The 111,510-nt window shown below is 67.9% G+C and carries 116 protein-coding genes, 2 pseudogenes and 1 riboswitch (2 of these 119 running past the window's edge); of the genes and pseudogenes, 38 read left to right on the top strand and 80 right to left on the bottom strand.

The window, feature by feature from the left end; translation table 11 throughout:
- From ACYVN4_RS17620 to ACYVN4_RS17610, 3 genes are all read right to left on the bottom strand, one after another.
- Positions 1 to 157, bottom strand: partial view of an NADP-dependent oxidoreductase gene (locus ACYVN4_RS17620; RefSeq protein ID WP_460722294.1) — the 5' portion only. Its footprint begins 719 nt before the window's first position; only the first 157 of its 876 coding nucleotides appear in the window; the start codon lies at positions 155 to 157; the stop codon falls past the left edge of the window.
- Between the two features lie 225 nt (positions 158 to 382).
- Positions 383 to 796, bottom strand: a complete 414-nt coding sequence (locus ACYVN4_RS17615) for a PIN domain-containing protein (RefSeq protein WP_460722292.1) — start codon at positions 794 to 796, stop codon at positions 383 to 385.
- Positions 793 to 1,008, bottom strand: coding sequence for a type II toxin-antitoxin system VapB family antitoxin (locus tag ACYVN4_RS17610; protein WP_040854392.1), 216 nt, complete (start codon positions 1,006 to 1,008; stop codon positions 793 to 795). Before ACYVN4_RS17610 ends, ACYVN4_RS17615 begins: the two co-directional genes overlap by 4 nt.
- A 145-nt stretch (positions 1,009 to 1,153) precedes the next feature.
- Between ACYVN4_RS17610 and ACYVN4_RS17605 the strand changes: the two genes are divergently transcribed.
- Entirely contained in the window at positions 1,154 to 1,465 is a 312-nt protein-coding gene (locus ACYVN4_RS17605) for a hypothetical protein (RefSeq protein ID WP_460722290.1), read from the top strand.
- A gap of 63 nt (positions 1,466 to 1,528) precedes the next feature.
- On the opposite strand, the gene dmpG is transcribed toward ACYVN4_RS17605, so the two are convergent.
- Genes dmpG through ACYVN4_RS17590 form a run of 3 tightly spaced genes read right to left on the bottom strand, consistent with a single transcriptional unit; the run spans position 1,529 to position 4,342 of the window.
- Entirely contained in the window at positions 1,529 to 2,593 is a 1,065-nt protein-coding gene (gene dmpG, locus ACYVN4_RS17600; protein WP_460722288.1) for a 4-hydroxy-2-oxovalerate aldolase, read from the bottom strand.
- A 12-nt stretch (positions 2,594 to 2,605) separates the two neighbouring features.
- The gene (locus tag ACYVN4_RS17595) at positions 2,606 to 3,514 is read right to left on the bottom strand and encodes an acetaldehyde dehydrogenase (acetylating) (RefSeq protein WP_379354526.1); all 909 of its coding nucleotides are present in this window, start codon (positions 3,512 to 3,514) and stop codon (positions 2,606 to 2,608) included.
- A gap of 42 nt (positions 3,515 to 3,556) precedes the next feature.
- Entirely contained in the window at positions 3,557 to 4,342 is a 786-nt protein-coding gene (locus ACYVN4_RS17590) for a 2-keto-4-pentenoate hydratase (protein ID WP_460722285.1), read from the bottom strand.
- A 152-nt stretch (positions 4,343 to 4,494) separates the two neighbouring features.
- Between ACYVN4_RS17590 and kstD the strand changes: the two genes are divergently transcribed.
- Together kstD and ACYVN4_RS17580 are read left to right on the top strand one after the other, a co-directional pair.
- The gene (gene kstD / locus ACYVN4_RS17585; protein WP_460722283.1) at positions 4,495 to 6,201 is read left to right on the top strand and encodes a 3-oxosteroid 1-dehydrogenase; all 1,707 of its coding nucleotides are present in this window, start codon (positions 4,495 to 4,497) and stop codon (positions 6,199 to 6,201) included.
- A 298-nt stretch (positions 6,202 to 6,499) separates the two neighbouring features.
- Positions 6,500 to 7,360 carry a MaoC family dehydratase gene (locus tag ACYVN4_RS17580; protein WP_460722281.1) on the top strand — a complete coding sequence of 287 codons (861 nt, stop codon included), beginning with the start codon at positions 6,500 to 6,502 and terminating at the stop codon, positions 7,358 to 7,360.
- A 27-nt stretch (positions 7,361 to 7,387) separates the two neighbouring features.
- Here ACYVN4_RS17580 and ACYVN4_RS17575 read toward each other — a convergent pair whose 3' ends face one another.
- Positions 7,388 to 7,624: a DUF433 domain-containing protein gene (locus ACYVN4_RS17575; RefSeq protein ID WP_460722279.1), complete on the bottom strand. Its 237-nt coding sequence runs from the start codon at positions 7,622 to 7,624 to the stop codon at positions 7,388 to 7,390.
- Positions 7,625 to 7,739: 115 nt separating this feature from the next.
- Between ACYVN4_RS17575 and ACYVN4_RS17570 the strand changes: the two genes are divergently transcribed.
- Positions 7,740 to 7,979, top strand: a complete 240-nt coding sequence (locus ACYVN4_RS17570) for a glutaredoxin family protein (protein ID WP_460722277.1) — start codon at positions 7,740 to 7,742, stop codon at positions 7,977 to 7,979.
- 15 nt (positions 7,980 to 7,994) lie between these two features.
- Here ACYVN4_RS17570 and ACYVN4_RS17565 read toward each other — a convergent pair whose 3' ends face one another.
- Positions 7,995 to 9,029, bottom strand: a complete 1,035-nt coding sequence (locus ACYVN4_RS17565) for an AraC family transcriptional regulator (protein ID WP_460722275.1) — start codon at positions 9,027 to 9,029, stop codon at positions 7,995 to 7,997.
- Positions 9,030 to 9,223: 194 nt separating this feature from the next.
- Between ACYVN4_RS17565 and ACYVN4_RS17560 the strand changes: the two genes are divergently transcribed.
- Positions 9,224 to 9,571: a hypothetical protein gene (locus ACYVN4_RS17560; protein WP_460722273.1), complete on the top strand. Its 348-nt coding sequence runs from the start codon at positions 9,224 to 9,226 to the stop codon at positions 9,569 to 9,571.
- Positions 9,572 to 9,598: 27 nt separating this feature from the next.
- On the opposite strand, the gene ACYVN4_RS17555 is transcribed toward ACYVN4_RS17560, so the two are convergent.
- The 9 genes from ACYVN4_RS17555 to zapE form a co-directional block, all read right to left on the bottom strand.
- A complete protein-coding gene (locus ACYVN4_RS17555) occupies positions 9,599 to 10,144 on the bottom strand; it encodes an RNA 2'-phosphotransferase (protein ID WP_460722271.1) in 546 nt (181 codons plus the stop codon).
- A gap of 48 nt (positions 10,145 to 10,192) precedes the next feature.
- Positions 10,193 to 10,624, bottom strand: coding sequence for a hypothetical protein (locus ACYVN4_RS17550; protein WP_460722269.1), 432 nt, complete (start codon positions 10,622 to 10,624; stop codon positions 10,193 to 10,195).
- Positions 10,621 to 11,895: a DUF58 domain-containing protein gene (locus ACYVN4_RS17545; protein ID WP_460722267.1), complete on the bottom strand. Its 1,275-nt coding sequence runs from the start codon at positions 11,893 to 11,895 to the stop codon at positions 10,621 to 10,623. The genes ACYVN4_RS17550 and ACYVN4_RS17545 overlap by 4 nt, the downstream gene beginning before the upstream one ends.
- Before the next feature lie 7 nt (positions 11,896 to 11,902).
- Complete coding sequence (locus ACYVN4_RS17540; protein WP_460722265.1) at positions 11,903 to 12,865, bottom strand: AAA family ATPase; 963 nt, start codon at positions 12,863 to 12,865, stop codon at positions 11,903 to 11,905.
- Between the two features lie 20 nt (positions 12,866 to 12,885).
- A complete protein-coding gene (locus ACYVN4_RS17535) occupies positions 12,886 to 13,389 on the bottom strand; it encodes a hypothetical protein (RefSeq protein ID WP_460722263.1) in 504 nt (167 codons plus the stop codon).
- On the bottom strand, positions 13,386 to 14,324 hold the full coding sequence (locus ACYVN4_RS17530) for a DUF4129 domain-containing protein (protein ID WP_460722261.1): 939 nt from the start codon (positions 14,322 to 14,324) through the stop codon (positions 13,386 to 13,388). The genes ACYVN4_RS17535 and ACYVN4_RS17530 overlap by 4 nt, the downstream gene beginning before the upstream one ends.
- A 286-nt stretch (positions 14,325 to 14,610) precedes the next feature.
- On the bottom strand, positions 14,611 to 16,086 hold the full coding sequence (locus ACYVN4_RS17525) for a UDP-glucose dehydrogenase family protein (protein ID WP_460722259.1): 1,476 nt from the start codon (positions 16,084 to 16,086) through the stop codon (positions 14,611 to 14,613).
- Entirely contained in the window at positions 16,086 to 17,228 is a 1,143-nt protein-coding gene (locus ACYVN4_RS17520; protein WP_460722257.1) for a glycosyltransferase family 4 protein, read from the bottom strand. The genes ACYVN4_RS17525 and ACYVN4_RS17520 overlap by 1 nt, the downstream gene beginning before the upstream one ends.
- Positions 17,229 to 17,455: 227 nt before the next feature.
- Positions 17,456 to 18,406 carry a cell division protein ZapE gene (zapE, locus tag ACYVN4_RS17515; RefSeq protein ID WP_460722255.1) on the bottom strand — a complete coding sequence of 317 codons (951 nt, stop codon included), beginning with the start codon at positions 18,404 to 18,406 and terminating at the stop codon, positions 17,456 to 17,458.
- 78 nt (positions 18,407 to 18,484) lie between these two features.
- Between zapE and ACYVN4_RS17510 the strand changes: the two genes are divergently transcribed.
- Positions 18,485 to 19,069, top strand: a complete 585-nt coding sequence (locus ACYVN4_RS17510) for a TetR/AcrR family transcriptional regulator (protein WP_460722253.1) — start codon at positions 18,485 to 18,487, stop codon at positions 19,067 to 19,069.
- On the opposite strand, the gene ACYVN4_RS17505 is transcribed toward ACYVN4_RS17510, so the two are convergent.
- Positions 19,066 to 19,386 (bottom strand): hypothetical protein, encoded by a 321-nt coding sequence (locus tag ACYVN4_RS17505; RefSeq protein ID WP_460722251.1) that lies wholly within the window; start codon positions 19,384 to 19,386, stop codon positions 19,066 to 19,068. The genes ACYVN4_RS17510 and ACYVN4_RS17505 overlap by 4 nt on opposite strands.
- A gap of 106 nt (positions 19,387 to 19,492) precedes the next feature.
- Here ACYVN4_RS17505 and ACYVN4_RS17500 point away from each other — a divergent pair.
- Positions 19,493 to 20,374 (top strand): annotated as a pseudogene (locus ACYVN4_RS17500) (LLM class flavin-dependent oxidoreductase); the annotation flags it as partial.
- A gap of 53 nt (positions 20,375 to 20,427) precedes the next feature.
- Here the strand turns inward: ACYVN4_RS17500 and ACYVN4_RS17495 are convergent.
- The 7 genes from ACYVN4_RS17495 to ACYVN4_RS17465 form a co-directional block, all read right to left on the bottom strand.
- Entirely contained in the window at positions 20,428 to 21,279 is an 852-nt protein-coding gene (locus ACYVN4_RS17495; protein WP_460722249.1) for a helix-turn-helix transcriptional regulator, read from the bottom strand.
- A 123-nt stretch (positions 21,280 to 21,402) separates the two neighbouring features.
- Positions 21,403 to 22,578, bottom strand: coding sequence for a lipid-transfer protein (locus ACYVN4_RS17490; protein WP_460722247.1), 1,176 nt, complete (start codon positions 22,576 to 22,578; stop codon positions 21,403 to 21,405).
- Positions 22,575 to 22,988: a MaoC family dehydratase gene (locus tag ACYVN4_RS17485; protein ID WP_460722245.1), complete on the bottom strand. Its 414-nt coding sequence runs from the start codon at positions 22,986 to 22,988 to the stop codon at positions 22,575 to 22,577. Before ACYVN4_RS17485 ends, ACYVN4_RS17490 begins: the two co-directional genes overlap by 4 nt.
- Positions 22,985 to 23,950, bottom strand: a complete 966-nt coding sequence (locus tag ACYVN4_RS17480) for a bifunctional MaoC family dehydratase N-terminal/OB-fold nucleic acid binding domain-containing protein (RefSeq protein WP_460722243.1) — start codon at positions 23,948 to 23,950, stop codon at positions 22,985 to 22,987. The genes ACYVN4_RS17485 and ACYVN4_RS17480 overlap by 4 nt, the downstream gene beginning before the upstream one ends.
- A 12-nt stretch (positions 23,951 to 23,962) precedes the next feature.
- Entirely contained in the window at positions 23,963 to 25,132 is a 1,170-nt protein-coding gene (locus ACYVN4_RS17475) for an acyl-CoA dehydrogenase family protein (RefSeq protein ID WP_379354571.1), read from the bottom strand.
- Entirely contained in the window at positions 25,117 to 26,175 is a 1,059-nt protein-coding gene (locus tag ACYVN4_RS17470; RefSeq protein ID WP_460722241.1) for an acyl-CoA dehydrogenase family protein, read from the bottom strand. Before ACYVN4_RS17470 ends, ACYVN4_RS17475 begins: the two co-directional genes overlap by 16 nt.
- Before the next feature lie 26 nt (positions 26,176 to 26,201).
- Positions 26,202 to 28,379, bottom strand: coding sequence for an acyl-CoA dehydrogenase (locus tag ACYVN4_RS17465; RefSeq protein ID WP_460722239.1), 2,178 nt, complete (start codon positions 28,377 to 28,379; stop codon positions 26,202 to 26,204).
- A 124-nt stretch (positions 28,380 to 28,503) separates the two neighbouring features.
- On the opposite strand from ACYVN4_RS17465, the gene kstR reads away from it, so the two are divergent.
- From kstR to ACYVN4_RS17440, 5 genes are all read left to right on the top strand, one after another.
- Positions 28,504 to 29,166 carry a cholesterol catabolism transcriptional regulator KstR gene (gene kstR / locus ACYVN4_RS17460; protein ID WP_460722237.1) on the top strand — a complete coding sequence of 221 codons (663 nt, stop codon included), beginning with the start codon at positions 28,504 to 28,506 and terminating at the stop codon, positions 29,164 to 29,166.
- Between the two features lie 259 nt (positions 29,167 to 29,425).
- Positions 29,426 to 31,996, top strand: a complete 2,571-nt coding sequence (gene otsB / locus ACYVN4_RS17455) for a trehalose-phosphatase (protein ID WP_460722235.1) — start codon at positions 29,426 to 29,428, stop codon at positions 31,994 to 31,996.
- 192 nt (positions 31,997 to 32,188) lie between these two features.
- Positions 32,189 to 33,118, top strand: a complete 930-nt coding sequence (locus tag ACYVN4_RS17450) for a metal ABC transporter solute-binding protein, Zn/Mn family (RefSeq protein WP_460722233.1) — start codon at positions 32,189 to 32,191, stop codon at positions 33,116 to 33,118.
- Between the two features lie 291 nt (positions 33,119 to 33,409).
- Positions 33,410 to 34,282 (top strand): metal ABC transporter ATP-binding protein, encoded by an 873-nt coding sequence (locus ACYVN4_RS17445; protein WP_460722734.1) that lies wholly within the window; start codon positions 33,410 to 33,412, stop codon positions 34,280 to 34,282.
- Complete coding sequence (locus tag ACYVN4_RS17440) at positions 34,282 to 35,157, top strand: metal ABC transporter permease (RefSeq protein ID WP_460722231.1); 876 nt, start codon at positions 34,282 to 34,284, stop codon at positions 35,155 to 35,157. The genes ACYVN4_RS17445 and ACYVN4_RS17440 overlap by 1 nt, the downstream gene beginning before the upstream one ends.
- A 16-nt stretch (positions 35,158 to 35,173) precedes the next feature.
- On the opposite strand, the gene ACYVN4_RS17435 is transcribed toward ACYVN4_RS17440, so the two are convergent.
- On the bottom strand, positions 35,174 to 36,094 hold the full coding sequence (locus tag ACYVN4_RS17435) for an HhH-GPD family protein (RefSeq protein WP_460722229.1): 921 nt from the start codon (positions 36,092 to 36,094) through the stop codon (positions 35,174 to 35,176).
- Positions 36,095 to 36,215: 121 nt separating this feature from the next.
- On the opposite strand from ACYVN4_RS17435, the gene ACYVN4_RS17430 reads away from it, so the two are divergent.
- Positions 36,216 to 36,839: a carbonic anhydrase gene (locus tag ACYVN4_RS17430; RefSeq protein ID WP_379354585.1), complete on the top strand. Its 624-nt coding sequence runs from the start codon at positions 36,216 to 36,218 to the stop codon at positions 36,837 to 36,839.
- 120 nt (positions 36,840 to 36,959) lie between these two features.
- Positions 36,960 to 37,619 (top strand): hypothetical protein, encoded by a 660-nt coding sequence (locus ACYVN4_RS17425; protein WP_460722227.1) that lies wholly within the window; start codon positions 36,960 to 36,962, stop codon positions 37,617 to 37,619.
- A 139-nt stretch (positions 37,620 to 37,758) separates the two neighbouring features.
- On the opposite strand, the gene radA is transcribed toward ACYVN4_RS17425, so the two are convergent.
- Both radA and ACYVN4_RS17415 read right to left on the bottom strand, forming a co-directional pair.
- Entirely contained in the window at positions 37,759 to 39,159 is a 1,401-nt protein-coding gene (radA, locus tag ACYVN4_RS17420) for a DNA repair protein RadA (RefSeq protein ID WP_460722225.1), read from the bottom strand.
- Positions 39,160 to 39,306: 147 nt separating this feature from the next.
- Positions 39,307 to 39,954, bottom strand: coding sequence for a hypothetical protein (locus tag ACYVN4_RS17415; protein ID WP_460722223.1), 648 nt, complete (start codon positions 39,952 to 39,954; stop codon positions 39,307 to 39,309).
- A 430-nt stretch (positions 39,955 to 40,384) separates the two neighbouring features.
- On the opposite strand from ACYVN4_RS17415, the gene carD reads away from it, so the two are divergent.
- The 6 genes from carD to ACYVN4_RS17385 all read left to right on the top strand — a co-directional run bounded on the left by carD (position 40,385) and on the right by ACYVN4_RS17385 (position 45,332).
- Positions 40,385 to 40,873: an RNA polymerase-binding transcription factor CarD gene (carD, locus tag ACYVN4_RS17410; RefSeq protein WP_025346809.1), complete on the top strand. Its 489-nt coding sequence runs from the start codon at positions 40,385 to 40,387 to the stop codon at positions 40,871 to 40,873.
- Positions 40,874 to 40,875: 2 nt separating this feature from the next.
- Positions 40,876 to 41,637: a 2-C-methyl-D-erythritol 4-phosphate cytidylyltransferase gene (gene ispD, locus ACYVN4_RS17405; protein ID WP_460722221.1), complete on the top strand. Its 762-nt coding sequence runs from the start codon at positions 40,876 to 40,878 to the stop codon at positions 41,635 to 41,637.
- 14 nt (positions 41,638 to 41,651) lie between these two features.
- Positions 41,652 to 42,119 carry a 2-C-methyl-D-erythritol 2,4-cyclodiphosphate synthase gene (gene ispF, locus ACYVN4_RS17400; protein WP_379355033.1) on the top strand — a complete coding sequence of 156 codons (468 nt, stop codon included), beginning with the start codon at positions 41,652 to 41,654 and terminating at the stop codon, positions 42,117 to 42,119.
- Positions 42,120 to 42,188: 69 nt separating this feature from the next.
- Positions 42,189 to 43,589 carry a cysteine--tRNA ligase gene (gene cysS / locus ACYVN4_RS17395; RefSeq protein WP_460722219.1) on the top strand — a complete coding sequence of 467 codons (1,401 nt, stop codon included), beginning with the start codon at positions 42,189 to 42,191 and terminating at the stop codon, positions 43,587 to 43,589.
- Positions 43,590 to 43,893: 304 nt separating this feature from the next.
- Positions 43,894 to 44,877, top strand: coding sequence for a 23S rRNA (guanosine(2251)-2'-O)-methyltransferase RlmB (gene rlmB / locus ACYVN4_RS17390; protein WP_460722217.1), 984 nt, complete (start codon positions 43,894 to 43,896; stop codon positions 44,875 to 44,877).
- A gap of 176 nt (positions 44,878 to 45,053) precedes the next feature.
- Positions 45,054 to 45,332: a DUF4190 domain-containing protein gene (locus ACYVN4_RS17385; RefSeq protein ID WP_460722215.1), complete on the top strand. Its 279-nt coding sequence runs from the start codon at positions 45,054 to 45,056 to the stop codon at positions 45,330 to 45,332.
- A 3-nt stretch (positions 45,333 to 45,335) separates the two neighbouring features.
- Here ACYVN4_RS17385 and ACYVN4_RS17380 read toward each other — a convergent pair whose 3' ends face one another.
- From ACYVN4_RS17380 to ACYVN4_RS17370, 3 genes are all read right to left on the bottom strand, one after another.
- Positions 45,336 to 46,148, bottom strand: coding sequence for an enoyl-CoA hydratase/isomerase family protein (locus ACYVN4_RS17380; protein WP_460722213.1), 813 nt, complete (start codon positions 46,146 to 46,148; stop codon positions 45,336 to 45,338).
- A gap of 71 nt (positions 46,149 to 46,219) precedes the next feature.
- A complete protein-coding gene (locus ACYVN4_RS17375) occupies positions 46,220 to 47,392 on the bottom strand; it encodes an acyl-CoA dehydrogenase family protein (protein WP_460722211.1) in 1,173 nt (390 codons plus the stop codon).
- A 79-nt stretch (positions 47,393 to 47,471) separates the two neighbouring features.
- On the bottom strand, positions 47,472 to 48,215 hold the full coding sequence (locus tag ACYVN4_RS17370) for an alpha/beta fold hydrolase (protein ID WP_460722209.1): 744 nt from the start codon (positions 48,213 to 48,215) through the stop codon (positions 47,472 to 47,474).
- A gap of 56 nt (positions 48,216 to 48,271) precedes the next feature.
- Here ACYVN4_RS17370 and ACYVN4_RS17365 point away from each other — a divergent pair, with 56 nt between their 5' ends.
- Complete coding sequence (locus ACYVN4_RS17365; protein ID WP_460722207.1) at positions 48,272 to 48,583, top strand: antibiotic biosynthesis monooxygenase family protein; 312 nt, start codon at positions 48,272 to 48,274, stop codon at positions 48,581 to 48,583.
- Here the strand turns inward: ACYVN4_RS17365 and ACYVN4_RS17360 are convergent, their stop codons facing one another.
- The 5 genes from ACYVN4_RS17360 to ACYVN4_RS17340 form a co-directional block, all read right to left on the bottom strand.
- Positions 48,584 to 49,849 carry a DUF418 domain-containing protein gene (locus ACYVN4_RS17360; RefSeq protein WP_460722205.1) on the bottom strand — a complete coding sequence of 422 codons (1,266 nt, stop codon included), beginning with the start codon at positions 49,847 to 49,849 and terminating at the stop codon, positions 48,584 to 48,586.
- A gap of 118 nt (positions 49,850 to 49,967) precedes the next feature.
- Positions 49,968 to 50,411, bottom strand: coding sequence for an OsmC family peroxiredoxin (locus ACYVN4_RS17355; protein ID WP_379354609.1), 444 nt, complete (start codon positions 50,409 to 50,411; stop codon positions 49,968 to 49,970).
- Between the two features lie 90 nt (positions 50,412 to 50,501).
- Entirely contained in the window at positions 50,502 to 50,951 is a 450-nt protein-coding gene (locus ACYVN4_RS17350) for an SRPBCC family protein (protein WP_460722203.1), read from the bottom strand.
- Between the two features lie 30 nt (positions 50,952 to 50,981).
- Entirely contained in the window at positions 50,982 to 51,302 is a 321-nt protein-coding gene (locus tag ACYVN4_RS17345) for a DMT family transporter (RefSeq protein WP_460722201.1), read from the bottom strand.
- A 1-nt stretch (position 51,303) separates the two neighbouring features.
- Positions 51,304 to 51,951 carry an FMN-dependent NADH-azoreductase gene (locus ACYVN4_RS17340; RefSeq protein ID WP_460722199.1) on the bottom strand — a complete coding sequence of 216 codons (648 nt, stop codon included), beginning with the start codon at positions 51,949 to 51,951 and terminating at the stop codon, positions 51,304 to 51,306.
- Between the two features lie 105 nt (positions 51,952 to 52,056).
- Here ACYVN4_RS17340 and ACYVN4_RS17335 point away from each other — a divergent pair, with 105 nt between their 5' ends.
- Complete coding sequence (locus tag ACYVN4_RS17335; protein WP_460722197.1) at positions 52,057 to 52,662, top strand: TetR/AcrR family transcriptional regulator; 606 nt, start codon at positions 52,057 to 52,059, stop codon at positions 52,660 to 52,662.
- 1 nt (position 52,663) lies between these two features.
- Here ACYVN4_RS17335 and ACYVN4_RS17330 read toward each other — a convergent pair whose 3' ends face one another.
- Together ACYVN4_RS17330 and ACYVN4_RS17325 are read right to left on the bottom strand one after the other, a co-directional pair.
- Positions 52,664 to 53,533, bottom strand: a complete 870-nt coding sequence (locus ACYVN4_RS17330; protein WP_460722195.1) for an ABC transporter permease — start codon at positions 53,531 to 53,533, stop codon at positions 52,664 to 52,666.
- Positions 53,530 to 54,426, bottom strand: coding sequence for an ABC transporter ATP-binding protein (locus tag ACYVN4_RS17325; protein WP_460722192.1), 897 nt, complete (start codon positions 54,424 to 54,426; stop codon positions 53,530 to 53,532). Before ACYVN4_RS17325 ends, ACYVN4_RS17330 begins: the two co-directional genes overlap by 4 nt.
- Before the next feature lie 125 nt (positions 54,427 to 54,551).
- On the opposite strand from ACYVN4_RS17325, the gene ACYVN4_RS17320 reads away from it, so the two are divergent.
- Positions 54,552 to 55,778: a sensor histidine kinase gene (locus ACYVN4_RS17320; protein WP_460722190.1), complete on the top strand. Its 1,227-nt coding sequence runs from the start codon at positions 54,552 to 54,554 to the stop codon at positions 55,776 to 55,778.
- A gap of 14 nt (positions 55,779 to 55,792) precedes the next feature.
- Complete coding sequence (locus tag ACYVN4_RS17315) at positions 55,793 to 56,455, top strand: response regulator (protein ID WP_460722188.1); 663 nt, start codon at positions 55,793 to 55,795, stop codon at positions 56,453 to 56,455.
- A gap of 4 nt (positions 56,456 to 56,459) precedes the next feature.
- Here the strand turns inward: ACYVN4_RS17315 and ACYVN4_RS17310 are convergent, their stop codons facing one another.
- The 21 genes from ACYVN4_RS17310 to ftsH form a co-directional block, all read right to left on the bottom strand.
- Positions 56,460 to 57,107 (bottom strand): vWA domain-containing protein, encoded by a 648-nt coding sequence (locus tag ACYVN4_RS17310; RefSeq protein WP_460722186.1) that lies wholly within the window; start codon positions 57,105 to 57,107, stop codon positions 56,460 to 56,462.
- A 125-nt stretch (positions 57,108 to 57,232) separates the two neighbouring features.
- Positions 57,233 to 57,748: a hypothetical protein gene (locus tag ACYVN4_RS17305; RefSeq protein ID WP_460722184.1), complete on the bottom strand. Its 516-nt coding sequence runs from the start codon at positions 57,746 to 57,748 to the stop codon at positions 57,233 to 57,235.
- A 122-nt stretch (positions 57,749 to 57,870) separates the two neighbouring features.
- Complete coding sequence (locus tag ACYVN4_RS17300; RefSeq protein WP_460722182.1) at positions 57,871 to 60,432, bottom strand: ATP-dependent Clp protease ATP-binding subunit; 2,562 nt, start codon at positions 60,430 to 60,432, stop codon at positions 57,871 to 57,873.
- A 272-nt stretch (positions 60,433 to 60,704) separates the two neighbouring features.
- The gene (locus ACYVN4_RS17295; protein ID WP_460722180.1) at positions 60,705 to 61,655 is read right to left on the bottom strand and encodes an esterase/lipase family protein; all 951 of its coding nucleotides are present in this window, start codon (positions 61,653 to 61,655) and stop codon (positions 60,705 to 60,707) included.
- Between the two features lie 189 nt (positions 61,656 to 61,844).
- A complete protein-coding gene (locus tag ACYVN4_RS17290; protein ID WP_460722178.1) occupies positions 61,845 to 62,483 on the bottom strand; it encodes an anthrone oxygenase family protein in 639 nt (212 codons plus the stop codon).
- A 143-nt stretch (positions 62,484 to 62,626) separates the two neighbouring features.
- Positions 62,627 to 63,250: an FHA domain-containing protein gene (locus ACYVN4_RS17285; protein ID WP_379354636.1), complete on the bottom strand. Its 624-nt coding sequence runs from the start codon at positions 63,248 to 63,250 to the stop codon at positions 62,627 to 62,629.
- 261 nt (positions 63,251 to 63,511) lie between these two features.
- Positions 63,512 to 63,874: a histone-like nucleoid-structuring protein Lsr2 gene (locus tag ACYVN4_RS17280; RefSeq protein ID WP_379354638.1), complete on the bottom strand. Its 363-nt coding sequence runs from the start codon at positions 63,872 to 63,874 to the stop codon at positions 63,512 to 63,514.
- A 116-nt stretch (positions 63,875 to 63,990) separates the two neighbouring features.
- Positions 63,991 to 65,457, bottom strand: coding sequence for a lysine--tRNA ligase (gene lysS / locus ACYVN4_RS17275; protein ID WP_460722732.1), 1,467 nt, complete (start codon positions 65,455 to 65,457; stop codon positions 63,991 to 63,993).
- A gap of 292 nt (positions 65,458 to 65,749) precedes the next feature.
- Positions 65,750 to 66,181, bottom strand: a complete 432-nt coding sequence (locus tag ACYVN4_RS17270; RefSeq protein WP_460722175.1) for a rhodanese-like domain-containing protein — start codon at positions 66,179 to 66,181, stop codon at positions 65,750 to 65,752.
- A complete protein-coding gene (locus tag ACYVN4_RS17265) occupies positions 66,178 to 66,786 on the bottom strand; it encodes a cysteine dioxygenase (RefSeq protein WP_460722173.1) in 609 nt (202 codons plus the stop codon). The genes ACYVN4_RS17270 and ACYVN4_RS17265 overlap by 4 nt, the downstream gene beginning before the upstream one ends.
- Positions 66,787 to 66,961: 175 nt before the next feature.
- On the bottom strand, positions 66,962 to 67,795 hold the full coding sequence (locus ACYVN4_RS17260) for a type III pantothenate kinase (protein ID WP_460722171.1): 834 nt from the start codon (positions 67,793 to 67,795) through the stop codon (positions 66,962 to 66,964).
- A 10-nt stretch (positions 67,796 to 67,805) separates the two neighbouring features.
- On the bottom strand, positions 67,806 to 68,225 hold the full coding sequence (gene panD / locus ACYVN4_RS17255; RefSeq protein WP_460722169.1) for an aspartate 1-decarboxylase: 420 nt from the start codon (positions 68,223 to 68,225) through the stop codon (positions 67,806 to 67,808).
- Between the two features lie 12 nt (positions 68,226 to 68,237).
- Positions 68,238 to 69,164, bottom strand: a complete 927-nt coding sequence (panC, locus tag ACYVN4_RS17250) for a pantoate--beta-alanine ligase (RefSeq protein WP_460722167.1) — start codon at positions 69,162 to 69,164, stop codon at positions 68,238 to 68,240.
- Entirely contained in the window at positions 69,164 to 70,090 is a 927-nt protein-coding gene (locus tag ACYVN4_RS17245) for a Rossmann-like and DUF2520 domain-containing protein (protein ID WP_460722165.1), read from the bottom strand. The genes panC and ACYVN4_RS17245 overlap by 1 nt, the downstream gene beginning before the upstream one ends.
- 119 nt (positions 70,091 to 70,209) lie before the next feature.
- Positions 70,210 to 71,223 carry a DUF6779 domain-containing protein gene (locus ACYVN4_RS17240; protein WP_460722163.1) on the bottom strand — a complete coding sequence of 338 codons (1,014 nt, stop codon included), beginning with the start codon at positions 71,221 to 71,223 and terminating at the stop codon, positions 70,210 to 70,212.
- Between the two features lie 69 nt (positions 71,224 to 71,292).
- Positions 71,293 to 71,766, bottom strand: coding sequence for a DUF3180 domain-containing protein (locus tag ACYVN4_RS17235; protein ID WP_460722161.1), 474 nt, complete (start codon positions 71,764 to 71,766; stop codon positions 71,293 to 71,295).
- Between the two features lie 31 nt (positions 71,767 to 71,797).
- Complete coding sequence (gene folK / locus ACYVN4_RS17230) at positions 71,798 to 72,331, bottom strand: 2-amino-4-hydroxy-6-hydroxymethyldihydropteridine diphosphokinase (RefSeq protein ID WP_460722159.1); 534 nt, start codon at positions 72,329 to 72,331, stop codon at positions 71,798 to 71,800.
- A gap of 4 nt (positions 72,332 to 72,335) precedes the next feature.
- Positions 72,336 to 72,710 carry a dihydroneopterin aldolase gene (gene folB / locus ACYVN4_RS17225; protein WP_460722730.1) on the bottom strand — a complete coding sequence of 125 codons (375 nt, stop codon included), beginning with the start codon at positions 72,708 to 72,710 and terminating at the stop codon, positions 72,336 to 72,338.
- 22 nt (positions 72,711 to 72,732) lie between these two features.
- A complete protein-coding gene (gene folP, locus ACYVN4_RS17220) occupies positions 72,733 to 73,653 on the bottom strand; it encodes a dihydropteroate synthase (RefSeq protein WP_460722728.1) in 921 nt (306 codons plus the stop codon).
- Between the two features lie 11 nt (positions 73,654 to 73,664).
- A complete protein-coding gene (folE, locus tag ACYVN4_RS17215; protein WP_452395035.1) occupies positions 73,665 to 74,288 on the bottom strand; it encodes a GTP cyclohydrolase I FolE in 624 nt (207 codons plus the stop codon).
- 154 nt (positions 74,289 to 74,442) lie between these two features.
- Positions 74,443 to 76,812, bottom strand: a complete 2,370-nt coding sequence (gene ftsH, locus ACYVN4_RS17210) for an ATP-dependent zinc metalloprotease FtsH (RefSeq protein WP_460722157.1) — start codon at positions 76,810 to 76,812, stop codon at positions 74,443 to 74,445.
- 305 nt (positions 76,813 to 77,117) lie between these two features.
- Here ftsH and ACYVN4_RS17205 point away from each other — a divergent pair, with 305 nt between their 5' ends.
- Positions 77,118 to 78,041 carry a hypothetical protein gene (locus ACYVN4_RS17205; protein ID WP_460722155.1) on the top strand — a complete coding sequence of 308 codons (924 nt, stop codon included), beginning with the start codon at positions 77,118 to 77,120 and terminating at the stop codon, positions 78,039 to 78,041.
- A gap of 74 nt (positions 78,042 to 78,115) precedes the next feature.
- Here ACYVN4_RS17205 and ACYVN4_RS17200 read toward each other — a convergent pair whose 3' ends face one another.
- Entirely contained in the window at positions 78,116 to 78,940 is an 825-nt protein-coding gene (locus ACYVN4_RS17200; RefSeq protein ID WP_460722153.1) for a DUF1266 domain-containing protein, read from the bottom strand.
- An 80-nt stretch (positions 78,941 to 79,020) separates the two neighbouring features.
- Positions 79,021 to 79,164 (bottom strand): hypothetical protein, encoded by a 144-nt coding sequence (locus ACYVN4_RS17195; RefSeq protein WP_460722151.1) that lies wholly within the window; start codon positions 79,162 to 79,164, stop codon positions 79,021 to 79,023.
- Between the two features lie 160 nt (positions 79,165 to 79,324).
- Here ACYVN4_RS17195 and ACYVN4_RS17190 point away from each other — a divergent pair, with 160 nt between their 5' ends.
- On the top strand, positions 79,325 to 79,594 hold the full coding sequence (locus tag ACYVN4_RS17190) for a DUF2277 family protein (protein WP_460722149.1): 270 nt from the start codon (positions 79,325 to 79,327) through the stop codon (positions 79,592 to 79,594).
- An 11-nt stretch (positions 79,595 to 79,605) separates the two neighbouring features.
- On the opposite strand, the gene ACYVN4_RS17185 is transcribed toward ACYVN4_RS17190, so the two are convergent.
- Positions 79,606 to 80,829: a PucR family transcriptional regulator gene (locus ACYVN4_RS17185; RefSeq protein ID WP_460722147.1), complete on the bottom strand. Its 1,224-nt coding sequence runs from the start codon at positions 80,827 to 80,829 to the stop codon at positions 79,606 to 79,608.
- A gap of 156 nt (positions 80,830 to 80,985) precedes the next feature.
- On the opposite strand from ACYVN4_RS17185, the gene ACYVN4_RS17180 reads away from it, so the two are divergent.
- Genes ACYVN4_RS17180 through ACYVN4_RS17170 form a run of 3 tightly spaced genes read left to right on the top strand, consistent with a single transcriptional unit; the run spans position 80,986 to position 84,394 of the window.
- Positions 80,986 to 82,617, top strand: coding sequence for an aldehyde dehydrogenase family protein (locus tag ACYVN4_RS17180; RefSeq protein ID WP_460722145.1), 1,632 nt, complete (start codon positions 80,986 to 80,988; stop codon positions 82,615 to 82,617).
- Complete coding sequence (locus ACYVN4_RS17175) at positions 82,617 to 83,447, top strand: SDR family oxidoreductase (protein ID WP_460722143.1); 831 nt, start codon at positions 82,617 to 82,619, stop codon at positions 83,445 to 83,447. The genes ACYVN4_RS17180 and ACYVN4_RS17175 overlap by 1 nt, the downstream gene beginning before the upstream one ends.
- A gap of 41 nt (positions 83,448 to 83,488) precedes the next feature.
- Positions 83,489 to 84,394, top strand: a complete 906-nt coding sequence (locus tag ACYVN4_RS17170; protein ID WP_460722141.1) for a PfkB family carbohydrate kinase — start codon at positions 83,489 to 83,491, stop codon at positions 84,392 to 84,394.
- Here the strand turns inward: ACYVN4_RS17170 and ACYVN4_RS17165 are convergent.
- Genes ACYVN4_RS17165 through ACYVN4_RS17155 form a run of 3 tightly spaced genes read right to left on the bottom strand, consistent with a single transcriptional unit; the run spans position 84,379 to position 89,784 of the window.
- Positions 84,379 to 85,065: a nucleoside/nucleotide kinase family protein gene (locus ACYVN4_RS17165; RefSeq protein ID WP_460722139.1), complete on the bottom strand. Its 687-nt coding sequence runs from the start codon at positions 85,063 to 85,065 to the stop codon at positions 84,379 to 84,381. The two genes, ACYVN4_RS17170 and ACYVN4_RS17165, sit on opposite strands and share 16 nt — an antisense overlap.
- Positions 85,066 to 85,084: 19 nt before the next feature.
- Positions 85,085 to 87,277, bottom strand: coding sequence for a protein kinase domain-containing protein (locus ACYVN4_RS17160; protein ID WP_460722137.1), 2,193 nt, complete (start codon positions 87,275 to 87,277; stop codon positions 85,085 to 85,087).
- The gene (locus ACYVN4_RS17155) at positions 87,274 to 89,784 is read right to left on the bottom strand and encodes a protein kinase domain-containing protein (RefSeq protein WP_460722135.1); all 2,511 of its coding nucleotides are present in this window, start codon (positions 89,782 to 89,784) and stop codon (positions 87,274 to 87,276) included. Before ACYVN4_RS17155 ends, ACYVN4_RS17160 begins: the two co-directional genes overlap by 4 nt.
- 194 nt (positions 89,785 to 89,978) lie before the next feature.
- On the opposite strand from ACYVN4_RS17155, the gene ACYVN4_RS17150 reads away from it, so the two are divergent.
- Positions 89,979 to 91,430: an amidase gene (locus tag ACYVN4_RS17150; protein WP_460722133.1), complete on the top strand. Its 1,452-nt coding sequence runs from the start codon at positions 89,979 to 89,981 to the stop codon at positions 91,428 to 91,430.
- A 106-nt stretch (positions 91,431 to 91,536) separates the two neighbouring features.
- Here the strand turns inward: ACYVN4_RS17150 and ACYVN4_RS17145 are convergent, their stop codons facing one another.
- From ACYVN4_RS17145 to dacB, 5 genes are all read right to left on the bottom strand, one after another.
- Positions 91,537 to 92,427, bottom strand: coding sequence for a LysR family transcriptional regulator (locus ACYVN4_RS17145; RefSeq protein WP_460722131.1), 891 nt, complete (start codon positions 92,425 to 92,427; stop codon positions 91,537 to 91,539).
- Between the two features lie 379 nt (positions 92,428 to 92,806).
- The gene (gene hpt / locus ACYVN4_RS17140; protein WP_379354686.1) at positions 92,807 to 93,361 is read right to left on the bottom strand and encodes a hypoxanthine phosphoribosyltransferase; all 555 of its coding nucleotides are present in this window, start codon (positions 93,359 to 93,361) and stop codon (positions 92,807 to 92,809) included.
- A 58-nt stretch (positions 93,362 to 93,419) separates the two neighbouring features.
- Positions 93,420 to 94,400 carry a tRNA lysidine(34) synthetase TilS gene (gene tilS, locus ACYVN4_RS17135; RefSeq protein WP_460722129.1) on the bottom strand — a complete coding sequence of 327 codons (981 nt, stop codon included), beginning with the start codon at positions 94,398 to 94,400 and terminating at the stop codon, positions 93,420 to 93,422.
- Between the two features lie 27 nt (positions 94,401 to 94,427).
- A complete protein-coding gene (locus ACYVN4_RS17130) occupies positions 94,428 to 95,426 on the bottom strand; it encodes a zinc-dependent metalloprotease (protein ID WP_460722726.1) in 999 nt (332 codons plus the stop codon).
- 112 nt (positions 95,427 to 95,538) lie between these two features.
- Positions 95,539 to 97,035 (bottom strand): D-alanyl-D-alanine carboxypeptidase/D-alanyl-D-alanine endopeptidase, encoded by a 1,497-nt coding sequence (gene dacB, locus ACYVN4_RS17125; RefSeq protein WP_460722127.1) that lies wholly within the window; start codon positions 97,033 to 97,035, stop codon positions 95,539 to 95,541.
- 132 nt (positions 97,036 to 97,167) lie between these two features.
- Here dacB and ppa point away from each other — a divergent pair, with 132 nt between their 5' ends.
- Positions 97,168 to 97,659 (top strand): inorganic diphosphatase, encoded by a 492-nt coding sequence (gene ppa / locus ACYVN4_RS17120; RefSeq protein ID WP_379354692.1) that lies wholly within the window; start codon positions 97,168 to 97,170, stop codon positions 97,657 to 97,659.
- Positions 97,660 to 97,873: 214 nt separating this feature from the next.
- On the opposite strand, the pseudogene ACYVN4_RS17115 reads toward ppa, so the two are convergent.
- Positions 97,874 to 98,938: pseudogene (locus tag ACYVN4_RS17115) on the bottom strand (MFS transporter); the annotation flags it as partial.
- Between the two features lie 79 nt (positions 98,939 to 99,017).
- A complete protein-coding gene (locus ACYVN4_RS17110) occupies positions 99,018 to 99,839 on the bottom strand; it encodes a crotonase/enoyl-CoA hydratase family protein (protein ID WP_460722125.1) in 822 nt (273 codons plus the stop codon).
- 151 nt (positions 99,840 to 99,990) lie between these two features.
- On the opposite strand from ACYVN4_RS17110, the gene ACYVN4_RS17105 reads away from it, so the two are divergent.
- The 3 genes from ACYVN4_RS17105 to ACYVN4_RS17095 all read left to right on the top strand — a co-directional run bounded on the left by ACYVN4_RS17105 (position 99,991) and on the right by ACYVN4_RS17095 (position 101,435).
- A complete protein-coding gene (locus ACYVN4_RS17105; protein ID WP_460722123.1) occupies positions 99,991 to 100,305 on the top strand; it encodes a 2-oxo-4-hydroxy-4-carboxy-5-ureidoimidazoline decarboxylase in 315 nt (104 codons plus the stop codon).
- A gap of 40 nt (positions 100,306 to 100,345) precedes the next feature.
- Positions 100,346 to 100,819, top strand: coding sequence for a YbaK/EbsC family protein (locus ACYVN4_RS17100; RefSeq protein ID WP_460722121.1), 474 nt, complete (start codon positions 100,346 to 100,348; stop codon positions 100,817 to 100,819).
- Positions 100,820 to 100,886: 67 nt separating this feature from the next.
- Positions 100,887 to 101,435, top strand: a complete 549-nt coding sequence (locus ACYVN4_RS17095) for a flavin reductase family protein (RefSeq protein WP_460722119.1) — start codon at positions 100,887 to 100,889, stop codon at positions 101,433 to 101,435.
- Between the two features lie 4 nt (positions 101,436 to 101,439).
- Here ACYVN4_RS17095 and ACYVN4_RS17090 read toward each other — a convergent pair whose 3' ends face one another.
- From ACYVN4_RS17090 to ACYVN4_RS17080, 3 genes are all read right to left on the bottom strand, one after another.
- Positions 101,440 to 102,072, bottom strand: a complete 633-nt coding sequence (locus ACYVN4_RS17090) for a LysE family translocator (protein WP_460722117.1) — start codon at positions 102,070 to 102,072, stop codon at positions 101,440 to 101,442.
- 134 nt (positions 102,073 to 102,206) lie between these two features.
- Complete coding sequence (locus tag ACYVN4_RS17085; RefSeq protein ID WP_460722115.1) at positions 102,207 to 102,866, bottom strand: biliverdin-producing heme oxygenase; 660 nt, start codon at positions 102,864 to 102,866, stop codon at positions 102,207 to 102,209.
- 162 nt (positions 102,867 to 103,028) lie between these two features.
- The gene (locus ACYVN4_RS17080) at positions 103,029 to 103,472 is read right to left on the bottom strand and encodes a MarR family winged helix-turn-helix transcriptional regulator (RefSeq protein ID WP_460722113.1); all 444 of its coding nucleotides are present in this window, start codon (positions 103,470 to 103,472) and stop codon (positions 103,029 to 103,031) included.
- A 97-nt stretch (positions 103,473 to 103,569) separates the two neighbouring features.
- Between ACYVN4_RS17080 and ACYVN4_RS17075 the strand changes: the two genes are divergently transcribed.
- Both ACYVN4_RS17075 and ACYVN4_RS17070 read left to right on the top strand, forming a co-directional pair.
- Positions 103,570 to 104,418: an SAM-dependent methyltransferase gene (locus ACYVN4_RS17075; RefSeq protein ID WP_460722111.1), complete on the top strand. Its 849-nt coding sequence runs from the start codon at positions 103,570 to 103,572 to the stop codon at positions 104,416 to 104,418.
- Positions 104,419 to 104,482: 64 nt separating this feature from the next.
- Positions 104,483 to 104,596: riboswitch (SAM riboswitch) on the top strand.
- 54 nt (positions 104,597 to 104,650) lie between these two features.
- Positions 104,651 to 105,964 carry an aminotransferase class V-fold PLP-dependent enzyme gene (locus tag ACYVN4_RS17070; protein ID WP_460722109.1) on the top strand — a complete coding sequence of 438 codons (1,314 nt, stop codon included), beginning with the start codon at positions 104,651 to 104,653 and terminating at the stop codon, positions 105,962 to 105,964.
- 1 nt (position 105,965) lies between these two features.
- Here ACYVN4_RS17070 and ACYVN4_RS17065 read toward each other — a convergent pair whose 3' ends face one another.
- The 3 genes from ACYVN4_RS17065 to ACYVN4_RS17055 are packed head-to-tail and all read right to left on the bottom strand — an operon-like array spanning position 105,966 to position 107,275.
- Positions 105,966 to 106,154, bottom strand: a complete 189-nt coding sequence (locus tag ACYVN4_RS17065) for a hypothetical protein (protein ID WP_460722107.1) — start codon at positions 106,152 to 106,154, stop codon at positions 105,966 to 105,968.
- An 18-nt stretch (positions 106,155 to 106,172) separates the two neighbouring features.
- Positions 106,173 to 106,622, bottom strand: a complete 450-nt coding sequence (locus tag ACYVN4_RS17060) for a DUF2752 domain-containing protein (RefSeq protein ID WP_460722105.1) — start codon at positions 106,620 to 106,622, stop codon at positions 106,173 to 106,175.
- Positions 106,623 to 106,648: 26 nt separating this feature from the next.
- On the bottom strand, positions 106,649 to 107,275 hold the full coding sequence (locus ACYVN4_RS17055; RefSeq protein WP_460722103.1) for a TetR family transcriptional regulator: 627 nt from the start codon (positions 107,273 to 107,275) through the stop codon (positions 106,649 to 106,651).
- Positions 107,276 to 107,407: 132 nt separating this feature from the next.
- Between ACYVN4_RS17055 and ACYVN4_RS17050 the strand changes: the two genes are divergently transcribed.
- Complete coding sequence (locus tag ACYVN4_RS17050; RefSeq protein WP_460722101.1) at positions 107,408 to 108,199, top strand: SDR family oxidoreductase; 792 nt, start codon at positions 107,408 to 107,410, stop codon at positions 108,197 to 108,199.
- A gap of 25 nt (positions 108,200 to 108,224) precedes the next feature.
- The gene (locus ACYVN4_RS17045) at positions 108,225 to 109,289 is read left to right on the top strand and encodes an NAD(P)H-dependent amine dehydrogenase family protein (RefSeq protein ID WP_460722099.1); all 1,065 of its coding nucleotides are present in this window, start codon (positions 108,225 to 108,227) and stop codon (positions 109,287 to 109,289) included.
- 3 nt (positions 109,290 to 109,292) lie between these two features.
- Here ACYVN4_RS17045 and ACYVN4_RS17040 read toward each other — a convergent pair whose 3' ends face one another.
- Both ACYVN4_RS17040 and ACYVN4_RS17035 read right to left on the bottom strand, forming a co-directional pair.
- Positions 109,293 to 110,990 (bottom strand): copper resistance CopC/CopD family protein, encoded by a 1,698-nt coding sequence (locus tag ACYVN4_RS17040; protein WP_460722097.1) that lies wholly within the window; start codon positions 110,988 to 110,990, stop codon positions 109,293 to 109,295.
- Positions 110,987 to 111,510: the 3' portion of a YcnI family protein gene (locus ACYVN4_RS17035; protein WP_460722095.1), read on the bottom strand. 172 nt of this gene lie beyond the right edge of the window; only the last 524 of its 696 coding nucleotides appear in the window; its start codon lies off the right edge, out of view; its stop codon occupies positions 110,987 to 110,989. Before ACYVN4_RS17035 ends, ACYVN4_RS17040 begins: the two co-directional genes overlap by 4 nt.

The raw sequence follows: 111,510 nt of genomic DNA, 5'->3' as shown, positions 1-111,510 counted from the left end.
CGACCACACCCGAGATATCCCACCCAACCCCGAACGGCGGCTGCCCCAGCAACGGGAACGCCCCCGAACGAACCGCAATATCAACAGGATTCACCGCACTGGCCTTAACCCGAACCAGCACCTCCCCCGACAACAACTCCGGCTTCTCAACCTCCACAACCTCGAGAACCTCAGGCCCACCAAAGCTCTTCTGAATCACCGCACGCATCGTCTTCATCTCCCAGAAGCAGTCCCTCGGCCCGTCCCTCGAACCGAACAATGACTACGTTAGGCACCTCCAACAAGACTCTGAATGGCCCGAAGTCTCGTCTTTTTATCCGCACGTATACACATCAAGACACTTCGTGCGTCCGCTCCCCCGCCCGCCCGGACACTGACGAAGTCAGGGCGTTCCGAGGCGACGATGTGGTTGGCCGGTTATCGCTGCGATGCAATCGAAGTCGCGGTCGCGGTGCAGCAAGGTCAGGCCCCGCAATTCGGCGGTGGCCGCGACTACGAGGTCCACCGGCCCTGCGCTGCGGTGCTGCCCTCGACTCGTCAACTCTGCCTGCACTTCCCATGCCCGCTGGTATGCGCGATCGTCGACCGGCTCCCAGCCGAACAGAATTCGGATCTGCTCGATCAGCGCCTCACGATCGGCAGTCGAACGCGCGCTGTAGAAGAACTCGAGTTCGGTGATCGGGCAGATTGCGATCAGCCCGGCGGCGGCGACACGCTGCCACACCACACCCTCCGGTTCCTGACGCAACAGCGGGACCAAGGCGCTGGTGTCGATGAGGAACTGCGCGCCGTTCATCGGCGATAGTTCCGCTTGTCCTCGAATATCTCCACGTCGATCGCCCCGTCGGCGACCAACTCTTGTAGCCGCGTCAGCGCGACCGCGCGGCGGCGTATCTCGAGAATTTCCCGAAGGGCCGCATTCACGGTGTCCTTCTTCGTCGTTGTCCCGAGTGCCTTGGACGCATCGGCGACCAACTGATCGTCCAGGTCGATCACAGTCCGAGCCATGAGCCACCTCCAGATATACAAACGTGAATCAATGATATCAGGCTAGATGCATCAAGGTCGCGATCCACGACTCGAAACCGACCCGCACGGCTGCATGGTGCCCCGAACCGTTGAATTGTATTTCAATCGTGATACATTCGGCCATATGGGAGATCCCAGTGAGCACTACGACACCCATGGCGCTGATCCCGAGATTGCCGCGGCCGAGGCGGCCGGGACGATCGAATATGTCTCCGAGCCGGAGCCTGCTGCGTTGGCCGGTTACAGCGTCCGACTCCCGGTGCCGGTCCTCGAAGCGGCGCGAGCTGAGGCTCGCTCGCGAGGCATCAGCACCGGGGCGTGGCTGAGGGAGGCAATCGAGGCAGCTGTGGCAAGCCTCGGGAGCGGGACCGATACGGTTCCGATCTCGGTATTGCTCGCGGCCGTCGAAGAGTACCGACACCGCAAGGCTTCCTGACCGAGCATTGAACGACGCTGGGCCGCAACCGGAGTTGGTTGCGGCCCAGTGAGGGGATACGGGTCAGGCGTTGGCGGCTGACTTTTCCTTTTCGCGCTGGAGTTCCAGGGCGATGTCGATGAGTTGGTCTTCCTGGCCGCCGACCAGCTTGCGCTGGCCGGCGCGGACGAGCATTTCGGCTGCCGAGACGCCGTAGCGTTCCGCCTGGCGCTCGGCGTGGCGGAGGAACGACGAGTAGACGCCCGCGTAACCCATCATGAGGGCCTGGCGGTCGAGGAGGCATTCGCTCGGCATGGCCGGGCGGACAACGTCTTCGGCGGCATCCGTCACCGCGAAGAAGTCGACGCCGGTCTTGATGCCGAGCTTGTCGCAGACGCCGATGAAGGCTTCGACGGGGAGGTTGCCTGCGCCCGCGCCGAAACGGCGTGCGCTGCCGTCGATTTGGGTCGCGCCCGCGCGGACCGCGTACACGGAGTTGGCGACGGCGAGGCCGAGGTTCTCGTGGCCGTGGAAGCCGACCTGGGCGTCGTTGCCGAGTTCGGCGACGAGGGCGGAGACGCGGTCGGTGACCTGGTCGAGGACCAGGGCGCCGGCGGAGTCGACGACGTAGACGCACTGGCAGCCCGCGTCGGCCATGATGCGGGCCTGCTTGGCCAGCTTCTCCGGGGTGGTGGAGTGGGCCATCATCAGGAAGCCGACGGTCTCGAGGCCGAGGTCGCGGGCCATGTTGAAGTGCTGGATGGAGACGTCGGCCTCGGTGCAGTGGGTGGCGATGCGGCAGATGGACGCACCGTTGTCCTGCGAGATCTTGATGTCTTCCTTGACGCCGACGCCCGGCAGCATGAGGAAGGCGATCTTGGCCTGCTTGGCGGTCTCCGCGGCGGCCTTGATCAGTTCCTGCTCAGGGGTTTTCGAGAAACCGTAGTTGAACGAGGAACCGCCGAGGCCGTCACCGTGGGTGACTTCCAGGACCGGCACACCGGAGGCGTCGAGCGCGCCGACGATGTCGCGCACCTCCTGCACGGTGAACTGGTGGCGCTTGTGGTGCGAGCCGTCACGCAGGCTGGTGTCGGTGACGCGGATGTCGAGGTCGGCCGAGAACGGCTTGGGGACATTGGGATTGGTCATTATCGGTTCTCCTTACACCCGAGCCGAGAGGATCTGATCGGCCAGCACATTGCCCACCTGGGTGGCGGCCGCGGTCATGATGTCGAGGTTGCCGGAGTACGGCGGCAGGAAGTCGCCCGCGCCCTCGACCTCGACGAAGATCGAAACCTTCGCCATGCCACCGGAAACCAGCGACGGCTCGTCGAACTGCGGCTCGTTGAGCAACCGGTAGCCGGGCACGTACTGCTGGATCGCCTTCTCCATGCGGTGCACGGATTCGGTGATGGCGTCGCGGTCGGCGTCTTCCGGGATCGCGCAGAAGATGGTGTCGCGCATGATCATCGGCGGCTCGGCCGGGTTCAGGATGATGATCGCCTTGCCGCGCTTCGCCCCACCGATGGTCTCGACACCGGCGGAGGTGGTCTTGGTGAACTCGTCGATGTTGGCGCGCGTACCGGGACCGGCCGACACGGACGACACCGACGCCACGATCTCGGCGTACTCGACGGGCACGACGCGAGAAACCGCGTGCACCATCGGAATCGTCGCCTGGCCACCGCAGGTGATCATGTTGACGTTCATCTCGTCACGCAGCGAGTCGAGGTTGACCGGCGGAATCACGGCCGGGCCGACGGCGGCGGGAGTGAGGTCGATGGCACGAATGCCCGCCTCGGCGTACTTGGGCGCGTAGGCCCGGTGCACGTACGCGGACGTCGCCTCGAACAGCAGGTCCGGCTTCTCCGGCAGTGCCAGCAGCCAGTCCGCGCCCTCGGCGGAGGTCTCCAGGCCCAGGCCGCGAGCCCGCTTGAGCCCCTCGGAATCCGGGTCGATGCCGATCATCCAGCGCGGCTCGATCTTGTCCGAACGCAGCAGCTTGTAGAGCAGATCGGTGCTGATATTGCCGGACCCGACGATCGCGGCGGTGACTTTGCTTCCAGTCACGGCTTTCTCCTACTCGGTGAAGATGTGTATCGCTCGGGTCGCTTACGCGAAACCCAAATGGACGGAACCGAGTCCAGCGAACTCGGCGATGAACTCGTCGCCCGGGCGGGCGTCGATGGCGCGGGTGCAGGAGCCGGGCAGCACGATGTCGCCCGCCTTCAACCGCACACCGAACTGGGCGACCTTGCGCGCCAGCCACGCCACCGCGATGGTCGGATCACCGAGCACGGCATCCGAGCGGCCCTCGGCGATGACCTCGCCATTGCGGGTCAGCACGGCATCAATGTTCTTGATGTCCAACTGATCCGGGGAAACCCGCTGCTTGCCGAGTACGTATCCGGCGGAGGACGCATTGTCGGCGATGGTGTCGCACAGGGCGATCTTCCAGTCCTTGATGCGGGTGTCGATGAGCTCGATCGAGGGCGCGTAGGCGACGGTGGCCTTGCGCACGTCCTCCTCGGTGCAGTCCTCGCCCGGCAGGTCCGCGCCCAGGATGAAGCCGACCTCGACCTCGACGCGCGGGAACAGGTACTTGGACGTGTCGACCGGAACGTCTTCGAACACTTCCATTTCCGCGAGCAGATGCCCGTAGTCGGGTTCGTCCACGCCCATCATCTGCTGCATGGCTTTGGAGGACAGGCCCACCTTGTGGCCGACCACCTTCGCCCCGCCGTCGAAGCGCTGGCGCATGTTGATGAGCTGGATCTCGTAGGCGTCGACCACGTCGATCTCGGGGTAGCGCGCGGCCAGCGGGTCGATGGGCAGCCGCGTCCGCTCCGCCGCAGCGAGTTCGTCCGCGAGTTCCTTGCGTAGCGCGTCGGTCAGCACGCTGTGTTCCTTCCATCGGGGGTACCGGCCGGTGGCCCAGTGGTTACGAGACTAGAAATTGAAACGAGTTTTTGTGAAGAACATCGCTTCAGCAGTCCCATCTGCCAGACCAACATAGACCAAACCAGGATTGATTCTATAACGTGTTCTACATGACTGATCGGGATTACGACGTGGTGGTGGTCGGCAGTGGTGCCGCCGGGATGTCCGCCGCCCTCACCGCTGCGCACCACGGTCTGCGCACGGTGCTCATCGAAAAAGCCGCTCATTACGGCGGTTCTACCGCGCGTTCGGGCGGTGGCGTCTGGATTCCCGGAAACAAGGTGCTCAAGGCCGCGGGCAAGGGCAACGACCTCGACGAGGCGCGGACCTACCTCTACAGCATCATCGGCGACGTGGTGCCCAAGGAGAAGATCGATACCTACATCGATCGCGGCGCGGAAGCCTTCGACTACGTGCTCGACCACTCCGCGCTGAAGATGTGCTGGGTACCCGGCTACTCCGACTACTACCCGGAAGCACCGGGCGGCAAGGCGGACGGCCGCAGCTGCGAGCCCAAGCCGTTCAACCTGAAGGTGCTGGGCGCGGAACGGTTCAACCTGGAGCCCGCCTACTCCAAGGCTCCGCTGAACGTGGTCGTCATGCAGGCGGACTACAAGAAGCTCAACCTGATTCGCCGCCACCCGGTCGGCATCGCGCGCGTGCTGCGCGTCGGCACCCGTTGGGCGTGGGGCAAGGTCACCGGCAAGGCGCTGGTCGGCATGGGCCAGGCCATCATCGCGGGTCTGCGCAAGGGCCTGCTGGACGCGAATGTGCCGGTGCTGCTGAACACTCCGCTCACCGGACTGGTGATCGAGAACGGTGTGGTCACCGGTGTCGACGCCGAGCAGAACGGCGAGACCGTCCGCTTCACCGCCAAGCACGGCGTGATCCTGGCCAGCGGCGGCTTCGAGCACAACGCCGACATGCGGCACAAGTACCAGCGCGAGCCCATCACCACCGAGTGGACCACGGGCGCGGCCGCCAATACCGGCGACGGCATCCGGGCGGGCATCGAGGCGGGCGCGGATATCTCGTTCATGGACGACGCCTGGTGGGGTCCGACCACCTTCCGCGGCGAAGGCAAGCCCTGGTTCTGCCTCGCCGAGCGAAATCTGCCCGGCTCCATCATGATCAACACGCAAGGTCAGCGATTCGGTAATGAGTCCGCTCCTTACGTCGAGGCAGTGCACACCATGTACGGCGGCGAATACGGGCAGGGTGAAGGTCCGGGCGAGAACGTGCCGTGCTGGCTGGTGTTCGATCAGCGCTACCGGTCCCGGTACATCTTCGCCGGATTGCAGCCTGGCCAGCGGATTCCGTCCCGCTGGATGGAAAACGACCTGATCGTCGTCGCCCCGACGGTGGCCGAATTGGCCGAGAAGATCGGTGTTCCGGCCGACAAGCTGGCCGCCACCATCGAGCGCTTCAACGGGTTCGTGGCGGATGGCAAGGACCTCGATTTCAACCGTGGCGACAGCGCTTACGACCGCTACTACGGCGACCAGACCATCAAGCCGAACCCGTGCCTCAACAAGCTCGAGGTCGGGCCGTTCTACGCGGTGAAGATGGTCCCCGGCGACCTGGGCACCAAGGGCGGTCTGATCACCGACAACGACGCCCGCGTGCTGCGCGAGGACGGGACCGTCATCGAGGGTCTCTACGCGGCGGGCAATACCTCTTCCCCCGTCATGGGCCACACCTACGCCGGTCCCGGCGCGACCATCGGACCCGCGATCACCTTCGGCTATCTGGCCGCCCTCGACGCCGCCGCCAAGGCGAAGCAGAGCGCACCGGCCACGGCCGACCAGGCGTCCTGAACCGTCCCAACCCGGTTCAGGATCGGGTTGGGCGCGAGTCGGGTCACGTCGAGTCCGCGCCCAACCCACCCGCAATGCCCTGTCGTACCGCTCTATCCCGGCAGGGCGCGGGAAAACACAACTGAACGCCCGGACCGCCGACGAACGCTCTTTCGCGGCGGGACCGGGACCAGACTTTCAGCGCCCACCGATGCGCTACCCGCGGCGCCACCGACGCGCTACCCGGTCAGCGGAGCGGGAGCTTGCGGGGAGACGAGCCGCGCCGGACCATCGGACGCGAGGACGAGGAGAAATTTTCATGCCCATCGATTTGAGTGTCGCGCTCGGCGCGCAGATCCCCGCGCGCGAATTCAGCTGGTCCGCCGGCGATGTGCAGACCTACAACCTGGCGCTCGGCGCGGGCAACCGCTGGACCGACGCGGCCGAACTGCGCTACGTCGACGACCGCGAGCCCGCCGTGCTGCCGTCCTTCGCGACCGTCGCGCCGTCCTTCCACGAGACCGAGCCGCCCAAGGTGAAGTTCGACGGCATCGACATCGACTTGGCCAAGGTCGTGCACGGCAGCCAGGAAACCATCGTGCACCGCCCGATCCCGGCCTCGGGCAAGGGTTCCATCTCGGGACGCATCACCGAGATCTGGGACAAGGGCAGCAATGCCGTCGTCTGGCGTGAGGACACCGCCGTCGGCTCCGACGGCGAACTCCTGTGGACCTCCCGCTCCTCCATCTTCGCCAAGGGCGAGGGCGGCTTCGGCGGCGAGCGCGGCCCCAGCGCCAAGACCGAACTCCCCGACCGCGCACCGGATTTCGAGGTCCTCACCCCCACGCTGCCCCAGCAGGCCCTGCTCTACCGCATGTGCGGCGACCGCAACCCGCTGCACTCGGACCCCGAATTCGCCCGCAACGCCGGCTTCCCCAACCCCATCCTGCACGGCCTGTGCACCTACGGCCTGGTGCTGAAGACCGCCACCGACACCGTGCTGTCCTCGGATGTCGCCCGCGTCAAGGGTTTCCGAGCCCGCTTCGCCGGTGTCATGTACCCCGGCGAGACCCTCCGCAGCCGAATCTGGCAGCAGGACGGCGAACTCGTCATTGCCGTGACCGTCGTCGAGCGCGACGACGCCCCCGTCCTGGCGGACGTGGTGCTCACGCACTCGTAACCCCCAAGCTCCAAGATCAGGGAGTTCTCACTGCGGGAAATCGGACAGATTTCCGCACTGAGAGCTCCCTGATCTTGTTTGGTAGAGCATCGCGGCGATGAGGTCTTCGCGCGTCAGGGCGGGGCAGTCGGTGAGGAGTTCGGTGGGGGTCAGGCCTGCGCGGAGGAGGTCGACGAGGAGGGCGGTGGGGTAGCGGGTGCCCTCGATGGTGGGGGTGCCGTTGCAGACGGTGGGGTCGAGGGTGATGCGGTGGAGGTAGGCCATGGGGGAACCCTAGGGGTGGGAGGTAATCGAACTCTGTGGTAGCTGTGACCTGGGTATGTGGGTTCTCGGGGTGGTCGGTCGGTGCAGGGAATGGGGGCGGTGGCAGAGTCGGGGTATGGACGACATCGTGCTGTACGGAGCCGACTGGTGTGGGGACTGCAGGCGGGCGAAGGTGTGGTTCAAGGAGAACGGGGTGGCGTTCACCGAGGTCGATGTGGAGCAGGATGACGCGGCGCGGGAGCGGGCTGTCGAGATCGCGGGCGGGCGCAAGAACATTCCGGTGATCGTGCTGCCGGACGGGACCGTGCTCATCGAACCGACGAATGCGGAGCTCGCGGCGGCGCTCGGGCGCTGACTCATAGCGAGAGCTTCACACCCGTACCGACACTCGGCCGCGGTTCTCCCGCGCGAACAAACCGGGCGACTGGCCCTTCCATGACCGGAAAGCGGAAGTGAACGCCGAGACACTGCCGTAGCCAAGACGGATTGCGGCCTGTTCCACCGTCATTCCGGCCACGAGCAGTTCCTCGGCGAGCAGACCGACGGTCTCCGTGGAGAGTTCGCGGAAAGTAGTGCCCTCGTCGGCGAGGCGGCGGCGCAGAGTTCGCACGCTGAGGTCCAATTCGGCGGCTATGCGTGATTGGTCCGCTATGCCGCCCCTGGCGATCAGCAGCTGACGCACCTGCCCGCTGATCCCCCGGCGGCGCTTGCGGCGCTGCATGAGTTCCGCGCACTGCTGCTCGTAGAAGCGCGCCGTGGCCGTATTCGCCTGTGGCAGTTGCAGATTCTGAATACTGGACGGTCCGGTGACAACCGAGCGCGGGGCGTTGAACACGACCTCCTCGACCCCGAGCATGGCCCCGAACATCTCGTAGACCGGATGCGGCGAGAATGCGACCGCGACCCGGGTGATGGGCGGACGCATGGGCATGACGTCCTGCTGAATGGTCCAGATGGCGGCCACATCCCGTTCCACCGCGAAGCGCCGGATCTCCGGTGGCACACCGCTGTCGTCGCGCACGATGGAGACATCGTCGCCGGTGATGACCAGGTGGTGACGCGCGACGGTGAAGGACAGGTCGGTGTAGCGCAGCGCCAATTCCACGGCGTCGCGCACGGTGGAACAGCTCATCAAGGCGAAGCCGAGCACGCCGAGACTCGGTGGGTGGCACAGCAATCCGGCCATAAGCCCCATACCGGGCTCGTCGCCGACCCCGGCCACCACATTGCGCATCAGGGACAACTCCTGCGCGAGGGTGATCTCCGCGGTGGAATCCAAGAGATCCCGATCCCGAATCCCGGTGTGGCGCAGGAGATCGGGCATGCCGAGCCCGCGCGCGACCGCGAATTCGACGAGGAGTGCCGCGCTGGTGATGGAGCGCAGTTGAGCCTGACCGTCCGTCACATCGAAATGGTCGCAAACTTTCAGCGTGCCATGGGGCGGAACGAGCGGGGAAGTTGCTGAAAGCGGCCGAAATTCGATTGTTTCTGACCCAGGACGCGCTGGAGGCGTAACGTCTTCAGGCATACGGTGAATATCTAGCTAACCAACTGAATAACTAGCTGACTACAACCGATAGACATGGAGAAGGTGAGCCAATGGCCGCCTGGCAAGTGTTCACGGCAACTCTAGCAACGCTCGTGATCATGACGATTGCCATCATGAGTCTGCACCACCCCCACCAGGACCCGGACAGACTTTCCGTGGAGCGAATCCGCGAACGAATCAACAATGAGCACAACACCTTAACCCTGACCCGCAGCGACCCCTCCCAGTGGTCGCACCTGGCCCCGGATCACCCACTGGGACTTCAGGAAGCCCATCGCACCATGCAGCAGCACCGTCGCTGTGCGGTCGCCGAATGTGCGCGCAAGGGCGCGGCATTCCGGGCTCTCATCGATGCCGGCCGGATCAAGCCGACCCGCATGCCACCCGCCCTGCAGTAGCCCCGGTGGCCGCGTCCCACCCGAGATTCAGTGCCCCGTCAGATACTCGGGCGGGACCGCGGCCACCAGCCAGACCCCGTTGGTGCTGACCCGGAACACGTGCCCGTCGCGGTACATAGCCGCGGCATCCACGGTCAGCACCACGGGTTTTCCACGACGCGACCCCACCTTGACGGCGGTGTCGAGATCCGCCGACAGGTGGACGTCGTGGCGGCGCATGGGCTTCAGCCCTTCGGTGTAAATCCCGGGCAGGACCGCGGCAACGGTGCCGTGGTAGAGCAGATCCGGCGGCGTGCTCGCCCCGTATTCCAGGTCAACGTCGACACTGTGTCCCTGACTCGCCCGAATCCGGGTACCCGTCGCATCGAATTCGAAGCGGCGCTTGTTGTTCCGCGCCACCACCTCGTCGAGCTCGGCCCGCGAGACGGCGCGGCCGTGCCCGGCCAGGGCCGACAGCAGCGCGGTCACCTCGACCCAGCCCGCCGAGTCCAACGTGAGGCCGATCTCCCCGGGCGCATGGCGCAGATGCCTCGACAATCGTTTCGAGGTCTTGACCAACTGTTTTTCTTCCATGCGCGCGAGTGAACCAGCCGCCCAGCCGGATTCGAAGCGATTTTCGCCTCAGGCACCCGGCCGGTCGTCGGCCAGCCCGCGAACCAGCAAGGCGTACAACACGATCACGGTGAAGGGCGCGAGAATCGGCACCCAGGTCAGTCCGGTGGGCAGCACGGTGGCCGCCCCCGCCGCGACGGTGAACACCAGGGCGCCCGCCACCGAGGGCACGGTGGTCGGCACCACGCCCACCGGCGCGGACACCGTGGCCGTGTTCAGTAGATAGGTGGTCGCCACCAGTCCGATGCCGCCCGCCACCAGCGCGCCGGTACCGATGTAGGCCAGCGCCCCCATGGCCGCCAGCACGGCGAGCACCGCGCACACCCGCCACCGCCAGCCCGCCACCACCGCGAGGCCGACGGGCACCGCAGCCCACGGCAGCACGATGGCCACCGCCGCGGTCAGCAGCAGCCCGGACAGCACCGCCAGGAATCGAGTCATCGGCGCACCCGAACGGTGCGGCGGTGTTCGGGGATCAGTCGCATCACCTGGTCGAGGCGGGTGTCCTCGGGCCACGGCACGATATCGACGCCGACGGTGCCCATATCGCGATACATGGAGGTGCGCTCCAACTGCCACATGCGGGCCAGGGTCGAGTTCAGGTCGCCGTGGAAGGGCGGCCCGCGCAGCACGTCGACCACCACCACGACGTGCCCGCGCTTGCGCAGATCGATGAGGGCCAAGGCGAATTGGGTATCGAGCAGGGTGGAGAACGCCACCACCACCGCGCCGATCGGGACCGCGGAATGCGGCGCCAGGGTGCCCTCGGTGAGCAGGTGTTCGTCGCCGACCTCGAGCACGGTGTCGACGATGCGATAGAACTGGCGGCGGCCGATATCGGGGCGCAGCCAGCGCGGCGCGCGGCCCAGGCACACCACGGCGGTGCGGTCACCGGCTTGTAGTGCGGACTGCGCGACCTGTGCCGCGCCACGCACCGACAGCTCCAGCGACTCCGACGCCGGTCCGGGCGCCTGCAGCGAAGTGTCCACCAGCACAACAACATCCGCGGCCCGATTGGTGAAGCGCTGGGTCACGAACAGCTGCCCGCGGCGCGCGCTCACCGGCCAGTTCACGGTGCGCAGCTGATCGCCGGGCGTGTAGGCGCGGATATCGGCGTACTCGACGCCGGGCCCGGCCCGCCGCGTCAGGTGGGTGCCCATCCGTTCGGGAAGTTCGGTGCGCGGCAGGCGCATTCGCTGCGGGTCGGTGATCGGGTAGATGTACAGCTCACCGGCGGGCAACCGCATCGAGGCGACCGCCAGCCCGGCCGGGCTCAGCGCGCTGACCCGCATCGGCACCGGATACCGCCCCCAGCGTGGCGCGGACAGCGCCAGCCGCAGCCCGGCGGGCGCGGCCCCGGAGTCCACCGTCTCCTCGACGTGTACTTCCATGCTCTTCATGGGTTCCGGGTGCAGGCGCAGCAGCGCGTGGCCGCTCTCAACGAAGGCGGCCGCGGTCAGCACCACCTCTTCGGTCTCGAAGCAGCGCAGCACTCCGGCCCCGTCGACCTGAATCCTGGTGCGGGACTGCTGCAGTGGCGCGGTCGTGAGCACGCCGAGCATGGGCGCGGCGAACACCACCAGCTGCCACTTGCCCAAAACCAGCGCCAGCACCAGCGCGGACGCCGACACCGCGGCCAGCATGAACACCAATGGTGCGGGCCGCCAGCGCAATTCGGCCTCGACCGTGGTAGTCGTGTCGCGATGCTTCATCCGTACCTCAGGACGCGGTGGCGCGCGGCACCGGCAGGCGGCGCAGCAGTTCGGCGATCACGTCCTCGCCGCGGATGCGGCGGACCCACATCTCGGGACGCAGGGTGATGCGGTGCGCCATGGCGGGAATGGCCAGGGCCTTGACGTCCTCGGGAACCACGAAGTCGCGATTGTTGAGCAGCGCACGGGCGCGGGCCATCTGGACCAGATCGAGTTCTGCGCGCGGGCTGGCCCCGACCTCCACCTGCGGATGACCGCGGGTGGCGGCGGCCAGCGAGACGACGTAGCCGACCACATCGGGGTGGACGGTCACGTATTCCACCGCCTGCCGCATCTCCAGCAGGCCCTCGGCATCCACCACCTGGGCGATCTGGGCGGGCTGCGATCCGCGTTCGAGGCGGCGGCGGATCATGTTCATCTCGTCGCTCTCCGACAGATATCCCAGCCGCAGCTGCATGGCGAAGCGGTCGAGTTGGGCCTCCGGCAGCGGATAGGTGCCCTCGTACTCGATCGGATTGTCGGTGGCGAAGACGATGAAAGGATTGGGCAGCGGGAAGGTTTCGCCGTCGATGGACACCTGGCCTTCGGCCATCGCCTCGAGCAGCGCCGCCTGCGTTTTGGGCGGGGTGCGGTTGACCTCGTCGGCCAGCAGCATATTGGTGAACACCGGGCCGCGCCGGAAACTGAAACGGCCCGAATGCATGTCGTAGATGGTGGAGCCGATGAGGTCGGCCGGCAGCAGGTCGGGGGTGAACTGCACGCGGGTGAAGTTCAGCCCGAGCGCCGAGGCGAAGGACCGCGCGATGAGGGTCTTGCCCAGGCCGGGCAGATCCTCGATGAGGATGTGGCCGCCGGCCAGCACCGCGATCATGATCAGCTGCATTTCGTCGCGCTTGCCGACCACGACCCGCGCTACTTCACGCAGCACCGCGTCGGTGCGCTTGATGGTCACGTCCATCGGTGTTGTCATCGCATGTCTCGCATCTCATCTCACATGTTCTGTAGCCGACGGAGGATTTCGTCGAGGGCCTCACGTCCGGGTGCGCGATTGGCTTGATCGCGCAGCGCCGAATTGGCCGGGTCCACCCAGCGCCACAGTTCGGGGCCGAACTGCAGCTGTCCCGCCACCTCCAGCGCGCGCCGGTTCTTGGCCATCCGGTGCCCGCTGGTCAGCTCGAATTCCTTGGCCAGCAAGGGCCGCAGGTGCCGGTCCCAGTCGGCCCGCGAACCCTCGGACCGTTCGACCAGCATCTGCGCGCGGGCCTGCCAGCGGCGCAGCATGTCGGCCGGACCGTTGTCGATGTCGTTGTCGGCCGGATCGGCCGGGGCCGCCCGGCGCGTCCGCTCGACCAGCGACCACAGCAGCAGCCCGAGACCGCCCGCCACCGGGATACCCGACAGCGCCAGCAGCGCCTCGCGCTGATCGCCGAAGGTCGCCATCTCGATGACGACGCTCAGGATCAGCGCACCGACCACGATCGCGATTCGATTCATGCCGCCTGCCCTTGAAGATCCGCCAGCACGATGCGCAGCAGCTGCTCGGCCCGCATGCGCTGCCACTCAAGCATGGAGTGCGGACTGAACCGGGCTTCCTCGAACAGCGACACCAGTTCCCGCGCCGAGGCGTCGTGCAGGAAGCCGCGGTCGAAGGCCCGCGCCAGCACCTCGGACGGGGTGTCCGAGGCCAGCGGTGCGACCTCGCGCGCCGTCGCCAGACCGCGTTCCATCGCGACATAGCAGGCGATGATGGCCGTGCGCGGATCCTGGCCCGGCGCGATCATGGCCGCCAGACCCATCTCCGCCACCTTGGCCAGCGACACCGCCTCGGTGGGCGCGGACTGCGGCAGCAGCGTGCGCTGCAGGTTGGGCTTACGCCCGGAACCCACTGCCACCACGACCAATCCGGCCAGGGCGAGGAACACCAGCACGCCCGCCCCGACCCCGACCAGCACCAGGCTGAGCCCCTGCAGGGACGGCGCGGGCATCGTATCGGGTTGATTGGCAACGGTTTCCACCGGTTGCGCGGTCCCGGTCGGCGCCGCCGTGGGCAGCGTGCCGACCTCGCTCTGATGTTTCGGGGTCACCAGGTACACCGAGAACACGGCGGTGACGATCAGCGCGACGGCCGCGATCGCGACCAGCACCAGCAACCCGATGCGCCGCAATCCCGTGCCGCGCACCACATTCTCGCGGTCGGGTTCGGGCATGGCCAGCGGCAGCCGGTGCTGACTGTTGATCACACCGGCCACCAGGATCACCATCGACACCAGCAGCAGTACCGGCATGAGAGCCAGCGATACCGCCGAGGACGGGTGCGGTGCGGTGGGTCCGCCGGTCCCCGGAAGGTATCCGCGCAGTGCGACGACAGCCAGCATCACGAGCCCGATCAATGCGATCGTGCGCGCTGCCACCGTCCCCACCCCAGTCACGAACACTCCTAACCAGAGTCCAGCAGAAAACAGGCACATAGTTACATGCCAAGCGGTCCCTCAGGACCAAAATCGGGAAGCTCGAATCACATACCCGAACCACATAAATCCCCCACCAGCACAACGATCACCGCGGACCGGAAAACCCAGGTCATTCGGCCCGAGTCATCCCATCATCCGCAAAAGCCGTGCAACCCCACTTATCACCATCCGAGCACGATGCCCGCCTCCGGAGGGGCGGGCATCGGGTGTCGGAGGACGGGCGGATCGGTGCCCGGGGGCGGGGCTACGCAGTGCGGCGGACGCGGGCGCGCAGGCGGGTCAGCGGGGAGGGCGGGGTCAGGGCGCGAGCCGGTTCCGCGACCGTATCGCGCACGGCGACAGCGGGTGTGGCGTAGTTCTTCGCGGCGGGAGCGCCCACACGCCCCGCCGCGGTGCGCGGCTCCACCAGGCGACCCAGGGCACGGAAATCCCAGCCCGCGGCCAGCCACGGCTCCGGATCGAGAGTGTTGCGGGCATCGATGATGACCCGACCGCGCGCCACCGTGCGCAGGAAAACCGGGTCCAGCTCCCGGAATTCGCGCCACTCGGTCAGGTGCAGCACCACGTCCGCCTCGTGCAGGGCGGCGGCCGGGGTGGCGGCGAAGACCAGTTGCGGTGCGACCGCCCGGGCCGTGTTGGTCGCGGCCGGGTCGAACACGGTCACCTCGACACCGGCGGCGTGCAGCCGCCGCGCCACGTCGAGGGCGGGTGAATCGCGCACATCATCGGAGAGCGGTTTGAAGGCCGCACCCAGCACCCCGACCCGGCCGGTGATCCGGTGCGGGCCGCCGAGCAGCGCCAGCGTCTCGCGCACCACGCGTTCGCGGCGGCGCAGGTTCACCGCGTCGATATCGCGCAGGAAGTCCACCGACTCCCCCACGCCGAGCTCGGTGGCGCGCGCGATCAGCGCCCGCACGTCCTTGGGCAGACAGCCACCGCCGTAGCCGAGGCCCGCGCCCAGGAACTTGTGCCCGATCCGGTCGTCGTGGCCCAGCGCCTCGGCCAGCAGCGTCACATCCGCGCCGGTGATCTCGCACAGCTCGGCCATCGCATTGATGAACGAGATCTTGGTCGCCAGAAAGGCATTCGCCGAAACCTTGATCAGCTCGGCGGTCGGCAGATTAGTGATCACCACCGGTGATCCGGCGGCGATCGGGGTCGAATAGACCTGTCGCAGCGCCCATTCCGCGTCCGGCGTGGTCACGCCGAACACCAGCCGGTTCGGGTGCAGGGTGTCGAACACCGCGTGCCCCTCGCGCAGGAATTCCGGATTCCAGGCCAGATCGACCGAAATCCCTTCCGGCGCCAGCTCGGCGATGCGGGCCGTCAGCGCCTCCGCGGTACCGACCGGCACCGTGGACTTGCCGACGATCAGACAGTTGCGGGTCAGATGCGGCACCAGGCCGTCGAGCGCGGAGTACAGCTGCGACAGATCCGCGGCCCCGTTCACGCCGGGAGGCGTTCCGACGCAAAGGAAGTGCACATCGGCGAACTCGGCGGCCTCGACCAGCGAGGTGCCGAAGCGCAGCCGCCCGCCCGCGACGTGCCCCGCCAGCAGTTCCGGCAGTCCGGGCTCGTGGAAGGGCACCTTCCCGACCGACAGTGCGGCCGCCTTGGCCTCGTTGTTGTCCACACCCAGGACCTCGAAGCCGAGTTCGGCCATGCCCGCGGCGTGGGTGGCGCCCAGATAACCGGTGCCGATGACGGAGATGCGGAGCATCAGGATGCCTCCTTGGTGGCCGGGACCTCGCCGTGCACCGTGTTGGGCTGCAGGCGTTCCGCGATCACCTCGCGGTAGTGACGAATGAGCAGGTCGTTGACCGCGGACCAGGACCGGTCGCGCACGCTGCGCACCGCGATGGCCGCGGTCTGCTCGCACAGCGCCGGATCCTCGACGAGCCGGCGCACGAACTCGGTCATGGCCTCGCCGTCGCCGGGCGGGTAGAGGAAACCCGCACCGGGAGAGACCACATCGATGGGACCGCCCGACTTGGGCGCCACTACGGGTACCCCGGAGGCGAGCGCCTCCTGCGCGGCCTGGCAGTAGGTTTCGTGACGGCCGGTGTGCACGAAGACATCCAGCGAGGCGTAGACGGCCCCGAGCTCCTCACCGTGCAGCACGCCGAGGAACTCCGCGTCCGGCAACAGCTTTCGCAGCCGCTTCTCCTCGGGGCCGCCGCCCACGATGATCAGCTTCACGTTCGGCACCGAGCGCAGGTGCGCGAGCAGCTCGAGCTCCTTCTCCGGCGCGAGCCGCCCGATGTATCCGACCAGCTTCTCGCCATTGGGGGCCAGCCGCTTTCGCAACTCCTCGGAACGGCGGAAGGGGCCGAACTGCTGCAGGTCGACCCCGCGCGGCCAGCGGCCCAGGCCCGGGATGCCCATCAGTTCCAGCTGACGCAGGCTGGCGGTGGAGGGTGCGAGGGTGCGGTCGACGCGGAGGTGGATGCGGCGGGTCAGCGCGGTCATGGCGCGCACGCCGCCGGGCAGGTCGTAGCGCAGCGCGAAACCCACCAGATCGGTCTGATAGATGGCGACCGTCGGAACTCCGAGCTCGTTCGCGACCTTGGCCGCCTGATAGCCGAGCGTCGCCGGGGAGGCGATGTGCACGACATCGGGCTGGAATTCGCGGATGATCTTGCGCAGTCGCCGCCGGGTCTCGAGGCCGATCCGGAAGTCCCGGTAGAACGGCAGGCGCGCACCGCGCACCACATGCACGCGGAAACCCGCGTATTTCTCGGGCCCGGTCGGTGCGACCAGGGTGGCTTCGTGACCCTTGGCGGCCAGGTGATCCAGCACCCGCCGTACGGAGTTGGTGACGCCGTTGACCTGGGGAAGAAAGGACTCGGCGACTACCAACACCCGCAGGCGGGCACTGTTCCGGATGTGGGGGCTACTCGGTAAGCTCGGGTTCCGCGGCGCGGAATCCCTTGCCTGCTCGCGGATTCGCATCGTTCCCCTCCGGTTCGGTGCTGCTCCTGACGCCACGGTAGGAAGCGGCCCGCAACGCAAGACCCCCTCCGCGTTGACGGGACGTGAACCGTGCCTGTCGATCAAGTCGGCCAGTTCACCGGGGCTTCGCCGAACGGCTAACGAGTCTCGAGGTTTACCGGTTGACGCAGCTCACCGAGCCTGCTGAGGGTGCGGTAGAGGTCGGGAACGCGCTCGATCTCACCGCCCAATTCGTCGAGTGGGACCTCGGCGAAGATCGACAGTTCGAGGTCTGCGTCGTACAGCACGTCGACCAGGTTCACGAAGCGCATCACCCAATCCGGCGGGACGGTGTGCATGGCGGGCACCCCGCACACCACCCACCGCTCGATGCCCCGAGCGAGGGCCAGGTAGTCGGCCGCCGAGACCGGGATACCGCACAGTTCCGCGAAATCGACCGTCAATTCGCCGTTCTCGAGGGCCAGCGCCCGCAGCTGCCGGTGCGCGATCGGCACCTCGGCCGCGCCGATCACCTCGCACGAGCCGACCACGTAGTGCCCGGCCGCGAATCCGGTGTGCCGTCCGCCCAGCGAGCGGTAGTCGGTCGGGCCGTTCACCGACACCACGTCCAGGTGCTCGAGGATCGTCTCGATGGTCGGTTCGAACATGGCGTGCATCAGCGGGTTCGGCAGCAGCCCCTGCGGCGGGTAGTTCGAGGTCACCACGAGCGTGATGCGACGGGCGAACAGGTTGTCCAGCAGTCGGGCCACCAGTCGCGCGTCACCCGAGTCGTGCACGTGGAATTCGTCGAAGCAGAGCAGGTCGATGCCGTTCAGCAGCGCGTCGGCCGAGGCGTCGATGGTCCCGTACTCGTTGATGCCCGCGTTCAGGCGCGCGAAGAACTCGTGGAAGTGGTAGCGCCGCTTGCGCTCCGAGGGCACCGCATCCAGGAAGCGGTTCATCAGCATGGTCTTGCCGCGCCCGGGACCGCCGTAGAGGTACAGCCCGCGCGGCCGCCTCCAGCGTTTACCGATCCGTCCCGCGATGGCGGCCAGCCGGTCCGCGGCGATCCGCTGATCCGGATCGAGCACGATCTGCGGAGTTTCCATGACACCCTCCTCCATCCTCTACCGCTGTAGAGCCTGCTCTATAGTTGTAGAGGATTCGGTGGACGCGGAGGAGCAAAGGTGAGCACACCCACAATCGATCGGCGCACCCTGATCGTGGACAGCGCCATCGATCTCATTGCCACCCAGGGGATTCGGTCGCTCACCCACCGTGCGCTGGATACCGCACTGGAGCTGCCCGCCGGGTCGACGTCCTATTACTTCCGGACCAAGCGGGCACTGGTCGAGGCCATCGTGGACCGCATCACGACCCGCTCCCGCGCCGATTTCACGGCGAAACAGCCCGGCATGGACGAGGTCGACCCGGACGCGCTCGCGGGCGGCATCGCACGGTGGCTCGATCGCCTCCTGGCACAACGCCGCAACCAGCTGATCGCTCGGCACGCGCTCATCGTCGACCTGCTCGGCGATGCCGACCTGCACGCGAAACTCGTCGGCAGCCTGTTCTCGCACCGGCACGCGAGCGCCTTGTTCGAGACCCTCGGCGCATCCGACCCGGTTACCGCCGCAGCCGATTTCATCGCGGTCATCGAGGGCCTGGTCTTCGACCGCTTCGCCGGTGCCCGAACCGCACTCGCGCCGGGCACCGCGAAGAGCGTGGCGCAGCTGACGGCCGTGCTGGCCGTCCAGTTGCGCGCCGCTTAGTCGTCGCTGCGAATTCGAATGTCCCAGAAGCGCATATTCGGCCACGGCGGGTTCTTGACCACCGCGTAGGTGCCCAGGGCGGCCGCGACCAGCCCGGTGAGCACGCCGATCGTCGCGATGCGCGAGGCGTCCACCGCCGCCTCCCACTTGACCTCGCCGCTGCGCACCACGAACACCCCGACCGGCCGCGCACCGCGCCAGGCGCTCACGGCGGCGACGGTGATGATGGTGTCCCCGTCCGGGGTCAGGTGCGGCTCCCCGTACACGAGCGTGCCCCCCAGCGCCGGAAGCTCGTTCAGCCGTTCCCGCAAGGTCATGACGACCCCTTTCCCCACAGTCGAAGTGCGCCCCCAATCTACGCCGCCGCCTCCGACCCCCGCCGAATCTTGCTCAGCCGCTACCCATCCGGAATAAGTGGACACCATGACCGGTTACTTGAACATGATACCTAGCAACAAGATCGGCATCGTCTTCGGCAGTCTGACCCCACCCGAGCAGCTCACCGCGGGCGCGGCCCTGGCGGAGCGACTCGGGCTCGGCGAACTCTGGTTCTCGGAGGACTGCTTCTTCACCGGCGGGCTCTCCGGCCTGACCCAACTGCTGGCCGCGACCCGAGAGATTCCCGCCGGGCTCGGGCTGGCCAGCATCGCGACTCGGCACCCGGCCGTGCTCGCCATGGAACTCGCCGGGCTGGCCCGGACGTATCCGGGCCGGGTCCGGGCGGGCATCGGACTGGGTAACCGAGGCTGGCTCGAGCAGATGGGGCTGCTGCCGCCACGTCCGCTGACCGCGCTCGGAGAGACCGCCGATGTGCTGCGCGAACTACTCTCCGGCGAGCCGGTGGATCGGAAGACGGAGACGCACACCTTCTCCGGCATTCAGCTGAGCTTCCCGCCTGCGGTGCCGCCGGAACTGTGGGTCGGCGCGGTCAACGAGCGTGGCCTGCGGCTGGCGGGCGAAAAGGCCGACGGCGTACTACTTTCCGTCCTCGCCGGACCCGCCTACGTGCGCTGGGTACGCGGGCTGCTGCCCCGGCACACACCGGTCACCGCCTTCGTCCTGACGGCCATCGACGAGGACGAGCGGGCCGCGCGCGACGCGGTCCGGGGCGCGGTCGGAATGTTCCTCCAGGCCGAGTCCGAGTCGGCCTTGGTCGGAAAGTCTCCGTATGCCGGGCACATACGTGCCGCGGTGGCCGGACTCGCCCCGTCGGAAACACTCACGGTGCCGGACGCCTGGATCGGTGAGTTCGCCGTCGCAGGCACCCCCGGCCAGGTCCGCGCCCACCTGCGGGCATTACTCGAGGCGGGTGCGAATTCCCTGGGCCTGTGGCTCTTCCCGCCCGATCGGCTCACCGCTCAGCTGGAGCGCCTGACCTCCGACGTGCTGGCGCCGAGCAGCGCGGCCAAGGCCCCCACCGACTCCGTCCCGGGCGCGGCGGTGAACGCGATGATCGCGCGCACGCCGGGATCCGCCGGGATATCCAGCAATTCGTAGTCCAGGTGCAACTCGCCCACGACAGCGTTGATCAGGACGTAGCGACCGTACTGGAAGTCGTTGACCTCGTGGGTCTCCCAGAACTCACGGAACTCCGGGCTGCGCTCGTTCATGGTGCGCAGCAGTGCCCGCAGCTGGGGATCATCGGGCCGGTGGCCGGCGCGCAGCCGGAGGTCGGCGGCGATATGGCCCGCGATCAACGGCCAGCTGTCGGCGGTCAGGGCACGAATCCGCGGATCGAAGAAGACCAGATTCGCCCAATTGCGCTCCGCATCCGGCACTTCCGCGAAGTCGACGCCGAACAGCGCCACAGCGGCCGCGTTCCAGCCCAGGATCTCGGTGTGGTGCCCGACGATGTACGCGGGCGTGCCGGTCATGGAGTCGAGCAGCTGCTGCAAGCCCGCCCGCAGCGGCTGTCCCGACCGGGACAGGGAGCGCGGTGGGCGGGCCAGATTGTGCAGGTGGCGCCGCTCGTCGCCGCTCAGGTGCAGCGCGGTGGCGATGGTGTCGATGATCCCCTCCGAAACCGCTTCGGCGCGGCCCTGTTCCAGCCGGACGTAGTACTCGACGCTGACCCCGGCCAGGTGCGCGACCTCCTCGCGCCGCAGCCCCGGCACCCGTCGCCGACCCCATATCGGTAAGCCGATGTCCTCGGGCCGCAATCGCGACCGTCGCGACCGAAGAAACTCGCCCATTTCAGACCTGTCGGACACGTTGCCGATCCTATGCGGAAGCCCCTCGTCATTCCGGCATGCTTTTGGCCGGAATCCAACGCGGCAGGTGTGGATCCCGGCCAAAAGCGCGCCGGGATGACGGGGGCGCTTCGCATCCCTCGCTCAGTTGGTGGTGAGCACCAGACCCGAGGTCGGCACGCCGGTTCCGGCGGTGACCACGATGTTCTCCAGGCCCTGGACCTGATTCACGGAGGTGCCGCGAATCTGGCGCACGCCCTCGGCAATGCCGTTCATGCCGTGGATGTACGCCTCGCCGAGCTGACCGCCGTGCGTGTTGAGCGGCAGTCGGCCGCCGATCTCGATGGCGCCGTCGGCGATGAAATCCTTCGCCTCGCCGCGACCGCAGAAGCCGAGCTCCTCGAGCTGCATGAGCACGAACGGGGTGAAGTGGTCGTAGAGGATGCCCGCCTGCATATCCTCCGGCCGCAGCCCGGACTGCGCCCACAGCTGGTCGCCGACCAGACCCATTTCCGGCAGCCCGGTCATGGCGTCACGGTAGTAGCTGGTCATGACGTACTGGTCCGCGCCGGAACCCTGTGCGGCACCGGCGATCAGCGCGGCCTTGTTGGGCAGATCCTTGGCCCGCTCGGCCGAGGTGACCACGATGGCCACGCCGCCGTCGGTCTCCTGGCAGCAGTCCAGCAGGTGCAGCGGCTCCGCGATCCAGCGCGACGCCTGATGCTCCTCGAGGGTGATCGGCTTGCCGTAGAAATGCGCCGCCGGATTCACCGCCGCGTGCTTGCGGTCCGCGACCGCCACCCGGCCGAAATCCTCACTGCGCGCGCCGTAGACGTGCATGTACCGCCGCGCCACCATGGCCACCTGCGCGGCCGGGGTACCCAGGCCGTGGGTGTAGGAGAACGCGTTGTCCACGCCCGAGGAGCTCGGGTTGCCGGTCGCGAGGTGAGTCGCGAACTGGCCGAAGCGGTTTCCGGAGCGCTCGTTGAAAGCCCGGTACGCGACAACGACATCCGCGACACCGGTCGCGACCGCCATGGCGGCCTGCTGCACGGTCGCGGCGGCCGCGCCACCGCCGAAGGGGATGTTGCTGAAGAACTTCAGGGACGGGATACCCGAGGCGCGCGCCACGGCGGCCTGGGTATTCGTGTCCATGGTGAAGGTCGTCAGGCCGTCCACGTCGGCCGGGGTGAGGCCCGCGTCGGCCAGGGCGGCGGTGACCGCCTCGGCGGCCAGGCGCAGCTCACTACGTCCCGAATCCTTGGAGAAGTCGGTGGCACCGATGCCGACGATCGCGGCCTTACGGCTCAGGCCGGTCACTGCGCCTCCTGCAGGGAGATAACGGCTTTCGCCGAGATGTGGTCGCCGAGCGAATCCTTGCCGACCACATCGATGGTGATGTCCGCGCCGTCCACGGCCGAGACGGTGCCCGACAGGGTGAGGGTGTCACCCGCGTACAGCGGCACGCCCAGGCGCAGCGCGATGGACTTGACGCGAGCCGTCGGCCCCGCCCAATCCGTCACGAACCGCTGCACCAGACCGGTGTCGGTGAGGATATTGACGAAGATGTCCTTGGACCCGCGCTCGACCGCCTTGTCGCGGTCGTGGTGCACGTCCTGGAAGTCGCGGGTGGCCAGCGCCGTCGAGACGATGAACGTGGTGTCGGCGTGAATCACCAACTCCGGCAGCGTGGTTCCGACCTTCACGTCGGAGAGTTCGACGGTGGTCATTTCACGGCCTTCCAGTAGGGCACGGTGTTGTCGTCGTCGAGCTTCAGGTAGCCGACCTCGACGGCCAGCCCGACCTCGACCTCGGACGGGTCGATGCCGGTCAGCTCACCGAGCATGCGCACGCCCTCTTCGAGCTCGACCAGGGCGATCACGTACGGCAGCTGGCGTCCCGGCACGCGCGGCGCGTGATGCACCACGAAGCTGAACACGGTGCCCTTGCCCGAGGCCACGACGTAGTCGCTCTGCTCGGCGTGGTTCTTCCACAGCGCCGGAACCGGCGGATGCTGCAACGAACCGTCGGGCCGCTGCTGAATCCGCAGCTCACCGAGCTTGATGCCGTCCCAGAAGAACTCGGTGTCCTTGGAGACGGTCGGCCGGACGCGCTTGACCAGATCCTCGGCGGAAACGTCGCCGGATTCCTTGGGAGCGGCCGTCTTTCCGGTGCCGGGCACGAACTTCAGCATCCGGAACTTCATCTCGGTGACCAGCTCGTCACCCACGTACCAGTTGGTGAGGTAGGTGGTGAACCAGCCGTCGCCGAGCCCGGTCTTCTTGGGCCCCACGATGTCACCGATGCTGGTGCGTACCGTCACCTGCTCGCCGACCTGCAGGTAGCGGTGGTAGACCTGCTCGCAGTTGGTGGCCACGACCGAGGTGAACCCGGCCGCGTCGAACAGCTCGTTGGTCCGCGTCATGGGGTCGTCCTCGGCGCGAATACCGCCCAGCCCCAGCATGGTCCACACCTGCGCCATGGCGGGCGGGGCCACGATGCCGGGATGCCCGGCTGCCTTGGCCGCATCCTCGTCCACGTAGATCGGGTTGACGTCGCCGAGCGCCTCGACCCAGTTGTTGATCATGGGCTGATTGATCGGATCGCGCCCCGCACGCGCGGCGGACTCACCGTCGGCCTTGATCTTCTCCAGGCCCTCGCGGATCTCTTCGGCCGTGAAACTCTTTGTCACGCTTGTCTCTTCCTATCGCGGGACGCGGGGCAGCCGCAGGCCCATCTGGGCGATCAACTCGCGCATGACTTCGTTGACGCCGCCGCCGAAGGTCACCACCAGGTTCTGCTTGGTGCGCTTGTCCAGCCAGACCAGCAGGTCCGCGGTGGCCGGGTCGGCGGGATCGCCGAAGCGGCCCACGATCTCCTCGGCGAGCCGGCCGGCCTGCTGCAGCGCCTCGGTGGAGTACACCTTGGTCGCGGAGGCATCGGCGATCACGTCGCGCGGATCGGCGTCGGGGCGTTCCATATTGGAGGCCACCTGCCAGTTGAGCAGTTCGTTCAACCGCGTCATGGCGTGCAGGCGACCCAGCGAACGCCGCACATCGGCCTCGCCCAGCACACCCTGCCGCTGCGCCCATTCGCGCACCCGCTCGTAGAGCTGCTCGATCTTGCCGGACGGGCCCAGGCTCACCCGCTCGTGATTGAGCTGGGTGGTGATCAGCTTCCAGCCGCCGTTCTCCTCGCCGACCTGCATGCTCGCGGGCACGCGGACATTGTCGAAGTAGGTGGCGTTGGTGTGGTGCGCGCCGTCGGCGGTGATGATCGGCGTCCAGGAGTAGCCCGGATCCTTCGTGTCCACGATCAGGATGGTGATGGCCTTGTGCCGGGCCTCCACCGGACCGGTACGCACCGCCAGCCAGACGTAGTCGGCCTCGTGCGCGCCGGTGGTGAAGATCTTCTGCCCGTTGACGATCCAGTCGCCATTGGCATCGCGCACCGCGGAGGTGCGCAGTGCGGCCAGGTCGGTACCGGCGTCCGGCTCCGAGTACCCGATCGCGAAATGCACGTCACCGGTGAGGATTCCGGGCAGGAACTTCTGCTTCTGCTCCTCGGTGCCGTAGGACTGCAGGGCCGGGCCCACTGTCAGCAGCGTGACCAGGGGCACCGGCACATCGGCCCGCACCGCCTCGTTGTAGAAGATCTGCTGCTCCAGCGGCCCGAAGCCCTGCCCGCCGTACTCCTTGGGCCAGCCGACACCGAGCTTGCCGTCCGCGCCCATCCGCTTGACCACGGCACGGTAGGCGTCACCGTGCCGGTTCGTCAGCATCGCGGCTTCCTCTTCGGGAGTCACGAGAGTGGCGAAATACGAACGCAATTCGTCGCGCAGCTGCCGCTGTTCCGCGGTCAGTTCGATGTGCATCTGGCTCCCAATCGGTCCAGCCGAAACGATTCGCCGCCGAGCCAGCGGGCGATGTCCTTGGCCTGTGAGTAGTAGCGGTGCAGCGGATGGGTGATATCCACGCCGAGACCGCCGTGCAGGTGGTGGCACTTCTGCATGGCCGCGGGCAGCTCGGAGGCCACCGCGAAGGCCAGCACGTCGAGGTCGTCGTCGACGCGCTCGGCGTCGAGCTCCTCCTGGGCCAGCGCCCAGGCGACCGAGCAGGCGGCCACGTGCAGGGTCCGCGAGACCACGTAGACATCCGCGATCTGCTGTGCGACAGCCTGGAATTCGGCCAGCGGGCGACCGAACTGCTCGCGGGTGCGCACATGCTCGGCGGTCAGCTTCACCACGCCGTTGAGCAGACCGTCCGCGACCGCGCCGATGCTCGCCAGCGCGTAGCGGTGCAGTTCGGCCAGACCGCCCGGGAGCAGCTGCTCGGCCGGGATCTCGACCTGATCGAACTGGAGCGAAAACTCCGGCACGCCATCGGAAGTCGGGTTCTGGGTGCGGGTGATGCCCGCGGCGTCACCGGCCACCACGGCGATGCCGTTGCCGGTGGGCACCAGGATCCAGGCCGCGGTGTCGGCATAGGGCACCGACACCTTGTGGCCACTGACGCGCACGGTGGTGCCGTCGGTGACCGCGGTGGTCTCCGGCTTCACGGTGAACGGCGAGCCGGTCTCGTGCAGCGCGGCGGTCAGCACCGCACCCGCGGCCACGGCGGGAAACAGCTTCTCCGCCAAGGCATCCGGCACGCCGATCGCCTTGAGCGGCAGCACGCCGAAGCCCAGCGTGGTGAGCGCGGGCACCTGTGCGGCGTCGGTGGCCAGCTCGGTGAGCATGGCCGAGACCTCGAGCAGGCCCATATCGTCGCCACCGAATTTCTCCGGTAGCGGCACGGCCAGCAGTCCACTGTCCGAAATGATCGGCCAGAGCGCGATATCGCGCGCGCTTTCGCGTTCCAGCAAACTTACGACAACCTCGGCGACAGCGTCCTGGCTCTCGTCCCTGGTGAAGTCCAATTCAATGCTCCCGGTAGAGGTGTAGGCTAGCCGTGCGACTCGCGTGGCAGCCCGAGGATCCGTTCACCGGCGACGGTCAACAGAATCTGCTCGGTCCCGCCCGCAATCGACAAACAGCGTGTGAGCAGGAATTCTTTCACCACATCGGTTTCCAGAGCGCCCGCCGCACCGGACAATTCGACGGCGAATTCAGCCACCGCCTGCCGGTGTCTCACACCGACCAGTTTGCGAACGCTACTTTGCGCGGCAGGGTCACCGCCGGTCAGCAGCTTCTGCGCGGCACGGGCTTCCAGCAACGTTCCAGCAACAGATTCTGAAATGAGCGCGCCCAAGCGGTCGGCGACCACTTCCGCACCCGGCCCCGAGGTCGGCGCGGCAGCCACCATCGCCTCCAGCTCGTCACCGATTCCCTTGCCGCCCATGGCGACTCGCTCGGCGGTCAGAGTGGAACGGGCGATCTTCCAGCCATTGCCCAGTTCGCCGACCAAGCATTCGTCCGGAACGAACACGTCATCGAAGAACACCTCGTTGAAGCGCGCCTCACCGGTGATCTCCACCAGCGGCCGGATATCCAGCCCGGCGCTCTTCATATCGACCAGGAAGTAGCTGATGCCCTTGTGCTTGGGCGCGGCATTGTCGGTGCGCGCCAGGCAGATGCCCCAGGTGGCCTTGTCCGCCAACGAGGTCCACACCTTCTGGCCGTTCAGCTTCCAGCCGCCCTCGACCCGCTGGGCCGTGGTGCGCAACGACGCCAGATCCGAACCGGCGCCCGGCTCCGAGAACAACTGGCACCAGATGACCTCACCGGTCAGCGTCGGCATGGCATAGCGCTCGATCTGCTCGGGCGTACCCCACTGCAACAGCGTCGGGATCGCCCAGTTGGCAATCACGATGTCCGGCAGCGTGATACCGGCCTGGCGGATCTGATCCTCGAGCTGAGTGCGCAGGATCGGACCAGCGCCGCGACCGTAGGGCGCGGGCCAGTGCGAGGCCAGCAGTCCGGCCTCGGCCAGCGCCAGGCGCTGCTCGGCCTCCGGCAGCGCCGCGATCGCGGCCAGGTCGGCCGTCAGCACGGCCGCCTCGGCACCGTCGAGACCCGCTGCCTCCCAGGCCGATCCGGCCTCGCCGTCGCCCAGCTCGATGCTGATCGTGCGCCGCTCACCCGCCAGCGTCAGCTCGGCGACCCGAGCCCGCCAGTGGGCCGAACCGCCCATCAGCTGGCGCAGGGCGGTCGCCCGGCGCAGGTACAGGTGCGCGTCGTGCTCCCAGGTGAAGCCGATGCCGCCCAGCACCTGGATGCAGTCCTTGGCGTTCTCCACCGCGGCGTCCAGCGACATGGTCAGGGCGACGGCCGCGGCCAGCCCCAATTCCGCACTGCCGCTGTCGACCGCCGCGGCAGCGTCGGCCGCCACGGCCCGAATCTGCTCGGCCCGGCACAACATCCACGCGCACAGGTGCTTGATCGCCTGGAATTCGCCGATCTTGCGCCCGAACTGCTCGCGCACCTTCGCGTACTCGGTGGCGGTCTCGAGGCACCAGCCCGCAATGCCCGCGGCCTCCGCGGCCACCAGTGCGGCGGCCACGTCGAGGACCGAAAAGCCCGGCTCGAAAAGACGATCCGCGGTCACGGCGACCTCGGTGCACCGCACCCGCGCCAGCGGCACACTCGGGTCGAGACCGGCCAGCGGCTCGATCTCGAGACCCTCGGCACCCGCGTCGATCAGCGCCCACAGGTGGCGGTCACCGTCGGTCACCGGAACCAGCACGGCCGTGCTCGGCGCGGCACCCGGAACCGAGTCCCACTCACCGGACACCAGGGCGCCGGATTCGCCTACCGATATTGCGATTTCGCCCGTGAGCGCGACGCCGCATGGCGTAATCTCATCGAGCGCCTCGCCGGTCACCAGACCCGCCAAAGCCGTCGAGAGCACCGGGCCGCCGACCAGGTCGTGCGCCGCCTGCTCCACCAGGACGGCGAGATCCCCGACGGTCCCACCCGCGCCCCCGGCCTCCTCCGGCACCGCGACCCGGAAAATTCCGAGTTCGGCCAGGCGCGGCCAGTATTCGCGCCAGAATTCCGGGGTACTGGAACCCCGTTCCGGTGCTGCGCTGGAACGCAGGGTTGCAATTGGGCGCACCGCGGCTGCCCATCCACGCATCGACTCCTGGACGGCTTTATGCTCGTCAGTGGTGGCTATGGTCACACTCCATACCGCCTTTCCGGCGTGACTTGAGCTCCTAGAACATGTTCTAATGTTCGAGCCGGGCTTAAGTCAAGCGCCGTCCGGTCGCGGTACGAACTCGTGTGCAGGAAAGGACTTTCAACCGATGGCCAGTCCCTCCCGATCGCAGGCCGCCGACGGGCAACCCGGTGGACGCACCACCGCGCCCGTCACCACCCTCAACGAGGAGGACCTGAGCTCGGCTGCGCAGCGCGACCGGCGCAAGCGCATCCTCGACGCCACCCTCGCCCTGGCATCCAAGGGCGGCTACGACGCGGTCCAGATGCGAGCCGTCGCCGAACGCGCGGATGTCGCCGTCGGCACGCTCTACCGGTACTTCCCCTCCAAGGTGCACCTGCTGGTGTCCGCCCTGGCCCGGGAATTCGAGCAGTTCGAGGGCCGCCGCAAGCCTTTGGCCGGCGCCACCCCGCAAGAGCGCATGCACCTGCTGCTCACCCAGGTCACCCGCGCCATGCAGCGCGACCCGCTGCTCACCGAGGCCATGACCCGCGCCTTCATGTTCGCCGACGCCTCCGCGGCCGCCGAGGTCGATCGCGTCGGCAAGGTGATGGACCGCTTCTTCGCCCGCGCCCTGTCCGACGAGGTCCCCTCCGACCGCCAGTTGGCCATCGCCCGAGTCATTTCCGACGTCTGGCTCTCGAACCTGGTCGCCTGGCTCACCCGCCGCGCGTCGGCCACCGACGTCACCGAGCGCCTCGAGCTGACCGTCGATCTGCTCATCGGAAGCGGCGACGGCTTCAAGGAGTGAGGCAAACGCCAGTGTGCGTTCGCCGTTCGTGAAGAGGGCTGCCCGGTCCGGAGAACCGGGCAGCCCTTCTTCGTTTGCTGGAACGCCGCTGGTCAAGCGGGGTTAACCACGAGTAGCCCGCGCGAGTCTCACAAAACCGGTGAACGCCGCGGAAGTGTCTTGTAAACGCTATGTATCACCGCACACACAAGCGGGCAACCAAGACCCAGTAGCATCACTCGCGCCCTGAAAAATCTCCTCCGATCATTAGGTTGGATGCGTGAGCGCACAGGATTTGTCACTGGAACTTCGCCGTGCCCTGTCGGCCATCGCCCGCGTGCCTCGGTTGCTGGTTGCATCGGACTACGACGGGACTATCGCGCCCATCGTCTCCGACCCGACAAAGGCCTATCCCCATCGGGAGTCGGTGAGCGCCCTGCGCGCTCTCGCCGGACTCACCGGAACCACCGCCGCCGTGATATCCGGTCGCGCACTGCGCGATCTCGCGGCCCTGTCCCGGTTGCCCGTCGAGGTGCAGCTGATCGGTAGCCACGGTTCGGAATTCGATGTCGGCTTCGTGCACGCCATCGACAACGACGCGAAACAGCTACTGGCCGAGGTCACTACGACCCTGACCCAGATCGCTCAGGACAATCCTGGCGCTACCGTAGAAATAAAACCGGCCAGTGTGGCCCTGCACGTCCGCAATGCCAGCCCCGAAATCGGCCGTCGCGCACTGGTTGCGGTGCGACAGGGACCCTCGGCCTGGGTCGGCGTGCAGACGACCGAGGGTAAAGAGGTGATCGAGCTCGCCGTCGTCGAAACCGACAAGGGCGCGGCCCTCGATATCGTCCGGCACCAGCAGGGCGCCTCGGCCGCACTGTTCATCGGCGACGACGTCACCGATGAGAAGGCGTTCAAACGTCTTTCGGGACCGGATGTCGGCATCAAGGTCGGCGAGGGCGAATCCCTCGCGGAGTACCGCGTGGCCAGCACCGAGGAGGTGTCGAAGGCGCTGGCGTTCCTACTCGAGGAGCGCCGCACGTGGTTGGCAGGTGCCAGCGCCCCTCGAATCGAACGGCTGACCATGCTGGCCAGCCCGCGATCCAAGGCCCTGGTCACCCCCGACGGCACCCTCACCTGGCTGTGCCACCCCGAACCCGACTCCGCCGCCGTCTTCGCCCACCTGCTGGGCGGACCGGGCGCGGGGCACTTCACCATTCAGCCCGAGCGCCCGAGCCTGCCGCTGTCGCAGCGCTACGTCGACGGCACCATGACCGTCGAAACACGTTGGACCAGTTTGCAGGTCGTGGACTACCTGCCGCACGACGTGGTCCCCGAGCGCACCGACCTGACCCGCGTCATCACCGGTGACGCCAAGGCGGTCATCACCTTCGCGCCCCGCCCCGAATTCGGGCAGGTGCCGGTGCGGCTGGTGCACGCCACCGGCGGCCTCAAGGTGGAGGGCACCAACGATCCGATCGTGCTGCGCTCCCCCGGCGTCGAATGGGAGATCATCGACGAGGGCAACCACCACACCGCCCGTGCCGTCGTCGACCCGCGTCAGGGCCCGATCGTGCTCGAGATGCGCTGCGGCACCTCCGATCTCGCGCCCGCCATGCGGCCCGAGGCGGATCGGCGCCGGGACGCCGAAAGCTATTGGGCGCAATGGGTCGGCACCCTCGAACTGCCGCCGCTCAAGCCCGATCTCATGAAGCGCTCGGCACTCACGCTGCGCGGGCTGGTGCACGCGCCGTCCGGGTCCATCCTGGCCGCGGCCACCACCTCGCTGCCCGAGGACATCGGCGGCGTGCGCAACTGGGATTACCGCTACTGCTGGCTGCGCGACGCCTCGCTGACCGCCTCCGCGCTGGTCTCGCTGGGCTCGCTCGGCGAGGCCGAGGATCTGCTGGCCTGGGTGCACCGGGTGCTGGAGACCCTGCCCGGACCCGAACGGCTGCACCCGCTCTACACCCTCTACGGCGAGACCCTGCCGCCCGAGGCCGTCATCGACCAGCTGCCCGGTTATGCCGGTTCCCGGCCGGTCCGCGTCGGCAACGCGGCGAACATGCAGGTGCAGCTGGACGTGTTCGGTCCCATCGTGGACCTCATCTCCCAGCTGGCGCACGCGCGGGAACACAAGGGCATCAACGATCCCGCCAAGGCGCTGCCGGACATGGACTGGGAACTGGTGCACGCCATGGTGTCCGCGGTACAGCGGCGCTGGCGCGAACCCGACCACGGCATCTGGGAGATCCGCGGCAACCCGCGTCATCACGTGTACTCGAAGGTGATGGGCTGGCTCACCGTGGATCGGGCGCTCACCCTGGCCCGCCAGTTCGGCCGCCCCGTCGACCCGGAGTGGGAGACGTTGCGCGACACCATCTCCGACGAGGTCAAGACGCACGGCTGGAACGACGAGGTGCAGTCCTACACGGCCGCCTACGAGGGCACCGACCTCGACGCCGCCACGCTGCACATCGGGTTGTCCGGGCTCATCGAACCCTCGGACCCGCGCTTCGCCGCGACCGTGGTGGCGACCGAGGCCGAACTGCGTAGCGGGTCGACCGTGTACCGGTACCACCACGACGACGGGCTGCCCGGCGGCGAGGGCGGATTCCACCTGTGCGCGGCCTGGCTGGTCGAGGCGTATCTGTTGATCGGCAAGCGGGAGGACGCCGAGGCGTTGTTCGCGCAGCTGGTGGATGTGGCCGGACCGACCGGACTGCTCTCCGAGGAGTACGACCCGGTCGCCGAACGGTCGCTCGGCAATCACCCGCAGGCGTACTCGCACCTTGGCCTGCTGCGCTGCGCCCAGCTGCTCAGCCAGCCGGTCGCGGCCCTGACCTAGCCCACCCTTTCAAATCTGCGACCCCCGCGAACTTTTGTTCGCGGGGGTCGCTGCTTTTGGGGGTTCGGGGTTGCCCCGGGTGTCGCGGGCCACATCTACAACTCCGGACTAGGGGCCTAACGGTCGTTTGCGCTACATTCAAATGGCAATCGTTTTCGTTTCTAGTAAGCCGTAGTGCCAGGAGTGACCCGCGTGACCACAAGCTTCGCCCGAGGATTCGCCGTGTTCGCCGCAGGACTCGCGACAGTCGCCACCCTGACCGCCTGCGGCAGCTCGAAGAGCTCGGACGGACTCACCGTCGTCGCCTCCACCAATGTCTGGGGCGATATCACCAAGGCCGTGGCCGGACCGGACGTGAAGGTCGAATCGATCATCAACGATCCGAAGGTCGACCCGCACTCGTTCGAGGTCTCCCCGTCCGACGCCGCCAAGATCACCGACGCCAAGCTGGTCGTCTACAACGGTGGCCACTACGACGAGTTCATCGAAAAGGCCATCGCCGGTAAGTCGAAGACCGTCGTCAACGCCTTCGACGTCGCCGGCCACGACCACGCAAGCGCCTCGGCCACACCGGATCCCGCCGCCGACACGCACTCGCACGAGGCCAACGAGCACATCTGGTACGACGTGCACGAGGTCGGCCACATCGCCGCGCACATCGCCGACGCCCTCGGCGAGATCGACCCGGACCACAAGCAGGCGTACACGGATCGCGCCACCGCCTTCGCCGCCAAGCTGGCCCCCATCGAGGCCGTCACCGCCAAGATCGCCGCCGAGCACCCGAACCAGCCGGTCCTGCAGACCGAGCCGCTGGCCGCCTACATGCTGACCGCCGCCAAGGCCGACGACAAGACCCCGCACGCCTTCCAGGAAGCCATCGAACAGGGCACCGACCCGGCCCCCGCCGACGTCGCCGCCGTCCGGGACCTGTTGACCGGCAAGCAGGTTCGCGCCCTCGTCTACAACATCCAGACCGAGGACAAGGTCACCCAGGACCTGAAGTCCACCGCCGACAAGTCCGGCGTCACCGTCGTCGAGGTCACCGAAACCCTCCCCGCGGACAAGGACTACATCACCTGGATGACCGACAACGCCAACGCCTTGGCCAAGGCCCTGGCATAACTCACCGCACCACCGCGTTCCCCCCGAGTTGAAGGACCCCCGCTGAACGACCGGACCAACCCGCTGTCGCCGAGCGCCCACCCCGCGCCCGGCGACAGCGCCGTGTCCGAAACCCGTTCCGCCGCAACCCGCGCCACCACCGCCTCCGGGAGTACCACCATGACCGCCAACCCCGCACCGGCAACCCACACCGGCGTCAGCACGCCCAAGCCCGGCTGCGCCCCCACCGGTGCGCGCCCCCGCACCCCCTCGGGCCGCTCCGCCCGCGCGAACGCTCCCGCCACCTCGGCCGTGGCCGAGCCGATCACCGTCGAGCAGAACAAGACCGGCGTTCCGGCGGTTCGACTATCCGGGGCGCGGCTGTCGTTCGGGGAGCGCACGCTGTGGGAGGGGCTGGATCTCGAGGTCGGGGCCGGGGAATTCATTGCGGTGCTGGGGCCCAACGGGTCCGGCAAGACCTCCATGCTGCGGATGCTGCTGGGGCAGGTGGCCTTGAGCGCGGGGACGGCCGAGGTGGCGGGAGCGCCTGCGCGGCTGGGGAATCCGGCCATCGGATATGTACCGCAGCAGAAGACCATCGAGGGTGGGGCTCAGCTGCGCGGAGTGGATCTGGTCGGCCTCGGCGTCGACGGGCACAGCTGGGGCATCGGCTTCCGCGGGCGCAAGGAACGCAAACGGAAAGTGGCCGAGGCGATCTCGGCGGTCGGGGCCGAGAAGTTCGCTTACGCGCCGTTGGACGCGCTCTCGGGTGGCGAGCAGCAGCGACTGCGGGTGGCCCAGGCGCTCGCGGGCGATCCCAAGGTGCTGCTGTGTGACGAGCCGCTGCTCTCACTGGATCTGGCGAATCAGCGGCTGGTGTCCGAGCTCATCGACAAGCGCCGCCGCAGCCACGACACTGCGGTGCTGTTCGTGACGCACGAGATCAATCCCATTCTGCCGCTGGTGGATCGGGTGCTCTACCTGGTCGACGGTCAGTTCCGGATCGGCACGCCCGATGAGGTGATGACCTCCGAGACGCTGTCGGAGCTGTACGGCACCCAGGTGGATGTGCTGCGCGTGCGCGGCCGCCTGGTGGTCGTCGGCACCGGCGACGCAATGGACGCGCTCGGCGAATCCGGAGCCGCCCACTGCCACGGTGAGAACCCGAAAGAGGTGCGGGCGTAATGGAAAAGCTCTCCAAGCTGTTCTCGCAGATGTTCGACGTGTCGACCACCGCGCATCTGCTGTCCTACGACTTCGTGCAGCAGGCGGTCATTGCCGCCGCGCTGCTCGGCCTGCTGGCCGGCGCCATCGGCCCGCTCATCATCAGCCGCCAGATGTCCTTCGCCGTGCACGGCACCAGTGAGCTCTCGCTGACCGGCGCGGCCGCCGCACTGCTGGCCGGTGTCGGCGTCGGCGTGGGCGCGATCTTCGGTTCCGTGGTCGCGGCCGTGTTGTTCGGCGTGCTGGGTTCCCGTGCCCGCGAACGTGATTCGGTCATCGCCGTGGTGCTGTCCTTCGGCCTCGGCCTGTCGGTGTTGTTCCTGTGGCTCGGCCCCGAACGCGCCGGTTCCAAGTTCTCGCTGCTCACCGGCCAGGTGGTCAGCGTCGGCAACTCGGGCCTGGGCCTGCTGGCCACCTGCACGGCCGCCGTCCTGGTGGTACTCGCCGCGATCTACCGCCCGCTGCTGTTCGCCAGCTCCGACCCGGAAGTGGCGGTGGCGCGCGGGGTTCCGGTGCGGGCGCTGGCCATCGTGTTCGCGGTGCTGCTCGGCGTGACCGCCGCCTTCGGCGTGCAGATCGTCGGCGCGCTGCTGGTGCTGTCGCTGCTCATCACACCCGCCGCCGCGGCCGCCCAGCTCACCGCCAGCCCGGTCCGGGTCGCGGTGCTCTCGATCGTGTTCGCCGAGATCGCCGCGGTCGGCGGCATTCTGCTCTCGCTGGCCCCCGGCGTGCCGATCTCGACCTTCGTCACCACCATCTCGTTCTCGATCTACCTGATCTGCCGGGTGGTGGGCTCGCGCACCCGCAACCGCCGCAAAGTCCTGGTGGCCGCCTGAGTTCCACGCGGTCGATCTACCCCTCGCCCGCCAGCGCGAACAGCCCGTCGACGGTCTGCTCGATCAGCCCGTCGACCAGCAGTGAATCCAGTGCCCGGTCACGCTGTCCGGGATCGCGGGTCCAGGCCAGATCCAGGCGCACCCGCTCCACCGGACCCGACGCACCCCGCAGCACATCGAGCAGCCGGCCCCGCGCCTGCCGATCGGTGCCCTCGTACTTCTGGACCTTCCGAACGACTTCCGAGGCCGGACGGCCCGCCGTCACCCACGCGCAGCTCGGCAGCGGGCAGCGCTCGCAGTCCGGGGTGCGGGCGGTGCAGATCAACGCGCCCAGTTCCATCAGCGCGGCCGACATGACCGCCGCCCGATCGACCCGGGCGGGCAGCAGCGCCTCGGTCTCGGCCAGATCCCGGTTTGCCGGATTCCCGGCATCCGCCTTACCGTGCACCGCACGGGCAACCACGCGGCGAACGTTGGTGTCCACCACCGGAACTCGCTGCCCGTAGGCGAAGCACGCCACGGCCCGCGCGGTGTAGGCGCCGATGCCCGGCAGACTCAGCAGCACATCCACATCCGTCGGCACCTCGTCACCGTGCTGCTCGGCCAGCACCCGCGCACACTCGTGCAGCCGCATTGCGCGCCGCGGATACCCGAGCTTGCCCCACGCCCGCAGCACCTCACCCTGCGTCTCCGCGGCCATCGCCGACGGCACCGGCCAGCGCGCCACCCACTCCCGCCAGATCGGTTCGACCCGAACCACCGGCGTCTGCTGCAGCATGATCTCGCTCATCAGAATCTGCCACGCGGTGACGCCCGGCCGCCGCCAAGGCAGATCACGCGCCGTCTCGCCGTACCAGTCGATGAGCGCATCGCTGTCCAATTCCGTCTCCTCCCGGCGGGAAATCTCCCGCGCGCCGCCACGCGCGATGGTATCCATGTCGTCGAGGCCGGTCATCCGCGCGGCTCACCGGGTGCACGGTCACCCGGTAAGCGGGTCTTTGCCGGACCGTAACGATCCAGACTCGCCGGTAACCACTTGGCTATGGAAAATGGGACACATGCCGCATAACAACCCGATCAGTGCCTGGAAAGCCTTGCGCGAAGGCAACGAACGCTTCGTCAACGGCACCTTGCAGCACCCCAGCCAGGGCGCAGTGGACCGGGCCCGACTGGCCGGCGGCCAGCAGCCCTCGGCCGTGCTGTTCGGCTGCGGCGACTCCCGCGTCGCCGCCGAAATCATCTTCGACCAGGGCCTCGGCGACATGTTCGTGGTCCGCACCGCCGGCCACGTCATCGACTCCTCGGTGCTCGGCTCCATCGAATACGGCGTGCAGGTGCTGTCGGTGCCGCTGATCGTGGTGCTCGGCCACGACAGCTGCGGCGCGGTCCGCGCCACCATCGACGCCCTCGACCACGGCAATGTGCCCGGCGGCTTCATCCGCTCGGTCGTCGAGAAGGTCACCCCGTCCATCCTGATCGGCCGCCGCGAGGGCCTGTCCGAGGTCGACGAGCTCGAGGCCCGCCACGTCGAGGAGACCGCCCGCCTGCTCATGCAGCGGTCGATGATCATCTCCCAGCGCGTGGCCACCGGCGAATGCGCCATCGCCTGTGTCACCTACAACCTCAGCGAGGGCCAGATCAACCTGCACCGGGTGATCGGCAACATCGGCGAGGTCGTCTAGTCCGGTCTGCCGGTTGCGTCCCGGGGGCGGCGGAATTTACCGCCCCCGTAGTCGCTTTCACGTCCGACACGCCGAGACCCTGCTCGGGGTGATCCCGACGGTGCCCTTACCGTTGTCACCGTGCTGGAACCGAACGGACCACTGCCACCGGAAATCTACTGGCGTCGCCGCGCGGCCGCGATCGGTGCGCTGGTGATCGCGCTCGCCCTGGTGATCTGGATTGCCTTCGCGCTGTTGAAGGGCGGTGGCGACCACAAGGCGGATGCCAAGCCCGCCGCCACCTCCAGTGCCGCGGCCAAGCCCGCGGGCAGTTCCTCGGGCGCGCCGGATCCCAGCTCCGCCAAGCCCTCCGGGTCCACCTCGGCCGGTGCGGCGCCCGCCGCGCAGGGCCAGTGCCCGGACCAGTCGCTGGCTGTGAAGGTCACCGTCGGGCAGCCCACCTACAAGACCGGCGACCAGCCGCAGTTCGGCATCGTCATCACCAATATCTCCAGCGCCGCCTGCGAGCGCGACATGGGCTCGGGACTGCAACTGGTCCAGGTGCAGTCGCTCGACGGCCAGCGCAAGCTGTGGTCCAGCACGGACTGCTTCCCGGACGGCACCCCCGACATGCGCACCCTGGCCCCCGGCCAGCAGGCCGCCTTCACCGTCACCTGGTCGGGCTCCACCTCCCAGCCCAGCTGCGCGGGCGACCGCGTGCCCGTCCCGGCGGGCCCGTACACCGTTGTGGCCCAGCTCGGTTCGGTGCGCAGCGCGCCGGAACCGTTCAATATCGCCTGAAATCCAGCACTCGACAGTGTGGGCCGGTATCCGATCGATCGGATACCGGCCCACACTGTTATTCGAGAATTGCGTTCGCGGCCCACCGAATTCATTTCCGGTTCGAATACGGGTGCACCGCGCAATACGACTTCGGGTGTCACCCCGCCATTTCCGCCGGGACGTCATCGCGCCGCCGTCGGCGCAATCCGGTAACCGCAAGCGCCGCACGAATATCGGCCACTTCGTGCAATTTCATCCCGCGCCCGGTCCGTTCCACCCCGGTTGGCACCAATGCCTCGGTGAAACCCAGCCGTTCGGCCTCGGCGAGCCGGCGGGTCAATCCGGTCACCTGGCGCACCTCCCCGGCCAGTCCCACCTCGCCCAGCACCACCATCCCGCTGGGCAGCGCCAGATCCTGGCTGGCGCTGGCAATGGCAAGCGCGACAGCCAGATCCGCGGCGGGCTCGGTGAGCCGCATACCGCCCACCGTGGCCGCGTAGACGTCTTGTTTGCCCACGAACACGCCTCCACGGCTCTGCAGGACCGCCAGGACCATGGAAACGCGGTTGTAGTCCAGCCCGCTCACCGCGCGCCGCGGTGCGGGCGCCTGGGTGTCCACCGTGAGCCCCTGCACCTCGCCCAGCATGGGCCGCTTGCCGTCCATGGCGACCGTCACCGCGGTCCCCGGCACCGCGTCGCCGCGGTGGTGCAGGAACAGCCCCGAAGGGTCGTCCACGCAATGGATTCCGGCCTCCCGCATCTCGAAGCAGCCGACCTCGTCGGTGCTGCCGAAGCGGTTCTTGATGCCGCGCACCATGCGCAGCGAGGAATGCTTGTCGCCCTCGAACTGCAGCACCACGTCCACCAGGTGCTCGAGCGTGCGCGGACCGGCCACCGCGCCGTCCTTGGTGACGTGCCCGACCAGCAGCACCGCGATCCCGCTCGCCTTGGCCAGCGAGGTCAGCGCCGCCGTCACCGAACGCACCTGGGTGACACCGCCGATCACGCCGTCCGCGTCGGCGGCCAGCATGGTCTGCACCGAGTCCACCACCAGCAGTGACGGTTTCACCTGCTCCACGTGCCCGAGAATGGTCGCCAGATCCGATTCCGCGGCCAGGTACACCTTGTCGTGCACCGCCCCGGTCCGGTCCGCCCGCAACCGCACCTGTCCCGCCGACTCCTCGGCGGTCACGTACAGCGCGATCTCGTCGCGGGCCCGCGCCCAGCGATGCGCCACCTCGAGCAGCAGCGTCGACTTCCCGACGCCCGGCTCCCCCGACAGCAGCACCACCGACCCGGGAATGATCCCCCCGCCCAGCACCCGGTCCAGCTCGGAGACGCCCGTGCCGCGCGCGAACGTCGTGTTGGCATCGATGGCCGAGATCGGCACGGCCGCCGTGCTCGGCAACATCGCCCGCCGCCCCACGGCCACCGCCGCCGACGAGGACGCCACCTCCTCGATGGTCCCCCAGCCGCCGCAATCCGGGCAGCGCCCAACCCATTTCGCGACCTCGTGCGAGCACTGCGCGCACCGGTACAGCGATTTCACCTTGGCCACGCGGGCAGCCTAGCCACCGGCTCCGACACTCCCGGGCAACCACGCGTCCGGAAAAACTTCGGACCCCGGATACGACGGTGCCCGCCCCGGCAGTTCCGGGACGGGCACGGTCGAAAACTCTGTGCGAGAGCTACGCGCTGCGGGGGACTACTCGCCGCCCTTGTGCTCCTGCTTCGCGGGCTCCTGGCGCGGGTTGTTCGCCCCGGCGTCGACCGGAACGTTGACCAGGACCGTCTCGGCGGCCTGCTTGAAGACGAAGGTGACCGGGTAGGTCAGACCCGGGGTGACGTCCTTGGTCAGCCCGGTGACCTCGATCAGGATCGGCTTGAGGGCCGGGTCGGTGGCCTTGTCGCCGACCGGCTGACCCTCGTTCTGGTCGTGCACGGCGGCCGCGCCGGCGGCGTCCTTGGCGGTCGGCAGGTTGGCGACAACGGTGCTCGACGGCTTGAGCTCGACCTTGTCGGCCAGCTTGACCTGGCCCAGGTCGGTGTTGATGGCGACCAGCTCGTCGGTCTTGGAGTCGCTCAGGTTGATGGCGCTGAAGGCGAGCACGGCCTTGCCGCCCTTGGTGTTGTTGTACTCCTCGGTCTGCGGCAGCAGGAAGCGGACGTCGCGCAGCGCGATGGAACCGACGTTGGCGCTGTTGCCGTTGACGGCGGCGACCTGGGTGGCGGTCTGCGAGACCTGACCGGCGCCGCAACCCGACAGCGCGAGCACCGCGCCCGCGGCGAGTGCGGCAACTGTCACGGCACGCCGCCGCGGCTTCGACGCAGTGGTGGCTTTCAGGGCAGTCACGGGGTCCTCCATGTCGACCGGGCTCACTCCACTATGGAGAGTAGTAGTCAAAGAGCGTAATGCTTGGCTCGACCCGCGCTACACGCGGGCGGTGTCGCGCGCGCGTGGCGGAAGTTGATCGAGGGACGAACGAGACTCGTGTGTGTGACCGGGCGGGATGCGTCAGGGGGCCTGACAGAGATTTGGAGACGACTTCTCGAGTGATGCATTGCCGTTTATGCGAGGGTGCCCGGTCGCGTATGCGAACTACGTACTCGCATATGCGCGCGACAAGTGCGATGCGCTATCCCCTTATGCCACAACGGGATGCACACGATTCGCGTTCTGTCAACCCCCGCCGCCGCCTCGTTGTGGCCCTGACCTGCGCCGTTGATCGCGCCGTTACCGAGTCGCATGTTAAACTGTGAACATCGAAAGGGGCACGGGACACATGATTTTTAAGGTCGGAGACACCGTCGTTTACCCCCACCACGGAGCGGCGCTGATCGAAGCTATCGAAACCCGCACCATCAAGGGTGTACAAAAGGAGTATCTGGTCCTGAAGGTCGCTCAAGGCGACCTGACCGTTCGGGTTCCCGCAGAGAATGCAGAGTATGTCGGCGTCCGCGACGTCGTCGGCCAGGAAGGCCTCGACAAGGTCTTCCAGGTGCTGCGGGCTCCGCATACCGAAGAGCCGACCAACTGGTCTCGCCGCTACAAGGCCAACCTCGAGAAGCTCGCCTCCGGCGATGTGAACAAGGTGGCCGAGGTCGTTCGTGACCTCTGGCGTCGTGAGCAGGATCGCGGCCTGTCCGCCGGTGAGAAGCGGATGTTGGCCAAGGCCCGTCAGATCCTCGTCGGTGAGCTCGCGCTCGCGGAAGGTACCGACGACGTCAAGGCCGAGACCCTGCTCGACGAGGTTCTCGCAGCGGCTTCCTGACCGTGAAAACAACACCCGGCGACGGCACTCGTGTCGTCGCCTTGGTTCCTGCCGCCGGCATGGGCGTGCGTCTCGGTGAGAACAAGCCGAAGGCCTTCGTTCACGTCGGCGGCAGTCCCATGCTCACCCGGGCGGTCCAGGGTCTGATCGACTCCGGCTCGGTCGACGATGTTGTGGTTATGGTGCCCGCCGAACTCGTCGCCGAGACCCGCGTCCTGCTGGCCGCTCTTGCAATAGGCGCTGCCGCCGTACCCGTGCATGTGGTCCCCGGCGGGGCCGAGCGCACGGACTCGGTGCGGGCCGGCCTGGCCGCCGCGCCCGAGGCCACCCTGGTGCTCGTGCACGACGCGGCACGAGCCCTCACTCCCCCTTCGCTCATCACGCGTGTGGTCGACGAGCTGCGCGCGGGTGCGCGGGCCGTGGTGCCCGCGCTGCCGGTGACCGACACCATCAAGGCCGTCGACGACACGGGCGCGGTGACCGGTACGCCGAATCGATCCGGGTTGCGCGCCATCCAAACTCCGCAGGGCTTCGACGCCGCGCTGCTGCGTGCCGCCTACGCTGTAGGGACACAGGCGACGGACGATGCGGGGTTGGTGGAGATGCTCGGGGTGACCGTTCGGACGGTGCTCGGCGATGCGCTCGCCTTCAAAATCACCACGCCACTGGATCTGGTCTTGGCCGATACCCTTGCCGCCCGGCGTGATACCGCCGACACCGCAGGTGGGCTGGACACGACACGCGAGGCGGTGATCGCCCCGTGATCGACGCACGCGCACTGCGCACCGGAATCGGCAGCGATGTGCACCCCATCGAACCCGGACGACCCTGCTGGATGGCGGGTCTGCTCTTCGAGGGCGACAGCGGCTGCGAGGGACACTCCGACGGCGATGTCGCGGCGCACGCGCTGTGCGACGCGCTGCTGTCCGCGGCCGGATTGGGCGATGTCGGAGCGGTTTTCGGCACCGGCCGTCCGGAGTGGCAGGGCGTGTCGGGCGCGGCCATGTTGAAGGAAGTCCGGCGGCTTCTGGACGAGGCCGGATTCGACATTGTCAATGCGGCTGTACAGGTAATTGGAAATCGCCCCAAGATCGGTCCGCGACGGGCCGAGGCACAGCAGGTGCTGGGCGAGATTCTGGGTGCGCCGGTCTCCGTGTCGGGCACCACGACCGACGGATTGGGCCTCACGGGTCGCGGCGAGGGCGTGGCGTCGATCGCCACCGCGCTGCTGTGTCTTCGGGCCTGACGACACCTGTGTGTCGCCGGGCCTGACGCGCCCGTAATCCGCCCATTCCCAACAGCTAGGATGCCCGTCGTGACTCTGCGCCTTTTCGACACCGAGACGCGGACCCTGCGTGAATTCACTCCGCTGGTCCCCGGCAAAGCCTCGGTGTACCTGTGCGGCGCGACCGTTCAGGGAAACCCGCACATCGGTCATGTGCGCAGCGGCGTCGCCTTCGACGTGCTGCGACGCTGGCTGGCCGCCAATGATTTCGATGTCGCCTTCATTCGCAATGTCACCGATATCGACGACAAGATTCTGAACAAGGCCGCCGAGCACGGCCGCCCGTGGTGGGAGTGGGCCGCCACCCACGAGCGCGCCTTCGACCGCGCCTACGAGACGCTCGGCGTGCTGCCGCCCTCCGGTGAGCCGCGCGCGACCGGGCACATCACCCAGATGGTCGGGATGATGGAGCGGCTCATCGAGCGCGGGCACGCCTACGCCTCGGCGGGCAATGTCTACTTCGATGTGCTGAGCTACCCGGCCTACGGGCAGCTGTCCGGGCACAAGCTCGACGATGTGCACCAGGGTGAGAGCGCGGGCCTGGGCAAGAAGGACGCGCGCGACTTCACGCTGTGGAAGGCCGCCAAGCCGGGCGAGCCGAGCTGGCCCTCGCCGTGGGGTCCGGGGCGGCCGGGCTGGCATCTGGAATGCTCGGCCATGGCCGAGTTCTATCTCGGTCCCGAATTCGATATCCATTGCGGTGGAATGGATCTGGTTTTCCCGCACCACGAGAACGAGATTGCGCAGTCGCGTGCGGCCGGGGACGGGTTCGCCCGCTACTGGCTGCACAACGGCTGGGTGACCATGAGCGGCGAGAAGATGTCGAAGTCGCTCGGCAATGTGCTCTCGATTCCGAATGTGCTGGAACGGGTCGGCGTGCGCGCGGTCGAACTGCGCTACTACCTGGGCAGCGTGAATTACCGCTCGCAGCTCGAATATTCGGACGAGGCGCTCACCGAGTACGCGACCAGCTATCAGCGCATCGAGGCGTTCGTGCTGCGGACGCTGGAGCGGGCCGGGTCGGTTCCGGTCGGGACCTGGACTCCGGCCTTCGCGGACGCGCTGAACGACGATCTCGGAGTGCCGCAGGCGCTGGCCGTGATTCACGGTGTGGTCAGCGAGGGCAACAAGGTGCTCGACGCCGGGGATCTCTCGGGCGCGCGGCTGCTGGCCGGGCAGGTCCGGGCGATGCTGGGAATTCTGGGTGTGGATCCGCTCGACGAGCACTGGGCCGCACCGGCCGACAATTCCGCGGCCATGGCCGCGCTCGATGTGCTCATCGGCGCGGAGTTGCAGCGGCGGCAGCAGGCCCGGGCCGACAAGGACTGGCCGGCCGCGGATGCGGTCCGCGACCGGCTCAAGGCCGCGGGTGTGGAGGTCACCGATACCGCGCAGGGCGCGGAGTGGACGCTGTCCAAGGACAAGAAGTAGGCGGTCCGCGCGAGCGGAAACCACTCCCCCGATACCGCGTGGGCACGCCCGCGCGGTGTGGCGGAGCGCACCGAATTCGAGGTAGCGGCCCAGCGTGGGGCACAATTCTTAGCGTCCCCCCGGCAATGTCGCACGGTTCGTGACCGGTTCGGGGGCGCTGCGGTAGCGCAGCGCGGAGTTTTTGATAGGGCGCAGCCATCCGCTGCGCCGACCGGAGGCAGGTTTCCCGCATGATCGACCGTGAGCGGGTTCGTCCCGCGGCCGGGTCGAGGCGGGTCACCCGCAAGATACGGAAGGCGAAGTGATGGCAGGCAATTCCCAGCGTCGTGGGGCGACACGCAAGGACGGCAGCAAGAAGGGGCAGACCGTCGGTTCCGGCGGCCAGCGCCGCCGCGGTCTCGAAGGCAAGGGCGCGACGCCCAAGGCCGAGGACCGCGTCTATCACGCGGCCGCCAAGCGCGCGAAGGCGAAGGCCAAGGCGCAGGCGAGCGCCGCGACCACCCGTTCGCGCAATGCCTCCCGGCCGATCGCCGGGCGCAAGGACAACGAGGGTCCGGAGTTGGTGCTCGGCCGCAACCCGGTGGTGGAGTGCCTGCGCGCGGGCGTGCCCGCCACGGCGCTGTACGTCGCCAACGGCACCGAGAACGACGACCGGCTCACCGAGGCGGTGAAGATCGCCGCGGATATCGGTATCTCGATCCTGGAGCTGCCGCGCACGGACCTGGACAAGATGAGCCACAACGCCATGCACCAGGGGCTGGCGCTGCAGGTGCCGCCGTACAAGTACGCGCATCCGGACGACCTGGTGGATCGGGTGCACAACTCCGGTGAGCCCGCCCTGCTGGTGGCGCTGGACAATATCTCCGATCCGCGCAACCTGGGTGCGGTGATTCGTTCGGTGGCGGCCTTCGGCGGCCAGGGCGTGGTGATCCCGCAGCGGCGCAGTGCCAGCGTGACCGCGGTGGCGTGGCGCACCAGTGCCGGTGCGGCGGCGCGACTTCCGGTGGCGCGGGCCACCAATCTGACTCGTACGCTGAAGGATTGGGCCAACAAGGGCTATCAGATCGTCGGTCTGGACGCCGGCGGCGACACCCACTTGGACGAATTCGACGGCAGCGCACCGACGGTCATCGTGGTGGGTTCCGAGGGCAAGGGCCTGTCGCGTCTGGTGCGCGAGACCTGCGACTCGATCCTGAGCATTCCGATGGCGGGACCGGTGGAGTCGCTCAACGCGTCGGTGGCGGCGGGCGTGGTGCTCGCCGAGGTCGCCCGGCAGCGCCGGATCTGAATCGGCAGCGCCGGATCTGAATCGACACCGCCGGATCTGAATCGACACCGCCGGAACCCAACCGGACGGTCGCCCACTTGGTTTCGGGGCCCCCGGGGCCTCGATGACCAAGTGGCGCAAGCGAAGACCGCGCGTCAGCCTGCCGGGAAGGTGCTCCCGCCCGTAAACTCGGGCGGGTGGTCTTCGATCAACCGCCCATCGGCGCCCCCGTCGAGCATGAGCACGCGACAGCCGTTCTGCTGCTGGGGGCGCTCAGCGTGTTCTGCTGCGGCGCACTGGGCCCGATCGCCTGGGCCATGGGGCGGCGGGCGCTCAATGACATCGAGGCGGGCGGCGGCCGATTCGGCGGCCGTGTGCAGGTGCTCGTCGGCTACCTGCTCGGCATCGTCGGCACCTGCTTCATGGTGGTGTTCGGCGTGCTGTTCCTGCTGATGGTCATCGGCGGCCGCGCCTGACCGTCAGTCCAGTCCGGGCCGGGGCTCGCCGCCGGTCACCGCGTCCCAGGCCGGCCATTCGCCGCTGACGCTGCCGGTCCACTTGGGCGGGCGACGGTCCTTGAGCGCGGCCACGCCCTCGCCGCCGTCGGCGCTCTTGGCGACATAATCGTTGAGTTCGGTTTCCAAGCGGCCCACCGTTTCCGGGGCCATGGTGGGGGCCTCCCACAGCAGCCGCTTGGACAGGGCCACCGGCAGCGGGGCCGAGCCGTGCGCGATGTCGTGGGCCACCTCGAGCGCGGTGGGCAGGACTTCCGCGGCGTGCAGGCACGAATTGGCGATGCCCAGCGAGTACGCCTCGTCACCGTCGAAGGTGCGGCCGGTGAGCAGCAGGTCGGCGGCGCGGGCGCTGCCGATCAGCCGGGGCAGGGTCCAGTGCGCGAAACCGTCGGCCAGCGCGCCACGGCGCACCTGGTTGAGCGCGTAGACCGCGTCGCGGGCCACATAGCGCAGGTCGCACTGCAGCGCGATCTCCAGGCCGATGCCCACGGCATGCCCGTTCACCGCGGCGATGACCGGTTTTCGGATTCGGAACGGCGGCGGGTCGATGAGGCCGTTGACCTCACCGACCTTCAGCGACAGGTCCGCGCCCGCGCAGAACGCGGGCGGGGTGCCGGTGATGACGACCGCCCCGATGGCGTCGTCCTTGTCGCAGCGACGCAGCGACGCACCGAGTTCCGACGCCATCGCCGGAGTCAGGGCGTTCTGCTGGGCGGGCCGATTGAGCGTGAGCACCGCGACGCCACCGGAGACGTCCACGTGCAGTTCCGAACTCATGGCTCCGAATCCTAGTCAAGACCGCTGCGGCACGCCCGGGAGCTTGGCTTATCCCGTCGGGATCGGCTCGCTCAGCCGCGCAGGATCTGCCGTCCGATGGCGTACTTGTGCACCTCGGTGGGGCCGTCGTAGAGGCGGAAGGCCCGCATGTCGCGGAAAATCATCTCCACCACGGTCTCATCCGAGATGCCGATGCCGCCGAGCACCTGCACGCAGCGGTCGGTGACCTTGAACAGCTCCTCGGAGACATAGGACTTGGCGATGGAGGATTCGTGGCGGGCCTTGTGGCCCTGATCCATCAGCCAGCAGGCGTGCCAGATGGTCAGGCGGCACTGGTGCAGCGCGATCTCGTTGTCCGCCAACATGAACGACACGCCCTGATGCTCGCCGATGGGCTTGCCGAAAGCGGTGCGGGTCTTGGCGTAGTCGACGGCGATGGCCTGGGCCCGCTCGGCCGCGCCCAGCCAGCGCATGCAGTGCGTCAATCGGGCGGGGGCCAGCCGCAACTGGGCGTAGCGCAACGCCTGGCCGGTCTCGCCGAGCACGGATTCCCTGGGCAGCACCAGGTTTTCGAAGTTCACCACCGCGTGGCCGCCGACGTAGTTGCGGTCCATGGTGTTCATGATCCGCTCGATCACGATGCCCTCGGTGTCGCCCTCGCAGAGGAACAGGGTGGGGCCCTCGGGCAGGTGCGGGTTGGCGGCCAAGCGCGCCATGATGATCCAGGTCTTCGCGCCGTCGGCGCCGGTGATCAGCCATTTGCGGCCGTTGATCGTGAAGTTCCCGCCGTCGAAGACGGCCTCGGTGGCCAGCTGGTTGGGGTCGGAGCCGGCGCCGCCGGGTTCGGTCATGGCGAAGACGCTGCGCTGGTGGCCGTCGATGACGGGCTGCAGGAACCGTTGCGTCTGTTCCGGATTCGCGATCTTGGACAGCAGGAACATATTGCCCTCGTCGGGCGCGGCGCAGTTCATGGCGACCGGGCCGAGGGTGGACCAACCGGCCGCCTCGTACAGCACGGCCTGCTCGACGTGGGTCAGGCCGCGCCCGCCCAGCTCGACGGGGGCCTGGATGGTGAGCAGCTTCTCGGCGCGGGCCAGCTCGACCATTTCCTGCCGCAGTTCGTCGTTCGGGCCGTGCGCGGTCAGCCGCGGATCGCGCTCGAAGGGGACGATCTTGTCGATGACGAACTGGCGAACACGATCGCGTTCGGCAGCGAGGTCGGCGGGAATCGAGAAGTCGATCATCGTTGGTCACCATCCGTCGTGGGATCTCGTTCGAGCCGAGCATACGACGAGACCCTGGACCGACTGAAGGCACCCGCCATCAAACGAGGACGCGGCGCAGAAACTCCTCGACTTCGGCCCGGTAGGCGGCCGGTTGATCGTCGTGAACCAGGTGGCCCGCATCGGGAATGACGACGTGGCGCGCATCCGGGTGCACCGCTGCCATCTCGGCCATCTGCCCCGGCGGGGTGATGGTGTGCTCGCCCTCGAGCAGCAGGACCGGGACCGTGATGGATTTCCACTGCGCCCAGAAATCGCGGGTGCCCCACTCCTCGGAGATGTCCCGGAAGGTCGGCACCTCCCCGTGCAGGCGGTAGCCGTCCGGTCCACGCAGGAACGAGTCGAGGAAATAGCGTCCGGCGACCGGGCCGAAGAACGCCAGCACCGCCGCCTCGTCCGGAAACGGTTGCGGCCAAGCCGAAATCACGGCCGCCCAGTTCGCGGCGGTGCGGCCCTGGAAGTCCGGGGCCATGTCCTCGACCACCAGCGCCCGCACCCGGTCCGGGTGCGCGGCGGTGAACATCCAGCCGTGCAGCCCGCCCATCGAATGCCCGATCACCACCATGGGTTCGGTGATCGCGGCGGTGGCCTCGGCCAGGTCCGCGACGAATGCCTCCGTGGTGAGTTCGGCCGGGGCGGGGCGTCCGTGCCCGGCCGCGTCGAAGGTGAACACGTGCCCGAATTTCCGCAGCCAGGGCAGTTGCGCCCGCCAGGTGCGGGCACTGCCCATCAGCCCATGCAGCAGCAGGATCGGGGTCCCGGTGCCGCCTTCGTCATACAACATCGACTCGACCATACGTCCCGAAAATCCGGTAAGCGGCGCGGAGTAGGGTCCAGCGCATGGCAGTCGTCAAGATCAACGCAATCGAGGTCCCCGAGGGCGCGGGCCCCGAGCTGGAGCAGCGTTTCGCGCACCGCGCGCACGCCGTCGAGAACTCGCCCGGCTTCCTGGGCTTCCAGCTGCTGCGCCCGGTCTCCGGGGACAACCGCTACTTCGTTGTCACGCAGTGGGATTCGGAGAAGTCCTTCGCCGCGTGGCGCGACGGCCCGGCGCGCGAGGCGCACGCGGGTGAGGCCCGCAAGCCGGTCGCCACCGGCGCGTCGCTGCTGGAGTTCGAGGTCGTCCTGGATGTGGCGGGCAAGAACTCCTGATCAGCGACCCGGGGCCGCACGGACCAGCAGGTCGGTGAGGCCCAGGGTGATCCGGTGCAGCAGCCATTCCGCCGGACCGCGGCGGAAGACGGCGCGCCACAGGGTCGCCGCCAGCAGTGAGCCGCCCGCCAGCAGGATCAGCAGGGGCCAGCCCGGGCCGTGGATGCCGCCGGGCAGCGAGGTCGCGTGCTCGTCCGGAATCGGCACCAGCACGCTGACCGCGACGACCTGCAGGATGTAGAGGCTCAGCGCGCACGAACCCGCGGCGATCAAGGGCCACAAGGCGATTCCCGCGCGCGGCACCAGCGCCATCAGGACGCCGATCACCAGGAAGGCCGACCCGGTCGCACCGAACACCTCGAACGGGGTGCCGCTGTGCGGATTGGCGACGGTCAGCCACCACGGGCTGGTCGTGGCCACCGTGCCGAATCCGGACATATCGATGATCATCCCGGGATCGAAGTCCGTGACCCCCGCTTCGGCCATGCCCCGGGTGAGCAACTCCACCAGTTGCTCGCGCCCGCCCAGCGGATGCTGCGCCAGCCACGAGCCGCCGTAACCGAGCAGCGCGAGCCCCGCGCCCACACCGATCACCGGCAACGGTCGCAGCGTGCGAATTCCCCAGCGCCCCAGTGCCATACCGGCGAATACGAACGGCATCCAGGTGAGCGCCGGATAGGCGCCGGTGAGCACCGTGATCTGCAGCGCCTGCCGGACACCCGACCACGACGTGAACATCTCGAAGGTGGGATTGCCGCCGAAGGCGTGCTCGTGCAGGTGACTTCGGATCACGAACGACACGATCGGACCCGCCACCGCCCAGACCGCGGCGAGCACGGCCAGTCCGCGGGCACCCCATCGCAGTACGGGCAGGGCGAGCAGGAAGAACATGCCGTAGTAGGCCAGGATGATCATGATCCCGATGCCGGAATGCAGTTGCGCCAGTGCCAAACCCAGCAGCCCGACGAGCACGCCCCGCGCGGCGATGCGAATCAGACTGCGGCGGGCGGCGATTCCGGTGGCGGGTTGCGCACCGCCGGACATGAGCGCCAGCGATACCCCCGCCAGCACCGCGAACAGCGCCGCGGATCGGCCTTCGAAGATGGTCAGCCAGGACGCGCCCGTCATGCCCCGCTGCGGTCCGACATGCACCGCAAACATGCCGAGCACCGCGATGCCGCGGGCCGCGTCGAGCGCGAGCACTCGTGACAGCGAATCTGTGGCATCCAATTCCCGCGATGCGTCGACCGACAGCGATGACTCCATGGCCTCGAAACTAATCCGGAACTCTCGGGAATTTCGAGCTGGTTTATCGATGAAACGCAAGAAATAGACGAAAGAGTTAGTTCCCGGCTAACGAAAGAGTCAGCCGGGAACTCACGAACTACGCCTCGAAGGTGGCGTCCAGTTCGATGTTGTCGACACCGGTGAGCGCCTTGGAGACTGGGCAGCCGGCCTTGGCGGCCTGCGCGGCGGCCAGGAAGCCCGCCTCGTCGATGCCGGAAGCCTTGCCGACCACGGTCAGCTTGATCTTGGAGATCCGGAAGCCGCCGGCCGGATCCGGGCCCAGCGTCACATCGGCGGTGACGTCCAGGTTCTGCACGGTGCCACCGGCATTGCCGATCTGACCCGAGAGGGCCATCGAGTAGCAGGAGGAGTGCGCCGCGGCGATGAGCTCCTCCGGGCTGGTGGTGCCGTCGGCGTCGTCGGCGGCGCGCTTCGGGAACGAGACGTCGTACTTGCCGACGCCCGAGCTGACCAGCTCGACCTGACCGGAACCGTCCTGCAGGCCGCCGGACCACGAGGTACGCGCGCTACGTGTGGGCATCACTGTCCTTTCGAAGAATTCGGTGCGGTACGGGCTCGAACCTACTCCGCCGAATCAGCGGGCGGTCGACGATCATTCAGCGTTCACCGCTCAGACGGGTGCGGTGGCGCGCTGATCCAGCTGTTCGAGCACGGTCGGCCAGGCCGTTTCGTGGCGGTCCCGCGCGGTGGCGTTCGGGAATCCGGCATGCGTCAGCAGCAGCGCGCTGCCCGCGCCGTGCGGTGAGAGTTCAATGGTGAGAACGGTTTCCGCGCCCTCGGTGCCGCCCTCGCCGGTCACCCAGGTGGTCTCCATGAGACGGTCGGGGACCAGGCGCAGGAACCGGCCGTAGTGCGGGTGTCCACCACCGGCGGTGAAGAAGAACGTCTCGTTCACCGCGGGCCGGTGCATGAGCACCGATCCGGGGTCGGCGAACCAGAGTCCGAGTTGCCGGGTGCACATGCGGTAGAGCTCGTCGGGCGAGGCCGCCATGATCCGCTCCACCGCCAGGAAGAAGGGGCGCTGGGACAGATCGGGCGGCCGAATCGGGGCGACGTCCATGCGCGAGCACGATACCGGCCGCGACCGCCGTCACTCGGGATTGGTGACCCGAGCCAGCACGATGCCGCCGATGATCATGGACAGCGCCAGCACCCGGCCCGCGCTGAGCGGATCCTTCTGGATCACGATGCCCAGCGCGATCGCGCCCACCGCGCCGATGCCGGTGAAGATGGCGTAGGCGGTGCCCACCGGCAGCGACTGCATGGCGTAGGAGAGCAGATACACCGCGACGGCCGCGAGGATGAAGCAGATCAGGGTGGGCAGCGGTTTGGTGAAATTCTGTGTCGGCTTGATGGATTGCGACCACGCGATCTCGACCACGCCCGCCAAAGCCAGGACGAGCCAGTTCATGTCAGTACTCCTTACCCAGGGTGCGGGCGGCGGCGAGGGCGGCCGCGTAGGAGGCGTCGTGCTTGTCGCGCAGGTGTGCCAGCGCGGGATCCTGGCGTGAGTTGACCAGTTCGGCATTGACGAAAACCGTGTCCTCGACGGCGAAATGGCCCGCGAAGAAGTCCCGCAGGAAGCGCTCCTGGTAGTCGTATTTCGCCTTCGGCGCGCCGGGCGTGTAGGCGCCGCCGCGCGCGGTGACCACCACGAAGCGGGTGGGGGCCAGCGACATTCGCGGGAAGGTGATCTGGTCCAGCCACGCCTTGAGGCTGGCCGGGATCGAGTAGTTGTACATCGGGGTGCCGATCAGCACCACGTCGGCGGCGCGGACCTCGGTCAGCAGCGGCTCGACGATCTCCCAGGCCCGTTGCTGCGCAGGCGAATCCACCAGTTCGGCCAGCCGGTCGAGGTCGGTGCTGCCGTGCGCGAGCACGCGGTCGCACAGTTCGGTCCAGCCCTCGCCGATGAACGGGATCGGGTCGGCGGCCAGGTCGCGGTGGAGGTAGCGGCCGTCGGGATGTTCGGCGCGCCAGGCATCGGCGAAAACGCCGCCGAGTTCACGGCTGATCGAGGTGCGACGAGCACTGGCATCGAGGTGCAGCAGGGTGGCCATGGCCGAGTCTCCAATCAAGTGGACGTCTTGTCCGGTTATGCGGGCTACGCTAATCGATAACCGGACAGCTTGTCCACTTATTCCTCGGCGGCTACAGTGAGCTGCATGGACATCCCCGCCCTACCGCTGCTCGGCGACCCATCCCCACCCGTCGAACGCGCCGATGCCGCCCGCAATCGGGCCAAGGTGCTGGCGGCGGCGGCCGAGTTGTTCGCGACCCGCGACCCGCGCACGGTCACCATGGACGATGTCGCCAAGGCTGCCGGGGTGGGCCGGGGGACGCTGTATCGGCGCTACCCGGATGTCGGTTCGATCGCCGTCGCCCTGCTCGACGAACACGAGCGGGCGCTGCAGGAACAACTGCTGCGCGGGGAGCCGCCGCTCGGACCTGGTGCGCCGCCCGCCGAACGGCTGGCCGCGTTCTATACCGCGATGATCGAATTGCTGGATACCCACGCACCTTTGGTGCTGGGCTCGGAGACCGGTGGCGCGCGTTTCCGTACCGGCGCCTATCAGTTCTGGATGGTGCACGTGCGGTCGCTGCTCGTGGCAGCCGATGTGCCGCAACCCGATTCACTGGTCGACGTTCTGCTCGCGCCGCTCGCCGCCGAGGTCTATCTACGTCAGCGCGAGCGCGGACTGACCTCCGCAGAGATCGAGTCCGCGCTCGCCCGGCTCGCCGTCGGCGTACTGGGTACCGCCGCTTCCTGATTCACACCATGTCGCGGCGGCGGATCAACCAGATCGTGCCGGTGGCGAATACGACCACGTAGGCGGCCAGCACCAGCAAGGACGCCGGGCGGGACAGGATGTCGAGTACGCCGGGCGTCGCCGGACCGCTCACCGTCCGCAGCGAACCCGCCAGGGACCCGGCAGCCGTACCCGGCAGATGATCGGTGACCGCGCGGATGGGTGCGAAGATCCCCGCCACACCGCGTAACAGGTTCTCCACCACCAGAACCCACACCAGGCCCAGGCCGACCGCCAGCGCGGGTCCCCGGGCGATCGCCCCGATGAGCGCGCCCGCCAACGTCCACATGCCCAGAATCGCGATGCCCGAACCGATTCCGAGCAGTATCCGCCCGGCCGACGGCAAGGCCAGGGACTGCCCCTGCGTCCCGGCGATCAGCGCCGCCACCCCCGTGTCCACCACGAAGGCGGCCACGACCAGCGCGACCACGGTCAGCGCCAGGCTCACCACCACCGCCCCGATGACGTGCACCCGCGAAGGGCCTTGGGTGAGCGCGGTTTTCCAACTCCCCCAGCCGTATCCGCTGCCGACCGCGAGCGCGCCCAGCACCAGCATGAGCGCGCCGCCGAACATGGCCATGCCCTGCGTGAACACCTCCGGCACGGCCGACGGCAACATCTGCTGCATGAGCGCCTCGCGCGGCAGGCCGTTCGACATCCGGGTGGCGCTGCCGGTGGTGTAGGCCAGGTAGTTGAACAGGTAGGCGAAGGTCAGGTTCAGCAGGATCCAGGTGCCGAGCACGATCCAGAAGGCGGGCCAGCCACGCAGGCGCAGCAGTTCGGCCCGGGTGCTGGCCAGCAGATCCCGGCTCCCGGTGATCAGGGTGGTCATTTCGCAGTCTCCGTCATCTCGAAAAAGACTTCTTCCAAGGACTTCTCGTCGCTGCGCAGCTCGAGCAGGTCGGCGCCCGCCTCGATCACGGCCCGCGCCACCGCGGGTGCCTCGGCCGCGCCCGCGTCGATACGAATCCCATTGGCGGTCAACAGCGCCCCCCGCTCCCCCACCACGGCCCGCACCGCCGGGAAGGCCAGGCTCAGCGGCTCGGCCCGCACCAGAAGCGATGCGCTGCCGCGCAATTCCCGCACGGTGGACTCGGTCAGCAGTCGCCCGCCGGAGATGACGCCGACGCGATCGCAGATCTCCTGCACCTCACTGAGCAGGTGACTGGACAGCACCACGGTGTGCCCGTCGGCGGCGAGTCCGGTGATGAGTTCCCGCATCTCGGCCATGCCCGCAGGATCCAGGCCATTGGTGGGTTCATCGAGAATCAGCAGATCGGGGCTGCCCAGCAGGGCGGCCGCGACCCCGAGGCGCTGTTTCATGCCGAGCGAGTAGGTGCGGAACTTGTCCTTGCCGCGGCCGCTGAGCGCGACCCGGTGCAGGGCCTCGGCGACCGCGTCGTCGCCGACACCCCGATAGCGGGCCAGCACGCGCAGGTTGTCGCGGCCCGACAGGTACGGGTAGAAGCCGGGGCCCTCGATGAGAACGCCCATGCGGCGCAAGGCATCCGGATCACCCGGGTGGGTGCCGACCACGGTGGCGGTCCCCGCCGACGGACGGATCAGCCCGACCAGCATGCGCAGCGTCGTGGTCTTACCGGCCCCGTTCGGGCCCAGGAATCCGTAGATCTCACCGCGGCGGACACTCATGCTCACGGCGTCCACGGCGGTGTGGGAGCCGTAGCGTTTGGTCAACCGGTCGGTGACCACGATGGCTTCGTTCATGACTCCCACGATCCGCGCTCGGCCTTCGGAATTAATCCGTCGCGGCGCGTGATCGGTCGTACGTATCTCGACGTATTTCGCCGCGACACGATGCCGCGGCCCGCGTACGGCGCTACGGTGCAGCTATGGACGAACGCGGGGGAAGGTTCGGGCGGCGCGACGTGCTCCCGGCAGTGGCGGTGGGGGCGATCCAACTGGGCTTCGGGACCCTGGCCAACCACCACCAGAACGTGCTGCGTGAGCTCGACGTTTTCGGATATCTGCTGCTGGTGACCGGTCCCGTCCTGCTGGTCCTGCGCCACCGGTACCCGTTGCAGGTGTTCTACGGGACCCTCGCCGCCGCGATCGCCTACCTGCTGGCGGGCTACGGCTACGGGCCGATCTTCCTGTCGCTCGTCGTCGCCTTCCTGTGCGCCGCGGTCAACGGATCCCGTTGGTACACTTACCCGTTCGTCGCGGTGGGCTACCTTTTCATGGTGTGGCCGGTGCCGGGCTGGCGCGGCTACCACACCGGCACGTGGCAGGAATTCGGCTTGCTCGCCTGGCTTTTCGTGCTCGCGGCCGGTGCGGAGGGCATGCGGCAGCGACGGGCCGCCATCACCGCGTACAAGCAACGAGCCGAGGCGGCCCGGCGCAATGAGCAAGCCGAGCGGGAGCGCGAACTGGCCCAGCGCGCACTGGAATCCGCCGAACGCGAGCAGCGCGTCACCGAGGAACGCCTGGCCATCGCCCGCGAACTGCACGATGTGCTGGCGCACAGCCTGTCGCTGATCAATGTGCAGTCCTCGGTCGCGCTGGAACTGTTCGACCGCAAGCCCGAACAGGCCGCCACCGCGCTGGCCGCCATCAAGACCGCCAGCAAGGACGCGCTCGGCGAGGTGAACGCGCTGCTGCGCTCGATTCGCGGCGGCACCGCCACCGTGGCCGCGCCCACCGCGCCCACCATCGGCATCACCGATCTCGAGAAGCTGACCGGACCGGCCCGCGCGGCCGGGCTGGTGGTGCACACCATGGTGACCGGCGGGCCGCGGCGGCTGCCCGCCGTGGTCGACGTGGCGGCGGCGCGCATCGTGCAGGAGTCGCTCACCAATGTGGTGCGGCACGCGCCCGGTGCGAGTGTGCTTGTCACCGTGCACTATTCGGCGGAGCGGCTGAACCTCACCATCGACAACACCCGGCCCACCCGCCAGCCCGCGCCGCAGTCGCCGACCGGCGGGCACGGCATCACCGGCATGACCGAGCGCGCGCACGCCCTGGGCGGCAATCTCTCCGCCGAACCCAAGGCCGACGGGGGTTTCCGGGTGACCGCCCGGCTGCCCACCCACCTGGCCCGGCCGGAACCGGCTGCGTGAGTACGGGAGACGCGATGAACATTCGGGTGGTGATCGCCGATGATCAGGCGCTGGTGCGCGCGGGCTTCGTCGCGCTGCTGGCCGCGCAGGACGGCATCGAGGTGGTCGGCGAGGCCGAGAACGGTGAGCAGGCCGTTGAATTGGCCCGCACGCTCGTCCCCGACGTGGTCCTGATGGACATCCGCATGCCCGTCCTCGACGGCCTGGCCGCCACCCGCGCCATCGCCGCCGACCCGACCCTGGCCGCGGTGAAGGTGGTGGTGCTGACCACCTTCGAACTCGACGAGTACGTCTTCGAGGCGATGCGGGCGGGCGCAACCGGCTTCCTGGTCAAGCACACCGAACCCGCGGACCTCATCAAGGCCGTCCGGGTGGTCGCGGGCGGCGACGCGCTGCTGTCCCCCAGCGTCACCAAACGCCTGGTCGAGGAATTCGCCGCACACGCCAAACCCGCACCCACCGCGGCCTTCTCGGAACTGACCGATCGCGAACGCGAGGTCATGACCCTCGTCGCCGAGGGCCTCACCAATGCCGAGATCGCCGACCGGCTGTTCATGAGCCCGGCCACCGCCCGCACCCACGTCAGCCGGATCCTGGTGAAACTGGGTGCCCGCGACCGCACCCAATTGGTTGTGCTGGCCTACGAGTCGGGGCTGGTGCGCCCCGGCTGGCAGTAGCCGATCACGCGTCCGGATTCGCGTCGCGACGCTCTTCGGCGCTGAATCCCGGGTCCTCATAGCGACGATACGCCGATCGCTGCTTGCGGGCCGACGCCGCGGACGCCGCCCGGAAGGCGCCCGAAACACCCTCCGACCCAGCCGAATACGTCAGCGAGTCCTTCGGCGAGAACCCCATCCGGGTGCCGATCTCGACCGCGTCCATATTCGCGCCCAGGAACAGGAAGTGCCAGTTCCAGACGTCCTGCTGCTGGGTGATGAGCGCCTTGACGGCCTCGTGGCTCCACTCGCGACTGGAGTTCTCGTGCCCGTCGGTGAGGATCACGACGATGACCGTGCCCGGACGCTCGTCCTCCGGACGGCCCGCGAGCTCGGTACCCACATCGGTGACCAGGCGGCCGACCGCGTCGTAGAGCGCGGTCATCCCGCGCGGCTGCAACTGCATCGGCGGCACCTGCGCCAGCGGCCGATTCGCGTACACCCGTTCGTATTCCGTATCGAACTGGGCCAACGTCACCTCGATCCGTTTCGGCACCGCGCGCTGCTGCTCGAGATAGGCGGCGAACCCGCCCTCGGTATCGGACTTGATGGACTGCATGGATCCGGAACGGTCCACCAGCACCGCGATCAAGGTCAAATCTGGATTGGTCATAGAGCCCCCGAGGCTGAGACATACGGACGCCATCGACCGTACGCGCGGCCGCTTATAGCCCACCGGGTGTTTTCCTTACAGCCCCAACCCCTTTCGAATGGCCTGGTCCGCCCGGCTGGCAGCGATCAGAAGCTGCTCCAGTACTCCCCTACGGTGAAACTTTGCACCACACCGCGTTTCATCTGCCGATCATCGGCGACGGTCACCATCTGACGCGACAGATCCAGCTTCATGCCGTCCGCTGCCACGAACTGCTGACTGTTGGCGGTGAACGTGAAGAACGTGGCCTCGAACGGCTGCGCCCGTAGCTGTGGCACATCGGCGCGCAACACTCGAGGACTTCCCGGCTCCTCGCACACCGCCAACCGCTGCATCGTGTCGAGCCGGGACCCGACCAGCAGCACCAGCCGTTCACCCGCACCGCAGCGCGCGAACGAATCCCGCCAGCCCTGCGCATCCGCGGCAGGCGGCAAGGCCCCGGACGTGGCCGGAACCGATGGCGCCGCCGCGGTCGTCGTCCCAGCGGTGCTGTCCGGCGGACTGGAATGCCCCGACGGCGAGTCATCGGCGGCCGAGCACGCCGCCGCTGCCATGAGAGCGAGCCCGGTCAATACCGGAAGGCAGGATCGAACCGCAAACATTCGGGCAGGGTAACAAGCACGGAGCCGCGCCGAATCGGTCGCCGATTCGGTCACCTCCGGACATGGCGGAAGCCCCGCCTCTCCCGAAGGAGAAGCGGGGCTTCCGTTGTCTTGCTGAGCCTTTACTCGCCCGAGGCGGCAGCCGGGGCGTCACCCGCGAGGGCGGCGACCGGCTTGTCCTCGACGGCCTCGTCCGACTTCTTGGTCAGCTTGGCCTTGGAGGTGAAGGTGAACTTCGCCTTGTCGCCCTGGCCTTCGCCGTCCCAGCCCTCGACGTCGACCACGACGACCTGACCGGCTCCCAGCTCGCCGAAGAGGATCTTCTCCGACAGCTGGTCCTCGATCTCGCGCTGAATGGTGCGACGCAGCGGGCGGGCGCCCAGGACCGGGTCGAAACCGCGCTTGGCCAGCAGGCTCTTGGCCTGTGCGCCCAGCTCGATCTCCATGTCCTTGTTCTTCAGCTGCTTGGCGACGCGGCCGATCATCAGGTCGACCATCTGGATGATCTGATCCTGGGTCAGCTGGTGGAACACGATCACGTCGTCGATGCGGTTGAGGAACTCCGGGCGGAAGTGCTTCTTCAGCTCGTCGTTGACCTTGAGCTTCATCCGCTCGTAGTTCGAGCCCTCGGCGTTGGACTGGGCGAAGCCCAGGCCCACGGCCTTCGAGATGTCCGAGGTACCGAGGTTCGAGGTGAAGATCAGGACGGTGTTCTTGAAGTCGACCGTACGACCCTGACCATCGGTCAGGCGGCCGTCTTCGAGGACCTGCAACAGGGTGTTGTAGATCTCCTGGTGCGCCTTCTCGATCTCGTCGAACAGCACCACCGAGAACGGCTTGCGCCGAACCTTTTCGGTGAGCTGGCCGCCCTCTTCGTAGCCGACGTAGCCCGGAGGGGCACCGAACAGACGCGAAGCGGTGAAGCGGTCGTGGAACTCGCCCATGTCGATCTGGATGAGCGCGTCGTCCTCGCCGAACAGGAAGTTGGCCAGCGCCTTCGACAGCTCGGTCTTACCGACACCGGACGGACCGGCGAAGATGAACGAGCCCGACGGACGCTTGGGGTCCTTCAGACCGGCGCGAGTACGGCGGATCGCCTTGGACACGGCCTTGACCGCATCCTCCTGGCCGATGATCCGCTTGTGCAGCTCGTCCTCCATGCGGAGCAGACGGGTGGTCTCCTCCTCGGTGAGCTTGAAGACGGGGATACCGGTCCAGTTGGCCAGCACCTCCGCGATCTGCTCGTCGTCGACCTCGGCCACGACGTCCAGATCACCGGAGCGCCACTGCTTTTCGCGCTCGGCCCGCTTGGCGACGAGCTGCTTCTCCTTGTCGCGCAGCCGCGCGGCCTTCTCGAAGTCCTGCGCGTCGATCGCGGATTCCTTCTCCCGGCGCGCCTCGGCGATCTTGTCGTCGAATTCGCGCAGGTCCGGCGGTGCGGTCATCCGGCGAATGCGCATGCGCGCGCCCGCCTCGTCGATGAGGTCGATCGCCTTGTCCGGCAGGAAGCGGTCGTTGATGTAGCGGTCCGCGAGGGTAGCCGCCGCAACGAGAGCGCCATCGGTGATCGAAACCCGGTGGTGCGCCTCGTAGCGGTCGCGCAGACCCTTGAGGATGTTGATGGTGTGCTCGACGGTCGGCTCGCCGACCTGCACCGGCTGGAAACGACGCTCCAGCGCGGCATCCTTCTCGATGTACTTGCGGTACTCGTCGAGGGTGGTCGCACCGATGGTCTGCAGCTCACCGCGAGCCAGCTTCGGCTTCAGGATCGAGGCCGCATCGATCGCGCCCTCGGCCGCGCCGGCACCCACCAGGGTGTGCAGCTCGTCGATGAACAGGATGATGTCGCCGCGGGTGTTGATCTCCTTGAGCACCTTCTTCAGGCGCTCCTCGAAGTCACCGCGGTAGCGGCTGCCCGCGACCAGGGAACCCAGGTCGAGGGTGTAGAGCTGCTTGTCCTTCAGCGTCTCCGGCACCTCGCCGTTGACGATGGCCTGGGCGAGACCCTCCACGACGGCGGTCTTACCGACGCCGGGCTCACCGATCAGGACCGGGTTGTTCTTGGTACGGCGGCTCAGCACCTGCATGACGCGCTCGATTTCCTTCGAGCGGCCGATGACCGGGTCGAGCTTGCCCTCGAGGGCGGCCTGGGTCAGGTTGCGGCCGAACTGGTCGAGCACCAGCGAGGTGGACGGAGTGCCCGCACCCTCGCCACGCGCGCCCGAACCCTCGACCGGTTCCTTGCCCTGGTAACCCGAGAGCAGCTGGATGACCTGCTGCCGCACGCGGTTGAGATCCGCGCCCAGCTTGACCAGCACCTGCGCCGCGACGCCCTCACCCTCACGGATCAGGCCGAGCAGAATGTGCTCGGTGCCGATGTAGTTGTGGCCGAGCTGCAGTGCCTCTCGCAGCGACAGCTCCAGCACCTTCTTGGCACGCGGGGTGAAGGGAATGTGACCGGACGGAGCCTGCTGGCCCTGCCCGATGATCTCCTCGACCTGCGACCGCACACCCTCCAACGAGATGCCCAGGGATTCCAGCGACTTCGCCGCGACACCCTCGCCCTCGTGGATCAGGCCCAGCAGGATGTGCTCGGTGCCGATGTAGTTGTGGTTGAGCATCCGGGCCTCTTCTTGGGCCAGGACAACGACCCGCCGCGCGCGGTCGGTGAACCTCTCGAACATCGCTCCCTCACTCTCCTGCTCCGCCATCAAAGGCATCCGGCGCTTCAGACCCTGTGCTGCCCGTCTGGTCGCCAGCCTGCCATGAAGCCCTGGGGTTGCATCCCCCGACTCCACTCTAGTTGCCGGGGGTCACGCACGTCGTCCGTCCACCCTATTGCGAACCGGCCTCAGTACGACTCATTCACTCATAACGGGGCAGTTGCGCAGACCGTTTCCGATTCGGCTACGCCCACAGCGAACACGCCGGTCAGTCGCGAAAAACGGCGGAACCGCTACCCGGTGAAGGGTGGAACGAACTCACACGGCACCGGATTCTGATGCGCGGGGTCCAAGGCATTGAGGGCGACCATGGCCGCGCGGTGACTGCCCGCGATGGCGAGATGGTCGGAGTAGTCGACGGGGCAACCGTCCTGCATCAGGACATTGGTGGCATTGGGCGCGGACACCAGCGCGATGGACGGCCAGACGCCCTCGTCGAAGTTGGAGGCCAGGTTGGTGTAGGTGACGGTCGGGTCGTAGACGCCGTCGGCGTTGAGGTCGTTGATGAACGAGGAGTTGCCCAGCATCTCGGGGCAGGCCGCGCAGATCACGCCCACCGCGGCCAGGTTGTCGACCTGATCGGCGGTCGCGCCCAACTGCTTGCCGAAGGTGCGGATCACGTTCATCTGATCGCCCATGATGCCCAGCCAGGGCGGCGCGATGGCGACGAACTTGTCGACCTTGCCGTGCCCGCCGAGCTTCTTGATGTAGTAGTCACCGACGGTATTGCCCTGCGAGTGGGCCACGAAGTCCACCTTGGCCGCGCCGGTCGCGGCCAGCACCCGGTTCACGAAAGCGGCCAGCTGCCCGGCGCTTTCGGGGATGGGCTTCATGCCGCCCATGGCCGAGAGCGGCCACGGCACGTCGAGGCTGCCGTAGGTCAGCGCGTAGACGCAGTAGCCCGCGTTGGCGAGCATGGGGGCGTAGGCGCCCCAGTTGGTCTGCGCGCCGCCCGCGGTGCCGTGGATCAGCACCACCGGATCCGGATGCGCGACAGTGGGTTTGCAGGACCAGTCATTGGCCCCGGGCAGGGAGCCGCCGGGATTGGTGAGCTCGTAGGGGATGCCCGCGAAGAAGTTGTATGTGACCGGGTATTCCGCTGTGGCCGTACCGCTCGCGAAGATCCCGAGTATCGCCAGGACCGCAATGATCAGCAGCGATCCCGGCGTTCGGCGCCTGGGCATCCTTCTCATGTTCCCTCCCAAATTAGAACGCGTTCCTGCAACCTAGCCAGGAAACAAGCACGAGGGATGGAATACTGGCGAGTAAGTTCTGAAACCGGTTCCAGTACAGGAAAACAGTGATGGCCGGGACCCGCAGGCGGCTTGCGAAGCCGCACAACGGGTCCCGGCCACCGCCGGAATCGGAGCGAATTACTGCTGACCGGGACCGAATCCGGGCTGCGGGGCCAACTGCTGGGCGGGGGCATAGGACGGCGCCGGAGCGAAACCGGGCTGCACCGGGAAGGGCCAGGCCGACGCCGCCGGGGCCGCCTGCGCCACCGTGCTCGCCTTGGCGTGCTGCATGCCCGCCACGAACAGTGCACCCATCAGCACCAGGAAGGCCAGCGTGTGGATGACCGCGCGGACCACATTCCAAGCCACCCAGGAGCTTTCGAACTGCTGGCGCACCGCCGCCAGGTCACCGATCTGGCTCACGTCACCGGCATTGGCGAGCTGGTTGTTGAGCGGCACGTTCAGGCCCGAGGTGACGAAGAAGGCGATGATATTGAGCAGCAGGGCGACACCGATCCAGATCAGCGTGGTGCGGTTGTCCTTGCCCAGGTGCAGCGCGGCCGCCAGCACGGTGAAACCGACCGTGCCCATGAACCCGAGCATGAACCACGGGTTGATGATGACCACGTTGATCTTCTGCATGACGTCGATGAAGGTCTTGTCGCCGGACTTGCCCAGAGCCCCCATCACCGAGGTCGCGTAGGCGTAGAAGACACCGGCGATCAGCCCGGTGCTCAGCGTCGCCGCCACGAGTGAGGCGGTGCGAAATGCGAACATCGTTCTCTCCTGACTGGATCTGCCACCCGCGTGCTTCCCGGGCGATCAACTACATCCAGTCAACTGCCGCCGGGCACGGAAACCCATGGCTCAGAAGCTCCCACGCATGCGCAAGGGTCCAACAGGCACTGGCCGTACCAGGATCAGAGATCGCGCTCCGAGATGACGCCCGACTGCATGGCCAGGTTGGCGAGCCGAACCCGCTTCTGGTTCTGCGGCAGATCCTCCACCCCGAACTTCGCGAACAGCGCGCGCAGGTGGGTCTTGATGGCGTCGACGCTCAGGAACAGCTCCGCCGCGATCTGCTGATTCGAGGCGGGCGAGGCGAATCCGTCATTGCCGCGCAACGGGCGGCACAGCGCGATCAGGACCGACCGCTGAGTTTCGGTGAGCGAGCGCAGAGTCGGGAGACCACCCGTGGAGGTCTGCGTGACATCGCCTGCGGCACCGCTGAAGTCGTGGAAGGTGACCCGCGAGGTACCCATCCGGATGACATCGCCGGGCTGCAGCCGATGCCGGCCGACCAGTCGATCCCCGTTGATGAAAGTGCCGTTGCGAGAAAGGCCGTCGTCGACGATGGTCCAGTGCGCGCCCAGGTACTCGGCGGTGGCGTGCAGGCGCGAGACCTCGACATCCCAGAACAGCGACAGATCCGCCTGGGGCGAGCGTCCGATGGTGATACGAGGCTGGTCAGGGGACAACATCAGCTCGTGCTGGCGCCCCTCTTGATCCTTGACTCGGAGGAAAGAACCGTGGAATGCGGTCACTGCGCCGATACCTCTTCTCTACATCCAGCCAGTGACGTCGTCCGCACGTTTCAATGGTGCCTGGCCACCCCGTGCACTAGCAAGATCGTGCGGAGTCCACCAGCCCACGATCGTAGAGCAGGATTGATACCACCGGAGCGGAGCCCGCGAAACTGCTCGAGCCCGAGCCACCGGTTATGCGCAAAGCGTATGAATAAACCACTGCCGCCCGGGTACGCACGAACACCCGGACGGCAGTCGAATCGGCGACTAGTCGGACAACTAGTTCTTAGAGGCGGCCTTGTTGTAAGCCTCGGTGATGTCGGCCGAGATACGGCCACGAGCGGACACCTTGTGTCCATTCCGGCGAGCCCATTCACGAATGGCCGCGCTTTGTTCGCGATCGATCGACACCCGGTTCTTCGGGCCCGCGGCCGGAGCACCGGCCACCTTGGTGCGACGGCGGCCGCTGACGCGCCGAGCGGCAGAAACCCAACCGTCCAGACCCTCCCGCAGCTTGGCCGCATTCTCCGTCGACAAGTCGATCTCGTAGGAGACGCCATCGATAGCGAACTCGATGGTCTCCTCCGCGATGGACTCACCGTCGACATCGTCGATCAGGCTAACGGTGACCTTCTTTGCCATGAGATGAACGTCCTCTCAAAATCGTGCGACCCGTATAGTCAGGCCGATTACCCGACGCCAGAATACCGCTAATTCCGATAGTCCCAGAAACTGCCCCGGAAATGCAATCCGGAGAACTATCGGGCGGCTGGACGCACAATTGGAAAGAGTATCGTTTCCCGGATTCCGTGGCCAGTCAGGGCCATCAGCAAACGATCGATACCCATACCGGTTCCGGTTGTGGGGGGCATACCGTGCTCCATCGCGGCAAGGAAGTCCTCGTCCAGACGCATGGCTTCGTCGTCACCGGCCGCGGCCAAACGCGCTTGATCCACGAAACGTTCACGCTGGATGACCGGATCCACGAGTTCCGAATAGCCGGTGGCCAGTTCGAAGCCGCGCACGTACAGGTCCCACTTCTCGGTAACCCCGGGCTTGCTCCGATGCTGACGCGTCAGCGGTGAAGTCTCGACCGGGAAGTCGCGCACGAAAGTCGGGGCGTAGAGCTTGTCACCGTAGACGTGCTCCCACAGTTCCTCGACCAGTTTGCCATGGCCATAGCCCTTACCCTGCGGAATTTCCAGACCGACCCGATCGGCGAGTGCCAGCAATTCCTCGACCGTCGTTTCCGGCGTGACGTCCACACCGATCGACTCCGACAGCGAGGGGTACATCTCGACGGTCGTCCACTCGCCGGACAGATCGTATTCGGTGCCGTCGGCAAGGGTCACCACCTGCGTGCCGTACACCTCCTGCGCGACTTCCTGGATCAATTCCCGCATCATGGTCGCGGAATCGTCGTAGGTGCCGTACGCCTCGTAGGTTTCCAACATTGCGAACTCGGGCGAATGGGTCGAGTCGGCGCCCTCGTTGCGGAAGTTCCGGTTGATCTCGAAGACCTTCTCGATGCCGCCCACCACGCAACGCTTCAGGAACAGCTCCGGCGCGATACGCAGGAACAACTCCATATCGAGCGCATTGGAGTGGGTGGCGAACGGGCGGGCCGCCGCGCCACCGTGAATGGTCTGCAGCATCGGGGTTTCCACCTCGAGGAATCCCCTGCGCTCCAACGCGTTTCGCAGCGCGCGCACGGCCGCGACGCGGGTGCGGGCCATCTCGCGGGCCTCCGGGCGCACGATCAGGTCGACATAGCGCTGCCGGACCCGGGACTCCTCGTTCATCTCCTTGTGCGCCACCGGCAGCGGGCGCAGCGACTTGGCCGCCATCTCCCACGCATCGGCCATGACGCTCAATTCGCCGGAGCGCGAAGCGATCACCTCGCCGTGCACGTACACGAAATCACCGAGGTCGACATCGGCCTTCCAGGCCGCCAGGGACTCCGCGCCGACACCGTTGAGGCTGATCATCGCCTGCAGCTTGGTGCCGTCACCCTCCTGGAGAGTGGCGAAACACAGCTTGCCGGTATTACGGACGAAAATGACACGGGCGGCAATCCCGACCAGCTGACCGGTCTGGGTGTCGGCCTCGAGCTCCGGATACGCCGCGCGAATTTCGGCGAGCGTGTGGGTGCGGTTCACCACCACCGGATAAGCCTCGCGGCCCTCCGCCAGCAACCGCTCACGCTTCTCCTGGCGAATCCGCATCTGCTCGGGGACGTCCTGCTCCACGACGGGGGTCGCGGCACGCTTTTGCGCAGCAGGAACGGGGTTGCTTGCGGGAGAAGAGGGAGTGGAGGTGCTCACGAGTCCCAAGACTAGCTCCCCCGCCTCCCCGCAACTTCAGCGGCCGACCAGCAGCCGTTGACTGCTTTGCACCCGTGCCGGCGGTCAGGTGCGCAACCGATTTTGGACGTACCCGACGAGTTACCCCGGTCGGCCCGAAATCAGTCGTTGCCTTACGGTCGAAAACCCATGGCCCTCACATTTGCGCTTATAGCTAGAGCCAGGCGAGGGTTGCCACTTCGCGCTCGAAGTGGGGGGCGCTCGCCGCGACGGTCAGCAGACCGGCCGCTTTCAATGCCTGATATCCGCCTTCGAGATCGGTCGCGCGGCGCAGACCCAGCTGTTGCAGGGAGGCGGCGGCCAGGCTGGAGGTGTAGCCCTCCGAGCAGACGATGATCCATTCCAGGTCGTGGTGCTCGGCCAGCGCCAAACGTGCAGTGCTGGAGGGATCCAGACGCCATTCCAGGACATTTCGCTCGATGACGAGCGCGCCCGGCAGGGTGCCTTCGCGCAGGCGTTGGGCCTGCGGGCGAATATCCACCAGAATCGCGCCGCGCGCGATGGCGGCCGGAATTTCGATCGGGAGCAGGCGGCGCAGCTGCTGGCGGGCGTGGGCGAGCATGCCGTCGATCGTCAAGTGGGTCATTCGAGTTCGCCTTCGGGCTGGTCGGTGAGGACGGAACGGGTGCGCCGCAAGGTGCCGTGGCCGGTGACCTCGTAATAGGACATGGCCGTCAGCGGCGGTGAATAGGCGTGCACGCTCAGGGTCGGATTCAGCGGGCCGGTGATACCGGCCTCCTCGGCGGGGGCGCGCACCACGTCGTGCACCCAGCCGAGCGGAAAAGACGCCTGATCGCCCGCGGTCAGGGTGCGGCGGCGCAAATCCCGGCCATTCCAGCGGTATTCGGAAAGAGCGCCCGACAATACGGTCAGCGCGCCCAGCGAACCGGCGTGATCGTGCAGTTCGGTGTATTTACCCTCGGCCCAGCTGATCAGCCAGAGGTCCACCTCGTCATCGGCGATAAGCCTTGCCGCCCAGCGGTTTTCGGTGGGCCAGAGGCCGTTCTCGGGCAGCAGGTGATCGTAGCGACCCTCGAGCACGTCCTGCGCGCCCTCGTCGGTGAGACGCAGCAGGTCAGCCGGGCGCAGCCGGGTGGGCAGGGCGGAGGCGGTGGCCCGCTCGGTGACCTCGGGCAGCAGCCGCGAAGCACCACGGGTATCGACAGGTAGGGAGAATGCAGAGGACCGCATGAGCGAAACTCCAAGAAGTGTGAATTTGGTCGGGGGCTATACGAAGCCTCGACGACCGTCGAGGCGGATTAGCCTCGACAACACTCCTGGGTGGTCACGCGGAAAGACACGTCGGCGAGTCTAACAGCGGATCGCCGGGAATCAACAGGGGCTCCCGGCGACGACTGCGTCACTTTTATTCCGGCCGGTCTGTACCGGTTCGCGCCTCGGCACCGGGGCGCGCGGCCCGGCGCTGCTGATTGCGCTCGTACACCAGCCGCAGACCATCCAGGGTCAGATGCGGCTCGTAGTGCTCGATGGTCTCGGACTCCGGCACGATCAGCGGCGCGGTCGCGCCCGTCGCCACCACCGCCACATCGTCACCGGAGAAGGCCTCGATATCGCGAATACGGTCGATCAGCCCGTCCACCAGGCCCGCGAAACCGAAGATCGCACCCGACTGCAGGCACTCCATGCTGTTCTTGCCCACCACCGAACGCGGCCGGGTCAACTCCGCGCGCCGCAGCGCACTGCGCGCGATCAATGCCTCGGTGGAAATCTCCATACCGGGCGCGATACTGCCGCCCAGGAATTCGCCCTTGCCCGAAACCAGATCCACACAGATGGCCGTTCCGAAATCCACCACGATGGCCGGCGACTGGAAACGGTGATATGCCGCAAGACAATTCACGATACGATCCGCACCGACTTCCTTGGGATTGTCCACCAGCAGTGGAATACCCGTGCGCACACCGGGTTCCACCAGCACGTGCGGCACGTGTCCCCAATAACGCGAGAGCATCTCGCGTAGCTCGCGCAGCACCGGCGGCACCGTGGACAGGGCCGCGACCCCCACCACCTGATCGGCATCCGCGCCGATCAGACCGCGCACCTGCAGCGCGAATTCGTCCGCGGTCAGCAGCGGATTGGTGTGCATCCGCCACTGTCGCACCAGCTTCGCGTGCTCCCCGCTGCCGGAGAACAGGCCCAGCTCGATGCTGGTATTGCGGACATCGATGGTCAGCAACATGCGCGGCGGCTCAGGCCATCGAGAGCGTGCGCGGCGAGATCAGGTCCGATCCCTCGGGGGCGTGGGCCGGGTCGGTGCCCAGTTCGATCGGGCGATTGCGCTCATCGACGAAAACCACGTGCGGGGCGTAGTTCTCCAGCTCGGCCGCGTCCATCATGCCGTAGGCGATGAGGATGACCAGATCGCCGGGATGCACGAGATGCGCTGCGGCACCGTTGATTCCGATCACACCCGAACCGCGTTCGCCGGCGATCACGTAGGTCTCGAGGCGGGCCCCGTTGGTGATGTCGACGATCGAGACCTTCTCACCCTCGAGCAGGTCGGCGGCATCGAGCAGATCCTGATCCACCGTCACCGAACCCACATAGTGCAGATCGGCGTGAGTCACCGTGGCCCGGTGGATCTTCGACGTCATCATGGTGCGCAACATCGTCGTCGCCTCCTAGAGAGATGCCTGGGCAGGCTGGTCGGGAACGGTGGGCAGGCCGTCGAGCGGCTTGCCGATGGAAACGGGCATATTGTCGATCAGGCGGGTGGTGCCGACGCGGGCCGCGACCAGCAGGCGGGCATTGCCGCTGGGCCACTCCTCGGAGAAGTCCGAACCACGCAGTGCCAGATAGTCGACCTGGATATCCGGGGCCAGATCCAGCACGGACTGAGCGGTTTCCAGCACCGCCTCGGGACCGCCACCGGCGGCATGGCGGCCCGCCAGCAGCGCGGCCGACAGCGTCAGCGCCAGCTCACGCTCCTCGGTGCTCAGGAAGCGGTTGCGCGAGGACTTGGCCAGGCCGTCCTCGTCACGAACCGTCGCGGCAGGCACGATCTTCACGTCCATGTTCAGGTCGACCACCATCTGCCGGATCAAAGCCAGCTGCTGGTAATCCTTTTCGCCGAAGAACGCCTCGTGCGGCTGACAGATGTTGAACAGCTTCGACACCACGGTCAGCACGCCGGAGAAATGGCCCGGACGGGTAGCGCCCTCGAGAATGTCGCCGAACGGACCGGCCTGCACCGTGGTGCGCGGGCCGAACGGGTACATGTCCTTGGCGCTCGGCGCGAACACCAGCTCGACGCCCTCGCCGCGCAGCAGTTCCACATCCGCGTCCAGGGTGCGTGGGTACTTGTCGAGATCCTCGTTCGCGCCGAACTGCAGCGGATTCACGAAGATCGACACGATCACCGTGGTGTTGGTCAGCTTGGCCAGCCGCACCAACTCCAGGTGGCCCTCGTGCAGCGCGCCCATGGTCGGCACCAGCGCGACCCGGCGGCCCACCGAGCGCAGGGCCTTCACGACCTTCGTCATGACGGCCGGATCGTGGTGCACGGTCAGCTCGCCGCGCTTGTACGAACCGATCAGCTTCGGATCCATCAGCGTCCTTCCAGGAGATCGATCAGGTCGGGATTGGTCCGGGCGCGCTGCGCCGAACGCAGCGACTGCGCGCGATAGCCCGCTGCCAGGCGGGGATTCAGCGCCTCGAGCGCGTCCAGATGTGCGGCCACCGCGGCCACGTCACCGCGGGCCACCGGACCGGTCAGCGCGGCCGGGCCACGCCGCAGAGCATTGTCGAGCGCCGCCGACGCGAGCGGGGCCAGCACGCGCTCGGCCAAGCCGTTGGGCTGATCGTCGATGGTCTGCTGACCCAGCAGACCCGGACCGGACAGGGCGGCACGCAACGCTTCCACCGCGTCCACGATCAAAGTCACCAGATGGTTGCTGCCGTGCGCGAGAGCCGCGTGATAGAGGGTGCGGTGCTCCTCGGACACCCGCACCGGCTCGCCGCCCATTTCGATCACCAGCGACTGCGCGATGGCGTAACCGATGTCGTCGGCGGCGGTGACGCCGAAGCAGGCATTGGCCAGGCGGGCCACATCCTCGTCATGTCCCGTGAACGTCATGGCCGGATGAATCGCGAGCGGCAAGGCACCCAGCGCGGTCAGCGGCGCGAGAATTCCGACACCGTTCGCGCCCGAGGTGTGCACCACGATGGTGCCCGGACGGACCGCGTTCGCCGCCGCCAAACCGGCCACCAGGCCGGGCAATTCGCTGTCCGGCACGGCCAGGATCAGCAGTTCGCTGCGGGATGCCACATCCTCGGCGGGCAGGACCTGGGAATCCGGGAGCCGGGTGGCGGCACGACGCAGCGAGGCATCCGAAATCGCGGATACCCCGAATACGACATGACCGGCACGCTCCAGCGCCGCGCCCAGTGCGGATCCGACGCGTCCCGCCGAGACGATTCCCACCGTCAGGCGTGCGGGCGCAGGATCACTCCAGACATCCTTGTCCGAGGTCACTTTGTCCTCTCGAAGTTCGTTCCAGTCCCGCCTTGCGGGTACCGGACGTTACTCGGCGAGGATATCGCCGCCGATTCGCCGGAGCCACCAGATGTGGGATAGGCAACTCCGGCTCAGCGTCAGTTGGCGTTCTCGGACTTCAGGTTTGCCATGATTTCGGCGACCGAGAGGCGCTGGGTGCCTTCCGGGTCCGGGGTGTCGCCGCGGCGGCGACGGCGGGCGGTGGCGCGGCCGACGGGGGTCGAATGCTCCTGTTCGGGGGTCAGGCGCGGGATGGTGGCCTGGCCGTTGCCGTTCGTGGTGCCGTTGACTACCGCGGCAGCAGCCGCGGGCGCGGGTGCGGGTGCCGGTGCTGTGGCCGGAGCCGGCGTGGCCGGGGCCGGATCCGGGTCGGCGGCACGTTCGGCCTCGTAGTCGGCGCGCATGGCGTCGGTGATGATCGAGGTTTCGGCGGTGACCGGGTCGTCGAAGGGGGTGGCGAAGGCCGGGGGTTCCGGATGGGCCGGGTCGAATTTGGGGGCTAGGTCGGTCTGCGAGATGGGGGCGCGGGTGCGGGGTTCCTCGGCGTCCTCGGACTGGTCGGGCGACGACCAGGGGTCCCAGGGATCGGCGTCCGGCCAGTTATCGTTCGCCGCCTCCGTGGCCGGGTCGGCGTCACGACTCGGAAGTTCTTGGACGCGAACGGCATCCGCACGCAGGGCGGGCCGGTCGAAGGGCAGGTCGCCGTCGAACAGCCGCTGCAGACTCTCCCGCAGGACGGTGAGTTCGGCACGCAGCGCGGCCATTTCCGCGGCGTCCGCGCCCACCTCGTGGCGGACCCGGTGCTCCACGCCCAGCTCGTATTCGCGGCGGGCAGCAACCTCGCGCTCCAGCTGCAGTTGGTAGACCTTCTGGAGGTCACCCACTTTCGCCTTGTCGATGGCCGCCTCCCTGCGAAAACGCGTGGCAGCGAGGGCACCGATGGCGGCAGCCCAGAGGGCGGCTAGCAGGCCCACCCGGATCAGGTGGACGTTGTCACTGAAGATCAGGAAAATGCTGGCAACCAGTCCGAGAAGAAGCAGAAAGCCGGTGAAGAACTTTCCCGCATCCACCCGTCGCCGACGGGAAGCACTGCTACGGGAGGGTGAAACCATGTCCGCCAGCGTAGCTTGATCTTCCGACCAGGACCCCCACCTTGACGATCATCATGGCCAATCCGTTAGCTAGGAAGTAGCTGCTTCATCGGGTGGATCGATGGGCGCGCGGCAGCAATACTCCAGCCACAAAGCGGCCGCCACCAGCGCCACCCCGCCGATCAAACCCACCACCGCACCCGGCGTATCCGACGATGCCGCACGCAGATCCGAGCGCTGCATGAGCAGCCACACCAGGAACCCCAGCCAGATGCCGCCCACCAGCGACCCCACCTGCACCGACGCCTTGGCCAGCGCCACCGCCCGGGCCACCGTGATCGGATGCAACTGACCGGAACCGCCGGGGCCGATCCCGTGATTGTCCTTCCGCTGCCGAATCACGAACGCCAGCACGACCTCCAGGAGCGCCACGGGAATCAGCGAGGCCCCAGAGAACACCGAGATCGGCGGGAACGACGAATACGCGACATTGGTGGCGATCCACGCCACCACCGCCGCCAGCAGTACATTCGCACTCAGGTCGAGGATGCGGGTCGGCTTCACCGCATCGGCTCCGGTGTCGGTGTTTTCGGCGTCATGGCGTCCAGCCCAGCGACAGTTCGGTGCGGCGCACACCCGCCACCTCGGCGGAATCCAAGACCGCCAACCACTCTCGCAGCGACCGCGCCGCGCCGGTCACCGCAAGCTCCGCGTCCGGCTCCACCTCCAGCCACGGCAGCAGCACGAACGCGCGATTGTGCGCCTGCGGATGCGGCAGCGTCAGCACCGGATCCAGGCTGCGCACCTCCACCCGGACATCGCGGCGGCGCTGCTCGGCCCACACCACGTCCACGTCCAACGTGCGCGCGCCCCAGCGTACCTCGCGCACCCGACCGGCGGCCTGTTCCAGCTCCTGGCCCAGCCGTAGCCAGTCCGAGGGTTCCAGGGCCGGATCCTCGGCCACCAGAACGGCATTCAGGTAGTCCTGCTGCGGCACCCCACCCCAGGGCGGGGTCGAGTACACCGAGGAGACCGCCACCAGGCGTGGTCCCAGCGCCTCGACCACACTGCGCAGGTGCGCCAGCCGATCACCCAGGTTGGAACCGATGGACAGGACTACGCGGGTCACCGCTCTACTCCTTCGGCTCGCGTCGGCGGGACGTGACTACACGGACGTCTTCGAAGGTATGCGGAATCGGCGCGAAAGGCTTGTGCAGCACCACCTCCACGGCCTGGATGCGGGGATCGGCCATGACCTCGTCGGCGATGTTCGAGACCACCGTCTCGATCAGATCGCGCGGCTCGCCCGCCACGATCGCCACCACCTGATCGGCCAGCTCGCCGTAGTGGACGGTGTCGGCGATATCGTCGGACTTCGCCGCGGCCGAGAAGTCGGTCCACAGCGTCAGATCCACCACGAACTCCTGGCCGTCGCGCTTCTCGAAGTCGAAGACGCCGTGATGGCCGAAGACCCGCAGGCCACGCAATTCGATCCGGTCCGTGCCCAACACCGTGTGGTCCCTGCTCAACTCAGCTCTCTCCCGCCGCGCGCCGGTACCGTTCGCGCAGTCTGCGCGCGGCATTCGTGGTGGCGTCCACAACCGCGACGGCGTCCAGCGAGGACCGCACATCGTGCACCCGTACACCCCAGGCCCCGTGCTCGGCGGCCAGCGCCGAAATGGTGGCGGTCGCCACCTCGCGGCCGTCCGGCGGGCGCGGACCCGACTCGTCGGCCAGCAGGCCGCCGAGAAAACGCTTGCGGGAGGCCCCGATCAGGACGGGCAGACCCGCGTCCATCATCTCGGTCATGCGATAGAACATGCCGCCCAGCAATTCCCAGTTGTGGTCGGCGTTCTTGGCGAACCCCAGGCCGGGATCCAGCACCAGCTGACCGAGGTCGACGCCGCCCGCCAGGGCGAACTCGACCTGCGCGTTCAGCTCCTCCCAGACCTTGGTCACGACATCGTCGTACTCCTCGGCCGGGCCGGTGTGCTCGTAGTTGGCTTCCGCCCGCCAGTGCATGAGGATCCACGGAATCCGGGTCTCGGCAACGACTTTCACCATGTTCGCGTCGGCGCGACCGCCGGAGACATCGTTGACCATGGCCACGCCCGCCGCGATGGCGGCCTCGGCCACACTCGCCCGCATGGTGTCCACACTGGTCGGCACCCCGGCCGCGGCCAGCGCCCGAATCACCGGAACCACCCGCGCCGCTTCGGTTTCCGGGTCGATGCGTGCCGCACCGGGCCGGGTCGACTCGCCGCCGACATCGATGATGTCCGCGCCCATCTCGTAGAGCTCCAGGCCGTGCGCGATGGCCAGGCCCGGATCCAGGTAGCGACCACCATCGGAGAACGAGTCGCTGGTGACGTTCACGACGCCCATCACCACGCAGGAGCGGCCACCACGAGGAACAACCAATTCGGCCCCCCGCGTACCGCTCTCGGCCATGGTCGGTGCGCTCACTTTCGGAGAATCAGGTCCAGGGCCTCGGCCCGGGTGGTGGAGTTGGACTGCAGGGTGCCGCGCACCGCCGAGGTGGTGGTGGAGGCGCCCGGCTTGCGGATGCCGCGCATGGCCATGCACAGGTGCTCGGCCTCGATCACCACGATCGCGCCGCGCGGATCCAGCTTCGCCATCACGGCGTCGGCGATCTGCGAGGTCAGTCGTTCCTGGACCTGCGGGCGCTTGGCATAGAGGTCCACCAGGCGGGCCAGCTTGGACAGCCCGGTCACCCGGCCGTGCGCGCCCGGGATATAGCCGACGTGCGCGACCCCGTGGAACGCCACCAGGTGGTGTTCACAGGTCGAGTACATCGGAATGTCGCGGACCAGCACCAGTTCCTGATGCCCCTCGTCGAAGGTGGTGTTGAGCACCTCGGCCGGATCGGTGAACAGTCCGGCGAACATCTCCCGATACGCGCGCGCCACCCGGCCGGGGGTGTCGGCGAGCCCGGGACGATCCGGATCCTCGCCGACCGCGATCAGCAGTTCGCGCACGGCGTTCTCCGCACGCTCCTGATCGAAAGGCCGACCGGTCTGGAGCGCGATCGGGCCGGACACGACGGTGTTGTTGGTGGCCGACAATCGACACCTCCTGTGTTGACTTGCCGCACATGCTCTTCGCGGCCTGGACGCGGTCGCCGACCACTCGGAGCGGGCCCGGCCGCAGGGCGTTCACCCTGCTGCCGGGCCCGGCCCGAGCCGGGCCGCGAACCCATCGATCGTATCGGGACCGCGGTCAGCGACGACCGTTCGGTCCGTCCCAACCGTTCTTGTCGTCCTCGTCATTCCCGACGGCCGGCGGCGTGGCCGGATACTCCGGCTGTCCGTAGCCCGGCTGCGGGTACTGGCCAGCGCCCGGCTGGTAGCGCTGGTTGCCCGCGGGCGCCCAGCCGCCGTACGCGCCGCGCGGCTGCGGCGACTGCGCATCGTCTTCCTGCGGCGGCCAGCCCGGCGCCGACCAACCGGCCGGAGCGCCGTAATCCGGACGCGAACCGTGCGTCGGCGCACCCGGGCGGGAGTAGCCCGGAGCCTGCGGCAGCGGGTAGCCCGACGGGGCGGGAGCCGGATAGCCGCCGTACTGCGGGGCACCGCCGTAGGCCGGTTCCGGATAGCCGCCGTTGGCGGGCTGCGCCACCGGGTACGCGGGCTTCGACTCTTCTTCCACCCACGGCTCGCCGCGCTCGGCGGCCAGCTCACGCGGCGTCTTCACCGGCGGGCGGTCGGACGGGACGCGATCACCGAAATCGTTGAAAGCCGTGATGCGCGGCCGCTTTTCGACGGTGGTGAGCACGGTCTCGAGATCCTTGCGGTGCAGGGTCTCGCGCTCGAGCAGCGCGGTGGCCAGCGAATCCAGCTCGTCGCGGTACTCGTTGAGCACGGCCCACGCCTCGGTGTGCGCGGCCTCGATGAGGTTGCGCACCTCCTCGTCGATCTCGCGTGCCACCTCGTGCGAGTAGTCCGCGGCCTGGCCCATGGACCGGCCCAGGAACGGGTCGCCCTGCTCCTGGCCGTAGCGGACCGCGCCCAGGCGGGCACTCATGCCGTACTCGGTGACCATCGCGCGGGCGATCTTGGTGGCCTGGTCGATATCGGACGAGGCACCCGTGGTCGGCTCGTGGAACACCAGCTCCTCGGCCGCACGACCACCCATGGCCATGACCAGGCGGGCGATCATCTCCGAGCGGGTCATCAGGCCCTTGTCGTCCTCGGGCACCGTCATGGCGTGACCGCCGGTGCGGCCGCGGGCCAGGATGGTGACCTTGTAGACGGGCTCGATATCGGGCATCGCCCAGGCGGCCAGGGTGTGCCCGGCCTCGTGGTAGGCGGTGATCTTCTTCTCGTGCTCGCTGATCACCCGCGACTTGCGCCGCGGACCGCCGATGACGCGGTCGACCGATTCCTCCAGTGCCGCACCGGTGATCACGTTGCCGTGCTCACGCGCGGTGAGCAGCGCGGCCTCGTTGATGACGTTCGCCAGATCCGCGCCGGACATGCCGACGGTGCGCTTGGCCAGACCCTCGAGGTCGGCCTCGGGCGAGATCGGCTTGCCCTTCGAGTGCACCGAAAGGATCGCGCGACGGCCGTTGAGGTCCGGGTTGCCGACCGGGATCTGCCGGTCGAAACGGCCCGGGCGCAGCAGCGCCGGATCCAGGATGTCGGGACGGTTGGTGGCGGCCATGATGATGACGCCGGTGCGCTCACCGAAGCCGTCCATCTCGACCAGCAGCTGGTTCAGCGTCTGCTCACGCTCGTCGTGACCACCGCCGAGGCCCGCGCCGCGCTGGCGGCCGACCGCGTCGATCTCATCGACGAAGATGATGCAGGGGCTGTTCTGCTTGGCCTGATCGAACAGGTCACGCACACGCGAGGCACCGACACCGACGAACATCTCGACGAAGTCGGAACCGGAGATGGTGAAGAACGGCACCCCGGCCTCACCGGCAACGGCCTTGGCCAGCAACGTCTTACCGGTACCGGGCGGGCCGTAGAGCAGCACACCCTTCGGGATCTTCGCGCCCAGCGCCTGGTAGCGCGCCGGGTTCTGCAGGAAGTCCTTGATCTCGTAGAGCTCTTCGATGGCCTCGTCGGCGCCGGCCACATCCTGGAACGTGGTCTTGGGCATGTCCTTCGACAGCAGCTTGGCCTTCGACTTGCCGAAGCCCATCATGCCGCCGCGGCCGCCGCCCTGCATGCGCGCCATCACGAAGATGAACAGGCCCAGCAGGACCACCATGGGCAGCATGAACAGCAGAATCTGGCTCAGCCAGGAGTCCTGCTTGACCGAGGTGTTGACCTTGGCGCCGGAATCCGTCGCGGCCTTGAAGACCTGCGCGGAAACCTCGCCGCCGCCCGGGTATTTGGCGATCAGCTTGGTCTCGCCCTTGGTCGCATCATTGCCGTTCTTCAACGTGATGCGCAGTTGCTGTTCTTTGTCGTCGATCTGGACTGAATCGACATTGGACTTGTCCTGGAGCTGGGAGAGCGCCACCGAGGTATCGACGCTATGCCAGCCGCGCGTGTCGTTGCTGAAATAGCTGACCAACCAGATCACGAGCAGAAAGCCCGCGACTATGGCCAGGTTGCGGAACACAGTCTTGCGGTTCATAGAGCGTCGGCCGGCGGCCAGTCCTTTCCGGGGGGTGTATCCGGTTTGCCTGCGATGCTTGCGTGGCGCGCCCGTTCCCGCGAACGGATGCGGACATGCCACGTTACCGCGTACGGTCTAGTCGATACATCGCGCAGTTCGGCAGGTAGTGCAGTTCAGCAAGTAAACGGCTGGAGAACGCAGGTGGTTCCCCGACTATCTGCGGCAACACATCGGGTCGATCACCCCCTGGTGTCGGACCGAGTGGTCACAATCATGGCATGGTCGTCCTATCGTGAGCGACGACACAACAGAGCGCAGGGGGTATGGACATAGTCGAGCTACGGACACCCACGGCGATTGTGCGTCACGGCAACGGGCGGTTGACGGTGCTGCGACCCGGAACCGACGGCGAGCGCGTGCTCGACGTGCCGGTGAGCGACCTTCTCAAGGTGCGTTTGAACCGGCGCGCCGATGACGCCGTCGTCATCGAAATCTATCTGCGCTATCCCACCCCGGTGCTGACCGGAGTTCCCGCCGACCGGACCCCGCTGCCGGTGCTCATCGCCGAACACGATGTGCCCGCCGCCACCGTCATCGTCGAGCGGATCAACAATCAGATCCTGGCCACCCAGCGTTTGGATGTGGCCGCCCCCGACCTGACGCCGCCCGCACCCTCCTGGGGTCGCACCGGGCCCGCCCGCGCCGACGTGGATCGCGCGGTCCGGCGGATGGCGCCCAAGCGGGACGCGAAACCGGCTGTGGCAGCACTGCAGCGGTACGTGACGCCGGAAGAGTATGTCCTGGAGACCGCGCTGGTCAGCACGCGGTCGCCCGCACCTCGCGCCACCGGTCTGCTCGCGGTCACCACCACGCGGCTGATCTTCGTCTCGCTCGGCTCGGGCAAGCGTTTCGCCCACGAACTGCCGATCGCGACCCTGCTGTGGGCGCGGACCACCGATGAGGCCGAGGCCGCCGTGCCCGGCGAATACGGGGTCGAGGTCAGCGACGGCAATCTGACCTGGCACTTCTCCGGCACCGATCGGGCCGACACCGACCGGGTCACGGGCGCTTTGAATTTCGCCATCCAGCGCGAGGTGGCCGACGGCGCCGCCGGGCCCGCCGATCCGGGCGTGTCGAAGCTGTACTCGGAATGGGAATTACTGGTCGAGCGGCATTCGCTCGGCATGGTCGACGACTCGCAGTTCCAGCGTTACGGGCGCGGAATTCTGCGCTCCCTACCTGACTAGGTTCATCGACAGAGCCGGACTAGTTTCGCTGACAGGTGAAAGTGGTTGGGGGCCAAGCCCCCAACCCACCACCGTTATTCCTCCGGCTGCAGATTGATGCGCCGCCACGGGCTGGTCGGCCGCATCCACAGGCGCAGCAATTCCATGCGCCGATCCACGCCACCGGATTTCAACTCCGCCAGGTCCTCGCACGCCTGCCAGTAGGTCCATCCGGCCAGGTACGCGTCACCGAATTGCCGCCAGTTGCGGTATTTGCGCTGCGCCTGCGGCAGGGCGCGCATCAGGTAGTCCCAGGCGACATCCGCGTCGAGATAGCCCGCGGTGTAGGCCATCCGGGCGACGGCGACCACGCGAGCCAGATCCCACGCCTGGATATCGGTGGGCAGCGGCCGGACCAGATGATCGGTGAGGCCGAGTTTGATGGCCTGCGACCAGATGTCGTAATCGCGGACCAGCGCCTCCGGATTCTCCATGCCGCGGAAGGAACCGACCTGCCGCAGGAAGGCGCGATGCCGATCGGCGCGCTCACCGAAGCGGTCGCGTTCAGGGGAATTGATGGCCGCGGTCACCAGTGGATGCACCAGCGCGTAGAGCGGACCGTGCATGCCGTCGAGCAATTGCTCCATCGAGGCCATCGCCTCGGTGCCGTCGGTGATGCCCCACGCACCGGTGAGGGTGTCGATGGCAAGTTCGCGGCGATCGCCGAGTGGGTGCTCGCGTTCGGGGCCCAGCAGTAGCGCGTCGTGGAAGGCGTCCCAGCGGGCCGAGTAGAAACCGCCGAGGGACAGCGCGCGCAATTCGTCGTCGGAGACCTGCGCACCCGACCAATGGTCTTCCTCGCGCTCGTCCAGCTCCGGGTAGGGAAATGTGGTCAGCGTGGGAACGTCGCGGGCGGGCATACCCCCGATTGTTCCCCATCGATCTTGGAGTGGCCCGCTATTCGCCGATCGCGTGTGCCATATCCGGCGATCCCTCATGGTCAGCGTTCCGGGTCGGGTTCGCGCGGCGCGGCGTCGCGGGGTTCCACCTCGATGCGGACCGAACCCGAGCGCACCGAGCGCAGAATGAGTACGCAGACGGCGAGTACCGCCAGCAGAATGATCACGGTCGTAATGGCTGCCATGTGCTGCCCACCTCCAGCGTCCGACGCACCCGCCAGCGTAGCTGCTATTTCATGGCAAACCAGTTGGTTTGTAAAACCTGGACGAACACCCGGCACACACACGCAATTGGCAGAATTTTGCCCTGTCACACAAGGTAATCGGGCGCTAACCTCTGGGGGCATGAGTGGGAACATCACCCTGTTGCGCGGGCTGACACCGGCGGCCACGGAGCAGGAAATCTACGCCGCCGCACAGGAATACGTGCGCAAGGTCGGCGGAGTATCGGGTTTGACGACAACAACCAAGAACGCCGTGGACAAGGCGGTCGCGGCAATAGCGGCCGCGACCACGCAATTACTGGCGGAATTGCCGGAACGCCGGGTCGCGGAGGGCGAGGCGCCGGTCCGCCGCCGCGGCATTCCGGAAGCGGTCGCGGAGGAAGCCAGCTGAGCCGCATGGGCTCAGACGCCGTAAATCGCCACGCATTCCAGCGCGATCTCCAACCGCGCCCCGCGTTGGTCGAGAGAGTGACCGAGTAGTTCTTCTATGCGCTGAATCCGGTAGCGCACCGTGTTCTTGTGCACGCCCAGCAGTTTCGCGGCGGCGTCGGGGCTGCGGCGGACCCGCAGGTAGGCGTGCAAGGTTTCGCGCAGTCGCGCCGACTGCGGGTCCGCGGCGGCCAGCGCGCCCAGTTCCCGATCGACGAGCGCCCGCATGGCCGTCTCGTCCGCTCCCGCCAGATAGGCGACCTCCACCTCCGAATAGGGCAGCACGCGCGGCAGATTCGGGCGTGCCCGCTCCGCGACGTGCCGGGCCGCGACGGCCTCGCGATGGCTGCCGCGGAATCCGGCGGTGTGCGCAGCGGGCAGGCCGACGGCCACCCGCACGGGCGCGTCCACCGACCAGGCCGGGTCGGCGGGGTCGGGCAGGTCGCCGTCCACGCCGATCCAGGCCCACAGCGCCGACGCCCCCGACGGCACGGTGAGCAGACTGCCGTTGCCCAGGGCGGCGGCATAACGGGCGACGATCCGGTCCAGCAGCCCGACGGCCTCGCCCGCGGCTTCGTCGGTCCACAGCACCAGCGCCACGTGCCGCTGGGTGAGCCGGTATCCGAGCCCGGCGGAAGCGGTTTCGGCGTCCACGTCGGAGCCGTCGAGCAGGGCGCGCACGATCTCGGCGCGCTGGGTGAAGGCGGCGCGCAGGCCGCGTTCGCGTTCGGCCATATAGGTGTCGGTGAGGGTTTCCACCGAGGTGCTGACCCAGCGGGTGGTGCGGTCGAAAAGCCGCAGCAGCACCGATCTTTCGATGTCCGGCGGCAGCTGCCGCTGTTCGAGCACCTCGGTCATGTAGTCGATGACCGCCTCCTGGCCGAGGTGGTAGACGCGCAGCAGCAGGCGCACGTCGTAGCCACGGCGGGCGACGGTGCGGGCGAAGGCGTGCGCTTCCTCGGGGACCGGGTAGTCGAAGCGGTCCTGGGTGAGTCCGCTGAGGACGGCCACGGCGTGGGCGCGGCTGCTGGCGGCGAGGTCGCGGCGCATATCGCGGTCGCGCAGTTCGGGGATGCGGGTGATGATCGCGTTGTCGAGGCGGGTGACGACCTGTTCGAGGGTCGCGGCGGGGAGGGTTTCGGCGACGAAGTCGGCGATCCATTGCCGGATCTCCGCGCTGTTCACCGTCGTCGCCATGCCGAACCCTTCAACTTGTACTCAAAGCACAAAACCGACCGGAACAATTGACCCGATTGGCCAAGCATCGGCCCCCGAAATTGTGTCACGATCATAGTCCAGTGAGCTACCACACAGCTCGCCGTCGCAATGTAGCGCACGTGGGGAAGGCATATCGTGACCAATACCGAACCTGCCGCGGGCACCGCTCGCAAGACCGGGACCCGCAAATCCGCCGGGACCGCCGCCAAGGCCGCCCAGAATTCGGCGCCGACCCCGGCGACCGACCTCGAGGTCCGTAATCCGGCGACCGGAGAGCTGGCGGGCACGGTGCCGATCGATACGGCCGACACGGTCGCCGCCAAGGTCCGCGAACTGCGCGCACACCAGCCCGCCTGGGAGGCGCTGGGCCCCGACGGCCGCAAGGAGTGGCTGCTCGAGCTGCAGGACTGGTTGGTGGACAACACCGATCACCTGGCCGACGTGCTGCAGTCCGAGACCGGCAAGTCCCGCGTGGACGCGCTCATCGACCCGGCCTTCTCGGTCGATCTGACCGGCTACTACGCCCGGCGCGCCGCGAAATTCCTTGCCGACGAACATCCTTCGCCGCACAGCCCGCTGGCCCGGGTCAAGCAGCTGACCACGGTGTTCCGGCCGTACCAGGTGGTCGGCGTGATCACGCCGTGGAACTTCCCGCTGGCCATGCCGGTCATCGACGTGATCCCGGCGCTGGCGGCGGGCGCGGCGGTCATCCTGAAACCGTCCGAGGTGACGCCGCTTTCGGCGGTCGAGCTGGCGCGCGGCTGGCGTGAGATCGGCGCTCCCCCGGTGTTCGAGGTGGTCACCGGTGCGGGCGCGACGGGTGCGGCCGTGGTCGGCACCGCCGACTACATCCAGTTCACCGGCTCCACCGCCACCGGCCGCAAGATCGCCGCCGCGGCCACCGAGCGGATGATCCCGTTCAGTCTCGAACTGGGCGGCAAGGATCCGGCCCTGGTGCTGGCCGATGCCGACCTGGACCGTGCCGCGTTCGGCATCGCCTACGGCGGCATGTTCAATGCCGGGCAGGTGTGCATCTCGGTCGAGCGCGTGTACGTGGAAGCGCCGGTGTACGACGAGTTCGTCACCAAGCTGACCGCCGCGGTCAAGGAGATCCGTCAGGGCGTGGACGGCCGCAAGCCGCAGTTCGATGTGGGCGCGCTGGCGAATGAGAACCAGGCGCAGATCGTGCAGAGCCATGTCGAGGACGCCGTCAAGGCGGGTGCGCGGATCACCACCGGCGGCCAGCGCACCGGTGTCGGAACGCTTTTCGAGCCGACCGTGATCGCCGACGCCGACCACACCATGACCTGCATGACCGAGGAGACCTTCGGGCCGACCCTGCCGGTCATGAAGGTGGCGAACGAGGCGGAAGCCATTCGCATGGCCAATGATTCGATCTACGGCCTGTCGGCGTCCGTGTGGTCGCGGGACAAGGATCGCGCCGAACGCGTTGCGCGCCAATTGAACGCGGGCGCGGTGAACATCAACGACGTGTTTGCCAATATGTTCAGCTTCGCGCTGCCCATGGGCGGCTGGGGTCTGTCGGGCACCGGCGCGCGCTGGGGCGGCCCCAACGGTGTCCGCAAGTACTGCCGTCAGCAGGCGATCACCAAGCCGCTGCTGCCGACGCAGACCAAAGAGCCGCTGTGGTTCCCGTATTCGCCGCCCAAGCTGACCTTCGCCATGGCCGCCATGCGGGCCGCGGGCACCCGCGGACTGCGGCGGATCAATGTGCCCGCCATCATCAAGACCGTACGGGGGATGTAATGGCCGACTTCGGAACCATTGCCGGGAAGGTCGTCGTCATCACCGGCGGCGCGCGCGGCATCGGCCTGGCCACCGCCACCGCACTGCAGGCGCTGGGCGCGAAGGTCGCCATCGGCGACATCGACGAGACCACGGTGAAAGAGTCCGGCGCCGCACGGGGATTCGATGTGTACGGCAAGCTGGACGTCACCGATCACCAGTCGTTCGAGGAGTTCCTCGACGATGTGGAGCAGCGGCTCGGCCCGATCGATGTGCTGATCAACAATGCCGGGATCATGCCGACCGGGCGTGTGGTGGACGAGCCGGATCAGATCACCCGCCGCATTCTCGACATCAATGTGTACGGCGTGATCCTGGGCTCCAAGCTGGCCATCGCGCGCATGCTGCCGCGCGGGCGCGGGCAGGTCATCAATATCGCCTCGCTGGCGGGCGAGACCCACATTCCGGGTCTGGCCACCTACAACGCCAGCAAGCACGCGGTGCTGGGCTTCACCGACACGCTGCGTGAGGAGTACCGCGGCACCGGGCTGCAGTTCTCCTCGGTGCTGCCGACGCTCACCAAAACCGAACTGGGAACCGGGATCACGGCCCCCAAGCTGCTGCGCCCGGCCGAGCCGGAGGAGATCGCCGACGCCATCACCAAGCTGATCGTCGAGCCGCGCTCGAAGGTCCGGGTGACCACGGTGGCGGGCATCATCTCGCAGGTGGTCGGTTTCCTGCCGCAGTCGGTGGGCGATGCCATCGGGCGGGCGCTGGGCGCGCAGTCCGCGTTCCTCGACGATGTGGACGCCGACGCCCGCAACGCCTACGAGCACCGGGTGCGCGACTAGCACCGCACTATTGGCGTCGGCAACGCCGTAGGGTCGGCGGCATGGGTAACCGGAGCGCGGTGTTCGTCGGATTGTCGACACTCGATCTGTCCTATGCCGTCGACCGGTATCCGCTCGAGGACACCAAGACTCGCGCGGACGGGCTGTTCCTGGGCGCGGGCGGCCCGGCCGCCAATGCGGCGATGACGCACGCTTTCCTGGCGCATCGCGCGGCGGCCACCGGACGCCACACCAGGCTGGTGACGGCCCTGGGCGAACACGCGCTGGCGGAGCCGATCCGCGCCGATCTCGGCGCACAGCACGTCGAGATCTGGGACGAGGCGCGCGGCGAGACCGCCAGACCGCCGGTCTCGTCGATCGTCGTGGCAGCCGAAACCGGCACCCGCACCATCGTTTCGACCGACGGCTCGGGCATGGACCCGTATCCCAGCCTGGAGTCGCACTACCTGGACGACGCGGACATCGTGCTGGTGGACGCGCACTATCCGCGACTCGCCTTCGAGGCCGCGGACGCCGCACACGGGCTGCCGGTGGTGTTGGACGGCGGACGGTGGCGGGAGGACGTGCACCGGAAACTGCTGCCGGACATCACCATTGCGATCTGCTCGGACGCCTTCGCCCCGCCGGAACTGAGCGCGGGAGACTCCGACGCGGTGATCGACTTCCTGCACGCGGCCGGTCCGCCGCTGGTCGCGATCACGCACGGTGGCGGGCCGATCCGATATTCGACGCCCGACGCACGTGGCGAGATCGAGGTGGCGGGCGGCGGCATCCTCGACACGCTCGGCGCGGGTGACATCCTGCACGGCGCGTTCTGCTTCTTCTCCGCGCAGGGCGAGGATTTCCCAGTGGCGCTGCGCCATGCGGCCGAGGTGGCCAGCTTCTCCTGCCGCTTCCCCGGCACCCGGGAATGGATGCGGCACTTCGACTCTCAGTCGATGCGGTAGCCGCGACCCGCCTTGCGCAACACCAGGTCCGCGCGAGTCCGCGTGGTTTCGACCAGCGCCGCATTGCGCAGATCACTGTGCGTCACTTTGCTTTTCGCCGCCTCAGGGGTACGCCCACCGCGAATATGCCTGCGCAGCAAGCGCTGTTCGATAATCGGCCGGGGCACGTCCAGGTACCAGGTCTCGTCGAGCAATTGCCGCACGCCCGACCAATCCGGATGCGCCCGGTCGTCGAGCAGCAGATAGTTGCCCTCGGTGACCACGATGGTCTGGCGGTCCACAATCACGCCGCCGGGCACGGGTTCGTGAATATCGCGGTCATAGGTCGGCCAGGGCACGGGGGTGCCGGGCTCGGTGTCGCGGATTGTGCGCAGCAGCGCGACATAGCCGGTCGCGTCGAAGGTGTCGGGTTCGCCCTTGCGGTCGAGGATTCCGGCGCTGCGCAGCTGGGAGTTGGTCAGGTGGAAGCCGTCCATGGGAGCGACGTCCGCAATGGTGGTTCCGGCGGCCAGATTCAGTTCATCGCGAATGCCGCGGGCCAGCGTGGATTTCCCCGCGCCGGGCGGCCCCGCGATCCCGAGCAGAAACCGACCGGGATGCCCCTCCGCGCGGCGGCGGACGCGAGCCGCCAACTCCGCCAAGGAGGTTTCGACACTGCCGCGTATCGCCACCCCCCAACCCTACGGGGATTCAGCGCCCGCCTTCGGGAATGGCGCGCACCAGCGCCTGCAGGTCGCCCTCCAGTAGCCGCGAGAGCCGATAGGTGACCACGAAGGCCAGCACCCCGCCCACGCTGAGCCAGCGCAGCGGGACGATCACCAGCCACAGATCCGCGGTGGACACGAAGGTCATGCTCGCGACCCCGAGTAGCGGCACCGACGCCGCGGCGGCCAGATACACATTGGCGCGCCGGGCCAGCGCCGAGAGCTGCCGCCGGTCCGCGGGCCCGACCGAACCGCGTGCCAGCAGTTGTGGATACAGCGACCGCACCGAATACACCATGATCAGGAAGAACGGATAGGCCAGCGCGATCAGCGCGCACACCACCTGCGCGGTGAAGAAGTGCCAGAAGGCGTGATGCGGCAGGTTCGCTCCCGCACCCTCGAGCGCCAGCGGCCAGACGATGCCGGCGATCACCCACATGGCGAACGGAATCCACACCGCCCGCTCCCCCATCAACAGGGTGTCCGCGCGGGCGCGCGCGAGCTGGGCCGGGGTGTACTCGTGGCCGCGGCCGAGTCGGTAGGACACCGTCAGCGGCCGCCGGGCCAGCCACAGCAGCAGCACCGCGGCCAGCGGGAAGGTGATGGCATTGTTCACCAGCGCCACCTGCTCGAAGCGATGCTGATCCACCGTCGAGAGCTCATCCACGATGAGGCTCTTGTTGATTCGCACGTTGTACCAGCTGGCGAGCGCGTTGGGCAGGCCCACGCACAGCGCCGCGATCGGCACCGGCCAGCCCCGCAGTCGCGCCCACAGGCTGTGCGCCGGCGGATCCACCAGATCCCGCGCCCGCGGGTCCAGGCACAGGTCCAGCTGTCCCGCCAGCTGTCCGCCGCTCTGCCAGCGCCGCGATGGCTCGGGCCGCAGGCATTCCAGCAGCACGCGGCGCAGCGCGGCCGGGGTGTCGGCAGGGAGCGTGGCGAGCGCGTCCGGGGGCACGCCCGCCATCCGGCGGGCCAGCATCTGCCGCACGTCGCCGGTGCCGCCCTCGGTGTCATCGAACGGCAGTGCGCCGGTGAGCATCTCCCACAGCACCAAGCCCAAGGAGTAGATGTCACTGCGCGTGTCCGGCAGCGGCGCGGCCGGATCCAGCAGCGCCGCCAGCGCCTCCGGTGACCGATACCGCAGCGCCCCGGCATCTTTCGCGCCCAGCAGGTGCGCGCCGTCGAGTCCCGCGCGCGAATACATCGGCCCCAGTGCGAAATCCGCAAGCTTGGGCACGCCTTCGGCGGTGAAGAGCACATTGCCGGGCCGGATGTCGTGATGCAGCACGCCCTGCCGCTGCCCATGCTCGAGCGCCTCCGCGAGCCGACGCCCCACCCAGGCAACGGTTTCCGGCCAGCTGAACCCGGCGATCTCGGTGCGCACCGGGGACCCGGCGGGGCGGCTCTCGCCCTTCGCCTCCATCGCCGTGTCGATGGCGCGCAGCAGCAGACCGCCGTTCGTGGCGGTCCCGGATTCCTTGCGTACCTGGGCCAGTACTCCCTCGGCGGTGCCGCCGGGCACGTACTGCATGTACAACAGCCGCAAGGGTTTCCCGGTACTGCCGTCGGCGATCAGACGCTGGTCGAAGACGCGCACGATGTGCTGGTGATCGAGCTGTGCGACGGTGTCGGTATCGCTGTCCGCGCCCGCCTCCACCCGAACCGCGACCAACCGCTGCATGGACCGCTGCCGGGCTAGGAACATGCGGCGGCCGTCCCCGCCGCCGAGGTCGGTGAGCAGGTCGAAATCGTCGAGGCGACGGCCGATCTCGATGCCGTCGGGCAGCACCGCGGGCTCCGGCGGCGGGGTCTCGCCGGTGAAGCGCCGCCGGATCTCCGCGGCCGCCTCCGGGTATTCGGCGGTGAAGCTGTCCACGTCCACCGGCCGGAAGCGGCTGCGCGCCACGTACTCCTCGCAGACCAGGTCGGCGTAGCCGGGGCTGGACCCGACCTCCGGGAATTCCTTGCGGTACTCGGCGATCCGCTTTTCCAGCCCGGCGCGCCGCCAGCGCTGCCGCATGTCGACCCGCACCAGATCGGTGAGCACGGCCAGCCGGACGCTCTCGCCGTCGGGCAGATAACCGGCCAGCCGCGGTGGTTCGCCGCGCTCACCCCGCAGGGTGGATTCCCAATCGGCGGCGAAGCGGGACAGGGCCTGCGCCGGCAGTTCGCTCACGATTGCGGACCCACCGTGTTCCCCGCCGCCGGCCGGGTCGGCGCCACCGCGCGTTCCAGTGCGGCCAGGTCGGCCTCGAGCGCGCGGAACATGATGTACACGGCCACGAACGCGGCGATACCGCCCACGCTGAGCACCCGCACCGCGACGATCACCTGCGGGATGTCGTCCGGCGGCAGGAAGGTCACGCCGGCCACCGCGAGCAGCGGAATCGATGCCGCCACCGCCAGATACGTGGTGCAGCGCCGGCCCAGCCGGTGCAGCCAGACGGCGTCCTCAGCGCTGATGTCGCCGTGCCGCAGGAACATCGGATAGATGCAGCGCACCAGATAGAAGGTCACCAGGAAGAACGGGTAGGCCACCGCGATGGCCCCGCACACCACCAGCGACACCAGGAAGTGCACGACCCCGCTCACCGGCAGATCACTCGCGGTGAGTCGCAGCGTGAGCGGGAAGGTGATGCCCGCGATCACCCACAGCGAGAACACCACCGACGAAATGCGTTCTCCCGCCAGCAAGACGTCCGCGCGGGCCCTTCGCAGCGTCTCCGGATCGTATTCGGTGCCCTTGCGCAGTCCGCGCGGCACCACGATCACGTAGCGGCACAGGTACGCGATGACGGCCGCGCCGAGCGGGAAGAACACCAGGTTCACCGTGGCCGTGGTGAGCACGAAGGTGTTCATCGCGGGCCCGGACAGGTGGCTGATGATGAAGGACCGGTTGTGCGCGATGTTGTACAGCGACGCCAGGATGTTCGGTATCGCCACCGCGAGGCTGACCAGCGGAATCAGCCACGGCCGCAAGCGCATCCGCCAGCTGTGCGGTGGCGGGTCGACCAGGTCGCGGGCCCGCTCGTCCAGGCACATGTCGAGTTGTTTGGCCAGCACTGCGCCGTCGGCCCAGCGCTGGTCGCGGTCGGGCGCCAGGCAGGTGAGCAGGACCCGGCGCAGCGCGGCCGGGCAGTCGGGCGGCACCCGGTCGAGGGCCGCGGCCTCGACGCCGCCGCGGCGGCGGTCGAGCATGGCCTCGAGGGTGGTGCGGTCGCCGTGGTCGCCGGGTCCGGCGGTGGTGTCGTCGAAGGGTTTGGCACCGGTGAGCAGCTCCCAGAGCACGACGCCGAGGGAGAAGATGTCGGCGCGGGTATCCAGATCGGCGGCGCTGCGGGTGGTGCCCGGATGGCAGGCCTCGAGCTGTTCGGGGGACATGTAGGACAGCGAACCACCGAAGTAGGAGACCGGGCTGCTGCTCTCCAGATCCCGGCTGAAACTGATATTGAAATCTGCCAGTTTCGGTACGGCCTCGGCGGTGAGCAGCACATTCGCCGGTTTCACATCCCGGTGCAGCACCCCGTGACCGTCCGCGTAATCCAGCGCCTCGGCCAGCCGACGCCCCAGCCACGCAACGGTTTCCGGCCAGCTCAACCCCGCCAGCTCGGCGCGCACGCTGGAATCGGTGGGCCGGATCTCGCCCTTCTCCTCCATTGCCGCGTCCACGGCGTCCAGCAGCAACTGCCCGCTGCGCTGTTCCGGCGGCGTGGCCCGCACCCAGCGCAGCACGCCCAGCAGGGTGCCGCCGGGCAGGAACTGCATGTACAGCAGCCGCAGCCGCCGCCCGGACGCGGTCCGCAGATTCGACATCAGCCGCTGATCGAAGACCCGCACGATGTAGTCGTGGTCGAGCTGGGCCAGCGTCTGCGGTTCGGTGCCGTGGTCGGCGGAGATCTTCACGGCCACCAGGCGTTGCAGGGACCGCTGCCGGGCCAGGAAGACGCGTGCGAAGGCACCGGAACCGAGACTGGTCAGCAGATCGAAATCGTCGATGCGCTGGCCGATTTCGATGTGGTCGAGCAGATCGCCGGTATCCGGCACGCTGATGCCGTCGGTGACCCGGGCGTGTTCGAGCGACGCCGCGATGGACGGCGAGGGCTCCTCGAACAAGGTCACCTCGCCCGGTTCGGGCACCCGCGTGGTGTCACCGTCGACCGGCCGGATGGTGGTCTCGTCCGAGGCCACGCCGGTGGCGGCGAGGCCGGAACCGTCGAGCCCGAAATCACCGCGCGTCGACTCGTCCAACATGGCCCGGTGGGTGCTCTGGTCCTCGTCGTCGGCATTGAGCAGTTCCCGCAGCGCATCCGACTGATGCGGGTATTCGCGCAGGCAGTCGCGTGGATCCACGCGTTCACCGCTGTGGCGGCGGATCACGAACTCCTCGTAGACCAGCCCGGCGGGCAGATCCCGGACGGTGAGTTCGGGGAATTCGGAACAGTATTCGCGCAGGCGTTTGGGCGGCGACGGCTTCCCGCCCGGGCGGCGCAGCCAGCGATGCCGCAGATCCACCCGGATGAGTTCGATCAGCGCGCCGCGGCGCAGGACGGCCGCATCGGGGAGGTAATCGGCGATACGGGGCGGCGCGGCAGCGGTGTCCCAGGCCGTCGCGAACGCGACGACCGCAGCGAATTCCGTTCCGGCCGCATAACCCCCGGAACGATGGTCGGAACCAGAAGTCATGTCCGCACCCATCCGGCTCGGCACGGATGTCGTCGATCCGTACTGTCGATCCTGAAGGTGTCGTGGATTCTCAGATTAAGACAAAGAAGCCGCCACACCCGACACCATCATCCCCGACCAATAGCGGGAATGATAACTTGCGGCTCACGAGCGGATCACCCGATTTCGACACGAAGCGACGGGGGAACACGAGCATGTACGACGAGGGCACGGCGCTGACGGCGGATCACGTCGGCGCCGCCACCGAGGAGGTAGCGGTGGCGAGCACCACGACCGATTCCGACACTCCATCCGAATCCCGTCCGCCCGTGGATCTGACCACGGCCGCCGGCACCGCCGCGGCCGTGCAGCACGGCTCGATCACCCCCGAGGAAGCCGTCGAGGCCGCGCTCGCCCGCATCCGCTCCCGTGATCGAAAGCTGAACGCCTTCAGCCTGGTTCGCGAGGAGGCCGCCCGGATCGAGGCCCGCGCGGTGGCCGAACGCCAGGATCTCGACATCCTGCCGCTGGCGGGCGTGCCGATCGCGGTGAAGAACAATATCGACGTGGCGGGCGACGTGACCCGCGGCGGCTCGCTGTCGGGCTCCGACACCGCCGCCACCGCCGATCACGAGGTGGTGCGGCGACTACGCGCGGCCGGCGCGGTGATCGTCGGCCTCACCCATGTCCCCGAATTCGGGCTCTGGGGCGCGACGGACGGCCCGGGCAGCATCACCCGCAGCCCGTGGAACACCCGCTACTCCGCCGGTGGCTCGTCGGGTGGTTCCGGTGCGGCCGTCGGTTCCGGCATGGTCGCCATCGCGCACGGCAACGACGGTCTCGGCTCGGTCCGCATTCCGGCCGCCTGCAACGGGGTGGTGGGCCTCAAGCCCGGCCGCGGCCTGGTGCCCTCGGAGGTGGGTGTGGACTCGTGGGGCGGGATGACCGAGAACGGTGTCCTCGCAACGACTGTCGCGGATACCGCGCTCATGCTCTCGGTGCTCGCCGACCGTCCCGATCTGGCCGATCTGGAGACGCCCTCGACGCTGCGCATCGGCCTGGCCACGGGTGCGCCGCTGCCGCTCACCCATATCGACCTGGCCTGGACCGCCGCCGCCGACAAGGCCGCCGCGGCCGCCTCGCGCGCGGGCCACATCATCGGCGTCGCCGAATTGCCTTATCAGGGCGCGACTTTCGCCCTGATGCTGCGATGGCTCGGCAATGCCGCCCGCGAGGCCGCCACCGTTCCGCACCCGGATCGGCTGCAGCGCCGCACCCGCACCCACGTGGCGCTGGGCAAGGCGGTGCTGAAGTCGGGGCTGCTGCGGCCGTCGCAGGTGGATCGGGTGGAGGCCCGGCTGCTGGACTACTTCGAGCGCTACGACGTGGTGATCACTCCGACGCTGGCCACCCCGGCCCCGCGCGCCCGACGCTGGCATTCCCGGCCGTGGCTGGCGAATGTCCTTGCCAACGTGCGGTTCTCGCCGTTCACGCCGGTCTGGAATCTGGTCGGCTGGCCCGCCCTGTCCATTCCGATGGGTCTGCACCCGCGCACCGGGACACCGGTGGCCGCGCAGATCGCGGGCCCGCCCGGCAGCGAATCGACCATCCTGCGCCTGGCCGCGCAGATCGAGGCGGCCCACCCGTGGGAGCGGCTCGCCCCGTGACAACGCGAAACCCTTAGCAACGCGAAAACGCCCGCGCGGATGGCGGCAACCTCCGACTCTCTGCCGCCACCCGATGCGGGCGTTCGTGTTTCGTGCGGTCGTCTCGCTACTGCGCGGCGACCGGTTCCTTGCTGTCGGCGAAGCCGCCTTCGAGCACGCGGGCCGCGAACTCGAGGATGGTCGGCCGGTCGTCGTCGGCGCGCCAGGCGACCGCGAGCTCACACGGCGCGAGACCGGTCAGCGGGCGGGCGGTCAGGCCGGGCCAGCGATACATGGGGACGTTGTTCTCGGCGAGCAGGCACACGCCCAGGCCGAGGCTGACGGCCTCGAGGCGCTCTTCGGCAGTGGCCGCCTCGGCGCCGATCTTGGCCTGCCGGCCGCCGCGGGCGTCCGCGCCGAGCCAGAAGTCGCGGGCCGCACCGGCTTCGGCGGGCATCGCGATGAACGGCTCGTCGATCAGGTCGGCGAAGTCGATGCTCTCCTGATTGGCCAGCGCGTGGTTCTCCGACAGCAGCACCCAGCGCGGCTCGGTACGCAACACCTGCCACCGGTAGCGGCTGGTGTCGGGTACGGGCAGCCACATGAGCGCCAGGTCCGCCTGTCGCCCGGCCAGGCCACTGGACGGGTCGGTCCAGGACGCGGAGTGCAGGGCGAGCCGGTGGCCGCTGGCGCTCTCCAGGTCGGTGATCAGGCCGCGCCCGATGGAGGACTGGATGCCGACGCGCAGCACCTCACCGGCCTCCTGCAGGGCGACATTGGTGACTTCCCACAGCTCCAAGATCTTCCGCGCGCCTTCGAGCAATTCCTTGCCGGCGACGGTCAGGGCCACGCTGCGCTGATTGCGGTCGAACAGCACGACGTCGAGCTGGCGCTCCAGCTGACGAATCTGTCGAGACAGGGTGGGCTGTGCGATGTGGAGCCGCTGGGCGGCGTTGGTGAAATGCAGTTCCTCAGCGACAGCGACGAAATACCGCAGGTCGCGCAAATGCGGGTCCATAGCCCCTTGCTATCAGAATCGGTCTTGATTTTCCAGCCGTATCCGACCCGAAAGTTTGCAACAGGATCAGAAAACAGCCGTCAGGTTTGTTACGGACAGCATAAGGCGCGGGCGAGGCATTCTGTTAACCGGATCCGCGAATTCCTGGCCAATCAGCCCGAATCCTCGCCCCGATCCCAAGCGAACGCTTGACCAGGGATTAAGGAAACGGCAACCCGAACCGGCAATCCGTGCGCTGACCGGTCGCGGACTTCCAGCAACGGCAGCCGTTTCGGGCCGGAACCTCAAACCAGGCCCCTCAGTGAGATTCGTCACATCAACGTCGAAAGCCGCCCCAAATCACGGGACGGCCTTCGTGTCAAGATCTCGAAAGTTGGATTTATCCGCCGTAGACCTTCGGGTCCAGGGTGCCGATGTAGGGCAGATCGCGGTAGCGCTCGGCGTAATCCAGGCCGTAGCCGACCACGAACTCGTTCGGAATGTCGAAGCCGACGGCCATCACGTCCACCTGGGTGCGCAGCGCATCGGGCTTGCGCAGCAGGGTGACGACCTCCAGCGAGGCCGGGTTGCGGCTGGACAGGTTGCGCAGCAGCCACGACAGCGTCAGACCGGAGTCGATGATGTCCTCGACGATCAGCACATTGCGGCCCGCGATGTCCTTGTCCAGGTCCTTCATGATGCGCACGACGCCCGAGGAGGACGTGGAGGACCCGTAGGACGAGACCGCCATGAACTCCATCTGGGTCGGCACGGTGAGCTTCTTGGCCAGATCGGTCATGAAGAAGATCGCGCCCTTGAGCACGCCCACCAGCAGCAGGTCGCCCTCGGGGGCATCCGCGGGATAGCGCTTGGCGACCAGTTCGGCGAGTTCCTCGACCTTGCTGGCGATCTCTTCCTCGCTGATCAGCACCGACGCGATGTCGTCCCCGTACACGTCCGCTGGTATCCCTTCAGTGATGTGTCGAACCGGCTGCGCGGCTGCGCGCGCGGGTTCACTCCGACCTGAGTATGAGCCTGCCATGTTCACGCGCGGCAACCAACCTGGTCCCGCTGGGTGAACCGCCGACCGCGACACCACCCTGCCCACGCCATTGTGTGACCAGCGCCTCGACCGCCCGTAAATTACTGTCCGTCAATGATTTTGCGCCACGCTCCAGCAGCCAGGCGCGAATGACGCGGCGACGCAGCGCCGGCGCGGCAGTGGCGAGCGTCTCGATTCGCAGCGCGTCGCCCTCCCGCGCGTCGCCCAGCAACCCGCTGGCGAGCCCGTCCAGGGCCTCCCCGTCCTCCCGCAATTGCGTCGCCGTGCGTGCCAGCGCGGCCGCCACCCCACCCCCGAGCACGTCCTCCAGGAGCGGCAGAACTTCGTTGCGCAGCCGCACCCGCGTGAACTCCGGGGCGCTGTTGTGCGGATCCTCCCAGGGCGTGATCCCCAGATCCGCGCACAGTTGCCGCGTCACCTCCCGCCGCACCGCGAGCAGCGGCCGCCCCCACGGATCGTCGAATTCGGCCATGCCCTGAATCGACCGCGCCCCCGACCCGCGAGCCAGCCCGAGCAGGACGGTCTCGGCCTGGTCATCGAGCGTGTGCCCGAACAACACCGGAAGACCCTGCCGCGCATCGTCCAAGGCGTCGTAGCGAGCGCGGCGGGCCGCCGCTTCCAGGCCACCCGGTTCCGAACGTTCGACCACCACCGCCAAAACGTGCGCCGACCGGCAGCCCGATCTCAACGCCACCGCCGCCGCCTCGGCCGCCACGTCCGCCGAGCCCGCTTGCAGCCCATGGTCGACGATCAGGGCGTCGACGACATCGGCCTCCGCGCAGGCGGCGGCCATCAGTGCCAGCGAATCCGCCCCGCCCGACAGGGCCACCGCGACCACGCCCTCGGGCGCGTACCGCGCCAGCCAGTCCCGCACGGCACGCCGCAGCTCCAGCGCGGCGCGCGTCTCGGGCAGGCGAGGCCGATCAGTCACGCCCAGATGGTCGCACGAGGTCGGACCTCAGCCGAGAACGCGGCTCACCCAACGCTGCGGTTCGCTGATTTCGTCTGTGCGGGGCAGGGTTTCGGGGCTGGTCCAGATGGTGTTGAAGCGTTCCATGCCGACGGTGTCGACGACCTCGTCGACGAAGGCCTTGCCGCGCACGTACTGGGCGATCTTGGCGTCCATGCCGAGCAGGGCGCGGAGTAGTCGCTGGATGGGGTTGGCGGGGCGCTTGCGGCGCTGGTCGAAGGCAGCGCGAATGCGGGCGACCGAGGGAACGACGGCGGGTCCGACCGCGTCCATGACGTGATCGGCGTGGCCTTCGAGCAGGGTGCCGAGCATGATCAGCCGGTCGAGGGCGTCGCGCTGGGGTTCGGCCTGGGTGGCGCGCAGCAGTCCGATGACGCCGCCCGCCGGATCCTCGATGCCCTTGCGCCGGGCCTGCACGGCCTCCAGCAGCCGGGCCGCCATATCGGCGAGCGGTTCGTCCCCGGTCTCGCCGAGCGTCTCCACATTGCTGCGCATGTAGTCGGCGATCCAAGGGGCAGAGGAGAACTGGACCCGGTGGGTGACCTCGTGCAGGCACACCCAGAGCCGGAAGTCGCTGGGCTGCACACCGAGTGCGCGTTCCACCGCCATGATGTTGGGCGCGACCAGCAGCAGGGTGCCATCCGGCCCGGTGAACGGGTCGTACTGGCCGAGGATGGCGGTGGACAGGAAGGCCAGCATGGCCCCGGCCTGCAAGCCCGCCGGTTTGCCGACGAACTTGGCCGCGCCCGGCTCGACGCCGCTGCCGGTGAGGTGCGCCATGGAGTCGGCGGCCGCGCGAATCCAGCCGGGCCGGTCCACGATCAGCGCGTCCGGCACCACCGAGCCGTCGTCCAGGCCGCTGACTTCGCGCACCGGTCCCTCGGCGCGTACCGAGGCGGAGGCGAGTTCGGCCACCGCCTGCTCGGCCGAGTACCGGGAGGTGCGCGGCCCGGCGGGCACCAGCGCGGCCCCGGTGCGGGCGGCCATGTTCCAGTCGACGACGCCGGTCAGCGTGGTGCGCCGCCGCTCGGTCAGCTCACGACCTTCGGAATCGATGGGGGCCGAAGGGTTTTCGGGTCCGGTCATAGTCATCCACCCGTCAGGAGCAGCCACAGTTGCGCAGTGCGTTGGCGACGGCGTCCAGCGCGGGTCGGCTCACCTCGGGCGGCCGATCGTTCGACATCAGGGCGAACGTCAGGACACGTCCGTCGCGGTCCAGCACATAACCCACCAACGCACTCGATACGGACAGAGTTCCTGTTTTGGCGCGAATCCAACCCGCCCCGTCGCGATCCCGGTCCACATATCGGCTCGCGAGGGAGCCGGTACCGCCCGCGACCGGCAGGTAGTCCAGCAGCGGGGCCAGCGGGGAGCCGCTGGGCTTGTCCGCGGCCGGGTCGGCGGTCGAAGTGCCTTGCGCACCGGCATTGTCGGGCAGCGCGGCGACCGTCAGCACCCGGTTGAGCAGGCGCGGCGGAATGTGGTCCTCGGTCGAAAGTCCGCTGTTGTCCGACATTTTCAGGCCGGTCAGGTCGAAGCCCGCGGCCTGCAGCACGGTCGACATGGCGGTGTCCGCGCCGGTGAAGGAGGCTTCCTGCCCGCCCGCGACGGCGATCTCGCGGCCGATGGCTTCGGCGAGCACATTGTCGGAGTGCACCATGGCCTGCAGCATGCGTTCGCGCAGCGGCGCGGACTGCACGGCGGCGATCTGCGTGGCGGTGGCCGGGGCGTTGCCCATCGTCACCTTCGCCGGGTCAACGCCGAGCTCGGTGGCAAGTTTCTTGCCCGCGTCCAGCGCGGGAGTGGCTGTGCGCGGCGAATATTCGACCAGCGGGTCCAACCGACCACCGTCGATCATCACCGGGTCCAGGGGCGCGATGGAGCCGCCCGCGATATCGGAGGTCTCCCAGCCGGGCGCGAAGTTCGGTCCGGTGTAGGCGGAGGTGTCCACCAGGATCGAGTCGACCCGCTGCCCGGAGCTCTTGATCTGCGCGACCAGGTCTTGCAGTCGCGGCGCGTCCGGGTAGTAGCCCTTGCCGTCCGGCTGCGCGGTGATGGTCGGATCGCCGCCGCCGACCAGCACGATCTGGCCGGGCGTCGCACCGGTGACCACCTTGGTGGTGACCCGATGATCGGAGGGCAGTGCCAGCAGTCCGGCCGCGGTGGTGAGGATCTTGGCGGTGGAGGACGGAATCATCCCCTTGTCCGCGTCCATGGTCCACAGCACCTTGCCGGAGTCGCCGTCGGACACCGAGGCCGCGAAGATCCCCAGGTCCGGATTGCCGACCACGGGCCCGAGCGCGGCCGCCAGCCCACTCGCGGTGGCCGCGGGTGCGGTCACCGGTGCGGGCGCGACCTGCGGGATGGGCTTCACGGGTGCGGGCGGGGCGGCGACGGTCAAGCCCCCGTGCCGGAATTCCTCGGTCCACGGCTTCAGGATCAGGGCCACCGATCCGGCCGCCACCAACACCAGGACCAGCACCAACGACACCAGGATCCAGGTTCTGCGCCGCCGTTTGGCCTCCAGACCACCGACGTTCTGCTTGTTCCGACCAAACACCTGCCGCTGTCTCCCTGATACCTGTGGTGGGGCCATGGCTACTGCTCGCCGGCCCCGGGACGTCCCTCCGAACCCACACACTCGCGGTCCACACTATCCTCGTTGCGCAGTCGTTCCCCCGAACGAGCTGGCGAGTCGGCAGCCCTACCGCCCACAGAAGGAGATGACGTGGAGTTCGACGTCACCATCGAGATCCCCCGGGGTCAGCGCAACAAGTACGAGGTCGATCACGAGACCGGGCGGGTGCGTCTGGACCGCTACCTCTACACGCCGATGATGTACCCGGCCGACTACGGCTACATCGAGAACACCCTCGGCGGCGACGGCGACCCGTTGGACTGCATGGTGCTGCTGCCCGAGCCCGTGTACCCGGGCGTCCTGGTCGAGGCCCGCCCGGTCGGCGTGCTGATCATGAGCGACGAGGCCGGCACCGACGAGAAGCTGGTCGCGGTCCCGAACAAGGACAAGCGCTGGGATCACATCCAGGACGTCGAGGACATCCCGGAGTTCCAGCGCAAGGAGATCGCGCACTTCTTCGAGCGCTACAAGGACCTGGAGCCCGGCAAGTGGGTCAAGGTCGAGGGCTGGGAGAACCGCGCGAAGGCGGAGAAGCTGGTCGACGAGGCGTACGCCCGCTTGAAGGAGCAGGGCGGCCACTAGGCCACCGATGGTCGAGGGGCGGCACGGATTCCGTGTCGCCCCTTCGCTTTACCCCTCCGCGCTGGTGAGTCCGGCGGTGGTGCGCAGCGGCACCTCGCGCCAGAACAGGACCAGCACGAACGCCACCAGAGTGACCGACGAGGTGGTCAGGAAGACGGTGGACAGTGATTCCGCGAAACCGACCTTGACCGGGTGGTTACGGATATTCGGCCCGAGTCGATCGAGCAGGATCGATCCGGTAATGCCCGGTGCGCGAGATCAATTGGCCCGACACCACCGAGCCGATCATCATGCCCAGCACCATGGGAATCATCTGCAGGCCGCCGGCCATCGGCGTCGTGCCGCGATCGGCCTGCAAATACTGTGGCAGCAGCAGGATTCCACCGGAGCTGCCCGCGCCGACCACGAACGAGATGACCACGCCCAGCGCGAAGGTGCGATTGCGGAAGATGCGCAGCGGCACCAGCGCCGCATCCCCCAGCGCGGCCTCGACCAGCCCGAAGCCGATCACCCCGAGCACGCCGATGCCGTGGCAGAGCAGCGCTTTCGCACTGGTCCACCCCCATTCGCGGCCCTGCTGGGCCACGATCAGCAGCGGACTCATGGCGACGATCAGCGCCAGCGCGCCCCAATAGTCCACGCGGTCACGGGATTTCACGCGTGGCGGTAGTTGCAGCACCCGTCTCACCACGAACAGTGCGAACAGTCCGATGGGCACATTCACCAGGAACACCCACCGCCACCCCGCGATCCCGAGAATGCTCTGCTGCCCGGCGAACAGACCGCCCAGCACCGGCCCGATCACGCTGGAAGTGACGAACACAGCCAGCAAATAGCCCTGGTACCTGGATCCTTCGCGTGGGCCGACGATATCGCCGACGATGGTGAGCGCCAATGAAACCAGCCCACCCGCGCCCAAGCCCTGCAGGGCGCGGAACGCCGCGAGTTCGTCCATGGATTGCGCGAAGGTGCACAGCAGCGATCCCGTCACGAAGATCGTGATCGACGCCAGGTAGAAGGGCTTGCGCCCGTATATATCCGAGAGTTTGCCGTACAGCGGCGTGGCCAGCGTGGCGGTGATCAGATATGCGGTGGTCGCCCACACCTGGAGCGAATATCCGTGGAGGTCATCGGCAATGGTGCGAATGGCTGTCGCAACAATGGTCTGGTCGAGCGCCGCCAGCAAGACCCCCAACAGCAATCCGCTGAGAATCACCACTATCTGCCGATGGGTGAAGTCGCCCTCGCCGGTCGACTCGCTCACCTCGGATGTAGCCATGGTCAAACCTCCGGTGTCCGCCCAACGATAGGGCGGTAACCGGAGGTCCGTGATCTTTTTTTACTCGAAACCCGAAGGGCTACTTGCCCTTGAAGTCGGGGTCGCGCTTCTCGAAGACGGCCTGGATCGCCTCGGTCAGGTCCTCCGACGGCAGGAACGCGGAGTTCCACACCGACACGTACCGCAGCCCGTCGGCGACCTTGCCGCGCTTGGGCTGGTCCAGCACGTCCTTGATGCCCTGCACGACCAGCGGCGGGTTGACCGCGATCTCGCGGGCCAGCGCGTGGGCGGCGTCCAGCACGGCGTCCTGATCGTCGAAGACGTCGTTGATCAGCCCGATCTTCTCCGCACGCGCCGCGTCGATGTCCTTGCCGGTGTAGGCGAGTTCGCGCAGGTGCCCCTCGCCGATGATGCCCGGCAGCCGGTGCAGCGAGCCGATGTCGGCGACGATGGCGACCTTCGCCTCGCGCAGGCTGAACTTGGCGTCGGCGCTGGCCAGCCGGATGTCGGCGGCCGCGATCAGGTCGAGCCCACCACCGATGCACCAGCCCGAGATGGCGGCGATGACCGGCTTGGTGCAGTCGGCGACCGCGGTGACCGAGTCCTGCATGCTGCGCACGTGCTTGAGGAAGTCGGTGCGCGGCGCGGCCAGGGCCTTGTCGGCCAGCAGCGGACCGAACAGCGGGCTCATGGCCGGCAGGTCCAGGCCGTAGGAGAAGTGCTTGCCGGATCCGGTGAGCACGATGGCCCGGACCTCGGGGTCGGCGTCGAGTTCGCCGAAGATGATCGGCAGCTCGCGCCAGAAGTCGGGGCCCATGGCATTGCCCTTGCCGGGACCGGTGAGTGTCACCTGGGCGATGTGGTCCTTGCTTTCGACGACGAAAGCCTTCCATTCGGTCATCGGTCCAGCGTATCGGGGGTGTGGGAGGCCCGGCGGTCCGGTGTAAATCCTGTGCTAAATCTGCTGCGTCCCACTGCCTTCCGGACCGCCGCGGCCGCACGATTAGCGGGTCCGCACAATCAGCGCTTCCCGTTTGTGAGGCATGATGTTGATGCATCACGGAATCGGCCTGGACCGGTTCAATTCCCTCTCGCGCGCCCGCGCCATCCACGCCCTGTACGAATGCTGCTGCAATGTCACCTGGGCACAGAAGATCGCCGACGGCCGGCCCTATCCAGGTCACGCTGCATTGCAGACCGCCGCCGCGGCGGAACTGCACGCGCTGTCCGCAGTGGACCTGGATCGGGTGTTCGATTCCTGTGTGCACGAGCAGGTTTCGGAGCACACGATCGACGAGCTGAGACCGGTCGTGCGCGCCCGCATTCGCGAGCTGCTGGGACCGGAGGAGGGCTACCCCGACTACTGATCCCCGGCACATCCACCGCAATCGCTCTACCCTGGTTGCCATGCGCAGGTCGCTGCCACCCGTCGCGTCGAAGGTTTCCGACACCTTGATCGCACGCGGCCATCACGGGGTGATCATCACTCAGCCCAGTCCCACCCATACCGCGCAGGAAGCCGCCGAGGCGCTCGGCGTGACCGTCGGGGCGATCACCAAATCGCTGGTCTTCCTGCTCGACGACGATCCCGTCCTGCTGCTGGTCTCCGGCTCGCACCAGGTGCACCTCGACCGCACCGGGGAGCGACTCGAGGGCACGCTGACGCGCGCACCCGCGGCAATGGTCCGCGAGGTGACCGGGCAGCCCATCGGCGGCGTCGCCCCGCTCGGGCATCCCACCAATCTGCCCACCTTCGTCGACAACGCGCTGGCGGTGCACCGGGAGCTGTGGGCGGCGGGCGGGCATCCGAACACGGTGTTCCGCACGACCTTCGGGGAGTTGGTGCGGATCACGGCGGGGCTGGCCATCGACGTGGATTGAGCGTGAACAGTTGAGCGATTTCTTACAGCGTGGAATAACCGGGCGCTCGACCACGTAGGTTCGTGACGTGAGTGATTCACCGACGCCCGGCACCGAGCTACACGTGCCCGACGATCTGAGCGGCATTACCGCGCAGCAGTATCGCGCCGCGATGCGGCACTATCCGGCGGGCGTCACCATCGTCACCCTGAACTCCAAGAACGGGCCGGTCGGTTTCACTGCCACCTCGTTCGCCTCGCTCTCCGCGCAGCCGCCGCTCATCTCGTTCAATATCGCCGAGACGTCGTCCAGCATCGAGGCCATGCTGCGCGCGGAATCCTTGGTCGTGCACTTCCTGGGCGAGCATCAGAAGCATCTGGCCCAGCGTTTCAGTCGCGCCGCCGAAGACCGCTTCACCGATCGATCGCTGTGGACGACGCTGCCCACCGGCGAGCCGGTGCTGCACGGCACCCCGATCTGGGTGCGCGCCACCGTGCATCAACTGCTCCCGATCGGCGATCACACGCTGGTCATCGGCCTGGTCACCCAGGTGCACGACAACACCGAGGACTCCCCCGCGGTCGGGCCGCTGGTGTACTACAACGGCGTCTACCATCGCGCCGAGATCGCCGACTGACCGTCTAGGCCGCCGCCGAGGCCGCCGTCCCCAGGCCCAGCGCCGCCAGAATCGCCGCACTCGCCTGTTCCAGCCCCGCCCGGACCTTGGGCCGTTTCAGCAATGCCACCGCCCGCGCGGCCGCCACCGCCAGCAGGATCATTTCGATTGCGGCGACACTGGATTCGATGGCCCCGAGGGTGAGCGTGTTCAGGAAGGTCACGTGGGTCAGGAACTGCGGCAGCACCGCGAGATAGAACAACCCCACCTTCGGATTGAAGATGCACGACAGCAATCCCGCAGCGAACGCCGAGCGCATCGTCACCGGCTTCCCTTGCGGCAGCTGACCATCCGCTTCCTCGGCGGTCTGCCCGCGCCGATGCGCGAGCAAGGCCCGAACCCCCAGGTACACCAGGTAGATCCCGCCGATCACCTTCAGCGTGCGATACGCGGTGGCCGACTGTTCCAGCAGCGCCGCGACCCCCGCCGCCACCACGGTCGCCCAGACGATGCCCCCGAACGCCGACCCCACCGCCGCCGCGATCCCCGGTCGCGATCCCGCCATCGAGAAGCGCAGCACCAGAAACGTATCCGGCCCCGGCGTGAGCGCCAGCAGCACGCACAACCCGACGAAACTCAGCAACAGCGGAAAACTCATACCCACCATGGCAACTCACCGCCCGCCCGAGCACAAGAGCCGTCGACCCCACCCCCGACGAACGGGGCCGACCGCAGACGAGGCCGCCGACCCTGCTGGATTACAGGATCAACGACCTCGCTGGTTGCGAGTCCTCAGTTCCGCGCGCTGAATTCCGCACCCAGTTCACCGAAGAGGTTGGTGTTCATGGTGAACGCCAACCGCGCCTCGTCGAGCACGCGCTCGACCTCGGCGCCTTCGAGAGGAAGCTGATCCAGCGCCTGGCGGTAGTCCCGCTTGAACGCGGCCGGATTGGTGATGCCGTCGAAAACGTAGAACCGCACACCATCGCCCTTCTTGGGCAGGTTCCACAGCTTCTCGGCGGTGTCGCGAATGACCTGGCCGCCCGAAAGATCGCCCAGGTAGCGGGTGTAGTGGTGCACCACGTACCCGGCGGGCCACTCGCTCGCGCACTCGTCGATGCGGGCGGCGTAGGCAGCGGTGGAGGGCAGCGGGGTCAGTTCGTCGCGCCAGTTCGCGCCACCCAGGTGAGCCAGATCGGCCTCGATGGAAGCCAGCCGCGCCAGTTCAGGCTTGACGAACGGACCCGCGACGGCATCGGAAGCCAGCGCCTCGGAATGCTTTTCGAGGGCTTCGTAAACGAACCAGAGCTGCGAGGTGTACCGGTAGAACGCCTCCACCCCGAGCCGCCCGGCGAACAGGTCGCTCATGAACGTGGAGTGTTCCGCCTCGTTGTGCTGCTGCTCGGTCGCGGTGCGAATGAGCGTCGAGAACGGGGTGCTGGTCTCCAACATGGTCGAGGCTCCTCGTGATCAACTCCGGGGGCACCCCACTTTGGCTACCCTAACTTCCCTTCGACCATACGCTTCAGCAACGATCTCGCGATTCGAACTTTGCGGCCCACCCACTCCAACTTTCGGACGATTTTTTCGATACGGTCGTGCCGTCGGTCACACCTACCGGGGCCGGTCGAGCATGTCGTGGGCGGCCTCCCGCAGCGCGATCGTGGCCCGCGTGAAGTAGTCGAAGAGCACCTCGAGCTGCTCGGGCCCGTAGTCGGCGAACATCTCCGCCAACCGGTCCCGCGGCGGGCCCACCACCGCCTCGATCCGGCCGTCCGAATCCGGAATCGACTCGACTAGCACCTTGCGACGGTCCGTGGCATCCGGCACCCGCCGGACGAATCCGCCCTGTTCCAGCCGGTCGATGAGCCGAGTGACCGCACCGGTCGAGAGTCCGGTCCGCGTCGCGAGTTCGCCCGCGGTCAGCGATCCGGCCAGCGCGATGAGGTTCAAGGCGAAGAAGTCGGTGGCCCCCAACCCGAGCGCGGATGCGGCCGCCTGGGCGATGACGGCCTGCGCGGTGACGTATTCGCGGTACGGCCCTTCGAGCCGCTCCATTGACGGTTGCGGGTGGGAGGACTTAGATTTATCTGCGTCCATGCAACTACTTCCTCCACTCAGATACTTTACCGGTGCAGGAAAGGATAGCGCGACCATGCCGAACACCGCCGCCGACACATCCCTGGTCCCGATTCTCATCGCCGCGGCTGAGCACCTCGAACCCGCCGAAAAACGTTTCCTGACAGACGAACTCGCCCTGCACATGCTGCCCGCGGGCCTGCGGGCGCTGGTCCGCCTCCCGGCCGGTCGACGCCTGTTGCGCGCGGGCATGAACCGCGAGGGCGTCGGCGCGTGGGAGAGCCTCGCCTGCCGCAAAAGGTATTTCGATGACCGGACCGCGGCCGCGATCGCCGATGGCATCGAGGCGGTCGTGGTGCTCGGCGCGGGACTCGACACGAAGGCGCTCCGATTGGCCGCGCCCACCGGAGTTCCCGCCTTCGAGGTAGATCTGCCGATCAATATCGCCGCGAAGCGCAAGCGAATCGCGCTGCCCGACAGCGTGACCCAGGTGCCGATCGACTTCGAGACCGAGGACCTCGCCACCGTATTGGCCGAGCGCGGATACCGATTCGACGCGCGGACCCTCTTCCTCTGGGAGGGCGTCACGCAGTATCTGACCGAACCCGCTGTGCGCGCGACTCTTTCGGCCCTCACAGCGGCCACACCCGGCAGTCAGCTCATCTTCAGCTATGTCCGGCAGGACTTTCTCGACGGCACCGACCTTCAGGACTGCGCTCCCACCTATCGCAGATTCGTTGCGCGACAGCCGCTCTGGCATTTCGGGCTGCAACCCGATCAGGTCTCGACGCTGTTGGCCGAGTACGGGTGGCATGAGGTCGAGCAGGCGGGCGGACCAGAGCACACCGCGAGATATCTCGCCCCGATCGGACGGGAGATCCGCGTGCCCGACCTCGAGCGGTGCGTGTCGGCTCGCAAATCCTGACGGCGGACGTCCCGACCGGGAGGGGTTGACAACCCCGCGAACGATCTGCCAGTGTCTCCAATCAGGTCATGAGTACCAGCACTAAGCCCTGGCTAGCTGGTCGGCAACCCTCCTCCGCGGTGGGGTGCTCCAGGTGACGACCGGGCCGCCGCCCGACCGGGCGCGGCAAGCGCGGACTCTCGATCACTTCGTTTCATCGATCGTGTGTCCATGAATCCGATGGGATTTCGTGATGACCGCATTCGCCGACCAGACCTGTGCCCCCCTCGCCACCGTGTCCGGCTGTGATCTCCAGGTGCCGCTCGTGCAGGGCGGCACCATCGGCTACGCCAATTTCGACTACGCCGCCAGCGCCCCCGCGTTGCAGCAGGTCACCGATCGCGTCGCCGAGCTGCTGCCGTTCTACGCCAGCGTGCACCGCGGCGCGGGCTACGCCTCGCGGGTCTCCACCGACTGCTACGAGTCGGCCCGCGGCTCGGTCGCCCGCTTCCTGAACGCGGCCGACGACCAGGTCGTCGTCTTCACCCGCAACACCACCGACTCGCTGAACCTGCTGGCCTCCTGTGTGCCCGGCGACACCGTGGTGCTGGATGTCGAACACCACGCCAACTTCCTGCCCTGGACCCGGCACGGCCGCCGCGTGGTGGCCGTCGCCGACACCATCGAGGAGACCATCCAGCGCGTCGTCGCCGAGCTGTGCTCGAAACCCGCTGCGCTGCTGGCGGTTACCGGCGCCTCGAATGTGACCGGCGAATTGCTGCCGCTGGAGCGGCTGGCCTGGATCGCCCACCAGTGCGGCACCCGCATCCTGGTGGACGCGGCGCAGCTGGCCCCGCACCGCCGCATCGATCTGCGAACGACCGGCATCGACTACCTGGCCTTCTCCGGCCACAAGGCGTACGCCCCCTTCGGCGCCGGCGTGCTGGTCGGCCGCCGCGACTGGCTGGACAAGGCCGAGCCGTACCTGGCGGGCGGCGGCGCGGTGCGCTCGGTGACCACCGACGGTGTCGAGTGGGCTCCGGCCCCGCAGCGGCACGAGGCCGGTTCGCCGAACGTGCTGGGCGTGGCCGCCCTGGCCGCCGCCTGCGACGCCCTCGCCGACCTGGACGAGACGACCGTCGTCGAACACGAGCAGTACCTCACGCATCGCCTGCGCTACGGCCTGAAAACCGTTCCGGGCGTGAACTTCCTGCGCATCTGGCGCGACAGCACCGACGCCGTCGGCATCGTCGCCTTCACGGTCGACGGCTTCGAGCCGGGCCAGGTGGCCGCCTACCTGTCGGCCGAGCACGGCATCGGCGTCCGCGACGGCCGCTTCTGCGCGCATCCGCTGCTGGCCCGCCTCGGCGTGGACGCCGCCCTGCGTGCCAGCATCGGCCTCGGCACCACCGCCGCCGATGTGGACCGCCTGATCGACGCCATCTCCACCCTGGTGGAAAACGGCCCGTCCTGGAATTACGGCCGCACCGAAGGCCATTGGAACCCGGTCCCTGAAACCCGCCCGTTCGGCAGCTCCGCCGACGGCGCGGCTCCCTGCGGCTTCTGAACTACGGCACCAGATAGCGGGCCGCGAGGTCTTCGATGACCGGATCGTCATCGCTCACGGCGTCCAGCAGTTCGAGGTCCTCACGGACCGAGAGCTGCCGGGCGTCGTCCTGTTCCGAATCCGTCGGCCCGTCCTCGGCGAGCTGCCGGACCAGCTTCTCCCGCACCCGTTCCCGCAGCGAATCGCTCATATGCAGAGCATGCCCCGACTAAACGGGTGCGATCCAGCTTCCCCACGGCGTGTTCCGCACAACGGTGAAGACGATCAGAAATGCCAGTGCCACCCACAGCGCCGGTTTCGGCAGCACCTGCGGTAGCCGCGGCGGCATCGGCTTCCCCCGCCACCCGGCCATCAGCCAGGTCACCCACCACGCCGTGAATCCCACTGTCAGCGGCAGCAACAGGAGATTGCTGTGAATGGCATCGAGCACGTGTCCCTCGGTGAGGTTGTGCAAGCCACGCAGACCGCCGCACCCGGGACACCACCACCCGGTCAGTTCATAGAAGGGGCAGTACCCGTAGGCCCCGCTCACATGCGGATCCCGGAAATGCAGTAGCGCCAGCCCCCCGGCCACGGCCCCGCCCGCCAAGAGCGGCGCCCCGAGGCCGAGCCATCGCGAGCGCGCGGGCGATGGGGTCACTGCTGCCGTGGTATCCACGACCACCAACGGTAGCGGCCACCGGATCATTTCGCGATCGGCGCCCGTTCCACGACCGGGGCGGTCAGCACGCCCGCGAGCATGTCGACGATCTCGCCCCAGGCGGTCACGTCGCCCGCCACCACCCGCCCGGCCTCGACCGCCCGCTCGTGGTCGGCGAGCAACGCAAACAAAATGGTGGGCAGGGCCCGTAATCGCCGCAGCCGCAAGGGTTTCGGCAGTTCGGTGAGCTGCCCTTCGAGCTGCCGCATGATCACCCGGACCGAGGTGCGGCGCGCGGAGTCCAGATTGGCCGCGTCGGTGACCGCCGGGTGGGTGTGGATCTGTTCGAGAAACCGCGCGTAGTGGTGGATTCCGTGCCGGTCGCTCAGTTCCAGCATGGGAATGACGAGGGCTTCGAGCAGGTCGTGGACGCCGGTCGCACCTACCCCGGCCTGTTCGGCGAGCAGTTCCAGGCGCCGCACTTCGAGGGTGGCGAGCCGGTATTCGACCACGGCCAGGATGAGCCCGTCGCGGGATCCGAAGTGGTACTGGATGGCGGAATTGTTGCGCTGCTCCGCCGCCGCCGCGATATCGCGCAGCGGCACCGCCTGTCCGCGCTCGGCGATCAGTTGCTCCGCCGCGAGAATGATGCGCTCGCGCGCCCCGGTCACCGGTAACTCCCTCACTGCCACAGTCTGCACGATAGCCGTTCACCAGCGAATAAAGAATTCATCCTTGACGGTTAAGAACATATCCTTAAAGCTGCTTGTGACTGTCGTCACCCCAGAAGGACTGAATTCGCGATGATCCTGGACACCTTCCGACTGGACGGCCGCGTCGCCGTCGTCACCGGCGCGGGCCGCGGCATCGGCGCCGCCACCGCCCTGGCCCTCGCCGAAGCCGGTGCGGACGTGGCCATCTCGGCCCGCACCGCCTCCCAACTCGACGAGGTGGCGGATCAGATCCGCGCCCTGGACCGCAAGGTCGTCACCGTCCCCGCGGACCTGTCGGACCTCTCCGCCGTCACCGCGCTGGCCGAGACCGCCGCCGCCGAGCTCGGCCGCCTCGACATCGTGGTCAACAATGTCGGCGGCACCATGCCGAACACCTTCCTCACCACCACCCCCGAATTCCTCGAAGAGGCATTCCGTTTCAATGTCTCCACCGCGCACGCCCTCACCCAGGCCGCGGTGCCGCACATGCTGAAGAACGACGGGGGCTCGGTCGTCAATATCTCCTCGATGATGGGCCGCTCCCCGGGCCGCGGCTTCCTGGCCTACGGCACCGCCAAGGCCGCGCTCGCGCACTGGACCCGGCTGGCCGCCGCCGACCTGTCCCCGCGCATCCGCGTGAATGCCATCGCGGTCGGCTCGGTGCTCACCTCGGCGCTGGAAGTCGTTGCGCAGCAGCCGGAGATCAAGAAGCAGATGGAGGATGCCACGCCGCTGCATCGCCTCGGTGAGCCGTGGGAGATCGCCGCCGCCATCGTCTACCTGAGCTCGCGGGCGGGCGGCTACGTCACCGGCAAGGTGATCGAGGTCGACGGCGGCATCGCCGCGCCCAACCTGGACCTTCCCATCCCGGACCTGCAGTAATCGATTGCGCCCCAGGAGTTCTCCCATGACATATCGCGTAGTCCAGTGGAGCACCGGCAATGTCGGCCGGCGCACCCTGCGTTCCATCATCGCCCGCCCCGAACTCGAGCTGGTCGGCGTCTGGGTCTCCGGGCCCGGCAAGGCCGGTAAGGACGCGGGTGAGCTGGCCGGTCTCGACCGCGAGATCGGCGTCACCGCAACCCAGGATGCCGAGGCGCTGCTGGCGTTGAAGCCCGACTGCATCGTCCACACCGCCATGGCCGACGACCGGCTCATGGAGGCCGTGGAGGATCTGAAGACCTTCCTGCGGGCGGGCATCAATGTCGTCTCCAGCAGCCCCGTCTTCCTGCAGTTTCCCTACGGCACCCTCCCCGACGAGGCCATCGCCCCGATCATCGAGGCGGCCAACGAGGGCGGAGCGTCCCTGTGGGTCAACGGCATCGACCCCGGTTGGGCCAACGACTGGCTGCCGCTGCTGCTGACCAGCGGTTCCGAGCGCATCGACAAGATCATCTGCTCGGAGGTGATGGACTACTCCACCTACGACAACCCCAAGGTGCTCTTCGACATCATGGGCTTCGGCAGCGCCCTCGACGAACTGCCGCTGCTGTTGCAGCCGACCATCCTCACCCTCGCGTGGGGCAGCGTCATCCGCCAGCTCGCCGCCGCCCTCGATATCGAACTCGACACCGTCACCCAGCATTTCGAGCGCCTCCCCGCCACCGAAGACCTGAAGGTGGGCGGCCGCACAGTCGCGGCAGGCACCGCCGCCGCCCTCCGCTTCCAGGTGCACGGCATCAGCAAGGGCCGCGAAATCCTCACCCTCGAACACACCACCCGCCTGCACCCCGACCTCGCCCCCGACTGGCCCCAACCGGCCGGAAAGGGCTGCTACCGAGTGGAAGTCCAGGGCGAACCCGACTACATCCTGGACCTCCAGCTCTACAGCAACGGCGACCACGCCGAAGCAGGCATCGTCGGCACCGCCGCCCGCCTGGTCAGCGCCGTCCCCGCCGTCATCGCAGCCCGCCCCGGCCTCCTCACCGCCACCGACCTCCCCCTCACCACCGGCCGCGGCCTGGTCTCCTAACCCTCACCACACCCGATAAGGCACCGTGGCGGCGTATCCACTAACCCGATCCGCCACCACGGTCAGCCGCAACCTCCACTCCCCCGCCACCGGCACCCGAACCGCCCGCGACACAAAGTAATCCGGCCCGATCTCAACGGGTTCCACCCGCCGAAACACCACCTCGACCGGCCCCACCCCACCTCCGGCCCGCTCGAGTCGCCCGGTCACCTCCAAAGCCCCGGTCGGCACCCCTGTCGAATCCCGCAGCCGCACAGTAAATTCCTGTCGCCCGGCATGCGTCCCATCGACCCGCACCTCGGCCCGCAATGGCCCGACCTGCACATCGACCGCGAGCGGCGGATCATACGTATCCCGAGCCGGCGCAACCCCGGTCAGCACCGCAGTCACCACCAGCACCGCGATCTGCACCCCGAGCTCGAACCGGACCACCCGCCGCGCGCTCCCGCCTTCGGCGGCGCCCCGGCCGCGAAACGGCCTGGCCCCTAAGGAACTCGAGCCGTTTGCTCCACCCCACCGCGCCACCGAAGCCGCGCCCAATGCGACCGCCACCAGCACCACTTTCACCAGCAGCAGCTGCCCCCACGATGTACTCCACAGCGCCGCAACCGGACTCACCGCCCGCCATGCCTGGAACACGCCACTGACCACCAGCAGGCCGACAGCCGCGGCCGCCACGGGCGCGAACCGACCCACCACCTCGGCCCGCCGCGAGGTCCGCCAGGCCAGCGCCACCACAACCACCCCGCCGACCCACACCGCCATAGCAACCACGTGCAGCACCGTCGAAACCACCGCCGCCCAGCGATACTCACCCGCCACGGCGTGGCCACCCACGGCTTCGGCCAGCACGACAACGCTTCCCGCTACCACCGCGATCGATCCGGCACCCTGCTCGAGGAGCCCTCTCGCCAAGGCGGGAGCGGCCTTCCCGCCCTCCGTACCGGCGTGCCTCTTCGACGCGGTCGTCGTGTAGAAGAGTGTTATCGCGCCCACTGCCTTGGCCAGGAGGGCAGCGCCGACCAAAGACGTCGACGACTGTATCCACGTGCGTGGCTCTCCCCAGCCCGCCGCGCCCCCGAGCCGACCGGGGATGAGTGCGAAGGTCGCCAGGGCGGTGACCGCGGTGGTGGTCGCGCCGATGCGGATCAGCTGGGTGATCGCGCGGGTTGGTCCGGCTTCCTTCCAGGTCAGCCGGACTGCCACCGGGATGCCGATGACCAGTGCGATTCCCAGGTAGCCGAAAGCGGTCAGCAGTCGCACGATGACGTCGAGTGCGGCGATCAGGGGATCGGGTGGGGCGACTGTCACCGTGAGGTCGGGTGGGATGCCGATCCCGAAGACGATCGAGCCCGCGACCACGTGGCCGTCGGCCGACAGTAGGGACCAGCCGAGCAGGTAGGTGTCGTTGGGCAGGCCCGAGCGCAGTGGCACCACCACTGTGCGGCCGCCGTCCGAGGTTGTCATCGCGCCGCCGTCGGCTCGGGTGCCGTCGCGGTCGGTGACGGTGACCGCGTTCTGTGCCGCCGTCACCGGTTCGTCGAAGGTGATCGACACCTGCGCGGGCGCGTGGTCCACCATCGCCCCGTAGCCGGGGTCACTGCTCACCAGCACCGCGTGCGCGGAAGCCGTTGCGGTACCGAGAAATATCAGTCCGATCGCGAGCGACAGCGCGACCGCCGCTTGTAGAAGCGTTCTCACCGTTTGATGCGGAGACGTCCGAGTTTCGGCGCGGTGGACAGGGCGAGTGCGCCGATGGCGACGACCAACGCAGCCACCGCGAGTCGCCGGGCGGTCCGCGAATCCCGGTGCGCCACCGACTCCTCCGGCGCGGCGGCCGGGTGTTCATGGGTGTCGTCGTGCCCGCCGGACAGTTTCAGTACGGGCGCGGGCTTGTCGGGTGTGGTGCCGTCGGAGGACCGCTCGATCCACGACACCACCGACCCGTCGCTGTAGGTCTGGATCGCAGGGAAGGCCAGTTCGCTCACGTGCGGCAGCGGGCCGACCTGGAGTTTGAACTCTCCGAACTCGCCGGGCCGGATCGAGACACCGTCCTTCGCGGTGAAGATGACGCTGGAGACGTAGTCGCTGACTTTGCCGCCGTGCCCGTTATCCACAGGTGTCCCCAGGGTTGTGCGTTTCTGCGTCACATCCCATCCGGCGACGGCCTCGTTGCGCACCACGGCCAGCGGATGATCCTGCGGCAGCGTGATTTCCAGCT

It is taken from the genome of Nocardia heshunensis, from assembly GCF_054782115.1.
The sequence above is the reverse complement of the archived record's forward strand: the minus strand, read 5'-3'. Positions and strand labels throughout refer to the sequence as shown.

Coding starts and splice junctions, on each gene's coding strand:
- ACYVN4_RS17325 (WP_460722192.1), bottom strand. CDS start 54,426: ATGAACGAAGCCATCGTGGTCACCGACCGGTTGACCAAACGCTACGGC.
- zapE (WP_460722255.1), bottom strand. CDS start 18,406: ATGGAAACTCCGCAGATCGTGCTCGATCCGGATCAGCGGATCGCCGCG.
- ACYVN4_RS17545 (WP_460722267.1), bottom strand. CDS start 11,895: ATGAAGCATCGCGACACGACTACCACGGTCGAGGCCGAATTGCGCTGG.
- ACYVN4_RS17550 (WP_460722269.1), bottom strand. CDS start 10,624: ATGACTCGATTCCTGGCGGTGCTGTCCGGGCTGCTGCTGACCGCGGCG.
- ACYVN4_RS17320 (WP_460722190.1), top strand. CDS start 54,552: ATGGACGAACGCGGGGGAAGGTTCGGGCGGCGCGACGTGCTCCCGGCA.
- ACYVN4_RS17430 (WP_379354585.1), top strand. CDS start 36,216: ATGCCGCATAACAACCCGATCAGTGCCTGGAAAGCCTTGCGCGAAGGC.
- ACYVN4_RS17130 (WP_460722726.1), bottom strand. CDS start 95,426: ATGGCCGCCCGCACCGGGGCCGCGCTGGTGCCCGCCGGGCCGCGCACC.
- ACYVN4_RS17295 (WP_460722180.1), bottom strand. CDS start 61,655: ATGCCCAGGCGCCGAACGCCGGGATCGCTGCTGATCATTGCGGTCCTG.
- ACYVN4_RS17190 (WP_460722149.1), top strand. CDS start 79,325: ATGAGTGGGAACATCACCCTGTTGCGCGGGCTGACACCGGCGGCCACG.
- ACYVN4_RS17155 (WP_460722135.1), bottom strand. CDS start 89,784: ATGACTTCTGGTTCCGACCATCGTTCCGGGGGTTATGCGGCCGGAACG.
- ACYVN4_RS17185 (WP_460722147.1), bottom strand. CDS start 80,829: ATGGCGACGACGGTGAACAGCGCGGAGATCCGGCAATGGATCGCCGAC.
- ACYVN4_RS17315 (WP_460722188.1), top strand. CDS start 55,793: ATGAACATTCGGGTGGTGATCGCCGATGATCAGGCGCTGGTGCGCGCG.
- ACYVN4_RS17080 (WP_460722113.1), bottom strand. CDS start 103,472: ATGGAGCGGCTCGAAGGGCCGTACCGCGAATACGTCACCGCGCAGGCC.
- ACYVN4_RS17065 (WP_460722107.1), bottom strand. CDS start 106,154: ATGAGCGATTCGCTGCGGGAACGGGTGCGGGAGAAGCTGGTCCGGCAG.
- ACYVN4_RS17605 (WP_460722290.1), top strand. CDS start 1,154: ATGGGAGATCCCAGTGAGCACTACGACACCCATGGCGCTGATCCCGAG.
- ACYVN4_RS17045 (WP_460722099.1), top strand. CDS start 108,225: ATGACATATCGCGTAGTCCAGTGGAGCACCGGCAATGTCGGCCGGCGC.
- ACYVN4_RS17575 (WP_460722279.1), bottom strand. CDS start 7,624: ATGGCCTACCTCCACCGCATCACCCTCGACCCCACCGTCTGCAACGGC.
- ACYVN4_RS17340 (WP_460722199.1), bottom strand. CDS start 51,951: ATGGCCACCCTGCTGCACCTCGATGCCAGTGCTCGTCGCACCTCGATC.
- panC (WP_460722167.1), bottom strand. CDS start 69,164: ATGGATCCGAAGCTGATCGGTTCGTACAAGCGCGGCGAGCTGACCGTG.
- ACYVN4_RS17370 (WP_460722209.1), bottom strand. CDS start 48,215: ATGTTGTATGACGAAGGCGGCACCGGGACCCCGATCCTGCTGCTGCAT.
- ACYVN4_RS17110 (WP_460722125.1), bottom strand. CDS start 99,839: ATGACCGAATGGAAGGCTTTCGTCGTCGAAAGCAAGGACCACATCGCC.
- ACYVN4_RS17380 (WP_460722213.1), bottom strand. CDS start 46,148: ATGAGTTCGGAACTGCACGTGGACGTCTCCGGTGGCGTCGCGGTGCTC.
- ACYVN4_RS17150 (WP_460722133.1), top strand. CDS start 89,979: ATGTACGACGAGGGCACGGCGCTGACGGCGGATCACGTCGGCGCCGCC.
- ACYVN4_RS17525 (WP_460722259.1), bottom strand. CDS start 16,086: ATGCTCCGCATCTCCGTCATCGGCACCGGTTATCTGGGCGCCACCCAC.
- ACYVN4_RS17335 (WP_460722197.1), top strand. CDS start 52,057: ATGGACATCCCCGCCCTACCGCTGCTCGGCGACCCATCCCCACCCGTC.
- ACYVN4_RS17050 (WP_460722101.1), top strand. CDS start 107,408: ATGATCCTGGACACCTTCCGACTGGACGGCCGCGTCGCCGTCGTCACC.
- ACYVN4_RS17085 (WP_460722115.1), bottom strand. CDS start 102,866: ATGTTGGAGACCAGCACCCCGTTCTCGACGCTCATTCGCACCGCGACC.
- ACYVN4_RS17075 (WP_460722111.1), top strand. CDS start 103,570: ATGCCGAACACCGCCGCCGACACATCCCTGGTCCCGATTCTCATCGCC.
- ACYVN4_RS17200 (WP_460722153.1), bottom strand. CDS start 78,940: ATGCCCGCCCGCGACGTTCCCACGCTGACCACATTTCCCTACCCGGAG.
- ftsH (WP_460722157.1), bottom strand. CDS start 76,812: ATGAACCGCAAGACTGTGTTCCGCAACCTGGCCATAGTCGCGGGCTTT.
- ACYVN4_RS17615 (WP_460722292.1), bottom strand. CDS start 796: ATGAACGGCGCGCAGTTCCTCATCGACACCAGCGCCTTGGTCCCGCTG.
- kstD (WP_460722283.1), top strand. CDS start 4,495: ATGACTGATCGGGATTACGACGTGGTGGTGGTCGGCAGTGGTGCCGCC.
- ACYVN4_RS17290 (WP_460722178.1), bottom strand. CDS start 62,483: ATGTTCGCATTTCGCACCGCCTCACTCGTGGCGGCGACGCTGAGCACC.
- ACYVN4_RS17300 (WP_460722182.1), bottom strand. CDS start 60,432: ATGTTCGAGAGGTTCACCGACCGCGCGCGGCGGGTCGTTGTCCTGGCC.
- ACYVN4_RS17555 (WP_460722271.1), bottom strand. CDS start 10,144: ATGGAAGAAAAACAGTTGGTCAAGACCTCGAAACGATTGTCGAGGCAT.
- ACYVN4_RS17345 (WP_460722201.1), bottom strand. CDS start 51,302: ATGAACTGGCTCGTCCTGGCTTTGGCGGGCGTGGTCGAGATCGCGTGG.
- ACYVN4_RS17175 (WP_460722143.1), top strand. CDS start 82,617: ATGGCCGACTTCGGAACCATTGCCGGGAAGGTCGTCGTCATCACCGGC.
- ACYVN4_RS17485 (WP_460722245.1), bottom strand. CDS start 22,988: ATGACCACCGTCGAACTCTCCGACGTGAAGGTCGGAACCACGCTGCCG.
- ACYVN4_RS17265 (WP_460722173.1), bottom strand. CDS start 66,786: ATGCGGTCCTCTGCATTCTCCCTACCTGTCGATACCCGTGGTGCTTCG.
- ACYVN4_RS17090 (WP_460722117.1), bottom strand. CDS start 102,072: ATGAGTTTTCCGCTGTTGCTGAGTTTCGTCGGGTTGTGCGTGCTGCTG.
- ACYVN4_RS17280 (WP_379354638.1), bottom strand. CDS start 63,874: ATGGCAAAGAAGGTCACCGTTAGCCTGATCGACGATGTCGACGGTGAG.
- ACYVN4_RS17560 (WP_460722273.1), top strand. CDS start 9,224: ATGGCCGCCTGGCAAGTGTTCACGGCAACTCTAGCAACGCTCGTGATC.
- panD (WP_460722169.1), bottom strand. CDS start 68,225: ATGTTGCGCACCATGATGACGTCGAAGATCCACCGGGCCACGGTGACT.
- ACYVN4_RS17260 (WP_460722171.1), bottom strand. CDS start 67,795: ATGTTGCTGACCATCGATGTCCGCAATACCAGCATCGAGCTGGGCCTG.
- ACYVN4_RS17270 (WP_460722175.1), bottom strand. CDS start 66,181: ATGACCCACTTGACGATCGACGGCATGCTCGCCCACGCCCGCCAGCAG.
- ACYVN4_RS17145 (WP_460722131.1), bottom strand. CDS start 92,427: ATGGACCCGCATTTGCGCGACCTGCGGTATTTCGTCGCTGTCGCTGAG.
- ACYVN4_RS17570 (WP_460722277.1), top strand. CDS start 7,740: ATGGACGACATCGTGCTGTACGGAGCCGACTGGTGTGGGGACTGCAGG.
- ACYVN4_RS17195 (WP_460722151.1), bottom strand. CDS start 79,164: ATGGCAGCCATTACGACCGTGATCATTCTGCTGGCGGTACTCGCCGTC.
- ACYVN4_RS17535 (WP_460722263.1), bottom strand. CDS start 13,389: ATGAATCGAATCGCGATCGTGGTCGGTGCGCTGATCCTGAGCGTCGTC.
- ACYVN4_RS17310 (WP_460722186.1), bottom strand. CDS start 57,107: ATGACCAATCCAGATTTGACCTTGATCGCGGTGCTGGTGGACCGTTCC.
- folP (WP_460722728.1), bottom strand. CDS start 73,653: ATGGCCGAGAGCGGTACGCGGGGGGCCGAATTGGTTGTTCCTCGTGGT.
- carD (WP_025346809.1), top strand. CDS start 40,385: ATGATTTTTAAGGTCGGAGACACCGTCGTTTACCCCCACCACGGAGCG.
- ACYVN4_RS17440 (WP_460722231.1), top strand. CDS start 34,282: ATGGAAAAGCTCTCCAAGCTGTTCTCGCAGATGTTCGACGTGTCGACC.
- ACYVN4_RS17580 (WP_460722281.1), top strand. CDS start 6,500: ATGCCCATCGATTTGAGTGTCGCGCTCGGCGCGCAGATCCCCGCGCGC.
- dacB (WP_460722127.1), bottom strand. CDS start 97,035: ATGGCCCCACCACAGGTATCAGGGAGACAGCGGCAGGTGTTTGGTCGG.
- ACYVN4_RS17170 (WP_460722141.1), top strand. CDS start 83,489: ATGGGTAACCGGAGCGCGGTGTTCGTCGGATTGTCGACACTCGATCTG.
- ACYVN4_RS17105 (WP_460722123.1), top strand. CDS start 99,991: ATGCATCACGGAATCGGCCTGGACCGGTTCAATTCCCTCTCGCGCGCC.
- ACYVN4_RS17100 (WP_460722121.1), top strand. CDS start 100,346: ATGCGCAGGTCGCTGCCACCCGTCGCGTCGAAGGTTTCCGACACCTTG.
- kstR (WP_460722237.1), top strand. CDS start 28,504: ATGGCCAGTCCCTCCCGATCGCAGGCCGCCGACGGGCAACCCGGTGGA.
- ACYVN4_RS17375 (WP_460722211.1), bottom strand. CDS start 47,392: ATGATCGACTTCTCGATTCCCGCCGACCTCGCTGCCGAACGCGATCGT.
- dmpG (WP_460722288.1), bottom strand. CDS start 2,593: ATGACCAATCCCAATGTCCCCAAGCCGTTCTCGGCCGACCTCGACATC.
- ACYVN4_RS17070 (WP_460722109.1), top strand. CDS start 104,651: ATGACCGCATTCGCCGACCAGACCTGTGCCCCCCTCGCCACCGTGTCC.
- ACYVN4_RS17475 (WP_379354571.1), bottom strand. CDS start 25,132: ATGCACATCGAACTGACCGCGGAACAGCGGCAGCTGCGCGACGAATTG.
- rlmB (WP_460722217.1), top strand. CDS start 43,894: ATGGCAGGCAATTCCCAGCGTCGTGGGGCGACACGCAAGGACGGCAGC.
- ACYVN4_RS17205 (WP_460722155.1), top strand. CDS start 77,118: ATGGACATAGTCGAGCTACGGACACCCACGGCGATTGTGCGTCACGGC.
- ACYVN4_RS17435 (WP_460722229.1), bottom strand. CDS start 36,094: ATGGATACCATCGCGCGTGGCGGCGCGCGGGAGATTTCCCGCCGGGAG.
- lysS (WP_460722732.1), bottom strand. CDS start 65,457: ATGCGGATTCGCCAGGAGAAGCGTGAGCGGTTGCTGGCGGAGGGCCGC.
- ACYVN4_RS17350 (WP_460722203.1), bottom strand. CDS start 50,951: ATGGACGTCGCCCCGATTCGGCCGCCCGATCTGTCCCAGCGCCCCTTC.
- ACYVN4_RS17240 (WP_460722163.1), bottom strand. CDS start 71,223: ATGGTTTCACCCTCCCGTAGCAGTGCTTCCCGTCGGCGACGGGTGGAT.
- ACYVN4_RS17330 (WP_460722195.1), bottom strand. CDS start 53,533: ATGACCACCCTGATCACCGGGAGCCGGGATCTGCTGGCCAGCACCCGG.
- ACYVN4_RS17305 (WP_460722184.1), bottom strand. CDS start 57,748: ATGTTTGCGGTTCGATCCTGCCTTCCGGTATTGACCGGGCTCGCTCTC.
- ACYVN4_RS17365 (WP_460722207.1), top strand. CDS start 48,272: ATGGCAGTCGTCAAGATCAACGCAATCGAGGTCCCCGAGGGCGCGGGC.
- ACYVN4_RS17505 (WP_460722251.1), bottom strand. CDS start 19,386: ATGACCTTGCGGGAACGGCTGAACGAGCTTCCGGCGCTGGGGGGCACG.
- ACYVN4_RS17355 (WP_379354609.1), bottom strand. CDS start 50,411: ATGCCCACACGTAGCGCGCGTACCTCGTGGTCCGGCGGCCTGCAGGAC.
- ACYVN4_RS17360 (WP_460722205.1), bottom strand. CDS start 49,849: ATGGAGTCATCGCTGTCGGTCGACGCATCGCGGGAATTGGATGCCACA.
- ACYVN4_RS17610 (WP_040854392.1), bottom strand. CDS start 1,008: ATGGCTCGGACTGTGATCGACCTGGACGATCAGTTGGTCGCCGATGCG.
- ACYVN4_RS17540 (WP_460722265.1), bottom strand. CDS start 12,865: ATGACAACACCGATGGACGTGACCATCAAGCGCACCGACGCGGTGCTG.